This is a genomic window from Pseudomonas sp. ATCC PTA-122608, from assembly GCF_001952855.1.
Classification (GTDB): Bacteria; Pseudomonadota; Gammaproteobacteria; order Pseudomonadales; family Pseudomonadaceae; genus Aquipseudomonas.
In genome coordinates this window covers 1-115,343 of the sequence record NZ_LPNO01000004.1, presented here as the reverse complement: position 1 = coordinate 115,343, position 115,343 = coordinate 1, and the positions used below count along the sequence as shown (strand labels likewise).

99 protein-coding genes, 1 tRNA gene and 1 pseudogene (1 of these 101 running past the window's edge) are annotated in these 115,343 nt (G+C 61.0%); 53 read left to right on the top strand and 48 right to left on the bottom strand.

All coding sequences use genetic code 11. From position 1 onward, the window contains the following. The 7 genes from AU074_RS05880 to AU074_RS05850 all read right to left on the bottom strand — a co-directional run. Positions 1-14, bottom strand: partial view of a terminase small subunit gene (locus tag AU074_RS05880; RefSeq protein ID WP_076013919.1) — the 5' end (the start) only. The gene continues 589 nt to the left of window position 1, outside the view; only the first 14 of its 603 coding nucleotides appear in the window; the start codon lies at positions 12-14; its stop codon lies beyond the left edge, outside the window. Between the two features lie 206 nt (positions 15-220). Continuing rightward, positions 221-565, bottom strand: coding sequence for a phage holin family protein (locus AU074_RS05875; RefSeq protein WP_043046669.1), 345 nt, complete (start codon positions 563-565; stop codon positions 221-223). 527 nt (positions 566-1,092) lie between these two features. Then, positions 1,093-1,458 carry a hypothetical protein gene (locus AU074_RS05870; RefSeq protein WP_076013918.1) on the bottom strand — a complete coding sequence of 122 codons (366 nt, stop codon included), beginning with the start codon at positions 1,456-1,458 and terminating at the stop codon, positions 1,093-1,095. After that, positions 1,451-3,667 carry a VapE domain-containing protein gene (locus AU074_RS05865; protein WP_076013917.1) on the bottom strand — a complete coding sequence of 739 codons (2,217 nt, stop codon included), beginning with the start codon at positions 3,665-3,667 and terminating at the stop codon, positions 1,451-1,453. The genes AU074_RS05870 and AU074_RS05865 overlap by 8 nt, the downstream gene beginning before the upstream one ends. Continuing rightward, positions 3,657-3,884, bottom strand: coding sequence for a TraR/DksA family transcriptional regulator (locus AU074_RS05860; protein ID WP_073453750.1), 228 nt, complete (start codon positions 3,882-3,884; stop codon positions 3,657-3,659). The genes AU074_RS05865 and AU074_RS05860 overlap by 11 nt, the downstream gene beginning before the upstream one ends. Continuing rightward, on the bottom strand, positions 3,877-4,395 hold the full coding sequence (locus AU074_RS05855) for a phage regulatory CII family protein (protein ID WP_076013916.1): 519 nt from the start codon (positions 4,393-4,395) through the stop codon (positions 3,877-3,879). Before AU074_RS05855 ends, AU074_RS05860 begins: the two co-directional genes overlap by 8 nt. A gap of 328 nt (positions 4,396-4,723) precedes the next feature. Beyond that, on the bottom strand, positions 4,724-4,984 hold the full coding sequence (locus AU074_RS05850) for a hypothetical protein (protein WP_076013915.1): 261 nt from the start codon (positions 4,982-4,984) through the stop codon (positions 4,724-4,726). A gap of 78 nt (positions 4,985-5,062) precedes the next feature. Between AU074_RS05850 and AU074_RS05845 the strand changes: the two genes are divergently transcribed. Beyond that, positions 5,063-5,788 (top strand): LexA family transcriptional regulator, encoded by a 726-nt coding sequence (locus AU074_RS05845; protein ID WP_076013914.1) that lies wholly within the window; start codon positions 5,063-5,065, stop codon positions 5,786-5,788. Between the two features lie 26 nt (positions 5,789-5,814). On the opposite strand, the gene AU074_RS05840 is transcribed toward AU074_RS05845, so the two are convergent. Beyond that, the gene (locus AU074_RS05840) at positions 5,815-7,206 is read right to left on the bottom strand and encodes a P-loop NTPase fold protein (protein WP_076013913.1); all 1,392 of its coding nucleotides are present in this window, start codon (positions 7,204-7,206) and stop codon (positions 5,815-5,817) included. 368 nt (positions 7,207-7,574) lie between these two features. Here AU074_RS05840 and AU074_RS05835 point away from each other — a divergent pair, with 368 nt between their 5' ends. The 7 genes from AU074_RS05835 (at position 7,575) to AU074_RS05800 (ending at position 11,537) form a co-directional block, all read left to right on the top strand. Beyond that, a complete protein-coding gene (locus AU074_RS05835) occupies positions 7,575-8,156 on the top strand; it encodes a hypothetical protein (RefSeq protein ID WP_076013912.1) in 582 nt (193 codons plus the stop codon). A gap of 10 nt (positions 8,157-8,166) precedes the next feature. Further along, the gene (locus tag AU074_RS05830) at positions 8,167-8,451 is read left to right on the top strand and encodes a phage antirepressor KilAC domain-containing protein (RefSeq protein WP_076013911.1); all 285 of its coding nucleotides are present in this window, start codon (positions 8,167-8,169) and stop codon (positions 8,449-8,451) included. A gap of 155 nt (positions 8,452-8,606) precedes the next feature. Next, positions 8,607-8,933, top strand: a complete 327-nt coding sequence (locus AU074_RS05825; RefSeq protein WP_076013910.1) for a pyocin activator PrtN family protein — start codon at positions 8,607-8,609, stop codon at positions 8,931-8,933. 46 nt (positions 8,934-8,979) lie between these two features. Next, a complete protein-coding gene (locus AU074_RS05820) occupies positions 8,980-9,378 on the top strand; it encodes a hypothetical protein (protein ID WP_076013909.1) in 399 nt (132 codons plus the stop codon). Next, the gene (locus tag AU074_RS05815) at positions 9,375-9,917 is read left to right on the top strand and encodes a phosphohydrolase (protein WP_076013908.1); all 543 of its coding nucleotides are present in this window, start codon (positions 9,375-9,377) and stop codon (positions 9,915-9,917) included. Before AU074_RS05820 ends, AU074_RS05815 begins: the two co-directional genes overlap by 4 nt. Before the next feature lie 316 nt (positions 9,918-10,233). Continuing rightward, complete coding sequence (locus AU074_RS05805; protein WP_003207583.1) at positions 10,234-10,470, top strand: DUF4224 domain-containing protein; 237 nt, start codon at positions 10,234-10,236, stop codon at positions 10,468-10,470. Positions 10,471-10,472: 2 nt separating this feature from the next. Continuing rightward, a complete protein-coding gene (locus tag AU074_RS05800) occupies positions 10,473-11,537 on the top strand; it encodes a tyrosine-type recombinase/integrase (RefSeq protein ID WP_076013906.1) in 1,065 nt (354 codons plus the stop codon). Between the two features lie 154 nt (positions 11,538-11,691). On the opposite strand, the gene AU074_RS05795 is transcribed toward AU074_RS05800, so the two are convergent. Together AU074_RS05795 and AU074_RS05790 are read right to left on the bottom strand one after the other, a co-directional pair. Beyond that, a tRNA-Cys gene (locus tag AU074_RS05795) sits at positions 11,692-11,765 on the bottom strand. Between the two features lie 214 nt (positions 11,766-11,979). After that, the gene (locus AU074_RS05790; protein WP_076013905.1) at positions 11,980-14,277 is read right to left on the bottom strand and encodes an acylase; all 2,298 of its coding nucleotides are present in this window, start codon (positions 14,275-14,277) and stop codon (positions 11,980-11,982) included. 242 nt (positions 14,278-14,519) lie between these two features. Between AU074_RS05790 and AU074_RS05785 the strand changes: the two genes are divergently transcribed. Next, entirely contained in the window at positions 14,520-14,897 is a 378-nt protein-coding gene (locus tag AU074_RS05785) for a fe2+ zn2+ uptake regulation protein (protein WP_076013904.1), read from the top strand. A gap of 1 nt (position 14,898) precedes the next feature. Here the strand turns inward: AU074_RS05785 and AU074_RS05780 are convergent, their stop codons facing one another. After that, positions 14,899-15,093, bottom strand: coding sequence for a hypothetical protein (locus tag AU074_RS05780; RefSeq protein WP_003207574.1), 195 nt, complete (start codon positions 15,091-15,093; stop codon positions 14,899-14,901). A 174-nt stretch (positions 15,094-15,267) separates the two neighbouring features. Here AU074_RS05780 and AU074_RS34135 point away from each other — a divergent pair, with 174 nt between their 5' ends. Then, the gene (locus AU074_RS34135) at positions 15,268-15,405 is read left to right on the top strand and encodes a hypothetical protein (protein WP_010171564.1); all 138 of its coding nucleotides are present in this window, start codon (positions 15,268-15,270) and stop codon (positions 15,403-15,405) included. 147 nt (positions 15,406-15,552) lie between these two features. Next, positions 15,553-18,870: a membrane-targeted effector domain-containing toxin gene (locus AU074_RS05775; RefSeq protein ID WP_256576850.1), complete on the top strand. Its 3,318-nt coding sequence runs from the start codon at positions 15,553-15,555 to the stop codon at positions 18,868-18,870. A 47-nt stretch (positions 18,871-18,917) separates the two neighbouring features. Here AU074_RS05775 and AU074_RS05770 read toward each other — a convergent pair whose 3' ends face one another. Genes AU074_RS05770 through AU074_RS05750 form a run of 5 tightly spaced genes read right to left on the bottom strand, consistent with a single transcriptional unit; the run spans position 18,918 to position 23,345 of the window. Then, complete coding sequence (locus AU074_RS05770; RefSeq protein ID WP_172834573.1) at positions 18,918-19,670, bottom strand: ABC transporter permease; 753 nt, start codon at positions 19,668-19,670, stop codon at positions 18,918-18,920. Positions 19,671-19,684: 14 nt separating this feature from the next. Further along, positions 19,685-20,884, bottom strand: coding sequence for an ABC transporter substrate-binding protein (locus tag AU074_RS05765; RefSeq protein ID WP_063030691.1), 1,200 nt, complete (start codon positions 20,882-20,884; stop codon positions 19,685-19,687). Next, the gene (locus AU074_RS05760) at positions 20,871-21,674 is read right to left on the bottom strand and encodes an ABC transporter ATP-binding protein (protein WP_076013903.1); all 804 of its coding nucleotides are present in this window, start codon (positions 21,672-21,674) and stop codon (positions 20,871-20,873) included. Before AU074_RS05760 ends, AU074_RS05765 begins: the two co-directional genes overlap by 14 nt. Further along, entirely contained in the window at positions 21,671-22,732 is a 1,062-nt protein-coding gene (locus tag AU074_RS05755; protein WP_076013902.1) for an acyl-CoA dehydrogenase family protein, read from the bottom strand. The genes AU074_RS05760 and AU074_RS05755 overlap by 4 nt, the downstream gene beginning before the upstream one ends. A gap of 52 nt (positions 22,733-22,784) precedes the next feature. Continuing rightward, entirely contained in the window at positions 22,785-23,345 is a 561-nt protein-coding gene (locus AU074_RS05750) for a carboxymuconolactone decarboxylase family protein (RefSeq protein ID WP_017477603.1), read from the bottom strand. Positions 23,346-23,447: 102 nt separating this feature from the next. Here AU074_RS05750 and AU074_RS05745 point away from each other — a divergent pair, with 102 nt between their 5' ends. After that, positions 23,448-24,353: an AraC family transcriptional regulator gene (locus AU074_RS05745; RefSeq protein WP_076013901.1), complete on the top strand. Its 906-nt coding sequence runs from the start codon at positions 23,448-23,450 to the stop codon at positions 24,351-24,353. Here AU074_RS05745 and AU074_RS05740 read toward each other — a convergent pair. Then, on the bottom strand, positions 24,344-25,261 hold the full coding sequence (locus AU074_RS05740; RefSeq protein WP_076013900.1) for a LysR family transcriptional regulator: 918 nt from the start codon (positions 25,259-25,261) through the stop codon (positions 24,344-24,346). The two genes, AU074_RS05745 and AU074_RS05740, sit on opposite strands and share 10 nt — an antisense overlap. 119 nt (positions 25,262-25,380) lie before the next feature. Between AU074_RS05740 and AU074_RS05735 the strand changes: the two genes are divergently transcribed. Beyond that, positions 25,381-26,376, top strand: coding sequence for an aldo/keto reductase (locus AU074_RS05735; RefSeq protein ID WP_076013899.1), 996 nt, complete (start codon positions 25,381-25,383; stop codon positions 26,374-26,376). A 6-nt stretch (positions 26,377-26,382) separates the two neighbouring features. On the opposite strand, the gene AU074_RS05730 is transcribed toward AU074_RS05735, so the two are convergent. Continuing rightward, positions 26,383-26,781 carry a hypothetical protein gene (locus AU074_RS05730; protein WP_076013898.1) on the bottom strand — a complete coding sequence of 133 codons (399 nt, stop codon included), beginning with the start codon at positions 26,779-26,781 and terminating at the stop codon, positions 26,383-26,385. Positions 26,782-26,980: 199 nt separating this feature from the next. Between AU074_RS05730 and AU074_RS05725 the strand changes: the two genes are divergently transcribed. From AU074_RS05725 to AU074_RS05640, 18 genes are all read left to right on the top strand, one after another. Further along, positions 26,981-28,975 (top strand): methyl-accepting chemotaxis protein, encoded by a 1,995-nt coding sequence (locus tag AU074_RS05725; protein ID WP_076013897.1) that lies wholly within the window; start codon positions 26,981-26,983, stop codon positions 28,973-28,975. A gap of 81 nt (positions 28,976-29,056) precedes the next feature. Continuing rightward, positions 29,057-29,512, top strand: coding sequence for an SRPBCC family protein (locus AU074_RS05720; RefSeq protein ID WP_076013896.1), 456 nt, complete (start codon positions 29,057-29,059; stop codon positions 29,510-29,512). 154 nt (positions 29,513-29,666) lie between these two features. Continuing rightward, positions 29,667-30,113 carry a DUF411 domain-containing protein gene (locus tag AU074_RS05715; RefSeq protein ID WP_076013991.1) on the top strand — a complete coding sequence of 149 codons (447 nt, stop codon included), beginning with the start codon at positions 29,667-29,669 and terminating at the stop codon, positions 30,111-30,113. Positions 30,114-30,116: 3 nt separating this feature from the next. Further along, on the top strand, positions 30,117-30,548 hold the full coding sequence (locus tag AU074_RS05710; RefSeq protein ID WP_076013895.1) for a YqaA family protein: 432 nt from the start codon (positions 30,117-30,119) through the stop codon (positions 30,546-30,548). A gap of 56 nt (positions 30,549-30,604) precedes the next feature. Continuing rightward, entirely contained in the window at positions 30,605-31,618 is a 1,014-nt protein-coding gene (locus AU074_RS05705; RefSeq protein WP_076013894.1) for an alpha/beta fold hydrolase, read from the top strand. A 26-nt stretch (positions 31,619-31,644) separates the two neighbouring features. After that, entirely contained in the window at positions 31,645-32,598 is a 954-nt protein-coding gene (locus tag AU074_RS05700) for a D-2-hydroxyacid dehydrogenase family protein (RefSeq protein ID WP_076013893.1), read from the top strand. Positions 32,599-33,120: 522 nt separating this feature from the next. Then, positions 33,121-34,680 carry a glycogen synthase GlgA gene (gene glgA / locus AU074_RS05695; protein WP_076013892.1) on the top strand — a complete coding sequence of 520 codons (1,560 nt, stop codon included), beginning with the start codon at positions 33,121-33,123 and terminating at the stop codon, positions 34,678-34,680. 17 nt (positions 34,681-34,697) lie between these two features. After that, positions 34,698-36,449 (top strand): malto-oligosyltrehalose trehalohydrolase, encoded by a 1,752-nt coding sequence (gene treZ, locus AU074_RS05690; RefSeq protein ID WP_076013891.1) that lies wholly within the window; start codon positions 34,698-34,700, stop codon positions 36,447-36,449. Next, positions 36,446-38,530 carry a 4-alpha-glucanotransferase gene (malQ, locus tag AU074_RS05685; protein WP_076013890.1) on the top strand — a complete coding sequence of 695 codons (2,085 nt, stop codon included), beginning with the start codon at positions 36,446-36,448 and terminating at the stop codon, positions 38,528-38,530. The genes treZ and malQ overlap by 4 nt, the downstream gene beginning before the upstream one ends. Beyond that, entirely contained in the window at positions 38,527-41,283 is a 2,757-nt protein-coding gene (locus AU074_RS05680) for a malto-oligosyltrehalose synthase (RefSeq protein WP_076013889.1), read from the top strand. Before malQ ends, AU074_RS05680 begins: the two co-directional genes overlap by 4 nt. 24 nt (positions 41,284-41,307) lie before the next feature. Further along, complete coding sequence (locus AU074_RS05675) at positions 41,308-41,574, top strand: DUF2934 domain-containing protein (RefSeq protein ID WP_003207537.1); 267 nt, start codon at positions 41,308-41,310, stop codon at positions 41,572-41,574. Positions 41,575-41,696: 122 nt separating this feature from the next. Beyond that, positions 41,697-43,856 carry a glycogen debranching protein GlgX gene (glgX, locus tag AU074_RS05670; RefSeq protein WP_076013888.1) on the top strand — a complete coding sequence of 720 codons (2,160 nt, stop codon included), beginning with the start codon at positions 41,697-41,699 and terminating at the stop codon, positions 43,854-43,856. A 1-nt stretch (position 43,857) separates the two neighbouring features. Further along, positions 43,858-44,856, top strand: coding sequence for an acyl-CoA dehydrogenase family protein (locus tag AU074_RS05665; RefSeq protein ID WP_076013887.1), 999 nt, complete (start codon positions 43,858-43,860; stop codon positions 44,854-44,856). Then, positions 44,853-45,611, top strand: a complete 759-nt coding sequence (locus tag AU074_RS05660; RefSeq protein ID WP_076013886.1) for a PIG-L deacetylase family protein — start codon at positions 44,853-44,855, stop codon at positions 45,609-45,611. The genes AU074_RS05665 and AU074_RS05660 overlap by 4 nt, the downstream gene beginning before the upstream one ends. After that, on the top strand, positions 45,608-46,207 hold the full coding sequence (locus tag AU074_RS05655) for an SAM-dependent methyltransferase (RefSeq protein WP_076013885.1): 600 nt from the start codon (positions 45,608-45,610) through the stop codon (positions 46,205-46,207). Before AU074_RS05660 ends, AU074_RS05655 begins: the two co-directional genes overlap by 4 nt. Further along, on the top strand, positions 46,204-46,863 hold the full coding sequence (locus AU074_RS05650; RefSeq protein WP_076013884.1) for a glycosyltransferase family 2 protein: 660 nt from the start codon (positions 46,204-46,206) through the stop codon (positions 46,861-46,863). The genes AU074_RS05655 and AU074_RS05650 overlap by 4 nt, the downstream gene beginning before the upstream one ends. 187 nt (positions 46,864-47,050) lie before the next feature. After that, complete coding sequence (locus AU074_RS05645; protein ID WP_076013883.1) at positions 47,051-47,812, top strand: PIG-L deacetylase family protein; 762 nt, start codon at positions 47,051-47,053, stop codon at positions 47,810-47,812. A gap of 95 nt (positions 47,813-47,907) precedes the next feature. Next, on the top strand, positions 47,908-50,502 hold the full coding sequence (locus AU074_RS05640; protein ID WP_076013882.1) for an autotransporter outer membrane beta-barrel domain-containing protein: 2,595 nt from the start codon (positions 47,908-47,910) through the stop codon (positions 50,500-50,502). A 111-nt stretch (positions 50,503-50,613) separates the two neighbouring features. Here the strand turns inward: AU074_RS05640 and glgB are convergent, their stop codons facing one another. The 3 genes from glgB to AU074_RS05625 all read right to left on the bottom strand — a co-directional run bounded on the left by glgB (position 50,614) and on the right by AU074_RS05625 (position 58,363). Next, positions 50,614-52,848, bottom strand: coding sequence for a 1,4-alpha-glucan branching protein GlgB (glgB, locus tag AU074_RS05635; protein WP_076013881.1), 2,235 nt, complete (start codon positions 52,846-52,848; stop codon positions 50,614-50,616). After that, the gene (treS, locus tag AU074_RS05630; RefSeq protein ID WP_076013880.1) at positions 52,845-56,192 is read right to left on the bottom strand and encodes a maltose alpha-D-glucosyltransferase; all 3,348 of its coding nucleotides are present in this window, start codon (positions 56,190-56,192) and stop codon (positions 52,845-52,847) included. Before treS ends, glgB begins: the two co-directional genes overlap by 4 nt. 173 nt (positions 56,193-56,365) lie before the next feature. Continuing rightward, complete coding sequence (locus tag AU074_RS05625; protein ID WP_076013879.1) at positions 56,366-58,363, bottom strand: alpha-1,4-glucan--maltose-1-phosphate maltosyltransferase; 1,998 nt, start codon at positions 58,361-58,363, stop codon at positions 56,366-56,368. Between the two features lie 205 nt (positions 58,364-58,568). On the opposite strand from AU074_RS05625, the gene AU074_RS34130 reads away from it, so the two are divergent. Then, positions 58,569-58,727 carry a hypothetical protein gene (locus AU074_RS34130; protein WP_167664995.1) on the top strand — a complete coding sequence of 53 codons (159 nt, stop codon included), beginning with the start codon at positions 58,569-58,571 and terminating at the stop codon, positions 58,725-58,727. Here the strand turns inward: AU074_RS34130 and AU074_RS05620 are convergent. Beyond that, complete coding sequence (locus AU074_RS05620) at positions 58,724-59,215, bottom strand: MgtC/SapB family protein (RefSeq protein WP_076013878.1); 492 nt, start codon at positions 59,213-59,215, stop codon at positions 58,724-58,726. The two genes, AU074_RS34130 and AU074_RS05620, sit on opposite strands and share 4 nt — an antisense overlap. Positions 59,216-59,335: 120 nt before the next feature. Between AU074_RS05620 and AU074_RS05615 the strand changes: the two genes are divergently transcribed. The 3 genes from AU074_RS05615 (at position 59,336) to mapR (ending at position 62,692) form a co-directional block, all read left to right on the top strand. After that, a complete protein-coding gene (locus tag AU074_RS05615) occupies positions 59,336-59,575 on the top strand; it encodes a DUF3203 family protein (protein ID WP_076013877.1) in 240 nt (79 codons plus the stop codon). A gap of 184 nt (positions 59,576-59,759) precedes the next feature. Further along, positions 59,760-61,175, top strand: a complete 1,416-nt coding sequence (ccoG, locus tag AU074_RS05610; RefSeq protein ID WP_076013876.1) for a cytochrome c oxidase accessory protein CcoG — start codon at positions 59,760-59,762, stop codon at positions 61,173-61,175. Positions 61,176-61,282: 107 nt separating this feature from the next. Continuing rightward, positions 61,283-62,692, top strand: coding sequence for a GntR family transcriptional regulator MpaR (mapR, locus tag AU074_RS05605; RefSeq protein WP_076013875.1), 1,410 nt, complete (start codon positions 61,283-61,285; stop codon positions 62,690-62,692). A 116-nt stretch (positions 62,693-62,808) separates the two neighbouring features. Here mapR and AU074_RS05600 read toward each other — a convergent pair whose 3' ends face one another. The 18 genes from AU074_RS05600 to AU074_RS05515 all read right to left on the bottom strand — a co-directional run bounded on the left by AU074_RS05600 (position 62,809) and on the right by AU074_RS05515 (position 87,740). Next, a complete protein-coding gene (locus AU074_RS05600) occupies positions 62,809-63,555 on the bottom strand; it encodes an SDR family oxidoreductase (RefSeq protein WP_076013874.1) in 747 nt (248 codons plus the stop codon). A gap of 100 nt (positions 63,556-63,655) precedes the next feature. Beyond that, on the bottom strand, positions 63,656-64,780 hold the full coding sequence (locus AU074_RS05595; RefSeq protein WP_076013873.1) for a kelch repeat-containing protein: 1,125 nt from the start codon (positions 64,778-64,780) through the stop codon (positions 63,656-63,658). Between the two features lie 67 nt (positions 64,781-64,847). After that, a complete protein-coding gene (locus AU074_RS05590; RefSeq protein WP_076013872.1) occupies positions 64,848-66,959 on the bottom strand; it encodes a bifunctional diguanylate cyclase/phosphodiesterase in 2,112 nt (703 codons plus the stop codon). 274 nt (positions 66,960-67,233) lie between these two features. After that, a complete protein-coding gene (locus tag AU074_RS05585) occupies positions 67,234-68,628 on the bottom strand; it encodes an efflux transporter outer membrane subunit (RefSeq protein ID WP_167665027.1) in 1,395 nt (464 codons plus the stop codon). A 134-nt stretch (positions 68,629-68,762) separates the two neighbouring features. After that, positions 68,763-71,870, bottom strand: coding sequence for an efflux RND transporter permease subunit (locus AU074_RS05580; RefSeq protein ID WP_076013870.1), 3,108 nt, complete (start codon positions 71,868-71,870; stop codon positions 68,763-68,765). Then, complete coding sequence (locus AU074_RS05575; protein ID WP_076013869.1) at positions 71,867-74,968, bottom strand: MdtB/MuxB family multidrug efflux RND transporter permease subunit; 3,102 nt, start codon at positions 74,966-74,968, stop codon at positions 71,867-71,869. The genes AU074_RS05580 and AU074_RS05575 overlap by 4 nt, the downstream gene beginning before the upstream one ends. Continuing rightward, positions 74,965-76,272, bottom strand: coding sequence for an MdtA/MuxA family multidrug efflux RND transporter periplasmic adaptor subunit (locus AU074_RS05570; protein ID WP_076013868.1), 1,308 nt, complete (start codon positions 76,270-76,272; stop codon positions 74,965-74,967). The genes AU074_RS05575 and AU074_RS05570 overlap by 4 nt, the downstream gene beginning before the upstream one ends. Positions 76,273-76,503: 231 nt before the next feature. Then, a complete protein-coding gene (gene tpx / locus AU074_RS05565; RefSeq protein WP_003207496.1) occupies positions 76,504-77,004 on the bottom strand; it encodes a thiol peroxidase in 501 nt (166 codons plus the stop codon). 108 nt (positions 77,005-77,112) lie between these two features. After that, positions 77,113-79,827: a cystathionine beta-lyase gene (gene metC / locus AU074_RS05560; protein WP_076013867.1), complete on the bottom strand. Its 2,715-nt coding sequence runs from the start codon at positions 79,825-79,827 to the stop codon at positions 77,113-77,115. Between the two features lie 24 nt (positions 79,828-79,851). Continuing rightward, positions 79,852-80,499, bottom strand: coding sequence for a glutathione S-transferase N-terminal domain-containing protein (locus AU074_RS05555; protein WP_076013866.1), 648 nt, complete (start codon positions 80,497-80,499; stop codon positions 79,852-79,854). A gap of 135 nt (positions 80,500-80,634) precedes the next feature. Beyond that, positions 80,635-81,231: a cysteine dioxygenase gene (locus tag AU074_RS05550; protein ID WP_076013865.1), complete on the bottom strand. Its 597-nt coding sequence runs from the start codon at positions 81,229-81,231 to the stop codon at positions 80,635-80,637. Between the two features lie 16 nt (positions 81,232-81,247). Next, positions 81,248-82,072: an amino acid ABC transporter ATP-binding protein gene (locus AU074_RS05545; RefSeq protein WP_076013864.1), complete on the bottom strand. Its 825-nt coding sequence runs from the start codon at positions 82,070-82,072 to the stop codon at positions 81,248-81,250. Next, positions 82,059-82,751, bottom strand: a complete 693-nt coding sequence (locus AU074_RS05540) for an amino acid ABC transporter permease (RefSeq protein WP_076013863.1) — start codon at positions 82,749-82,751, stop codon at positions 82,059-82,061. Before AU074_RS05540 ends, AU074_RS05545 begins: the two co-directional genes overlap by 14 nt. Then, positions 82,741-83,475, bottom strand: coding sequence for an amino acid ABC transporter permease (locus AU074_RS05535; protein WP_076013862.1), 735 nt, complete (start codon positions 83,473-83,475; stop codon positions 82,741-82,743). The genes AU074_RS05540 and AU074_RS05535 overlap by 11 nt, the downstream gene beginning before the upstream one ends. Beyond that, positions 83,472-84,683 carry an aminotransferase class I/II-fold pyridoxal phosphate-dependent enzyme gene (locus tag AU074_RS05530; protein ID WP_076013861.1) on the bottom strand — a complete coding sequence of 404 codons (1,212 nt, stop codon included), beginning with the start codon at positions 84,681-84,683 and terminating at the stop codon, positions 83,472-83,474. Before AU074_RS05530 ends, AU074_RS05535 begins: the two co-directional genes overlap by 4 nt. After that, the gene (locus AU074_RS05525; RefSeq protein ID WP_076013860.1) at positions 84,680-86,101 is read right to left on the bottom strand and encodes an FAD-binding oxidoreductase; all 1,422 of its coding nucleotides are present in this window, start codon (positions 86,099-86,101) and stop codon (positions 84,680-84,682) included. Before AU074_RS05525 ends, AU074_RS05530 begins: the two co-directional genes overlap by 4 nt. Continuing rightward, positions 86,094-86,900 (bottom strand): transporter substrate-binding domain-containing protein, encoded by an 807-nt coding sequence (locus AU074_RS05520; protein WP_076013859.1) that lies wholly within the window; start codon positions 86,898-86,900, stop codon positions 86,094-86,096. The genes AU074_RS05525 and AU074_RS05520 overlap by 8 nt, the downstream gene beginning before the upstream one ends. Before the next feature lie 3 nt (positions 86,901-86,903). Then, positions 86,904-87,740, bottom strand: coding sequence for a transporter substrate-binding domain-containing protein (locus AU074_RS05515; protein WP_076013858.1), 837 nt, complete (start codon positions 87,738-87,740; stop codon positions 86,904-86,906). Between the two features lie 240 nt (positions 87,741-87,980). Here AU074_RS05515 and AU074_RS05510 point away from each other — a divergent pair, with 240 nt between their 5' ends. Beyond that, complete coding sequence (locus tag AU074_RS05510; RefSeq protein ID WP_371916612.1) at positions 87,981-88,841, top strand: LysR substrate-binding domain-containing protein; 861 nt, start codon at positions 87,981-87,983, stop codon at positions 88,839-88,841. Beyond that, positions 88,838-88,951: pseudogene (locus tag AU074_RS34395) on the top strand (outer membrane lipoprotein carrier protein LolA); the annotation flags it as partial. The gene AU074_RS05510 and the pseudogene AU074_RS34395, both read left to right, overlap by 4 nt. Positions 88,952-88,961: 10 nt before the next feature. Here the strand turns inward: AU074_RS34395 and dnaQ are convergent. The 3 genes from dnaQ to AU074_RS05490 all read right to left on the bottom strand — a co-directional run bounded on the left by dnaQ (position 88,962) and on the right by AU074_RS05490 (position 91,085). Beyond that, entirely contained in the window at positions 88,962-89,702 is a 741-nt protein-coding gene (dnaQ, locus tag AU074_RS05500; protein WP_167410183.1) for a DNA polymerase III subunit epsilon, read from the bottom strand. Between the two features lie 70 nt (positions 89,703-89,772). Beyond that, on the bottom strand, positions 89,773-90,225 hold the full coding sequence (gene rnhA / locus AU074_RS05495) for a ribonuclease HI (protein WP_003207474.1): 453 nt from the start codon (positions 90,223-90,225) through the stop codon (positions 89,773-89,775). Positions 90,226-90,326: 101 nt separating this feature from the next. Beyond that, complete coding sequence (locus AU074_RS05490) at positions 90,327-91,085, bottom strand: methyltransferase domain-containing protein (RefSeq protein WP_076013855.1); 759 nt, start codon at positions 91,083-91,085, stop codon at positions 90,327-90,329. A 65-nt stretch (positions 91,086-91,150) separates the two neighbouring features. On the opposite strand from AU074_RS05490, the gene gloB reads away from it, so the two are divergent. The 7 genes from gloB to AU074_RS05455 all read left to right on the top strand — a co-directional run bounded on the left by gloB (position 91,151) and on the right by AU074_RS05455 (position 101,005). Further along, the gene (gloB, locus tag AU074_RS05485) at positions 91,151-91,918 is read left to right on the top strand and encodes a hydroxyacylglutathione hydrolase (protein WP_076013854.1); all 768 of its coding nucleotides are present in this window, start codon (positions 91,151-91,153) and stop codon (positions 91,916-91,918) included. A gap of 98 nt (positions 91,919-92,016) precedes the next feature. After that, positions 92,017-93,429: a lytic transglycosylase domain-containing protein gene (locus tag AU074_RS05480; protein ID WP_076013853.1), complete on the top strand. Its 1,413-nt coding sequence runs from the start codon at positions 92,017-92,019 to the stop codon at positions 93,427-93,429. A gap of 209 nt (positions 93,430-93,638) precedes the next feature. Next, a complete protein-coding gene (locus AU074_RS05475) occupies positions 93,639-95,468 on the top strand; it encodes an extracellular solute-binding protein (protein WP_076013852.1) in 1,830 nt (609 codons plus the stop codon). Beyond that, positions 95,465-97,303 carry an extracellular solute-binding protein gene (locus AU074_RS05470; protein WP_076013851.1) on the top strand — a complete coding sequence of 613 codons (1,839 nt, stop codon included), beginning with the start codon at positions 95,465-95,467 and terminating at the stop codon, positions 97,301-97,303. Before AU074_RS05475 ends, AU074_RS05470 begins: the two co-directional genes overlap by 4 nt. Position 97,304: 1 nt before the next feature. Next, positions 97,305-98,378: a microcin C ABC transporter permease YejB gene (locus tag AU074_RS05465; RefSeq protein WP_017477557.1), complete on the top strand. Its 1,074-nt coding sequence runs from the start codon at positions 97,305-97,307 to the stop codon at positions 98,376-98,378. Between the two features lies 1 nt (position 98,379). After that, on the top strand, positions 98,380-99,399 hold the full coding sequence (locus AU074_RS05460) for an ABC transporter permease (protein ID WP_076013850.1): 1,020 nt from the start codon (positions 98,380-98,382) through the stop codon (positions 99,397-99,399). Position 99,400: 1 nt separating this feature from the next. Further along, complete coding sequence (locus tag AU074_RS05455) at positions 99,401-101,005, top strand: ABC transporter ATP-binding protein (protein ID WP_076013849.1); 1,605 nt, start codon at positions 99,401-99,403, stop codon at positions 101,003-101,005. 27 nt (positions 101,006-101,032) lie between these two features. On the opposite strand, the gene AU074_RS05450 is transcribed toward AU074_RS05455, so the two are convergent. Further along, on the bottom strand, positions 101,033-101,878 hold the full coding sequence (locus AU074_RS05450) for an oxidoreductase (protein WP_076013848.1): 846 nt from the start codon (positions 101,876-101,878) through the stop codon (positions 101,033-101,035). A 110-nt stretch (positions 101,879-101,988) separates the two neighbouring features. Here AU074_RS05450 and AU074_RS05445 point away from each other — a divergent pair, with 110 nt between their 5' ends. The 5 genes from AU074_RS05445 to AU074_RS05425 all read left to right on the top strand — a co-directional run bounded on the left by AU074_RS05445 (position 101,989) and on the right by AU074_RS05425 (position 107,957). Continuing rightward, positions 101,989-102,900: a LysR family transcriptional regulator gene (locus AU074_RS05445; protein WP_076013847.1), complete on the top strand. Its 912-nt coding sequence runs from the start codon at positions 101,989-101,991 to the stop codon at positions 102,898-102,900. A gap of 96 nt (positions 102,901-102,996) precedes the next feature. Further along, positions 102,997-103,527 (top strand): sigma-70 family RNA polymerase sigma factor, encoded by a 531-nt coding sequence (locus AU074_RS05440; RefSeq protein ID WP_076013846.1) that lies wholly within the window; start codon positions 102,997-102,999, stop codon positions 103,525-103,527. Further along, positions 103,524-104,483 carry a FecR domain-containing protein gene (locus AU074_RS05435; RefSeq protein WP_076013845.1) on the top strand — a complete coding sequence of 320 codons (960 nt, stop codon included), beginning with the start codon at positions 103,524-103,526 and terminating at the stop codon, positions 104,481-104,483. Before AU074_RS05440 ends, AU074_RS05435 begins: the two co-directional genes overlap by 4 nt. 90 nt (positions 104,484-104,573) lie before the next feature. Continuing rightward, positions 104,574-107,048 (top strand): TonB-dependent siderophore receptor, encoded by a 2,475-nt coding sequence (locus AU074_RS05430; RefSeq protein ID WP_083676638.1) that lies wholly within the window; start codon positions 104,574-104,576, stop codon positions 107,046-107,048. A 75-nt stretch (positions 107,049-107,123) separates the two neighbouring features. Beyond that, entirely contained in the window at positions 107,124-107,957 is an 834-nt protein-coding gene (locus tag AU074_RS05425) for an AraC family transcriptional regulator (protein ID WP_076013844.1), read from the top strand. A gap of 1 nt (position 107,958) precedes the next feature. On the opposite strand, the gene AU074_RS05420 is transcribed toward AU074_RS05425, so the two are convergent. Both AU074_RS05420 and AU074_RS05415 read right to left on the bottom strand, forming a co-directional pair. Further along, entirely contained in the window at positions 107,959-108,546 is a 588-nt protein-coding gene (locus AU074_RS05420) for a LysE family translocator (RefSeq protein WP_076013843.1), read from the bottom strand. Positions 108,547-108,631: 85 nt separating this feature from the next. Continuing rightward, the gene (locus tag AU074_RS05415) at positions 108,632-109,342 is read right to left on the bottom strand and encodes a FadR/GntR family transcriptional regulator (protein WP_076013842.1); all 711 of its coding nucleotides are present in this window, start codon (positions 109,340-109,342) and stop codon (positions 108,632-108,634) included. 288 nt (positions 109,343-109,630) lie between these two features. On the opposite strand from AU074_RS05415, the gene AU074_RS05410 reads away from it, so the two are divergent. Then, the gene (locus AU074_RS05410; RefSeq protein ID WP_076013989.1) at positions 109,631-110,980 is read left to right on the top strand and encodes an MFS transporter; all 1,350 of its coding nucleotides are present in this window, start codon (positions 109,631-109,633) and stop codon (positions 110,978-110,980) included. 10 nt (positions 110,981-110,990) lie between these two features. After that, positions 110,991-112,340 (top strand): glucarate dehydratase, encoded by a 1,350-nt coding sequence (gudD, locus tag AU074_RS05405; protein ID WP_076013841.1) that lies wholly within the window; start codon positions 110,991-110,993, stop codon positions 112,338-112,340. Positions 112,341-112,342: 2 nt separating this feature from the next. On the opposite strand, the gene AU074_RS05400 is transcribed toward gudD, so the two are convergent. Continuing rightward, positions 112,343-113,230 (bottom strand): NAD(P)/FAD-dependent oxidoreductase, encoded by an 888-nt coding sequence (locus AU074_RS05400; protein ID WP_076013840.1) that lies wholly within the window; start codon positions 113,228-113,230, stop codon positions 112,343-112,345. 144 nt (positions 113,231-113,374) lie between these two features. Here AU074_RS05400 and AU074_RS05395 point away from each other — a divergent pair, with 144 nt between their 5' ends. Continuing rightward, positions 113,375-113,824, top strand: a complete 450-nt coding sequence (locus tag AU074_RS05395) for an Rrf2 family transcriptional regulator (protein ID WP_076013839.1) — start codon at positions 113,375-113,377, stop codon at positions 113,822-113,824. Positions 113,825-113,837: 13 nt separating this feature from the next. Here AU074_RS05395 and AU074_RS05390 read toward each other — a convergent pair whose 3' ends face one another. Continuing rightward, positions 113,838-114,455: a TetR/AcrR family transcriptional regulator gene (locus tag AU074_RS05390; protein ID WP_076013838.1), complete on the bottom strand. Its 618-nt coding sequence runs from the start codon at positions 114,453-114,455 to the stop codon at positions 113,838-113,840. A 142-nt stretch (positions 114,456-114,597) separates the two neighbouring features. On the opposite strand from AU074_RS05390, the gene AU074_RS05385 reads away from it, so the two are divergent. Continuing rightward, on the top strand, positions 114,598-115,038 hold the full coding sequence (locus AU074_RS05385; RefSeq protein WP_076013837.1) for a hotdog fold domain-containing protein: 441 nt from the start codon (positions 114,598-114,600) through the stop codon (positions 115,036-115,038). The last annotated feature ends 305 nt before the right edge of the window (positions 115,039-115,343 follow it).

Below are 115,343 nucleotides of genomic sequence, written 5' to 3'. Positions count from 1 at the left end.
AGTGGATCCGTCATAAGCCCTCCTTTTCAACGGCTTTTCAATGGAAACCTTTCAATTTCAATGGATTGAATTTCAGTAAGCTGGCCGCCCATTCGCTAACGCTTTCCCGCGGGTTTCATGCCCCGTGTCCCTCGAATGCTGCCAGGGTCCCCGGCGACTTTTCGGCGCACCATTTTGACGCACTACGCTACAAGCCACGTATTACGTGGCCTCCAGCGCATCAAGCCTGACCACTACCCGAGGGCGGCACATCGCACACGCCCAACCGCTTGGCGGCCCAGCGTTCATACAGCCCGATGGCGACATCGGCACCAGCCATCGCGGTGAGACATCCGATGCTCCCCGCCGCCAGGACCGACATGCCCGAAGCGTGCAGCAACATCATGGTGGAAAGCCCGCAGACCACGCAGGCCCCGGACCGAAGGAGCAAGCGGCGAATCAAGGACCAGCCACTTACCCCCGCTTTGTCGGCCCGCCATGCTTCGCCGGATATGCCGCCGACCAGCGACAGCACGATCACCATCCATATCGGCATATCAATAAGCGCTTGCTGCTCGTTCGTCATCGCCCTACCCCATAAACGCAAAAACCCGGCGCAATGGCCGGGTTCAGTGTGGTGGTGTGTCCCGCTGCTAGCGGTCGCACCTATCGAAGATGGGTACTTTTTACAGGTGGATTCCGGTGGCAGCAAGGGAGTTTTAATGCCATGGCGCAATACGGGTGCAATACAGGTATGACGCGGGTGCAACGCAGGGACAACGCATTCAATCGGCTATCGCTTCTGATGCCCTGTCTTACTTGTCCCACTATTCTGGATCGAAGTAGGACAGCTACGGGCGCCTAAAAACGGGGCTCTGCCCTACTGTCCTACCTTTATTACTTTTCTCTTGTGTATAGAGAGAAAGTTAAAAGAACGCGTGCGCGCCATGGGCGCGACCCCGTGCCCGCTATGCTTATGTGTGCGTGGGGCGGGTAAAGGTTGGACAGTAGGACAGCCCAGCAACGGCGCGGCCTGCGCCTGTCCAACTGCGCCAAATGGCAGTCGGACAAAGCAGGACAGTAGGACAGAGGCACGAGGAGTGATGCCGAGGATCATGCAGCCTTCCCCATCAGCATGCCGGCGATGTGCAGGTGTGCCTCATGGAGCCGCTGGTAATAGGTATCCCGGCTGCATCCGCAGTGGGTGTACTTCTGCGACAGAAAGCTTTCGTGGTTGCAATAGTGCTCGCGTACGACAACCGACAGCTGGGGCGGCAAGTGCTTGTTGACGATCAGTTCGATGTCCGCCGATTCGTCCAGTAGCACCCGACTACCGCGAGTGCCGCGTATCAGCTCGCCCTTGCACTCCATCAGCATGGCAATCATGTTGCCGCCGCTTGGCCCGCCAACGTTTTCCGACTCAGGCGAATGCAGATCCTGCGCCCAGAGCTTGAGCATCTCATCGATTCGCTTAATCAAAGCAAGGCTCCTTCTCCACGGTCTGCTGCAATGCAGACCCGCGCCCCCAGGTCGCCGGCTTCTGATAGGACCAGGGGCGAACACCACTCTTGGCTAACGCCGGCATACGCTTCTTTCGCCAGCCCAGCCGATGCATGATGGCCCCGACCCGCATCTGTTCGGGTTTGCCCCAATGGCCGAAGTCCAGCTTCAGCGCTTGGCTCAGGATCTCGTTGCCGGTGGCGGTTTCGCCGATCTGCGACTCCTCCAACCAGGTCAGGATCGGGCCTTCCCATTCATCGACCACAAAGCGTTCGTCCTGGGCCTCGGTGAACATCCGGGTTTCATCCTTGGTCACCCACCAGATGTCGCCCGCCTCGAAGCAGAACAGCGCCTCAGCCCAAAGCTGGTCGCGGATCTCGCGCAGTTTCTCCAGATCGACCTTGTTACAGAACACTGGCCAGTAACGACGGTTGCCTGTGGCGTCCTTAAGGTATTCCTCTTGGTTGGTAGTACCCACGAACACACACTGGCGTGGCACGTCGTTCGTTCTGCGGCCGTAGCTCTCGCGGTAGGTGTCGGTGGACGCGGAAAAAAACTGCTTGGCCTTGGTGCTTTCAGCCTTGTTGAAGCTGTCCAACTCCCCCAGCTCGACTATCCACTTGCCACGAATCGCCTGAAAGCTGTCCTTGTCGCCGAGGGCAAAGGGTGTGTCCATAAACCACTCGCCGCCGAGGACGCCCATGGCAGTGGACTTGCCTTCACCCTGCCCGCCTTCGAGGATCATCACCGAGTCGGCCTTACAGCCCGGGCGCATCACACGGGCAACCGCCGATATCGGCCAACGCTTTCCGACCTTGGCCGAGTACTCCGTGGGCTGGACGCCCAACACGTCGGTCAGCCAGGTTTCCAGCCGGGGCACGCGGTCCCATTCCAGTTTCTCTAGGTACTCGCGCACCGGATGAAAGGAATGGTCGTGGGCAACTACGCTGACCGCCTCGATCACATGGGACGCCTTGACCCGCAGGTTGTACTGCTGCGCAAGCCACTTCATCACCCGCATGTCATCGATGTCGGCCCAATCGCCTGCACCGCCGCCAAAGGGCGCGGAACGCAGCTTGACGATCTTGGAGCTGAACACGCTGTAACCGATGACGCCGGCCCAGCGTTCGTCATTGCCCAGGATCAGTTCGACGTTTTGCATGTGCGCGATAAGGGAGCCGTTTTCGGTGCGGGCCAGTTGGTCCTTCCAACCACCAGCTGCTGGAGGCTTGACCACCGCCAGCACCTGGCGGCGGACAGCCTCCAATCCTTCGGCGATGTGCAGGTCGTTGAAATCAGTCCACTTGATTTCACGCTCGCCGGAGAAGACGGGGGCGACTATCTGGCCACCAACAATCAGTGCGGCGTTGCTGGCCTTCTCCTCACCGGGGTTCCAGGGATCCCCGCTGGGACGTTTGGTCTTCCAGTCGTCATCACGACAGATGATCAGCGGGCAGCCCGGGAAGCGCTCGCGCATGGCCTTGGAGACTGGCAACAGGTTACCCGCATCGAAGGCGATGGCGACCGTCAGCGAAGTCGCCATGTGCAGGCTGGCGCCCGTGGCGTAGCCCTCACACACCAGCACCGGCTCACCTGGTTCAGGGTGCGGGCCGATCAAGTGGAAGGCGCCTTCTTTCGACATACCGTAGGGCCAGTAGGCCTTGTCACGCCCGGTGTCCTCCTGCTTTGCCGGGAAGATCACCTGCAGGCCGACGATCTGGTCGCGCACGTTGCACATAGGCACCAAAAATGCGCCGGTACGTGGCGCATAGCGAACCTTGAAGCCGACGATCTGCTTTCGATCCAGGTAGGCGCTCTTTCCCTTCTCGGGCATGCGCTTGAACAAAGCCGCTGCACGGCTGGCCGCTCGACGTGAGGCATTCGCCGCGACCTCGGCAGCTTTACGCTTGGCCTCTTCCTGGCGAGCGCGCATGACTTCGCGCTCCTCAGGGCTCATACGCCCGGCCTTGACCTTGATCTTCTGAGACTCACCGGATCGCCAATCACCGAAGCTGCCGAAGATCAACGTTCCGTTTTTCTCGGTGACATGCTCGTGGACCACGTACCAGCCGTTTTTTTCCTTGCCCTTGTCCTGGGAGGTTTTGCAACGGGTCAGCTTGCCGAACACCAAGGGTTGATCAGGCTCCAAGCCGTAATCAGAGAATTGATTGAATACCTCATCGAGCATGGCGGGCCTTCCTGGCTTCGTCGATGGACTGGCAGGTAACACACTGGGTGCAACCAGGGATCGCAACACGGCGTGCTAACGGGATCGGCGTGTCGCAGCTTTCGCAGAACATGAACGAATGTGCAGCGGTGGCCGTTTTATTCGCATTGCGCGCTGCAAGGGCCTGATCCATCCGCTCTTGCACCAGGTCGTTGGCAAAATCGATAACGTCAGCCACGGTCAGTACCCCGCGTAGTTTGGTTTACGTATGTGGCCCGGTTGAGCATCCCCAACAGCCCCTGAATACCGCGAAACACCTGCAGGCGAATCTCGGCCAGTTCCTGATCGCTGACGACACCGTCGCCAATGCTTTTGGCCCACGTATCAGCCAAATCGGCCACCTGACGGAAGTACGAGGCGATACCCGTGGTGAGAGTCTCGGGCATGTCACTGGTATAGGTTTCAGCCAGCTCCTGCCATGTGGTATCACCGACCAAGGCATGCACCGCATCAAGAATGCGGCGGTCCTTGGTCAGTTCGAGGATCTCGCCGAACTCCTGGATGTTCACGGTGTGAGACGGATGGGTGGGAGACAGCTTGTGCTGCAGCGTGGTGGCATTACGGCCGGTGGTGGCGGCGATTGCGGCGGCACCGCCAGGATAGTCCCGTGCGGCGTGGTACAGGGCTAATTCGAGCGTCAGGACTTCCCTTTGCGCTCGATCAAGACAGCTTAAAGCTATTCGGCTCATGGCATTATTCCTACAAGGTTGCCAGTGCCCCGCGACATGCAGTGGTGGTACATTTGCCGCGTGGCTTGAAAGGGCCCAAAACGCCGGCTAGATCTAGGGATCGAACCGGTACCGTGCCGAGGCGAACAATCCGTTGCTCACCTCTGGCGCAACAGCTGCCCAATCTGTGGTGGAAAAGGCAGCAACCCAAGACATCCGTGTCTTGGTAGCGCGGTAAAGAGAGGTGGTTTGCATGTGGTGTGCCCGCAACTCTTAATCGCGACCCGACAGCACTGTGGTGGTGTGTGCCGGGAGGAACTGGGCGGCCCTTGGGTCGCCTTTTTTCTATCTACGCTGCAGCTTTCTGCGGGGCAGATGCGTTCAGCAACCAGGCAGCGTCGAACGCGTTACCTTTCTGCTCTGCAGCGGCAGCTAAACGTTTTGCGTAGTGCGTTTCGCCGGTGTAATCGGTACGTGGAAGGCTGGCAGCTAAGCGCCATTTGTTCAGCGCCTGATAACTCCTTTCACACACCTTGGAAGCGGCTCCGATGCCGCCGACTGCTTCAAAAGCAAACGCAATGGCGTTCGGAAAATCTGAGGGGTTCAGCATGGCAACCTCCAATAATCAACTCGAGGTTGATATTAACATCAACTGACTATTGCGCAACCCCTGTGAGAGTATCAATCCATGGTTGATAAGAACGAGTTACGGGCAGCTTTTACGGCGCGCCTACATGAAGCGCTTGACGATGCCGGTGTACGCACCCGGGGACGTGGAGCGGATATTCATAAGTACTTAAAAAGTGTTGGAGTGAATAAAAGCCCACAAGCAGTCAGTAAGTGGCTGAACGGAGATGCCCTCGCGGAAGCTGACAGCATGGTTGCACTGTGCTCGTGGCTGAAGGTCCGAAGAGAGTGGCTAGAGTACGGGGTGCTGCCTAAGGAGCACACGGGCGAATCGAACGTTCATCACCTTTCAAACGGTAACGATAGCAACATTCGCAAGATTACTAAGCGCTTTGGAAAGGTCCCGTTAATTTCGTGGGTGCAAGCCGGGGCGTGGTGTGAGGCAAATTTTGAGCAACACGATGGCGAGACATGGTTATCCTGCCCTGTGGCGATTAGTGAAAGCGGATATGCGCTAAAGGTACTGGGAGACTCAATGACGAATCCTGGGCCAGGTCGTAGCTATCCAACCGGCTGCATTATTTTTGTTGATCCTGAAGCAGAAACGAAGACTGGTGACCGTGTAATAGCAAGAGTTCCTCGAACAAATGAAGCTACGTTCAAAGTCCTAGTCGAAGATGCTGGCCGTCAATTTTTGAAGCCTATTAACCCGCAATATCCAATCATTGACATCACTGAAGAAACTCATATCTGCGGCAAAGTAGTTGGTTCCTTTATACCTGAATAGATAATTAAAAAGGCACGATAAGACGATCAATCAAAGTTAAAATTCGAAAGCATCTCAATACGGCTCAAAAGCTCAACAAGCGGTACACTCCCACCCATCCGATTCATATTCTGTATTAATTCTAATACTCTCCGAGAATGCTCAAGTTTTTCTGGTGCTACCATATTAGAATTAACAATACCCTTAAGCAACATAACATGATTTTCCGACCATGATCTGGCGCCTCGCATTTTCCCTGAAACGATAACTGCCTCTAAATACTGCCTCGTCCAAACGGACTGATCATCACCGCCTGGAAACACCTTATCTATCAATGATAATAGTTCTTTTCCGTCAGCCTCCTGACGGGAAAACTCAGAATAAATTTTAGGATAATTATCTTTAACAGATAACAGAAAGACCATGAATTCTGGGAAAAAATATTGATTATTCGCAACAGTCAAAGAGATTAATTTTATTTTTGAAAATAGTTGCTCAATACTTCTCAGAGACATCCCACTACAAACCACTTTCAATGAATTTAGCAAACTTTCTCTATCGTAAACTGTTTCACCTGCAGTTCTACCGCCAAAATATTCGTCAAGCTCAAAATGGTCAAACAAATGATTAATGAAAAACTCAGTACCGGTAGACGGCAAAGAAAACTCTATATCAATAAATCGTCTGAGATACCCAAGCGCATCAAAATCAGCTCCATATACAGCCTTCACACTGTGCGCCAACTGGACTTTATCAAGAGCCAACACAAAAACCAGGCCCTCGATGTCTAATAGATGTTTAACACGTTCTAATAATTCGATCGCATAGGTAGGCCGGCATCGATCAAGCTCATCGACAAATATATAAAGCTTTTCTACTCCCCCATCTGCCGCTCTTAAAACCTCGGAAACATTTTTCTTAAATTCCGAAATGGCTTCTTTATTTTTTGAATACGCGTCAATAACATCTTTAGATAAAGACTCAGTGACCTTACCAACCTCGTCCTCAACTAGCTTATCTGCATCTATCAACCCCGCCGTAGCAAGTTTCACACCAACAGGGATGCTTCTACGCATTATATGTACGCCAGCTGCCTTTACTTTCCTCCATGCTTTGAGCTTCTTAGAATCCCCAACCAGAAATCTCGAAAGACTGGAATTCATTTCTCCGAGAAAAGCTAGGAGAGGATCTACGGCGAAGTCCGTCTCCCAAGCACTAAAATAAATAGACTTACTATTTTCAGCAATCAAGCTTGCATGTAACATTTTCAAATATGTCGTTTTACCAGCTCCCCACGGCGCATTAACGGAGAACACTAATGGCGAAGAGACATTTCTTAGTAACAAGGTTAAGTTTTTAACGCTATTAATTCGCTGAAGCTTATCATTCAGAAAAATATTATCGTGTGGAATTTCAAGATTTTTGTTTTTAAGCCTCATAATGAACTCCCTGTAATTATTTAAATTCGCATGTGTGCGACGATTAAGTATTGACCGAAAAAATAACCATATCACTCCGGTACAGGAAATATCTACACCAAGATAGCCAATAGCCATAATTCAGCCAGCGGTTGACTTTTAACAACCGCTGGTTGATATTTGCTTCACTCTTCCACCACAGAGCGAGGCAACACCATGCACACCACAGCCACCCTGCACGTCCACCCGGCCGCTGCTAACCCCTCCCGCATCTTCGAAATCCGCCGCCTGGCGCAAGACTGCGGCTGCTCCTTCATCATATCCAAACCCAAGCTGAAACCGCGCACCCCACCTACTCCGTTCGATCCCAACGGCGGGGGGCACGCGGCATGAGCAAGTTCAAACTCGACAACCGCACGCTGACCCTGCTCAAGGCTCAGGTCAATCTGACCGAAACCTTCAACCATTTCCTGCGCGCCGAGACTCAGCGAGAGTCCCTAGCTTTTCGCCTGAAAGTCGAACGCCGCAAAACCGACACGTACTTCGCTGTTGAACTAGGAAGCGAACGCCACACGCTGACCCTAACCAACAGCAAGAAGATGCACCTCAAGCTTGCGGACTTCATTGAAGAGATTGTCAACGGACCAACCACCTCTACTGGCCCATCGTCTCTGCCGCACGCAGACCGCCTCTATGGCGTGTTTGAGATTGAACATAAGCAGCAGGTGTTCGACCTGGTGCAAACCGGCGGCGTTATCAGTCTCGATATGGGCTTTGAGCAACCGATCAACCTGGCAATCCATCGCAACAAAACCCGCTCTGGCATCACCACCATCTTGAGCATCGGAGTCAGAAAGCCGCGCACCAAATGCTTCACGGTTTACGGGAGCGACGTGGAGATCTACTCCATGGTCGCCGAATCCATCACCCACCTGGCCGCCGTGGCAACACCCGCCGCGCATGCTGCCTAGGGAGTCCGATATGGAACGTAGCCTGGAAAAAGCCGCCAAGTACTTCGGCATGACACGCACCAAGCTGATTGCGCTCATGCGTGAACAGGGCTTGATCAACGACCGCAACCTGCCGTCCTTCCCCGTCCGTGACCGTGAGTACCTGCGGATCAAGAACGGCAGCTGGTACCACGAGACTGCCGGCATGCAATACAGCCAATCGACCAAGGTCCAGCAAGCCGGCATGCCCTGGCTCGCCGAGCAACTGGGGCTCGAACTGCCAGCCATCCCGGCAGACAACCGTGACGCGGCCTAGGGAGTACGCCCGCCAGATCGTCGCCATGAGCACACGCGAGGAGCGCAACGCCGCGCTCCTCGAAGTGCCGGAGCATCTGCGGGAGCTGACCAAGCGCCATTGCCTTAATGCCTGGAACCATCCATCACGAAACAAACGCAAGGAGGCCGAGGCCCATGAGCAACACCAGTCAAACACCGCTGCGGCTACAACCCGCGCCGGATAGCGCGACCGTCGAGATGCTGCATGAACTCTTCGGCGACGTGCTTATCCCCCTGGAAAAGCTGCGCACGCACTACTTTAAGAACCTCAATGAAAAGACCTTCATTGAGGCGATCAACGCCGGTCGTATCCAACTGCCGGTGACCACATTGGACAAAAGCGCCAAGGCATTGAGGTACGCCCACATCAAGCACGTAGCCGCCCTGATCGACATCCGCGCTTACCGAGCAGATGAAGACATGCCGCGTCCAGAAACCGACTCAACCGAACACGGCCAATAACCCCAACGGCTGCCACCACCAGCCAACAACACCAGGAGCACACCACATGACTGCAATTCAAATATACGCACTGATCAGTATCGTTATCGCGCTTGGGATCCTCTACTGGGTCGGCTACAAAGGAGGTTTAACGGATGGTCGAGCTGAGGGCTATAACGATGGCCGCGCTCAGGGTTTCACGGAAGGGATGGACGAGGGCGAATCAGCAAGCTCTACCGAGCTTGAGCAAGTCACCGAACGATGCCGACGTCTGCAACTTATCTTGGATCTTCAGCCACAAGATCGACTCACCCTATTAGCCATCGCCGAAAAGCTCAAGCTTGCCGCTGACACCTTCCGAGCCGTGAGATCCGAGAGCCAGGCAACGCAAGCGCTTGCCTTGCGTGACAAGGCTCTGAGCATGGCTGACCTGATGGATCCATTCATGCTGGAGGATGCAGCATGACTTTCATCCTCACCCACACAGGCAAGCGCTTCGACCTGTTCGAACCCGACACAGAGATGATCGACCCGAGGGACATCTCGCACTCTTTGGCCCATCTGTGCCGCTTCAACGGCCACACCCGCGAATTCTACAGCGTGGCGCAACACAGCTGCATCGTCGCCGAGCTGGTGCCGGATGAACACAAGTTGGCAGCCCTCCTCCACGATGCGACCGAGGCGTACCTGGGCGATATGACCCGGCCACTCAAACAGTGGATGCCCGACTACCGAGGATTTGAGGACGTCGTATGGGGGCGTGTCTGTGAGCGCTTCGACCTGGCCTTCGATCTACCCGCATGCATACACCAGGCTGACCTGATTGCGCTGGCCACTGAGCGCCGTGACCTCATGCCAACCGATCCGGCTATCTGGGATTGCTTGGTCGGCATCGAACCCATGGTTGAAACCATCCGCGCATGGCCTGCAGTAGAAGCCCGTAACACCTACCACCAGCGCCTGATGGACCAACTCGCTATCAAACACCGGAGGAAAGCGGCATGAAGAACCACCAGAACAACAACAGCGCCCCACCCGCTTTGCTCCGCACTTCCGTGAGTGTCGACACGCTGGAAACAAACAGTCTCTGCTGCGCAGCAGCAGGCAATATTGCCTCTTCCAGCACCACCACCGAAGCACTTATACCCCACGAAAAGCTGCGCGGGGCAGCGCTCGCTGATGCAACGCTAAACGCTCAGGAACGCCCGCTCGCGCAGCCTGCCGTGGGGTATACGCATGCTCCTGCCACTATCGAGTTGCCCCCTAAGGAGAACACACGCCGAAGTTATGGGCCGACAGACCTGATCGGGAGAGCCGCATGATGGAATTCCAAAGCGAAACCCTCGCCGACGAAGAGTTGGCGACCATCACCGGATATCAGATCCCGTCCAAACAAATTCTATGGCTGACCGAAAATCGCTGGGAGTTTGTTCTGACAGGCGCTCGCCGCCCAATAGTGGGTCGGGTTTACGCCCGGCTGAAACTCGCGGGCGTCAAACCTTCAGGGGTCAACGCCGTAACTGAAACCTGGTCGCTCGACCTAGCGAACGTGAGCTGACGATGCGCCAGAAAAGCATAGCCAATCGCGACCTTCCGCCTCGAATGATACGGCGCACCCGCAAGCGTAAAAGCGGCGCCGTGTGGACCTCGTTCTACTACAACGGCAGGGATGCGGACGGCAACCGAAAAGAAATACCGCTGGGCAGTGATCTGGACGCGGCGAAGGTCGAGTGGGCTCGACTGGAACGCCGCGAACCACTAAAGCCCAATCATCTAATGGGTGCGCTGTTCGACAAGTACGAAAAAAAGATCATCCCGACCAAATCAATACGGACACAGTCCGACAACCGCAAGGAACTGAAACAGCTGCGGAAGGCATTTGAAAACGCGCCTCTGGACTCAATCACTCCGCAGGTGGTTGCCCAGTATCGAGATGCCAGAACCGCCAAGGTCAGGGCCAACCGAGAAATCGCGCTGTTGTCACACATGTTCACGATCGCGCGCGAGTGGGGACTGACCAACAATGCCAACCCTTGCTTCGGCGTACGCCGAAACAAGGAAAAACCGCGGGACTACTATGCCGGCGAAGTGGTTTGGAATGCGGTATATGGAGAGGCAGTGCAGGAACTAAAGGATGCCATGGACCTTGCCTACCTGACCGGCCAGCGCCCTGCGGATGTGCTGAAGGTGGCAACTACCGATCTGGCCAACGGTTTCGTAGGGGTTCGCCAGGGCAAGGGCGGCAAACTTCTGCGTATTCGCCTGGACGATGCCGGCGAACAATCAGCGCTTAGTCTATTCCTAGACAACCTGCTCGAGCGCAGATCGTTAAACGGAATTAAGACCTCAACGCTTATTACGAACGCGTCCGGCCTTCGGATGAGCCAGCAGATGCTACGCAACCGCTGGGATGAAGCCCGTGAGAAAGCAGCCATCAAGGCCGGTGCCGACGGCGATCCCGCCCTGGCTGTACTAATTCGCCAGTTTCAGTTCAAAGACATCCGGCCCAAAGCCGCCAGCGAGATAGAACTTGCGCATGCAAGTCGGCTGCTCGGCCACTCCACTGAGGAGATGACAAAGAAGGTCTATCGGCGTGTCGGTGAGATCGTTAACCCCACGAAGTAACAGGCCAACCTCCCCTCACCCGGCGCTGTTCTCCCCCCTCATTGCGATTAAAAACGCGTAGGGTTGCGGAACACATCCCAATAGTTGCGGAACACTTCTCAAATCACAGGCAATAAAAAACCCCGTAGATCATTGATCTACGGGGTTTTAAGAGTGGAGGCCGAGGTCGGAATCGAACCGGCGTAGGCGGATTTGCAATCCGCTGCATAACCATTTTGCTACTCGGCCTCAAACGATCAATGCCTTACAACCGACATTCACCGCATACAAACTTGAGTGGGCTATGTGAAGCTTGCCTCTACTCTATCTCATTGAAAACATTGAAGTTTTTAATGCTTCAGTGCGTTCGATGGGCGCAATTATGTACTCATTTGCCAGGCCTTGCAACCCCTTGATTTCAAAAAATATTCTCTCAAGGGGCATCGTTTCCCGGTGGGCTACCCTACCGCCCGGCTTCTTCCTTGTCACGGATAACCTGCAATTGGTACTGCGGGTCTGCCTTGATCTGCTGTTCGGTAAACGGCAGCGGGCTGAGTTTTTTCTCGGAAAACGCTTGGGTCTGGTCCTTGTAGTATTTCGACGCCGGGTCGCTGGACAGGGAGAACGCCAGCACGCCTTCGGCATTGGGGCCCTTCTCGTCGAAGGTCACGATCTGCAAGTAGCTGCTGCCACTGACGACTTCGCGCTTTCCGTCAGCCCTTGGCACGCTTTGCATGGCGTTGTACACGCCGAGCTCTTGCGGGCCGCCATGGATCGGGGTTTGGCCCGAGACCTGGATGTCACCCCAGCGGCTGTCGGCGGTCAGCCCGCGTTTGGCTACGTCGGCGGCTGAGGCGAGCATCGCTTCATGCAGTGCCTTGGCCACGCCTGCGCGTTCAATCGCCAATCCACGCGGCGTGGTCAATGGTTGTGCCGGGTTGAAACCCACTTTCCATGCGTCGGGCGCTTGCGCCAGTTGCTCCGCCAGGTTGATGAAGTGCACCAGCCCCAGGCCGCTGTCGAGGTTGGCGCGCTGGTCCCAGCTTTTCAGGCTGTCGCACACGGACTTCACGGCGGCGTCGGCACCCGCGCAGTATTTGAGCAGGTCCGGCATGACTTGGCTGGCGAGATACACCTGGTTGTCCATGACCATGTTCTGCAAGTCGGCGGCCTTGATCGGCTGCTTGTCGAGTTCCTGCAAGCGCTGCAAGGCGAAACGGGCACGTGGGCCCAGGCCGATTTTCTCCTGGCTGATCACCGGCGAGAATCCGGTCAGCGGCGCCTTGGGGTTGGCCATCCACGCCGAGTCATTGGAGTGCTGCACGTAGTCGGTGCGCTGCAGTTGCGGCAGTTGATCGGCCGGGAAGATCCCGGCCTGGGCAGCACGCGGGTCTATGTCCCAGGCGCAGGCGCTGCGGGAGCCGTCGAGCATGATGAATTGCAGGCCAACCCGGGGGTCGCTGCACTGCGCGAGTTTTTTCGCGCTGACGTTCGGTACCACCGACAGGTTCATGTACAGGCTCTGGCCCTGGTCGTCCGCCGCCAGGGTGTTGACCCACGGGATACCTTGCAGGGTGTGCACCGACTCTTGCAGCTCCTTGAGGTTGGCGGCGCGGTTCATCGCGTACCACTGTTGCAGAACGCGGTCGTTGCCCAGGTTGGCGTCCCGCAGGCTGAAGGCATATTTGTTGTCCCAGTCCAGCTTGCCGGGCCATTGCACCACCGGGCCGAACTGCGAGCTGTAGACCGTGCGGGACTTTTCCTTGGTGCTGCCGTCGGCGGCTTTGACCTGCACGTTGATGCTGGTTTTTTCCATGGGCAGGGATTTGCCGTCCAGCAGGTAGCGGGTCGGGTCTTTCGGGTCCAGGGTCAGGCGGTACAGGGTGAAGTGCTTGGACGTATCAACGGTGTGCGTCCAGGCCACGTGCTGGTTGAAGCCGATGTTGATCACCGGCAGGCCCGGCAAGGCGGCGCCCATTACATCCAGCTGGCCGGGAATGGTCAGGTGCATCTCGTAGAAACGCATGCCGCCAATCCACGGAAAATGCGGGTTGGCCAGCAACATGCCGCGGCCGTTGAACGAACGGTCGCGGCCGACGGCGACGGCGTTGCTGCCGCGATCCAGGGCAAAACGTTGCTGATTGGCGGCTGCGACCTCAAATGCCTTGGCATCCACCTGAGCCACGGCATTGGGCGGCGTGGCGCCCACCACCGCTTCGGCAAACTGCCCGACGCCACCTTCCACCAGCAGCCGGCGAGTCACCTTGACCAGGTCTTCTGCCGTGATCGGCCGTACCCAGGCCGCCTGGCGCTGCGCCGGCAAGCCTTGGGCGGTCCGCTCCTTGAGGTAACGGTTGTAGCCGGCAACATACCCTTCAATGCGCTGCTGCATCGCCGGGGGTTGCGCCTTCCAGAATGCCGCAACGGCCTCGGGTGTGTTCAGCCACGTGAAGAACACGTCGTTGGTCAGGTTATTGCGCCCTTCCTGGGTTGCCTGTTCGGGGCCAAAGTACTTGGCGCGCTCGCCGTTGACGGTCACCACCTCATTGGCCAACAGGCACAGATTGTCCTGGGCATAGGCGTAACCAATGCCATAACCCAGCCCACGCTCATCGTTGGCCCGGATATGCGGGACACCAAAGCTGGTACGCCGAATCTCCGCGGTGGTCTGTTGCTCCTGCACCCGCGCCGTGGCCGAAACACTCAGCCCCAGCAACGCCCCAGCCACGCACACCCTGAACAACCCGTTGGAAATAATCACGCAGACTCCACAGCCAAATTAAACACCGTGACGAGGGACAGCTTCGCCAACACCTCAGTTAAGACGTAAAAACCGGGAATAATTTAGCAGCCGCAGATGTTTATTCGGACATGTCGGTATGTCTCCAGGATGTTACCGACAAAATTTCTACATCCCGCGCTTCATGATTTCGGCTGCTCGTACGTCTTATTAACTAAGAGCGCCATCATTTTCCTGATCAGGCTCTGATAAGGAGTTTTTGCATGTACAACCCGCAACCGCCCACGGAAGGACACTCATCCATGCATGACGGAGGTTTCAGCACCGGCAACCAGGCGTTCGGCAAGGCGCCGGAGCATGGCAACCAGCGCATTCGTCATTTGCTCAAGTGTTTCGGCCTGCGCACCAGCCTGATTCGGCTGAAGGTCATCGACGCGCTGCTGACTGCGGCCGATAACCAGCGCACCCTCGGCGTGCGCGGCGTGCACAGCCACTTGCTGGAGCTGGGCATCCCGCTGTCGTTTCTAAGCGTACGCGAGGTGCTCAAGCGCCTGTGCGCCGAGGGCGTGATCACCCTCAACACCGACAAAAGCTACAGCCTGCACGAGCAGGCTGCCAAAGTCCTGGAAAGCCGGGCCTGACTCAAAGGTTGGGCTTGACCTTGCGGCGCATCACGCCGTTGATCACCACCACCGTCACCGCTACGGCAATGGCGATGTACTGGAACGTTTTTTCGCTGATGACGCCATTGTTCTGCAAGTAGGACAGGCCAAACATCGTCCCCAGCACCAGCAGGGAAATCAGAATCGAGTATTTCAAACGTTGCTTTTGGGTCATGACGGGGTCCTGAAGCTAAGAAAATTGTATCCACTTTGTATCGACTACCACACCAAGCACATACCCATTGGCGGGGATGGAATGGGGTCGGCGGGGTCTCATGTTACAGGCGATGAAAAACTTTGGCTTGCCCAACGCCTGATTGAACCTGTGAGTACCCTAGAGGATTTTGAAATGCTTCGTCGAATCACACTGCTGATTCCCTTGTTGATCATGTTGAGCATGAGCGGCTGCATTATTTTCCCCCACGGCGGTGGCGGTTGGCATGACCATCGCTACTACGACGGCGGACCAGGGTATTACCATCGCTGATCGTCATTCGTACATTTTCTGACAACTTGAACACTGTCCAGGCGGAGCCGCCACCCCTGTTTCCGACACTCAGGAAGAGCGTCCAGGAAGCAGGGAGGTTTTCCTGAAAGGCGCATTCCTGAATGAGCGTGCCTGAAGGTGTTCCCGATGACCTCAATAGTCAGTAACTCCGTTCTTTCCTCCACTATCTATCCGCCACCTCCCCCTCCTCCGATACCACTCCCCGTTATCCCGTCATACCCCGATGAAATATTACAAAGCGCAACGGACCATGAGGATCCTGCAGCTGAGCCACCGAATCCTGATGCCCCGAGAGCGCTGAAAACCACCCTGGGCGACCGAAAAAACTGGCAGACGCCGGCACGCTCACAACCTCATCCATGGGGAAACCTGGGCGGTGGCTTGTCTTGGCCCCTGCCCCTGAGCACGAGTCAGCAGAACGCGTTGCTGGCAGCCGCCATAGAACATGCCGATAACGCTCCGGGTTCTGCGCAAGTCAGCCGGCAGGGAGGGCTGCTGGAGTTTCTGAACAGTAACCTGCCGCTCCCCAACGACGCCTCGATCGACCCGGTCAAATCGCTGGAAGCCCTTATCGGCTCCCACCGTGGCCAGGCACTGGGAGAGGCCTTGCAGATCAAGCTGGAGGGCATTTCGACCGATAGCAGTGTGAGTGATTACGTACTCGCAGCCATCAACCTGGACCTGGATCAGGAGTCCACAGCCCAACCTCATCGCAATCAAGTAGCCGGTTTTGACCTGACACAAAAACAGCATTGGGGCAAACCCGTCTCGTCGATTGTCGCCGGCCTGCGCCAGCACCTGAGCGACACCGGCAAAGCGTCATCCCCTTACGCCACGCTTGGCGCCCACCTGCTGCTGATGCGGACAGCGCCACAATTTTTGATCAAGGATATTCCCGACAGCGTGGTGTACGGCAGCCAGGCTTGGGCCAACCTGTGCATCGCGGCGGCGGCCATCGAAGCCGAGTCTCCCGGCAGGGTGGCGAACATGAGCTTTGCCGAAGTCATGATTACCGCCGACGCCAGCCGCGCCGCTCCCGAGTCGGCCAAGACAGCCGCTCTGTTGGATTGGGCCATCGTCAACGGTGTGCTTGAGGCGAAAGACGATGCGCTTCACGAAAAAGCGGACATCGATACCGCGATGGATGCCTTCAATCATCAGTTGGAAAAACTCAAACACGCCTCCAGCCTGCTGGGTGCCCCAGTGCCCACCCGCCAGCAGCTAGCGCTGGACTTGCTCAAGGAAAAATTCGGAAAAGGCGTGCCCTTTGAAGAGAAGGTGCTTCTCAAGCCCAACAAAACCGCCAACAAGATGATCCCCACTCGTGGTCCTTATTCCATGCTGGACCTGACCATGCAGGGCGAAAAAATAAACGCATCCGAGTGGGCGCTCAAGCCTGGATCGCAAGGCGTCGACCTTGATGCGTTTGCAGCGTTTACCCAAGGGCCGCACTTTAAAGTCCCCGACACCTTTGACAACGCCATCAGCCAGACCATAAGCGACTACAAAACCGTCAAAAAATATTCCACCTTGAATGCCCTGGCCAACCTTCCACCGGATGACAAAAACAACTTGCGGCTGGGGAAGCTGAACTTCTACAAAGAAAAATCCTACAGAGTCAGCTGGGTTCCACTCGCTGGAGAAACGCTCTTCCATACCAGCAAAAAAATACTCGTCACCACAAAAAACCAGGAAAACCTGTCCACCTACGAGTTCGATACTGAAAAAGGCACCATCAGAAAAGTCGGCAACTCCATCATCACGCGCGGGGACCAAAAGATTGCCGACGAAGTCACACGAATAGAAGAGTTCTCCACCTTCGGTTCCAAGCGCGATTATATAAAGCAGGAGAACCCACTCGAGGGGTTTAATCCCAACCTGTTCAAGAATTTGCGGGCAGAATACCTCGCGGATTCGATCGTCGAGGGGCTCGACCTCGATGCGATAAGACAGCAGGCCGCCGGAAGTACCCCGGATGAGCATAGAGAGGCCGTCGCTGGCACCATCGGCAATTTTTTCCTCGACCTTATTCCCCTCAGGTCAGCCATCGTCAACTTAAGTAACGGCCACTATAAAGACGGGTTCTCTGACTTGGCATTTGATGCGTTGGGCTTGCTCACAGCAGGCGTGGGCGCCGTTGCGAAGGCCGGAAAGACGCTGGGTACGGCCGGCGGCGCAGTGAGCAAAGCGCTTAAGGTCAGCAAGATTTTCGGGGCTGCCGCCCTCTCGGAACTCAATCCGCTGAGCGGCCTTGGCGATTTGGCGATAGGCGCTGGAAAACTCAGCCTCCAGGGAGCAAACGCTGCCAGCCAGAGCATGAGAACACTAAAGGGCACGACCAATAACACAGCCCTTATTGCCCCCGGTGACCGGTTTGAAGCCGCCGCTACCGGCACCTTCAAGGTGGGCACGCAGACTGTCGAAGGGAGCGCTGTGCAGGTTAACGGCAAATGGTACGCCCTCAATGCACAGAAACAGCAACCGTATGGCAGCCCCCTGCAACCGTTCGAATCCAGTGACACGCTAATGCCTCCCTCTCCGAACCCTTACGCGCCGCTGAGCCGGGGCGCTCACCGATTCAACCCGATAAACGTAATCATCCCCCCGCGTAAAGTCAGGAAACCATTACCGGAAGGCACTTATGCGGAAGCCATGAAAGGAAAACTGGAAGCAGACCACTTCAAAACAGATACCCGCCAGGCAACCATGGACAAGTTTCAGCAGGAAATGAAGGATTACTATAAGGCTATCGATATCGACGGCATACCGCCTCGCCCTGTTATACCCGAAGTGCCGATACCACTCGCGGTAGGCGACCTGATCAAGGAGGCACTTAAAACATCAAGCGGGCTGGTATTAGGAGAATCTCACAAGCAGATGGCCAGCTTTAAAGTTCTGTTCGACAACGTCAGTACGTTAAAGGACCAAGGTGTCAAAAAAGTCTACTTGGAAGGGTATATCGACATGCTCCATGGCCCCATTGATGATGGAATCGGAATGCTCGGAAGCAGCGGGACTCGTCGCACACATCCGTCACTTGAGCAACTCAAGAACAAACTTGAGGCCAATGGAATAGAACTCCTGCCCCTCGATCATTACTATCTGACGCGACACAAATACGATAAATCCCGTGATCGTACCCAGACCGGAATCAACTCCGAGAAGCGACTCAAGGAGTTCAACTACTACGCTGCTGAAACTATCCAGGCGAACTCAGGCACCGAAAAGTGGGTCGCATTGGTGGGGCACGCGCACATGAACACCTCCGAAGGTGTTCCCGGCTTGGCGGAGCTCACGGAAAGCATCGGTATCGGGGTGTTTGACAACAAGAACATGCCTTACCACAGCATCGGGCTTAAAGCACATACCCATGTGCCAGACCCGAACAAACCGTTACAGCCCGGCGACCTTCCCGGCGACCTGCACATCTATGTGAAACCCTGAGCCAATCGCAAAGGCCCGGAAAGCCTCCGAGCCTTTGCATGAGGTTGTTACCCTCCATGCACCCAACGCTGATGCAGCCACCGCGCAAACGCATCCAGGGCAAACCCCAACAGGCCGATCAGCAGCACCATCGCCATCAGCTCGGAATAGGCCAGCCGATCGCGGGTGTCGAGGATGTAATAACCCAGCCCCGCGCTGACCCCGAGCATCTCGCACGGCACCAGCACAATCCACAGGATCCCGATGGCCAGGCGCACGCCGGTCAGCACGTGCCCCATCACCCCGGGAATAATCACCCGGCGCAAGGTTTCCCAGCGTGTGGCGCTCAAGCTCTTGCTCAGTTGCAACCAGCGCGGATCAAGCTGGCGCACACCCGCCGCGGTATTCAGCAAAATCGGCCACACCGCCGCGAACGCCAGCAGGAAGTAGATCGGCTGGTCGCCCACGCCCATCAACATCACCACGATGGGCATCCACGACAGCGGCGAGATCATCCGCAAAAACTGGAAAGCCGGCGTGGTCGCCGCCTCCAGCTTGCGCGAACTGCCCACCAGCAAGCCCAACGGCACGCCAATCAGCAATGCCAGGAACAGCCCGACGAAGATCCTCTTGAGGCTCACGGCAATGTTCAGGTACAGCTCACTGCGCCCGAGCAATTCCCACAGGCTGGCGAGGGTCGCCGACAGCGAAAACCGCGCAGACAAACCGTCCGCACTGCCAAACACTTTCACTCCCAGCCACCAGAGCAACAACAACCCTGCCAGCCCGCTCAAGCCAAGCAACCAGCCGGGCAACCCCAAGGTTTTGCCGTTGTTCAAACGCCAATCTCCTCGTGCCGCTCGAAGCCTTCCGGCAAGCCGAAGGTCTTCATGCCGCCCACCGCTGCGATGGCGTTGCGCACGAAGCGGTCGTCCACCAGGTCTTTGGCGACAAACGCCGGATCCAGGTCGGCGAGGAATTTCTTGTCGCCCTCGATCAGCGTGTCTTTCAGGCGGCGCACCAGTTCCTCGGTATAGCTGGGGAATGGATACGGTTGGAAGTCGATGCGGTGCTCGTCCCAGTTGGCGTGCTGGATCGCGCCGTCGGCCAGGTATGCCGCGCGGTCGCTGGCAGCCGGCGCCAGGACTTTGCGCAGTACCGGCTCGGCATGCGGCGTGTAGCGATTTTCGCCGTCCTTGGACAGCAGCTTCACCGCCTCTTCACGGTTGTCGCGGGTCCAAACCTGGGCCTTGACGATTGCATTCACCACCTTCTGCGACCATTCCGGGCGGTTGGTCAGGTCGTGCTCATGCATGAACACCACGCAGCACGCATGGTTGCGCCACACGTCGCCGGTAAAGCGCTGCACGCGGCCCACGTTGAGGTTTTCGGCGAGGGCGTTGAACGGCTCAGCGACGATGTAGCCGTCGATGCGCTTGCTGGCCAGGGCCGGCGGCATGTCCGAGGGTGGCAACACGATCAGGTTGACCTCGTTAGCCGCAATAGCACTGCCGGCGGCACGGGCCACCGGGGTCAGGCCGTTGTCACGGAACAGCTGCTGCACCACCACGTTGTGGATCGAGTACCAGAACGGAATCGCCACCGACTTGCCGCCCAATTGCTTCACATCGGTAATGCCTGGGGACACGGTCAAACCCGAGCCGCCCACGTGGTTCCAGGCCACGACCTTAGCCGGGACCTTGCTGCCATAACGCGCCCAAACCGTCATCGGCGACAACAGGTGAATCACATTGACCTGGCCGGAAATAAACGCCTCGATCACCTGGGCCCAACTGCGCAGCAGCACCGGGCGCTCGGCCTTGATGCCTTCGGCTTCGAACAGGCCGTTGTTATGGGCCACGAGCAGCGGCGTGGCGTCGGTGATCGGCAGGTAGCCGATGCGTACCGGTGCGTCCGGCTCACTGGCCGCGCGGGCCTGCAAGCTGCTCAGCAGCGGCAAGGCACCGGCGGCACTGAGCACGGCCGAGAGTTTGAGAAAATCACGGCGCGAGTGAGTGAGGTCATCCAGACACATGGCAGGGCTCCAGCAGTTCAGTGGGTTGGGGGTCGTTGCGGCTCGCCTGCCGTAGGGTTTTGAGAATCTCGATGCGCAGCGTGCCGATGGCTTCCACCTGTTCTTCCCGCGGTTGCGGCAGGTCGATCCGCCATTCGCCGAGAGTCCGCGCCGGGCGGTTACCCAGTAGCAGAATCCGGTCGGACAACAGCAGCGCTTCGTCGATGTCGTGAGTGATCAGCACTGCCGCCGAACCTTGCTCGCGATTGACCTTGAGCAGCAGGTGCTGCATGTCGGCACGGGTCACTTCATCCAGGGCGCCGAAGGGTTCGTCCAGCAGCAATACCTGCGGCTGGCGCGCCAGGCAGCGGGCCAGCGCAGTACGCTGGGCCATGCCGCCGGACAGCGCTGCCGGAAACTGCTGACGGGCGTGTTCCAGGCCCACCGCGTTGATCGCGTGGTCAATCCGGCTGCGTCGCTCTTGCGGGCTGAGGTGCGGTTGGCGGGCAAAATCCAGGCCGAAGGCGACGTTCTTTTCCAGGCTCAACCACGGCAACAGGCTGGGGTCCTGGAACGCCACCGCCACCCGCGGATGCGGGCCATTCAACGGCTCGCCCAGCAGGCTGATACTGCCGCCCTGAGGCGCCTGCAAACCGGCGAGCACCCGCAGCAGGCTGGACTTGCCAACACCGCTGGGGCCGAGGATCGACACCACTTCGCCGGGCTGCAATTGCAGGTCGAAACCTTCCAGCACCGAATTGCCCGCATACCCCAGGCAAATCCCCTGGGCGTGCAATACCGCCTGGCTCATAGATTCGCCTGACGGTTCAACTCGGTGCGCAACTGCACCAGGCTCGGGGTCACGATCGGTACAAATGCCGACTCGCGCCAGCGCCGGGCAAAGCCGCTGCCGTGGGCGGTCAGGTAGGCCTTGCCGCCGCTGGCTTGCAGCTCCAGTTGCACAGCGCTGGCAGCAATTTCCGCGAGGGCAATGCGCAGGCGGAACAACGGCACCGGCTCGGTACCAAAGCGACCGCTCAGCAAACCTTTCTTGAGGTCGTTGACCGCCTGCTCCAGTGAGGTACGCAGCACTTCCAGTTCTTCGCGCAATACGGTGCGGCTGGAGCCCAGGTGATTCGCCACCTCCGCCAGCGAGCGCCGCGCCAGGCCGATGGACATGCCGCATTGCAAACCGAGAAACGCCGGGCGCACGGCCGGCAGAAACTTGCGTGCATCGTCATGCAATAACCAGTCGCGGCTCAGTTCCACGGCTTCAAAGCCGAGGGCTGCGGTATTGCTCGATTGCAGGCCCAACAGTTCCAGGTCGCGGGAGCGCTGCAGGCCGGACACCGAATCGGGGATCGCCAGGATAAACGGCGCACCGCCCTGGGCATGCTCGATGGCGGCAGCCACCACAAACCCGTTCTTGCGCAGGTTGGTCACCCAGTGCAGGCGGCCATTGAGGTTCCAGCCGTCATCGGTCGGCTCGGCGCTGATTTGCAGCGACTCGATACCCGACAAGAATTTCATCGCATTGGACAGCCCGGTCGCCCCGGCCAGCTTGCCGCTCAGCAGGTCCGGCAGCAGTTGCTCACGCAAGCGCTGATTCGGGCTTTGCAGCAGATACTCGATAAACGAGCGTTGGCCCCAGCACACAAACGCCGACGCCAGGGAATGGCTGGCCACATCGGCAATCGCCTCTATGGCGCCCGTGACATCGCCGCCCAGGCCGCCGAGGTCCTTGGGCACACCGATACGTAATACATTGGCCTCTGCCAGCCGTGGCAGCACTTCCTGCGGATCGCAACTGCCCACATCCAGGGCCTGCGCTTGAACATCGAGCCAACGGCTCAAGATTGGGTCAAGCATTCATGTTTCTCCTTGTTACAGCATGTTTACCATCGCGAACGCTTGCGCGCCTTCAGCTTGCCGGTTTTTCCCAACGGTATTGCGCCAGTTCCGGGTTGAGCGGCGTGCGCGCAAACACGTTGGCGAAATTGCACAGGGTGGCCAGGCTGACGCCCAGAATAACCTCAAGCGCATGACCGTCGGTGTAGCCTGCCTCACGGAACGCGGCGTAGCCGGCGTCGCTGACATCACCGCGGGTGGCGATCACTTCACGGGTGAACGCGGCCAGTGTCTCATAACGCTCGTTGGGCAATTCACCGCGTTGGCGCAGGGCGTCGATCACGTCTTCCGGCAGCTTGGCTTTGTTGCGCGCTACGGCAGTGTGCCCGGCGACGCAGAAATCGCAACCGTGGTTCGTGGCGGCAATCAGTTGAACCACTTCGCGGTCGGCCAGGCTCAGGTCGGATTTGGCGTTCAGGCCGGAGACAGTGATGTAGGTTTCCAGTGCTGCCGGGGCATTGGCCAACACCGCCAACAGATTGGGGATGAACCCGGAACCCTTCAGGGCATTTTCCAGAAAGGGTTTGGCCGCTTCAGGGGCGGTTTCCAGGGTTAGCATCGGTACGCGGGACATGGAGTGGTCTCCTCATGGATTCGTGTACCCAGTCTGTTGGTTATAAAAAATCTGCTCAATAGTCTAAAGTAGCGATTACTTGCTCTAGAGTCTTTCCGTTAGATGAATTCGTCCAGCTCCCTCGTCGATTGGTTATTAGATAGCCTCGAACTCAACACCAGCCTGTTTCACGTCGGGCGTTACTGCGGCGACTGGCACGCCAGCACCCATGGCCTGGCGAGTGCCAGTTTTCATCTGGTGGTGCAAGGGCAGTGCTGGATGCACATCGAGGGCGACTCGACCCCTTATCCGCTGAACAACGGCGATGCGGTATTCCTGCTGCGGGACCTCGCGTACCGCTTGTCCAGCGATGGCACCGCCACCGGCGCCCAGGAATGCCCGCGCACGCCAATGGTCCCGCTGGACAGCCACGCCAGTGACGGCGTGGGTCTGGTGTGCGGGTTCTTTCATTTCCAGTCCGGGCTGTCTGCGATGATTGTCGACACCCTGCCCGCCTGGATCGTCCTGCGGGCCGGTGACCCTTCGCTGACTGCTGCGCGCAACCTGTTCGAATTGATCCTGCAGGAATGCGAGCGCACGCCGGCGCCCTCGCCCGCCTTGCTGGAGCGCCTGTGCCACCTGCTGTTTCTCTACGTGCTGCGCCAACAGGTGCTGGACAACACCGACCTCGGCGGGCTCGCGGCGCTGGCCCGGCAACCGGCGTTTGCCAATCTGCTGGAACAGTTGATTGCACGCCCCGCCGATCCCTGGACCCTGGAAAGCATGGCGGCCTGCACCGGCTTGTCGCGCTCGGCGTTCTTCAAGCGCTTTAATGAACTGTGCGGCCAGTCGCCGGGGCAAGTGCTGCTGATGATGCGCGTGCGCCACGCCTGCCAGCTGTTCAAGCAGGACCAGACAGTGGCGGACGTGTCCCTCGCCGTGGGTTATCAATCCGTCGCAGCCTTTACCCGCGCCTTTCATAAAGTCACCGGCATCCAGCCCGGCGCCTACCGCAAGGCTCAAGGCTGACGCTGCAACCCGTTGCCCGGCCGGGCGCAAAGCTCCACCAGCCAATCGACAAATACCCGCACCCGTTGCGACAGCTGGCGATGCGGCGGGTACAACGCGGTCAGCGGCAACTTCGGCGGCGGCTGATGCGCCAGCACCTCCACCAGCGTGCCCGCTTCCAACTGGCGAACGGCGTGGTAATACGGCGTCTGCACCAGGCCGTAACCCGCTTCACAGGCGGCCAGGTAACCGTCGGCGCTGTTGACCGAGACTTGCTTGGGCAGATCGACCAGACGGATGTCGTTGCCGATCTGAAATTCCAGACCATACCGTTTGCCGCTGATGCTGGAGAAATACTCCACCACTTGATGGCCGGCCAGCGCCTCCAGCGTCGATGGCATGCCGAACTGCTGCAGGTAACCGGGACTGGCGCAGGTCACCTGATCCATCATCGCCAGCGGCCGGGCCACCAGCGACTCGTCCAGCGCCAGGCCGCCGCGCAACACGCAGTCCACGCCTTCGCGGATCAGGTCCACCGGGCGGTCGTTGAGGCCGATTTCCAAGTCAATCTGCGGGTAACGCGTGGTGAACTCGGGCATTGCCGGAATCACCAGGAAGCGCCCGATCCCGGACGGCATATCGATACGCAACGTGCCGCGCGGGTTGCGGCGGCTGGTGGAGAACACCGCCTCGGTTTCCTCAAGGTCCGCCAGCAGGCTCACGCAACGCTGGTAGTAGGCGGCACCGTCCAGGGTCGGGCTGACCTGGCGCGTGGTGCGCTGCAACAGTTGCACCCCAAGGTGTGCCTCCAGTTGTTTGATCAGGATCGTGACCGAGGCGCGCGGCAGTTGCAGGCTGTCGGCCGCCTTGGCAAACCCGCCCAGCTCGACAATCCGCACGAACACTCGCATCGCATTAAAACGGTCCACGGGCCGGTTTCCTTCAGGGATTATTTAGAATTTCATAATAGTGATAGTGGTTTTAGCCGGTTTATCCCGCTTTTGTCGAGGGCAACAATGGAGCCCTTCCCCACACAGGAGCTGGACCCATGCACACACGTCAACTCGGCAAAAACGGCCCCCAGGTTTCCGCCATCGGCCTCGGCTGCATGGGCATGACCGATTTCTACACCACCGGCACCGATACCGCCGAAGCCACCGCTACCTTGCACCGCGCCCTGGAGCTTGGAATCAACCTGCTGGACACCGCCGACATGTACGGCCCCCACACCAACGAAGCGCTGATCGGTAAAGCTATCGCCGGCAAGCGCGACCAGGTCTTCCTGGCCAGCAAGTTCGGCATCGTGCGTGACCCGGCGAACCCGGCGTTGCGTGGAGTAAATGGCCGTCCCGAGTACATTCGCGACGCCATCGACGGCACCCTGAAACGCCTCGGCGTGGAAACCCTGGACCTCTACTACCAGCACCGCATCGACCCTGAAGTGGCGATTGAAGAAACCGTCGGCGCCATGGCCGAGTTGGTCAAGCAAGGCAAAGTGCGTTACCTGGGCTTGAGTGAAGCGTCGGCGGCCACCCTCGAGCGCGCCCATAAAGTGCATCCCATCAGCGCCCTGCAAAGCGAATATTCGCTGTGGAGCCGTGATCAGGAAGACAACGGTTGCCTCGCCGCTTGCCAACGCCTGGGGATCGCATTTGTGCCTTACAGCCCACTGGGCCGGGGCTTCCTCACCGGCGCGCTGAAAAGCCCGGATGATTTTGCGGCGGATGACTATCGTCGGTTCAGCCCGCGCTTCCAGGGCGAGAACTTTGCGAAGAACCTGCTGTTGGTGGACCAGGTACAAGCCCTGGCCGCCGACAAGGGCGTGACGGCCGGGCAACTGGCGTTGGCCTGGGTGCTGGCGCAAGGGGATTACCTGATCCCGATCCCGGGGACCAAGCAACGCAAGTACCTGGAAGAGAACGTCGCGGCATTGGAGGTCAAGCTCAGCCCGGCCGAGCTGGCGGCGCTGGAGGCGATCTTCCCGGCCAATGCAACGGCAGGGCTGCGTTACCCGGAAGCGGTTATGCAGATGCTGGACAAATAGCCCCACTCAATTGCGCTGGCGAAAGTCCGACAGGATGAATGGAGTGTGAGTCCTGAGCCAGGTATCAACTTCATCCAGCGAGCGCAATGGCTCGCTGTGGGACTCAACGCTGTTTCGCGTGACGCTGACGGTGTAGCCGTCGGCGTCCTGGCGCAGGGTGCCAGTGCTCGTGACCGATTGGCCGCCTTCCTCGGTGAACGAGGTGGCGGTCAATGGCGCCGCAGTTAACGCTTGGGTGGTTCGTGCCTTCAGGGCTTTGCGCTTGGCGGCCAGTTCCTTGGCAACCACGACGCTGCCAATTGCCAACGCCAGGTAAACAAACGCCATGAAGTTATAGGTGGTGCCTCTGACCGTGTGATGCTGGATGCCCAGCCACTTGACGACCTGGTAGATGATTTCGTCCATGTTTTACGGTTGAATCCATTAGAAACTCTGGCCCGTATCAAACACCGCAGGCCCCCAAAATAGAAGCCTTGTGCAGGCTTTTTTATTCATTGCACTTTCTTGCACCATAGTACCTAAAGCTCGCCCTTCCCAAGCCGATAGCCCTTCGAAGCTCTAACAAAGCCGCGTCGCACAATAAACGCTTCGTAAGGACGACCCCATGCCCTCATTGCGCTCTATCCAAGCCCGTTACACCCTGTTTTTGGTGCTGTTCGTCCTGTTGTTATTCGTATTGACGGTCGTGGGCATCGGACAGTTGGTGGCCCCCAAGCTGCGCCACACCGAAGAACAGGTGGCCCTCAATCGCATTGCCGAAGTGGCCGAGCAGATCCAGGGCGAGCTGAACAAGGTTCAGGCCCAGCAACGCAGCATCACCCAAACCATCCCGCTGCTGGACAGCGATGCCATCGACAAGGTGCTGCCCGGCCTGGTGGACCAGTACGGCGAATTGAAAGTGTTCGGCGGCGGCATCTGGCCCCTGCCCAACCAGCGCACGCCGGGACGCAACAAGCACAGCACCTTCTGGCACCGCGATGCCTCGGGCAAGCTGGCAGTGAATACGTTCTGGAACAGCGACGCAGCCCCCAACTACTACGATCAGAGCTGGTACAAAGGCGGCCTCGCTTCGCCCCGCGGCCAGTGCGCCTGGGCGGCGGCCTACAAGGATGACGCCAGCCAGGAGCCACGCACCAACTGCGCCATGGCCATCCAGCGCGATGGTGCAGCTTACGGCGTCGCCACCATCGACGTGACCCTGGGTTTCTTCAACGACCTGGTGGCCAGCAAGGAAAAAGACCTCGGCGGGCAAATGTTGATTGTCGAAGCCGACGGCAAGATCATCAGCAACAGCACACGCATCAGCGGCCCGGTGGTGTTGAAAAACATCAGCGAACTGGCCGGCACCTCGGCCTTTGCCGCCCAGGTCAGCGCCGGCCTGGCCCATCGTGATCAAACCCTGCAACGCAGTGAGTTCGACAACCAGGGCGTGGCCAGCACCTTCTTCATGCGCCCGATCGAGGGCACCCCGTGGTTCCTCGCTACTGCGCTGCCGACTTCGCTGATCACCGCCCAGCGGGATGATGTGTTGGGTACGCTGGCGATGCTGCAAATCCCGATGATTCTGCTACTGGTGCTGTTGCAGGTGTATGCCATCCGCCAGCTGGTACATCGGATGACCGCGCTGAAAACCAATATCGACGCGCTGTCCAACGGCGACGCCGACCTGACTCGGCGCATCACCATTCGTGCCGAGGACGAACTGGGCGCGATTGGCCATTCGGTGAACCGCTTTATCGTCTACCTGCAAAACATGATCGGCGAGGTGACCCTGGCCACCGGCGCCATGTCGTCGAGCCTGGCGCAATTGCAGCAGACCTCGGCCCAGACCAACCAGATCCTGGTGCGCCATGCCTCGGAAACCGACCAGACCGTCACCGCCATCACCGAGATGAGCTCCACCGCCGATACCGTGGCCGAGAACGCCGCCGAAACCGCCGCGTTCACTCAGCGTGCCAACGAGCATGCCGACCGTTCACGGGTAGTGGTCGGGGAAGCTTCCCGCAGCGTCAGCGCGCTGATCGGCGAAGTTTCCAGCGCCACCCACACCGTGGAAAACATGCGCCAGGACGCCGCGCGCATCACTGAAACCCTCGGCGTGATCGGCGCCATCGCCGGCCAGACCAACCTGCTGGCACTCAATGCGGCCATCGAAGCCGCCCGGGCCGGCGAACAAGGCCGGGGTTTTGCGGTGGTGGCCGACGAAGTCCGCGCCCTCGCCGCCCGTACCCAGGCCAGTACCTCGCAGATCAATGAGATGCTGGCACGCCTGACCACCGGCGTGAGTTCATCGGTGACGGCCATGGAAGCCACCCAGGCCAGTTGCCAGTCTGCCGCTGACGCCACGGCGCGGGTCAACACGGGGCTGGACGAGATGGCCGGCTCCGTCAGCCATATCAACAACCTCAGCACCCAGATCGCCACCGCCGCCGAACAGCAAAGCGCGGTGACCGAGGAAATCAACCGCAGCATGGTGCACATCCGCCACATGGTCGAAGAACTGGTGCAAAGCGGCCACGCCACGGAGCACAACACCCAGAGCCTGCTGGATGCGAATGGCCGGGTTATTGCATTGATGGGACGCTTCAAGGTGCGTTAAAAAAATAGCCTGAAAGCTCCCGTGCAATGCGCGGGAGCCAGACTATTCTGACAGTTCGCTCCGCCACACAGGAGGTGTGTCATGCACGCAGTTGAGCACCCGATCCGTCTGGAGCGGATCAGTCAGGAACGCTATATCCAGGCCCCTATCGAAACCGTTTACGACTATGTCACCCAACCGGATCGCTGGCATGAATGGCATCCGACATCCTTGGGCGCCGACACCGGCACCACGGGCTCCTTGCCCAGTGGCCATCGTTTTACCGAGACCATCGACCTGCTGGGTGTGCGGGTACCCATGAGCTATCGCGTGCAGGTTGCGCAGCGACCGCGGGAGTTCAAGACCGCATTTACTTCGCTGGCAGTGGACGGCTGCATTCACTATTTCTTGCAGGCCAAAGGCGACGGCACCTTGTTTACCCGTGTGCTTATCTATGAAACCGAACTGCAACTGCCCACCTTGCATGAACGCATGATCGCCCTGTCCAACCAAGCCCTTGACCAGCTCAAGCAGCGCCTGGAATCCCCGTCTTCCTGACAAAACCGTCATCTCCCTCTCAGTTTTCCGACAGCACCAGGCCGTTATTCTGGTGCTGCCGGTGTTTCGTAAAACCTCGTAACAATCCCGGAAAACCCTTTTGTAAAAAGCGCGGAGAATGCCCGGCTGTTGCCCTTTATCTGACGAGATGATGATGAAAACCACCCTGCGACTGGCCGTGCTGTCGGCCCTGCTCATGAGCCCCCTGGCCCAGGCTGCCGAGCTGATCCCGATTGATGTGCACCGCGATGCCAACTGCGGGTGCTGCAAAAAGTGGATTGCCCATCTGGAAAGCAACGGCTTCAAGGTCAACGACCATGTGGAAACCAACATGAGCGAGGTCAAGCAACGCCTGGGCGTGGCGCCGCGCCTGGCGTCGTGCCATACCGGCGTGATCGACGGCAAATTCGTAGAAGGCCATGTACCTGCCGATCAGGTATTGGCCCTGCGCAAGCGCGACGACTTGCTGGGCATTGCTGCACCGGGCATGCCTTTGGGCTCGCCGGGCATGGAAATGGACGGCAGCAGCGATGCCTATCAGGTGATCGGCCTGACTCGCGAAGGCAAAGACGTGGTAGTGGCTGACTATCCGGCACGCTGATTGATGCTCGCCGGTTACCTGGGACTGTTTTTCGCCGCCTTCGGCGCCGCCACGCTGTTGCCGATGCAATCAGAGGCGGTGCTGGTGGGGCTGTTGATCAGCGGGCACTACAGTCTTTGGCTGCTACTTGTGGTTGCAACGGTTGGCAACGTATTGGGCTCGGTGGTGAATTGGTTGCTGGGGCGCTCGGTTGAGCGGTTCAAGGAGCGGCGCTGGTTCCCGGTGAGTCCGAAGCATCTGGAAAAGGCCCGTACCCACTATCAACGCTGGGGCCATTGGTCATTGTTGCTCAGTTGGGTGCCCATCATCGGCGACCCCCTGACCCTGGTGGCCGGGGTCATGCGCGAGCCGTTCTGGCGTTTCCTGCTGCTGGTGAGCCTGGCCAAAGGGGCGCGCTACGGGGTATTGGCCATGCTCACCCTGCACTGGATTTAATCTCCCGTTAATCCCCTCGCCACAGCATCCGGGCACTGTTCCCGGAGCCTGTACCCATGTCCAAAATCCGCTCACTCTGCGTCGCCAGCCTGCTGCTCGGCAGCGCCCTTCCCGCATTCGCCGCCACCGAGGGCCCGACCTACGGCCCCGAACTGCAAGGTTTCAAATACCCTTACCCGGTGGAACACTTCACCTTCCAATCCCAGGGCAAATCCCTGCAGATGGGCTACATGGACGTGCCGGCCAAGGGCAAGGCGAACGGGCGCAGCATCGTGCTGATGCACGGCAAGAATTTCTGCGGCGCCACCTGGGATGAATCGATCAAGGCCCTGAGCGACGCCGGCTACCGGGTGATCGCCCCGGACCAGGTTGGGTTCTGCACCTCCAGCAAGCCGGACAATTACCAGTACAGCTTCCAGCAACTGGCGATCAACACCCACCAACTCCTGGAAAAACTCGGCATTCAGAAAGCCACGCTCCTCGGCCATTCCACCGGTGGGATGCTCGCCACACGCTACGCCCTGCTCTATCCGCAGCAAACCGAACAGCTTGCACTGGTGAACCCCATCGGCCTGGAAGACTGGAAGGCCATTGGCGTGCCCTATCGCAGCGTTGACCAATGGTACGAGCGCGAGTTGAAACTGACCGCCGAAGGCATCCGCAAGTACGAGCTCGACACCTACTACGTCGGCCGCTGGAAGCCTGAATACGACCGCTGGGTCGATATGCTCGCCGGGATGAATAAAGGCCCCGGCCACACCCAAGTGGCATGGAACTCAGCGCTGATTTACGAAATGATCTTCACCCAGCCGGTGTACTACGAGTTCAAGGACCTGCAGATGCCCACCCTGCTGCTGATCGGCACGTCCGACAACACCGCCATTGGCAAAGACCTGGCGCCACCGGCGGTCAAGGCGAAGATCGGCAACTATGCGGTATTGGGCAAGCAAGTGGCCAAGCTGATTCCCCACGCTACCCTGGTGGAATTCCCGGGCCTGGGCCATGCCCCGCAAATGGAAGAACCGGCACAGTTTCACAAGGCGCTGCTGCAAGGGCTGAACGCTCTCTAATCCAACCTTTTTCGAGGCTCGCGTGCATGTCGGTACAGATCGCAGTGATTGATGATTGGCAGAATGTGGCCAGTGGCGTGGTGGACTGGTCAGTCCTGGCGTCGGTCGGCCAGGTGCACTTCGTCCACGAGTACCCAGCGGACACCGCCACCTTGATCGAGCGTTTACAGGGCTTCGAGGTGATTTGCGTGATGCGCGAACGCACCACTTTCGATCAGGCCCTGCTGCAAGGCTTGCCCAAGCTGAAGCTGCTGGTGACCGGCGGCATGCGCAACGCCGCCATCGACATTCCAGCGGCCAAGGCCTTGGGCATTCAAGTCTGCGGCACCGACAGCTACAAGCACGCCGCCCCGGAACTGACCTGGGCGCTGGTCATGGCCTCCACCCGCAACCTGCTGGCCGAAGCCAATTCCCTGCGCTCCGGCGGTTGGCAGGTGGGCCTGGGCGGTGATCTGTACGGCAAGACCCTGGGGATTCTCGGCCTGGGCAGCATTGGCCAGAAGGTCGCGAAGTTTGGTCAGGCGTTCGGCATGCGCGTGATTGCCTGGAGCGAAAACCTCACGCCGGAACGCGCCGCCGAATCCGGCGTGACCTGGGTCAGCAAGCGCGAACTGTTCGAGCAGGCGGATGTGTTGTCGATTCACCTGGTGCTCAGCGACCGCAGCCGCGGTCTGGTAAACGCCGAGGCGTTGGGCTGGATGAAACCTACAGCGCATCTGGTGAACACGGCCCGCGGACCGATTGTCGACGAAGCAGCTTTGATTGATGCGCTGGCCAGTGGCCGCCTGGCGGGAGCGGCACTGGATGTGTACGCCCAGGAGCCTCTGCCGGCCGGGCATCCGTTCCGCCAGTTACCCAACGTATTGGCCACGCCCCATGTTGGATACGTCAGTGAGCAGAACTACCGCCAGTTCTACCAGCAAATGATCGAAGATATTCAGTCATGGGCCAAAGGAGCGCCCCTTCGCGCATTGAGCTAACGCACCAAAATCGCGCAGATGCACTTCTGTGGCGAGGGGGCTTGTCCCCCGTTGGGCTGCGTAGCGGCCCTAAATCAGGCACTGAGGTCTGCCTGAAGCACGCGGTGCCCCTTCCAGGGCTGCTGCGCAACCAACGGAGGACAAGCCCCCTCGCCACAAAGGGCCGTCTCACCAGAGGAGAACGGTACTTCCCGCACATGAAAAAAATTTTGTCCTACAAAAATCTCCCACAGACCCCACGGGCTCTAGGATCTGTCCTAGACTCATGACCGATGGGTCCGATCCAAAACAAAAACCCCGCAAAAAATCGAAACTTTCCAACTCTGCCGTAGGTCAGGTTTAAGGTAAGGCGAGCGCTGACGGTTCACACCGAACGCCCGTCCATCCACTCAATTTAAGACTCCAGCACAACTGGCATAAGGCTTGCCAGTCTGTGTAGCGCTTGTGCGCCTGGCCGCAGGATGCGGTCAACCTTTGCTGATTGCCATATGCCATCAGCCGACCAACACATGGGAGAGAACTATGATCAGTGCCGCTGTAGATACTCAGGGAGAGCGTTTTAGTCAGCCGGTTGGCGGGCCGACCTCTTTGGTTGACCTTCCCAACACGCTGCGGCCGGTTCAAAGTCGTAATCCCAATCGCAAGAAAGTGCTGTTTGTCACCTCGGAACTGGCTGACCTGGTGAAAACCGGCGGCCTGGGTGATGTGTCCGCCGCCCTGCCCCGCGCCATGGCGCACCTGCATGATGTGCGCGTGCTGATCCCCGGCTACCCGCAGGTGCTGGAAAGCGACAACCCCATCCATATCATCGGTGAGCTGGGCGGCCACGCTGCGCTGCCGCCGTGCAAGATCGGGCGCATGGACCTCAAGGATGGCCTGGTCATCTACGTGCTGATCTGCCCCGAACTGTATGAACGCGAAGGCACGCCCTACGGCGCCAATAACGGCCGTGACTGGCCCGATAACCATATCCGCTTCGCCCGCCTGGGCCTGGCCGCCGCCGATATTGCCGCCAACCTGGCGCAAATCCACTGGTGCCCGGACCTGGTGCACGCCCATGACTGGCCCGCAGGCCTGGCGCCGGCCTATATGCACTGGCGTGGGTCACGTACCCCTACGCTGTTCACCATTCATAACCTCGCCTACCAAGGCGTGGTCAGCCTGGCCTCGTGCCCGGAGCTGGGGATTCCCGAACACGCCTTGCAACAGGAAGGCATGGAGTTCTACGGCAAGCTCTCGTTCCTTAAGGCCGGCATGGCGTATTCCAGCCATATCACCACGGTCAGCGCCACGTACGCCCAGGAAATTACCACCCCCGAATTCGGCTGCGGTCTGGATGGCTTCCTCGCCAGCAAGACCCAGCAAGGCTTGCTCAGCGGTATTCCCAACGGCATTGATGAAAGCTGGGAATCGTCTACCGACCCGCACCTGACTCACCCCTTCAACATCGGTGACTGGGAAGGCAAGGCACAGAACGCCGCCCATGTACGCAACCTGTTCGGCCTGGACGACTCCACCGGCCCGCTGTTCGCCGTGGTGTCGCGGTTGGTCTACCAGAAAGGCCTGGACCTGACCGAAGCGGTCTCCAGTTTTATTGTCGAAAACGGCGGCCAGATCGCGATCATCGGTCGCGGCGAGCCGGAAGAAGAGCAAGCAATGCGCGCCTTGGCGCTGCGCTTTCCCGGCCAGATCGGCGTGCGCATCGGTTTCAACGAGACCGACGCTCGGCGCATGTTCGCCGGCAGTGACTTCCTGCTGATGCCATCCCGTTACGAACCCTGCGGCCTGAGCCAGATGTACGCCCAGCGCTTCGGCTCGTTGCCGGTTGCCCGCAACACTGGCGGCCTGGCCGACACCATCGAAGATGGCGTCACCGGTTTCTTGTTCAACGAATCCACTGTCGAAAGCTATAAAGCGGCCCTGAGCCGCGCATTCAAGGTTTTCGCCTTCCCAGGCTTGCTCAACGCCATGCGTTGCCGGGCTATGGCCGCACCGTTCAACTGGTGCCAGGCAGTGGAACCCTATGCCGAACTTTATGAGCAACTGGTAGCGAAAGCGCTGGGAAGATCGGGGAAACAGTAAAAAAGAGGTCTTCATAGATGCCGTCAAGGACTCTGGAAACCTGGCCCCACGGCGCGATCATGCTGGATGCGGAACACACCCGTTTCGCCTTGTGGGCGCCAGACGCGTTTTATGTCAGCGTTGAATTTGAAGAAGGTAAATCGGTCGCGATGCTGCCCCAGGCCGATGGCTGGTTTGTGGTGCAGCTGCAATGCCCACCGGGCACACGCTACCGCTACAACATCGACGGCGAACAGGACGTTCCCGACCCGGCTTCCCGGGCACAGGCCACGGACGTTCACGGCTTCAGCGTGGTGGTCGACCCGCTGGCCTATCAGTGGCGCCAAAGCCACTGGCAAGGCCGGCCCTGGCACGAAGCGGTGATCTACGAGTTGCACGTGGGCGTACTGGGGGGCTACGCCGAGGTCGAAAAACAACTGCCGCGCCTCGCCGAACTGGGCGTCACCGCCATTGAGCTGATGCCCATCGCGCAATTCCCCGGCGAACGCAACTGGGGCTACGACGGCGTCCTGCCCTACGCCCCCCAATCTTCCTACGGTTCGCCCGAGCAACTGAAACAGTTGATCGACAGCGCGCACCACCATGGCCTCGCGGTGATTCTCGATGTGGTCTACAACCACTTCGGCCCCGACGGCAACTACCTCGGCACCTACGCCAAAGGCTTCTTTCGCGAAGACGTGCACACACCCTGGGGCGCCGGCATCGATTTTGATCGACGTGAGGTCCGCGACTTCTTCATCGACAACGCGCTGATGTGGCTGCTGGAATACCGCTTCGACGGCCTGCGCCTGGACGCCGTGCACGCCATCAACGATCCCGAATTTCTTGAGGAACTGGCGCAAAAAGTACGCCAGCAAGTCGACACCGGCCGCCATGTGTGGCTGGTACTGGAAAACGAATTCAACCAGGCCAGCCTGCTGGAGCGCGGCTTCGATGCGCAGTGGAACGATGACGGCCACAACGCGCTGCACGTGCTGCTCACCGGCGAAACCGACGCTTACTACACCGACTTCGCCGAAGACCCCACCGGCAAACTGGCCCGCTGCCTGAGTGAAGGTTTTATCTACCAGGGCCACACCACGCGCCATGGCCACGCACGGGGCGAACCCAGCGGCCACCTGCCGCCCAGCGCCTTTGTGCTGTTCCTGCAGAACCACGACCAGATCGGCAACCGCGCTCTGGGCGAACGCCTGCATCAACTGTGTTCGCCTCAGGCCCTGAGCGCCGCGACGACCCTGTTGCTGATGTCGCCGATGATTCCGCTGATGTTCATGGGCGACGAAGTCAACGCAGAAGAACCGTTCCTGTTCTTCACCGACCACCACGGCGAACTGGCCGAGGCGGTACGCGAAGGCCGGCGCAACGAGTTTGCCGACTTTGCCGCGTTCAGCGACCCCGAACGCCGCGAACGAATTCCCGACCCCAATTCCCTGCAAACCTTCCGCCGCTCGGCGCCCGCCCTCGCCGACTGCGGCGACTCGCAGCTCTACCGCCAGCTACTGAGCCTGCGCCACCAGCATATCGTGCCGCACCTGCCGGGCAGCGTCGCCCTGGGCGCGCAAGTGCTGGCGGTAGGCGCGGTCACGGCGCGCTGGCGCCTGGGCAATGGCAGCCTGCTGCAGATCGACCTCAACCTGAGCGCCGATTCTCTGAACTACCCGGCCGCCGAGCACCTCCTATTTGTGACGCAGGCCAGCGGGGCCAAACAATTGGCCCCCTTCAGCGCCCGCGTCAGCCTCACCCATTCCCCTGTTGGAGAGCACCCTTGAGCGACGCGCAATTGGAAATACTCGCCAGCCGAGCGGGCCTGGCCGTCGATTGGATCGACGCGAATGGCCGCCCGCAACATGTCAAAGCCGACGCCCTGCGCGCCGTGCTCAAAGGCCTGGGCCACCCGGCCGACAGCGACACCGAGATCGAAGCCAGCCTGCAAGACCTGGAGCGCGTGCAGCAAGACAAGCACCTGCCGCCCCTGATGACCGTCGACAGCGGCGCGGGCCTCGACCTGGCGCGCTACTTCGCCCCCGGTACGCCGTGCCAGATTCACCTCGAAGACGACAGCGTGCTGGACCTGCGCCTGGACGATAATGCGGTGTTGTCCGGATCGATCCCGGTGGGCTACCAACAGGTGCATATCGCCGACCAGCATTTCACCCTGGCCGTGGCACCGACTCATTGCTACACCGTCGCTGAAGCGGTCGACACCGAAACCGCCCGCGCCTGGGGCCTGAGCGCCCAACTGTATTCCCTGCGACGCAGTGGCGACGGAGGCTTTGGCGACACTCAGGCCCTGGAGCAACTGGCCCGCTCTGCTGCCGAACGCGGCGCCGATGCCCTGGCCATCAGCCCGATGCACGCGATGTTCAGCGCCGACACCGAACGCTTCAGCCCGTATTCCCCGTCCAGCCGCCTGTTCCTCAACAGCTTGTACGCCTCCCCCGGCTGCATCCTGGGCGAACGTGCGGTGCAAATCGCCATCGAAGCCAGCGGACTGGCCGACGAGCTGCATGACCTTGAGCAGCAATCCCTGATCGATTGGCCGGCCGCTGCCAAAGCCAAGCAGCGCCTGTTGCGCACCCTGTATGAAGACTTTCGCCGGGGCGACCACCCGCAACACGCCGACTTCCTGAGCTTCCGCCAGGCTGGCGGTGAAGCCCTGGAAAACCACTGCCGCTTCGAAGCCGTGCAGGCCGAACGTGCGGCCAGCGGCGAGAGTCTCGACTGGCGTCACTGGCCCGAAGACTGGCAGAGCCCGCAAAGCCCGGCGCTGGTGCAATTTGCCGAAGCCAATAGGGATGAAATCGGCTTCTACGCCTTCAGCCAATGGTTGATCGCCCGTTGCCTGGAGCGCGCGCAACAAGCGGCGCGCGGCAGCGGCATGGGCGTCGGTCTGATCGCCGACCTGGCCGTAGGCGCTGACGGCGGCGGCAGCCAGGCCTGGAGCCGTCAGGACGAACTGTTGGCGGAACTCACCGTGGGTGCGCCACCGGACATCCTCAACCGCGCAGGCCAGGGTTGGGGCATTTCTGCGTTCTCTCCCGAAGGCCTCAAGCGCAATGGCTTTCGCGCTTTTATCGAAATGCTGCGGGCAAACTTCGCCCATGCCGGCGGCTTGCGCATCGACCATGTGATGGGCCTGCAACGCCTGTGGGTGATCCCGATGGATGCCTCACCGCGTGAAGGTGCGTACCTGTATTACCCGGTGGACGACATGCTGCGCTTATTGGCGCTGGAGTCGAGCCGCCATCAGGCGATCGTCCTCGGTGAAGACCTGGGCACCGTACCCGACGGCCTGCGGGAAAAACTGATCGCCCGCTCGATCCTTGGCATGCGCGTGCTGTTGTTCGAGCAAGACCACGACGGCCAGTTCAAGCCGATTCTGGATTGGCCGGACAACGCGCTGGCCACCACCAGCACCCACGATTTACCGACCCTCAACGGCTGGTGGCACAGCCGCGATATCGACTGGAATATCCAGTTGGGGCTGATCGATGCTCCCACCGTCGAACAATGGAGCGACCACCGCCTGCGGGAACGCCAGGCGCTGCGCCAGGCCTTGAGCCAGGACCCGCAGAACTTCACCGATGAAGTGCGCAACGAAACCGATCATGTCATCGACGCCAGCGTGCGCTACCTGGGCCACACCCGGGCACCGTTGGTATTGCTGCCGCTGGAGGATGCCCTGGGGGTTGAGGAGCAAGCCAACCTGCCCGGCACCACCGACACCCATCCGAATTGGCGGCGCCGCCTGGCGGGCGATGCAACCACCCTGCTCGACGATGAAAACGCCGCCCGCCGCCTTGAGCTGCTGGCCGTAGCGCGCATCCAGGCCCACGAGCGTGACCGATGAAATCCTTGACCCTGCGGGCTACCCAGCGCCTGCAATTTCATAAGGGCTTTACCCTCGACGATGCGGTGCCGCTGGTGCCGTACTTCGCCGAGCTGGGCATCAGCCATCTCTACGCTTCACCGCTGCTGAGTGCCCGTGCCGGGTCCATGCACGGCTATGATGTGGTCGATCCCACCACCGTCAATCCCGAGTTGGGCGGCGAACCCGCACTGCGTCGCCTGGTGGCGGCACTGCGCGAACATGAGATGGGGCTGATCCTCGATATCGTCTCCAACCACATGGCCGTCGGCGGTGCCGATAACCGCTGGTGGCTTGACCTGTTGGAATGGGGCCGGCTGAGTCCCTACAGTGAGTTCTTCGACATTCAATGGCACTCGCCAGACCCGCTGCTCAAGGGCCAACTACTGATGCCGTTCCTTGGCAGCGACTACGGCGAAGCCCTGCAAACCGGCGCCCTGCCCCTGCGTTTCGACCCGCAGCACGGCAGCTTCTACGTCGAGCACTACGAACATCGCTTCCCGATCTGCCCACGAGATTACGGCGAACTGCTGCCGACCAAGACCCTGGCCGACCGCTTCAGCGGCCTGGCCTACCAGCCAGACGCCTACCCCCAGGCCGCCGCGCTGAAACAGGAGTTGGTCGAAGCTGCCCGCGATCCGCAAACCCTGAAGGCCATCGAAGACAACCTCAGCCTCTACGACGCGCGCCAACCCGAAGGCTTTGCCCGCCTGCACAACCTGCTGGAACAACAAAGCTATCGCCTGGCCAGTTGGCGCACGGCGGCGGACGATATCAACTGGCGGCGCTTCTTCGACGTCAACGAGCTGGGCGGCCTGCGGGTTGAACGCAGCGCGGTGTTCGAGGCCACCCATGGCAAGATCTTCCAGCTGATCAGCGAAGGCCTGATCGATGGCCTGCGTATCGACCATATCGACGGCCTCGCCGACCCTCGCGGTTACTGCCGCAAATTACGCCGCCGGGTGGATTCCCTGGCCGGTGGGCGGCACTTGCCAATCTTCGTCGAGAAGATCCTCGGCGAAGGCGAAACCCTGCGCGAAGACTGGCAAGTGGACGGCACCACCGGCTACGAATTCATGAACCAGCTGTCGTTGCTGCAACACGACCCGGATGGCTTCCAGCCCCTGGCCGAGTTGTGGGCGCGCCACACCGAACGCCCGTCGTCGTTTATCGAAGAAGCCTGGCTGGCTCGCCAGCAGATACTCAACGGCTCCCTGGCCGGCGACTTCGAAAGCGTGGCCCAGGCCCTGCTGCAAGTAGCTCGGGATGATGTGATGAGTCGCGACCTGACCCTGGGTGCAATTCGCCGGGCATTGCAGGAACTGATCGTGCACTTCCCGGTGTACCGCACCTACATCAGCGCCCGGGGCCGCAGCGAACTGGACGACGTATTTTTCCTGCAAGCCCTGGCAGGTGCCCGCAGCACCTTGAGCGAAGGCGACTGGCCGGTGCTCGACTACCTGGAAAAATGGCTCGGCGGCCAACCCTGGCGCGACCGCCCATTGGGCCGCGAACGCAAGATGCTCAAGCATGCCTGCGTGCGCTTCCAGCAACTGACCTCACCGGCGGCCGCCAAGGCCGTGGAAGACACCGCGTTCTATCGCTCGGGCGTGTTGCTGTCGCGCAATGACGTGGGCTTCAGCACCGAACAATTCAGCGCACCGCTGGCGGATTTCCACGCCATCAACCAGCAGCGCCTGCGCACCTTCCCCGACAACCTGCTGGCCACCGCAACCCACGATCACAAGCGCGGCGAAGACACCCGTGCACGCCTGGCGGTGCTCAGCGAATGCGCCGAGTGGTATGCCGAGCAGGTGGAGCAATGGCGCACCCACGCCGCCCGTTTGCGCAGCGATGCCAACACTCCATCAGCCGGTGATGAGTTGATCCTCTATCAGGTGCTGCTCGGCAGTTGGCCGCTGGACCTGCATCGCGATGATGCCGAGGGCCTGGCGGACTATCATCAGCGCCTCTGGCAGTGGCAACAAAAAGCCCTGCGCGAGGCCAAGCTGCAAAGCAGCTGGAGCGCGCCTAACGAGCTGTATGAACAAGGTGTCGAAGCGTTCCTGTCACGGCTGCTGCTGGAAGACTCCGGCAAGGCCCTGCGCGATGCCATCGGCGCAGCCGCCCAGGCCATTGCCCCGGCGGGCGCGGTCAACGGGCTGGCGCAATCCTTGCTTCGCCTCACCGTGCCGGGCGTGCCGGATCTGTATCAGGGCGATGAGTTCTGGGACTTCACTCTGGTAGACCCTGATAACCGCCGGCCGGTGGATTTTCACGCGCGAGAAAAGGGGTTGCACACGCCGCCGGACATCGGCGAGCTGATGTTCAACTGGCATGACGGGCGTATAAAACAGGCATTGATCGGCCAGGTCCTGGCGCTGCGCAAGACGTACCCGCAGCTGTTTCGCCAGGGCACTTACGAACCTCTGGAAGTGGTGGGCGAGCACGCCGAACGGGTGGTCGCTTTCTACCGCGAATACCAGGGTAAACAGCTGCTGGTGGTGGTGCCGCGCTGGCCTCATCGGCTGCTTGAAAACGGTGTGCATCCGCTGATCAACGCGCAGATTTGGGGCGATACCCGGGTCCGTTTACCGTTCGCCGCACCAACCCAAAATTGGAAGGGACTTTTCCGAACAGGCGCAGTCACACCAAACAAGGAGCTCATGATCAGCGCTGCCCTGGGGGATTTCCCGGTCAATGTCTTTATCAATCCTGATGATCAAGAAAGCTGAAAATTTTCTGTGAGGAGCATTGCGATGAGTACTGAAGACAAACGCATACGCGAACTGGCGCATCAGATCTGGGAGTCGGAAGGCAAACCCCACGGCGAGGACGCGCGACACTGGGAGATGGCGCGCAAGCTGGCGGAAGCCGAAGCGTTGACGCCATCCAAAGCGCCCAAGGCGGCCGCCAAGGCCAAGCCTAAAGCCAAGCCGGCGGCGGCAGCGCCCAAACCGGCAGCCAAGCCAAGCGCAGTGCCGGCGGCGAAGAAGCCTGCTGCGAAGAAGCCCAAGGCGCCCTGACCCGAAGATCCTCCTGCGCGTGCGCCCGCACCGCAGGAGGCCATCCAACCCACGATATTTAACTGGCTTCACGCCAGAAAGGCCCCGTTCGGCCTGGAAAAACTACTTGCAGGAGCACTTCCATGAGCAAACCCAACAAGCCCAAATCGACGCCGGAAAACGAGCCGTCGCGGATTCGTGAAGGTTTGCCCTTCCCCCTCGGCGCGACCTGGGACGGTCTTGGGGTTAACTTTGCGCTGTTCTCGGCCAACGCCACCAAAGTCGAACTGTGCATTTTCGATGACAGCGGCGAAGTTGAGCTGGAGCGTATCGAACTCCCCGAATACACCGACGAGACCTTTCACGGCTACCTGCCCGACGCCCATCCAGGGCTGATCTACGGCTATCGCGTGTATGGTCCGTATGACCCGGCCAACGGTCATCGCTTCAACCACAACAAACTGCTGATCGACCCCTATGCCAAGCAGTTGGTGGGCGAACTCAAATGGTCGGAAGCACTGTTTGGCTACACCATCGGCCACCCCGACGCCGACCTCAGTTTCGACGAACGCGACAGCGCGCCCTTCGTGCCCAAGTGCAAAGTCATCGACCCGGCCCACACCTGGGGCAATGACCAGCCGGTACGCACGCCGTGGGACCGCACGATCATTTATGAAACCCATTTGCGCGGCATCACCATGCGCCACCCTTCGGTGCCTGAAGAAGTGCGCGGTACCTGCGCCGGGCTGATGGTTGACGATGTGCTCAAGCACATTCGCCAGTTGGGTGTGTCGTCGGTGGAACTGCTACCGGTGCACGCCTTCGTCAACGACCAGCACCTGCTGCAAAAAGGCATGACCAACTACTGGGGCTACAACAGCATTGCGTTCTTTGCCCCAGACCCGCGCTACCTGGCCAGCGGCAAGATCGCCGAATTCAAGGAGATGGTTGCGCACCTGCATGAAGCCAAGCTGGAAGTGATCCTGGACGTGGTCTACAACCACACCGCCGAAGGCAACGAGCAAGGCCCGACCCTGTCCATGCGCGGCATCGACAACGCCTCGTACTACCGCCTGATGCCCGATGACAAGCGCTTCTACATCAACGATTCCGGCACCGGCAACACCCTCGACCTGAGCCACCCGTGTGTGCTGCAGATGGTCACGGACTCGTTGCGCTACTGGGCCACCGAGATGCACGTCGACGGTTTCCGCTTCGACCTGGCAACCATCCTTGGCCGCTACCGCGACGGTTTCGACGAGCGCCACAGTTTCCTCGTGGCCTGCCGCCAGGACCCGGTGCTGCGTCAGGTGAAAATGATTGCCGAGCCGTGGGACTGCGGCCCAGGTGGTTATCAGGTCGGTGGCTTCCCGCCGGGCTGGGTGGAATGGAACGACCGCTTCCGCGATACCGTGCGCTCGTTCTGGAAAGGCGACGACGGCCAACTGGCGGACTTCGCCGGGCGCATGACGGCCTCGGGCGAGATGTTCAACCAGCGGGGTCGGCGGCCATACAGCTCGGTGAACTTCATCACCGCCCACGACGGTTTCACCCTGCACGACCTGGTGTCCTACAACGACAAGCACAACGAAGCCAACGACGAGAACAACCAGGACGGCAGCAACAACAACCTGTCGTGGAACCACGGTGTCGAAGGCCCCACCGACGACCCGGAAATCAACGCACTGCGCCTGCGCCAGATGCGCAATTTCTTCGCCACCCTGCTGCTGGCCCAGGGCACGCCGATGCTGGTGGCCGGTGACGAGTTCGCCCGCACCCAGCACGGCAATAACAACGCCTATTGTCAGGACAGCGAGATCGGCTGGATCAACTGGGAACTGGATGAAGACGGCAAGGCCCTGCTCAAGTTCGTCAAGCGCCTGATCAAGCTGCGCCTGGCGTACCCGATCCTGCGTCGCGGACGCTTCCTGGTGGGCGACTACAACGAAGACATCGGCGTCAAGGACGTCACTTGGCTCGCGCCGAGCGGTGATGAAATGACCATCGAGCAATGGCAAGACAGCCACGGCCGCTGCCTCGGCATGCTGATGGATGGGCGCGCCCAGGAAACCGGGATTCGCCGCCCGGGGGCCGATGCCACCTTGTTGCTGGTGGTCAACGCCCACCACGACATGGTCAATTTCCGCCTGCCACCGGTGCCGGATGGCGGCTTCTGGACGTGCATGCTCGACACCAACGAGCCGGCGGTGCGGGGCCAGGAGCGCTTCGATTTCGATCACGAATACGCCGTCACCGGGCGTTCGCTGCTGCTGTTTGAATTGCAGCATGAGGACGAGGTGTGACATGGCCTTGCATGAATTTCTTCGCGGCTACCGGGATTACCCGGACACCCAGGCCCTTGGCGCCGCGCTGAGGGCTTTGGTGGAGGAAGGCCTGGACCAACTGCCCTTGCCGGGCAGCGGGCAAACCCTGGAACGCTTCAGCCGGCTGGCGCAAGTCGCCGGCCATGACCTGCGGTTGTGCAAGTTGTTTGAAGGCCACACTGACGCCCTGGCGATCATCGCTGAACTCGACAGCCCCTTGCCGCCTGTTGGCAGTACGTGGGGCATGTGGGCCGCCGAGCCGCCAACCGCGAAGGTGCGGATCCGGCGTGACGGCCAGCGTGTGCGGCTGGAGGGCCGCAAGGCTTGGTGCTCGGGCGCCGCGGTGGTCAGCCACGGGTTACTGACGGCGTGGGACGAAGAGGATCGCCAGCAACTGGTTGCGGTGGAAATGCACCAGCCGGGCGTGACGGTCACCGATGACGGCTGGGCCGCCGTGGGCATGGCGGAGACCGGCAGTGTTGAAGTGCTGTTCAGCGACGCCGTTGGCCTGGCGATCGGCAAGCCCGGAGACTACTTGGCCCGCCCGGGCTTCTGGCAAGGCGGCATCGGGATCGCCGCCTGCTGGTACGGCGCGGCACAACGCTTGGCTGAGGCTTTGCGCGAGCAGTGCGCAAAACGCCCGGAGCCCCACGCCCTGGCTCACCTTGGCAGCGTCGACAGCGCCTTGCACAGTGCGGCCTGTGTGCTGCGCGACAGCGCCAACCACATCGACCGGCAGCCCAAGGCCGATGCCCGGCTATTGGCACAACAGGCCCGCGCCTGCATTGAAGAAACCGTCGACCAGGTGATTCACCATGTCGGCCGAGCACTGGGGGCCGGGCCGTATTGCAAAGACCCGCATTTTGCTCAGTTGATGGCCGACTTGCCGGTGTACCTGCGGCAAAGTCACGCCGAGCGCGACCTGGCCGCCCTTGGTCAACAGGTCGCCGAAGAGCGCCCAGGGAGATGGGAACTATGAAGATCAATCCAATCGTCGGCCAGGGCACTCCCTTGCACCTGTGGCAAAGCTCGTCGCGACTGGCCGAGCTGCCTTGCGTGGACATTGCCGAACTGGTGCCTGAGGGCAGCCGCGCCGTGATCATCGCCCCGCATCCGGACGACGAAGTCCTTGGCTGCGGCGGCCTGTTGCAAGGCCTTGCCGCGCTGGACCGGCCCATCCTGCTGATCTCCGTCACCGATGGCAGCGCCAGTCATCCCGGGTCACGCCGCTGGCCGGTGGAACGCCTGAGCGTGGTGCGCCCGCAAGAGTCGGCGCAGGCCCTGCACCGACTGGGGTTGCCATTGCACAGCCTCAAATGGTTGCGGGCCGGGTTCAGCGACAGCCAGGTCGCTGCGGGCGAAGAAGACCTGAGCCGCTTCATCGAGCGTTACCTCAAGCCCGGCGACGTGGTCTTCACCACCTGGCGCGAAGACGGCCATTGCGACCACGAGGCCGTGGGCCGCGCCAGTGCCAAGGCGACCCGGGCCGTGGGCGCAACCTTGCTGGAACTGCCCGTATGGACCTGGCATTGGGCAACCCCGGAAGACAGCCAGGTGCCTTGGGATCGCGCTCGCAAAATCCTCCTGACACCTGAAGCCGTGGCCCGTAAACGGCATGCAATCCATGCGTTCGCCAGCCAGTTGGAGGGCGACCCGCAGATCGGCCTGCCGCCGGTGCTCGCACCTTATGTGCTGGAGCGCCTGTTGCAACCCTTTGAAGTGGTGTTTGTATGAGCGTCGCCACCCCCTACTTCGATGAGCTGTTTGCCGGCAACGACGACCCTTGGGCCTTTCGCCAACGCTGGTACGAGCGGCGCAAGCGGGCCCTGACCCTGGCCCTGCTGACCCGGCCCCGCTACGCCTCGATTTTCGAGCCTGGCTGCGCCAACGGGGAGCTGAGCTTCGAGCTGGCCCCGCGCTGTGACCGCCTGCTGTGCTGTGACACGGCGCAAGCGGCGGTCAGCCTGGCACAGGCGCGGCTGCGCGGCTTCAGCCACGCCACCGTGCAGCAGAGCCGCCTGCCCGAGCAATGGCCCAGCGAGACCTTCGAGCTGATCGTGCTCAGCGAGCTGTGTTACTACCTGGACCCGAAGGACTTTGACGGGCTGATCGATCGCGCCCTGGCCTGCCTGACGCCTGACGGACAAATCCTCGCCTGCCATTGGCGCCCGCCCATCGACGGTTGCCCGCAGACAGCCGAACAGGTGCACGCGCGCCTTGCCCAGCGACTCGACATGCCACACATGGTGCAGCATCACGAAAGCGATTTTCTACTGGACCTGTGGAGCCGGGACGGCACTACGGTCGCCACCCTGGAGGGACTGCGATGATCGGCATCCTGATACCCGTGCATAACGAAGAAAAACTGCTGCCTGAATGCCTGAAAGCCGCAATGGTCGCGGCCAGTCATCCAGGTCTGCTGGGTGAAGAGGTGCAGATTCTTACGGTGCTCGACAGTTGCAGCGATCGCAGCGCGATGATCGCCCGCGAATACCAGGTACAAACCCTGGAAGTACAGGCGCGTAACGTGGGCCACGTGCGTGGCGTGGGTGCGCGGCACTTGCTCAACAATGGCGCGCGCTGGATTTCCTGCACTGACGCCGACAGCCGCGTCGCCCCCGATTGGTTGGTGGCGCAACTGGCCCTGGGTGTGGATGCGGTGTGTGGCACGGTGACGGTGGATGCCTGGAGCGAAGACTTCGACCCGGTGGCGCAAATTCGCTATCACCAGGCCTATGAGGCCCGGGACGGGCATCGGCATATTCACGGTGCCAACCTGGGGATCAGCGCGGGTGCGTACGTGCGGGCCGGCGGTTTTGAGCCGTTGCCCTGCCATGAAGACGTGGAGCTGGTACGCCAACTGGAGCGCTGCGGGGCTTCCATTGCCTGGAGTCACTCGCCCCAGGTGATTACCAGCGCCCGCCTGGATTGCCGCGCACAGGGCGGCTTCGGTGACTACCTGAAGAGCCTGATGCAAGCCTCCTGAAAAAATTGCGACACTCGGCGGTGTTAAAGCGGCGATTCATAACTATCATCACTATTCCTTGCACGGCAATCCAGGGTTGGAACGCCGTAGCGCCGCGAGCGTGCATTGGATGACGCTCGCGTACCACAAGAGCCGTCCCGTCAACGGGGTACGGCCTGCACCACCGATGAACAAGGACGTGACACTCATGAAGCCTGCACTGTTAAGTGACAACCGCCGGGGCCCCGCGCAAATCTGGAACAGCGCCCCGCAACTCGCGCAAATCCCTGCCATCAATCCCGCAACCCTGGTACCTGCCGGCGCTCGCGTGGTGGTCATCGCTCCGCATCCCGGCGACGAAGTGATCGCCTGTGGCGGTCTGCTGCAATTGCTCAGCACCCTTGAATATCCTCTGCAACTAATCTCGATTACCGACGGCAGCGCCAGCCACCCGGGGTCCAGCGTGTGGCCGGCCAAACGCTTGAGCGTGGTGCGGCCCCAGGAAAGTGTGGAAGCCCTGCGCCGCCTGGGGGTGCCCCTGCACAGCCTGAAATGGATTCGCGGCGGCTTTGCCGACAACGCCCTGGCGGTGCGGGAACAGCAGATGAGCCAGTTCATCGCCCGCTACCTGCAACCCGGCGACGTGGTGTTCACGACCTGGCGCAACGACGGCAATGACGACCATGACGCCGTCGGCCGCGCCGCTGCCAAAGCCTGTGCGCTCAAAGGCGTGCACCTGAATGAACTGCCGATCTGGGCCTGGCATTGGCCCGCGCGAGAGACCTCGGCAATCCCCTGGCAGCGCGCACGCAAAGTCCGGCTCGACACCTGGAGCGTCGCCCGCAAGCTGCATGCTGCCCACGCCTATGCCAGCCAATTGGCGGGCGACCCGGAAATTGGCCTGGCGCCGAATCTGGCTCAAGTGCTGCTGGAGCGCATGCGCGAGCCGTATGAGATTGTATTTTTGTAGGCGCACCCACTCGTCTATACCTGTAACTTCTGACAGTAGCGAACGCTCTCTCTGTGTGGCTAGCTTGGAATACCGGCTTGCAGGGAGGGCGAATCATGAGCACACGGTTTTCATCAGTGACGTATCTGGGCGTCTGCAGCGTGACGACGCTGTTGCTCAATTGGCCCCTCCCCGCGCAGGCTGCCTGTACGCTGGTCATAACCGCTGGCGACGACACCACCCTTTGCCGCGATGGCAGTGCCGGCACGCTGACGGATTTACAAGGAAGCAACGTCCTGGAGTTCCCCGTCGGTGGCACCGGCATCATCGTCGGTAATGTGACCTATGGCGCGGGTGATGATCGGGTCACGATGGATTCCGGCGCGATCAATGGCGCGATCAACCAAGGCGACGGAAGAAATATCTTCCAGCTGTTCAATGGCAATATCTCCGGCACAGTGACTCAAGGCTCAGGCCGTGATATCGCGCAAATCAGCGGGGGCAGTTCCGGTGCAATCTCCCAGGGTGATGGGGTCGATCAGTACTTCCAGAGCGGTGGTAACGTCACCTCACTGGCTCAGGGCGACGGTCATGACGAGTTCACCATGAGCAGCGGAAAGATCATCGGTGCGTTTGAAGACGGCGATATTGCGCTGATGACCGGTGGCAGCATCGGACGGGTCGACATGAAGCTCGACAACAACCTGTTCGACCTGAGGGGGGGAGAAATCTTTGGCAATCTGGTCACCGGCTTCGGAAACGATACCATCCTGGTTTCCGGAGGAACCGTCGGTGGCAATATCAGCGTCAGCGGCGGCAACGACATCATCAAAGTCAGCGGCGGTGAGATAGATGGGCAGATCCTCGCCAGTTTTGGCGACGATGAGTTCAGTTGGGAAGGCGGTGGCCTGATCCATAAGGAAATCCTCATGGGCGAAGGCGCTGACAAGGGTTTCCTGCACAACCTGACAGAAACCACCCTGGCCTCTACACCGCGGCTGGATGGTGGTTTGGGTAATGACACCCTGACCTTCGACAACACCCAATCCGCCACGCCAACCCGCTATATCAACTGGGAAACGGTCAACCTGGACAACAATTCGCGCCTGACCCTGGGTGGCGACTTCAAGCTCGGTGACAGCGCTACGGCCACCGGCACGATGAACATTTTTGGCAGCGCCACCCTGCAGGTGTCCCAAGGCAGCATCAGCCCCTTCACGGCCGGGCAGCAAGCCAACCTGAACAACGGTGGCCTGATCGACATGACCACCGGCAGCTCCAGCGCGACCGATAGCCTGACCGTCAACGGCAACTACACCGGCAATGGCGGCGAACTGGCGCTGCAATCAGTGCTCGGCGCCGACGGTTCGGCCAGTGACAAGCTGGTGGTGAGCCAGGGCACGCTGCAAGGCGGCACCACCGTCACGGTCACCAACCTTGCCGGCCCCGGCGCCATGACCCGGCAAAACGGCATCCAGGTGGTTGAGGCGCTTAACGGTGCCACGAGCAGCGACCTGGCGTTTACCCTGCGCGGTGGTGCCGTTTCCGCAGGCGCCTACGAGTACTACCTGTTCAAAGGTGGCGTGACGCCGGGCGCCGGGCAAAACTGGTTCCTGCGATCCGCAGTGGTGGCGCCGCCGCTGCCCAACCCTGGTGACCCTGAGGATCCTGACGACCCAGTGGGCATCCTCCCACCCGTCCCGGCCGATGGCACGCCGGACCTTCCGGGGATTTTCCCAGGCGAAGAACCGATACCGATCTATCGCCCCGAAGTCCCGGTGTACGCCGTGCTGTTTCCCGCCGTACAACAGATGGTCCAAGGCATGCTGGGCACCTACCACGAACGCATGGGTGACCAAAGCCTGCAACGGCAACCTGGCGCTTTAGCGGCCGGTTGGGGCCGGGTGTATGGCAGCAGCACGCGGCAATCATTCGCCGGTACCGTCAGCCCATCACTGGACAGCTCGATATCCGGTTTCCAGGTTGGCACTGACCTGTATGCCTGGACCGACGACGCTGGCCTGACCCAACGCTTCGGATTCTTTGTCGGCCACAGCCGCCTGACGGGCAATGTGGCGGGATTCAATAGCGGTTTTCAAGGCAAGGACGCCGGCAACACCACCCTGCGCGGTGACAGCTTGGGCGCGTATTGGACGCTCATCGGCGCCAACCGCGCCTATATCGATTTCGTGCTGATGGGTACACGGTTCGATGGCCACAGTGAATCCGACCGGGGCCTCAAACTGCCGACCAAGGGCCACAACGTACTGGGGTCCGTGGAGGTGGGAATGCCGTTTGCGGTGTCTGAACACTGGGAGGTTGAGCCGCAGGCCCAGGTGATTGTCGATCGTAGCTATCTGGACAGCCAGAATGACGGGATTTCAGATGTCTCATTCAGCGCCGACACTAACGTCGTCACCCGCCTTGGTATTCGCCTCAAGGGCAGCTACAGCGTGAGCGGCATGCCCCTGCTGCCTTATGTGCGTACCAACGTGTGGCACGCCAGCGCCGGGAATAACACCGTCACGTTCAATGACAGCACGGACATCAACACCGAACAAAAGTCCACCACGCTGGACATCAGCACCGGGACGACGCTGCAGGTATCGAGCACCGTCAGTGTGTATGGCGAGGTGGGGTACAACAGCAATCTGGACAGCAATCAGTTGAATGGGCGCAAGGGGACGATTGGCATAAGGATCGGCTTCTAACCTGTAGGAGCGAGCTTGCTCGCGAAAAACATCAAGACACCGCGCTCATCCAGATTAGCCGCGTTATCGTTAACGGTCTTCGCGAGCAAGCTCGCTCCTACAAGAGGCGTGTCAGGCTTCCGGTCGCAGGATCAGCACGCCCAATGGCGGCAGGTTCAGCGACAGCGACAACGGCTGCCCATGCTTGGGCTCGTCCTCGGTAAACGCCCCGCCACCGTTGCCAAAGTTGGAACCGGCATAAGTGTCGGCATCGCTGTTGATCACTTCGCTCCAGCGCCCGGCAAATGGCACGCCGACCTTGTAGGCCTCGCGTGGCACCGGCGTGAAGTTGGCCACCACCAGCACCGGCCTGCCGTCCTTGCTCCAGCGCAGCCAGGCGTAGACGCTGTTGATCGCGTCGTCGCCGATCAGCCACTGGAAGCCCTGTGGCGCGTCGTCCTGGTCGTGCAGTGCGGGTTCTTCGCGGTACAGGCGGTTGAGGTCGCCCACCAGTTTCTGCACGCCCCGGTGTTCAGGGTATTGCAGCAGGTACCAGTCCAGTTGCTGATCGTGGTTCCACTCGCGCCATTGGCCGAACTCGCAGCCCATGAACAGCAGCTTCTTGCCCGGATGCATCCACATGAAGCTCAGGTAAGCCCGCAGGTTGGCAAACTTCTGCCAGCGGTCCCCGGGCATCTTGTCGATCAGCGAGTGTTTGCCGTGCACCACTTCATCGTGGGAAATCGGCAGGATAAAACGCTCGGACCAGGCATACACCAGGCCGAAACTCAGCTCGTTGTGATGGTGGGCGCGGTACACCGGGTCTTGCTGGATGTAGTGCAGCGAATCGTGCATCCAGCCCATGTTCCATTTGTAGTTGAAACCCAGGCCGCCCTGTTGGGTCGGCTGGCTTACGCCGGGCCATGCGGTGGATTCCTCGGCGATCACCAGTGCGCCTGGGGCTTCCAGGGCGACCACGTCGTTGAGGTGACGCAGGAAGTCGATGGCTTCGAGATTTTCACGACCTCCGTGGCGGTTCGGCACCCATTCACCGGCCTTGCGCGAATAGTCGCGATACAGCATCGACGCCACGGCATCCACTCGCAGGCCGTCGATATGGAAGTGCTTGAGCCAGTGCAGCGCCGACGCCAGCATGAAGCCATGGACTTCGGTGCGCCCTAGGTTGTAGATCAGGGTGTCCCAATCCTGGTGGAAGCCTTCCAGCGGGTTGGCGTATTCGTAAAGCGCGGTGCCGTCGAATTGCGCCAGGCCATGGGTGTCGGTGGGAAAATGCGCCGGCACCCAATCGAGGATCACGCCGATGTCGGCCTGGTGGCAGGCATTGACGAAGTACGCGAAATCCTCCGGCGAGCCGAAACGCGCCGTGGGCGCAAATTGCGACAGCGCCTGATAGCCCCAGGAACCGCCAAACGGGTGCTCCATGATCGGCATTAGTTCGATATGGGTGAAGCCCAACTGCTGCACGTACGGAATCAAGCGCTCGGTCAGCTCGCGCCAACTGTACTGGCGCGACACTTCGCCGACTTCGTCCAGTTCGCACTGCCAGGAACCCGCATGCAACTCGTAGATCGACAGCGGCGCGCTGGGTTTTTGCCGCTCGCCGCGCGATTGCATCCAGTCATGGTCCTGCCAGTCGACTTGCAGCGGCGGAGCGACTTTGGACGCGGTATCCGGCGGCATCTGCGTGGCCAGGGCCATGGGGTCGGCCTTGAGCGGCAGGATCCCGTGGGCGCCCAGAATTTCGTACTTGTAAGCCGCGCCCGGTTGCAGGCCCGGGATGAAGATTTCCCAGACCCCGGACGGATGGCGCAGGCGCATCGGATGGCGGCGCCCGTCCCAGATGTTGAAGTCGCCCACCACCGACACGCGGCGGGCATTCGGTGCCCATACGGCAAAGCGCACGCCCTCGACGCCGTCGACGCTGGTCACTTGTGCGCCGAGGCAACTGCTCAGGTCGCGGTGATTGCCTTCGGCGAACAGGTACAGGTCCATTTCGCCCAACAGCAGTTGCTGGAAGCTGTAAGGGTCTTCGGTGACCTGCTCGCCACCGGCCCACTGGATCTTCAGCAGGTACGCCTGGCGGCTGCCGAAATGGCCGACAAACAAGCCGGGCACCTGGGTCGCATCGAGGCTGCCAATGTGCTCGCCGCTGTCACGGGCCAGCACCTGGACACTCAAGGCTTCCGGCAAGAAGGCGCGAATGAACTGGCCACCCTGTTCGTCATCGTGGGGCCCAAGGATCGAGAACGGGTCATGGTGCTCTGCGCGCACCAACGCCTCGATGTCCTTGGACGCTGGCATCACACTCAACTTTGGCTGCAGCGGTTCTTTGCTTGTAAAACTCATGACGACTCCCCACCGCGTGCAGTTTTCGATAATGGTTTCAGCCCGCTGAGCAGCCCGTGCAAACCTTGCAACGGCACTGGTAACCAGCTTGGGCGATTCTCTGCTTCGTAGGCCACTTCGTACGCGGCCTTCTCCAGGCTGAACAACGCCAGCGCTGCGTCCTGGCCTTTGGCATCCTGCCAGTCATGGGCCAGTGTAGTCGTGGCAGCGTGATAGGCCTGGATAAATGCCTGCCTGGCTTCATGCAAGTAGCGATCCGCGACCCGTTGCCGCGACGCATTGGCCTCAGGCGACTGATCGACCCCCTGCACATTCACCGCCATGGCCGCCGCGTAATCAAACGACCGTAGCACCCCGCTCACATCCTTGTACGGGCTGTGTTTGCCGCGACGTTCATGCAGCGGCCGCGCCGGTTCGCCCTCGAAGTCGATCAGGTAGGCATCACCTTTCACCACCAGTACCTGGCCCAGGTGCAGGTCGCCATGCACGCGAATGCGCAACCCGCCCACCGTGGCTTTCGCCAGGTCCTGAACGTAACTGGCGATGGCCTTTTTCTGATCCAGTAAAGCACTGACCAATGCCTGATCGGCAGGGTTCAACTTGGTTTGATGCTGCTTAAGCAACTGCAACGCACGGTCAATTTGTGCGCCCACATGCTTGGCCCAGCCCTGGCTGTCCTTGAGGGACGTAACCTCGGGCTTGAAGGCCTTGTTGGCGGTCGGTGCTGCCAGCACTTGATGCATTTCACCAAGGCGCTGGCCGAGCAAGCCGGCAAAATCCGCCAGTTCACCGAGGGCGTTGTAGTGCTGTTCCTGCTCGGAGATGGCTTCGGCCAGTTCGTCGCGAATCGCCCGTTCCAGGTTGTTCTGGGTCCAGCCCCAGGCGTCGCCCTGGTTGCTGAGATAACCCTGGGCAATCATCAGCAGGTTGTCCTGGCCATCGGCGTCATGGCGAATCACCGAACCCAGCAGCGGCGAGATATGTTCGTAGCCAGCTTCGGTCAGGTAGGCGCCCATTTCCAGTTCCGGGTGGACCCCGGCGCTGACTTTGCGAATCAACTTGAGCACCAGGCTGCCGCCCACCACCACTGAGCTGTTGGACTGTTCGGCGGCGAGGTAGCGCACTTCCGACTCGTCGTTCAATTCCAGTTTGGCCAACTGCGTCGTGGGCTCGAAGCGAATCTCGCCATCGGTGGAGTCGAGGACGGTTTTGGCCTGCAGGCCTTGGATCACGCCGCGGATGTAGGTGTCGAGGCTGAAGGCATCGGTCACCAAGCCCACCTGACGCACTCGCCGCACACGGGCAAGCGCCAGTTGTTGCGGCAAGGCGCTGGTGAACTGGTCTTCGCCGAGGAAGCCGAACGGCAGCTGATAGCGGCTGACCTGCCCGGCACTGGTGACTTCGATTTCACTGAGCAACACCGGATGCTGCGGGTCGCCAAAGCGCACGCCGTAAGCGATGTGCACGGCATCGATTGCCGTGTCCTTGCTGGCAAACCAGCGGCGCTTGGGCAGCCACACGGGCAAGGCATTTTGTTCCAGGGTGGTGCGGCACGGTGCTTCGAGCAGTTCTTCCATGCGTTTCTTCAGCACCAGGGTGGTGAAGTCCGGGATGCTTTGTGCCGGCTCCACGTGCCAGCTCGGCATCTGGTTTTCCGCCGCAAGCACGAACCAATAGAAGCCGTACGGCGCCAGGGTCAGCAGGAAATTCAGCTGGCCAATGGGCGGGAAGGCGTTGCCGCCGAGCATCTCCACCGGGACCATGCCGGCAAACGCTGAAAGATCGAGTTCGGCGGCCTGGGCGCTGCGGGAAACGTTGGCCACGCAGAGGATGATTTCATTCTTGCCATCGGCGCCCACGAATTCGCGGGTATACGCCAGGATGCGGCGGTTGGTGGGCGAGAGCATTTTCAGGCTGCCGCGACCGAAAGCCTTGGACTGTTTACGCACGGCCAGCATGCGTCGGGTCCAGTTCAGCAACGAGTGCGGGTCTTGTGTCTGGGTTTCGACGTTGACCGACTGGTAGCCGTATTGAGGGTCCATGATCGGCGGCAATACCAGGCTTGCCGGGTCGGCGCGGGAGAAGCCGCCGTTGCGGTCGATGGACCATTGCATCGGCGTGCGCACGCCGTCGCGGTCGCCGAGGTAGATGTTGTCGCCCATGCCGATTTCATCGCCGTAGTACAGGGTCGGCGTGCCAGGCATCGACAGCAGCAGGCTGTTGAGCAACTCGATGCGGCGGCGGTCACGCTCCATCAACGGCGCCAGGCGCCGGCGAATCCCCAGGTTGATGCGCGCACGGCGGTCGGCGGCGTAGTAGTTCCAGAGGTAGTCGCGCTCTTTGTCGGTGACCATTTCCAGGGTCAGTTCATCGTGGTTGCGCAGGAAAATTGCCCATTGGCAATTGGCCGGGATCTCCGGGGTCTGGCGCAGGATGTCGGTAATCGGAAAACGGTCTTCCTGGGCCAGCGCCATGTACATGCGCGGCATCAGCGGGAAGTGGAACGCCATGTGGCATTCGTCGCCGTCATCGCCCTTTTTGTCCCCGAAGTACAGCTGGGTGTCTTCCGGCCATTGGTTGGCTTCGGCCAGGAGCATGCGGTCGGGGTAGTTGGCATCGATCTCGGCGCGGATCTGCTTGAGCAGATCGTGGGTTTCCGGGAGATTTTCGTTGTTGGTGCCGTCGCGTTCGATCAGGTACGGGATGGCATCCAGGCGCAGGCCGTCGATGCCCATGTCGAGCCAGTAGCGCATCACCGACAGCACGGCTTTCATGACCTGCGGGTTGTCGAAGTTGAGGTCCGGCTGGTGGGAATAGAAGCGGTGCCAGAAGTATTGGCCGGCGACCGGGTCCCAGGTCCAGTTGGACTTTTCGGTGTCGAGGAAAATGATGCGGGTGCCGTCGTATTTCTGGTCGTCATCGGACCACACGTAGAAGTCCCGCGCTGCCGAACCCGGCTTGGCCTTACGAGCGCGCTGAAACCACGGGTGCTGGTCCGACGTGTGGTTGATCACCAGTTCGGTGATGACCCGCAACCCGCGTTTGTGGGCTTCGGCGATAAAGCGCTTGGCGTCGGCCATGGTTCCGTAGTCGCTGTGCACGCCACGGTACTCGGCGATGTCGTAGCCATCATCACGGCGTGGCGAGGGATAGAACGGCAGCAGCCAGATGGTGTTCACGCCGAGGTCGGCGATGTAGTCAAGCTTGGCGATCAGCCCGGGAAAGTCACCGATGCCGTCGTTGTTGGAGTCGAAATAGGATTTGACGTGAACCTGATAAATCACCGCGTCCTTGTACCAGAGCGGGTCTTTGATAAAGGTGGCAGCCTTGGGTTTCTTCGCCATTGGAAACTCCTGGGAATTCGAAAAATTCTGCCTGAAGGAACTCGGTCAATGTGGGAGCGGGCTTGCTCGCGAAAGCGGTATATCAGTGGACCGATTCGGAGACTGACACTTCGCTTTCGCGAGCAAGCCCGCTCCCACATTTGATCTCCAGTGGTTTGGAGATCGGTGTCGATTCAGGAAACGGTAATGCGCCAAATGCCAAACGGCTGTTGCCACGGCTCGATGCGCATCCACTGGGTCTTGCCGTACCAGGTCCAGCGGTGGCCGGTCATCAAGTCTTCGCCTTGGGTCTGGGCGTCATCCGGCAGGCCCATCTCCCACAGCGGCAACTCGAAATTGGCCTCCTGGGCGTTGAACGGGTCGAGACTCACTGCCACCAGAATGAAGTTGCTGCCGTCCTCGCTGCGTTTGCCGAAGTACAGGATGTTGTCGTTCCACGCGTTGTAGAGTTTCAGCCCCAGATGCGTCTGCAAGGCCGGGTTCTGCCGGCGGATGCGGTTGAGCTGGGCGATCTCGGCAATGATGTTGCCGGGGGCCGTGAAGTCCCGCGGGCGGATCTCGTACTTCTCCGAGTCGAGGTACTCTTCCTTGCCCGGCACCGGGGCCGCTTCGCACAGTTCAAAACCGGAATACATGCCCCACAGGCCCGAGCCCATGGTGGCCAGCGCGGCACGGATCAAGAAGCCCGCGCGGCCGGATTCATGCAGGAAGCCCGGGTTGATGTCTGGCGTATTGACGAAGAAGTTCGGCCGGAAGCACTCGCGCCACGGTGACTCGTTCAACTGGCTCAGGTACTCGCTCAACTCGGCCTTGGTGTTGCGCCAAGTGAAGTAAGTGTAGCTCTGGGAGTAACCGACCTTGCCCAGGCGCGCCATCATCGCCGGGGTGGTGAAGGCTTCGGCAAGGAAGATCACTTCCGGGTATTTGGAGCGCACGTCGCTGATCAGCCATTGCCAGAACGGCAGCGGCTTGGTGTGGGGATTATCGACGCGAAAGGTCTTCACGCCCTCTTCCACCCAGCCGACCACGATGTCGCGCAACTCGATCCACAGGCTGGGAATCGCATCCGCCGCATAGAAGTCGACGTTAACGATGTCCTGGTATTTCTTCGGCGGGTTCTCGGCGTATTTGATCGTGCCGTCGGGCCGCCAGTTGAACCAGCCCGGATGCTGCTTGAGCCACGGGTGATCCTGGGAACACTGGATCGCGAAATCCAGGGCGATTTCCAGGCCATGGTCGGCGGCGGCCTTGACCAGGTTGCGGAAGTCTTCACGGGTGCCCAGCTGGGAGTGGATCGCCTCGTGGCCGCCCTCTTCGCTGCCGATGGCATACGGGCTACCCGGATCATTGGGCCCGGCGGTCAGGGAGTTGTTCTTGCCCTTGCGGTGGCTGCGGCCGATGGGATGGATCGGCGGGAAGTACAGCACGTCAAAACCCATGTCATGGATCATCGACAAACGTGAGTGCACGTCGTTAAAGGTGCCGTGGCGCGCCGGATCGTCGGTGATCGAGCGGGGAAACAGCTCGTACCAGCTGGCGAACTGCGCGGCTTCGCGTTCCACGTCAATCGGGAATACCGGGCTGATGCTCAAATAGGCGCGGTGATCGGCCTGGGTCATCAAATGTGCACTGTCTTCGTGCAGAAACAGCGCGACTTGCTCGGTTTCCAACAGGCCGGAGAGTTCGTGGTGCAGCAGCATCAGGCGGTCGCGCAGTTCGTTGTCACTGCGTTCGGCGGCTTGCAAGACCTGGCTGCGGCCTTCCTGCAGCTCCAGGCTGACCGGTACCCCGGCCTCGTGTTTCTTGCTTAATTCGTAGCGGAAGCTGGCGAACGTGTCGATCCAGGCCTCGATGCAATACTCATGCGGCCCCTGGGCGGTCACGGTGAACGCCCCTTCCCAGCCGTTGTTGCCGACATCGGTCATCACCACGCTGTGCCAGCTTTCTTCGCTCAGCGGGCGCCAGCGGATCAGCACTGCCAGCTTGTCGTGGCCGTCAGCGAACACCTTGCTGGCAACCTGGACCCGCTGGCCCACTACAGCCTTGACCGCAAACGCGCCGCCATCGATAACCGGAGTGGTGCTTTCAATCGCAATCCTTGGCAGCAACAGTGCCTGGGACAGCGGTAATGTGGAGGTTGAATCGTCTTGGGTCAGTGTTTCAGCAGTCATCGAGCATCTCCCCTTAACGCCCAGTGGACGCTCTTGCGCTTGATCCAAATTCTGAAACGGCAGTGCTCTCCCTGAGCAGGGCCGTATAGGTTCCGAGCATGCCGTCGATTGAAAAGTTCAGGTGGATATGACGCCATCGGGCGGGGAATCAAATACACCGGGCGATTGTCCACCGATAGAGCAAAGCACAAAGGAGGCCACACCGATGAATATCCCGATCCCGGCTGAAACGCCTGACCCGAACATCGATAAACCGACATTGCCACCTACAGAGCCCGACCCGATTCCCGAGCAGGAACCGCCTGGGACACAGCCACCGCCGGTGGAGGAGCCACCGACGACGATGCCGCCCGTCATCGTCTAGTCCTTCTCGAACAGGCGCACGATCCTTGGCATCACATTGAACACCGCCAACGCCAGCAAGGTGCTGAGCACGGCAGTGGACTCGCGCCCCATCCCCGCCGCCACGCCAATGGCGGCGGTCATCCACAGGCCAGCCGCGGTGGTCAGGCCTTTGACGTGGCCTTCTTCATCTTCCTTGCCCTTGAGGATGGTACCGGCACCCAGAAACCCGATGCCCGCGATCACGCCTTGCAGCACGCGGCTCATGGCATCAGCCTGGGAGCCCGACATGCTCGGCACCAGCACGAACAGCGCGGCGCCTATGGCCACTAACATGTGGGTGCGCACCCCGGCCGCCTTGCCTTTGTGTTCGCGCTCAAAACCGAGGATGCCACCGAGAATCGCCGCGATCAGCAACCGCACCGTGACTTGTGTCAGTTGCCGGGCATCGCCGATGTCGGCAAATTCCGTTTGCAGGGTTTGCCAGACTTCATGCCACCACGCGTCCATGGACGTGTCCTTTTCATGGGTAGATACGAAATGGACAGCGCCGACCGTCAGTCAGTTGCGCAGAACCATTCATCCACGGGCAACGCCTAACCTTGAGTACCCCAGGAAAAGGACAGCACCATGCCCGTACGTATCGAAAACCAGACCTGTTACTTCAAGGTCGATGAAAACGGCGAAGAAAAAAGCCTCGCCGCCACCGATGTCACCGTGATTACCGACAGCGCCAAATCCATGTCGGCCGTTGAGTTGAACGGCGAGCGGATCTACATCACCGAAGCAGAAGCCGACGCATTGACCGTAGCAGGCGCCACTGACGGTCGTAAGCATTTGAAGGCCACCGACGGTGATTCGGTGATTTGATTGACCTGGATCATCACTGCCTGAAAAGCGCTGCACCCCACGCGCCACAGGGTGCAGCACATTGTCGCAGGGCGTCACCGCCGGGCCATCTGATCCCCTTTTTATCGCCATAGCTGAGTCTGTTATGCAAACAGAGCGCCGGTCATAGTTCATCCGCCTGATGGAGGCTGATGAGCGAAAGACCATGAGCGATAGAATCCCCGTCCGAACCGTAGAAGTGTTTGAGCCTGCACATCCAAAGAAGATGAAGGCCAAATCCAGCGACAACCTGATTCATACCCGCAGTTTTACCGGCCTGTTCCGCACCTTGCGCGTGGTGGGCGCAGGTTTTCTGTTCCTGGCGTTTTTCGGCACCGTGTGGCTGAACTGGGGCGGCCGGCAAGCGGTGCTGTGGGACCTGGCTGAAAGCAAATTCCACATCTTTGGTGCGACCTTCTGGCCCCAGGATTTCATCCTGCTGTCGGCGCTGTTGATCATCTGCGCATTCGGCCTGTTTGCGATCACCGTGTTCGCAGGGCGGGTGTGGTGCGGCTATACCTGCCCGCAAAGCTCGTTTACCTGGCTGTTCATGTGGTGCGAAAAGGTCACTGAAGGCGAGCGAAACCAGCGCATCAAGCTGCAAGCCGCGCCCTGGGGCTTGAACAAGCTGGCACGGCGCTCGGCCAAGCACACGCTATGGCTGGGTATCAGCGTGCTGACCGGGCTGACGTTTGTCGGCTATTTCACGCCGATCCGGCCGCTGGCCGTGGAACTGCTGACCTGGCAAATGGGCGGCGTCAGCCTGTTCTGGGTGCTGTTTTTCACCGGCGCCACCTACATCAACGCCGGCTGGCTGCGGGAAGCGGTGTGCATGCACATGTGCCCGTATGCGCGGTTCCAGAGTGTGATGTTCGACAAAGACACCCTGACCATTTCCTACGACGTGGCCCGTGGCGAAAACCGTGGCCCACGCAAACGTGACGTGCAACCGGCGGACGTCGGCCTGGGCGACTGCATTGACTGCCAGCTGTGCGTGCAGGTGTGCCCCACCGGCATCGACATCCGTGACGGCCTGCAAATGGAATGCATCGGCTGCGCCGCGTGTATCGATGCCTGTGATTCGATCATGGATAAAATGGGCTATGCCCGCGGCCTCGTCAGCTATACCTCGGAGCATCAGTTGCAAGGTGGCAAGACGCATCTGCTCAGGCCACGGCTGATCGGCTACAGTGCCGTGCTGCTGGTGATGATCGGTGCGCTGGTGGTGGCCCTGGTGGCGCGCCCGATGGTGTCGCTGGACGTGACCAAAGACCGTGGGATGTTTCGCGAAAACAGTGAAGGCTTGATCGAGAACATCTACAGCCTCAAGGTCATCAACAAGACCCAGCAGCGCCAGGATTACCGCCTGGAGCTGATAGACGGCGATGGCTTCCAGTTGCAGGGCAAGACGGACATCAGCCTGGCGCCGGGGGAAATTACCGATGTGCCGGTGTCGGTGGCGATGACGGCAGACAAGCCGGCCAGCAGTTCACAGACCATCCGCTTCAAGGTCACGGACGTGGATGAACCGTGGATCTACAGCGCGGCGGACAGCCGGTTTGTGGCGCCATTGAATCGCTGAACCCGAGCTTTCAGCAACACTGGAGATCTAATGTGGGAGCTGGCTTGCCAGCTCCCACATTAGATCTGTGTTCAACCAGCAAAATCTGTTCAAAGCACTGAGACTCAATGAAACGCTACGAAAAATTCGCCGACGACATCGCAGAACTGATTCGCTCCGGCGTCCTCGGCCCCGGCCAGCGCGTGCCTTCGGTACGCTATGCCAGCCAGACCTACGGGGTCAGCCCGTCCACGGTGTTCCAGGCCTACTACCTGCTGGAACGTCGCGGGCTGATCCGCGCCCGGCCGCGCTCCGGGTACTTCGTCAATACCCATGCGCCGAGCCCGTTCTCCGAGCCGGTGGTGAGTGCTCATGTGCACGAATCCACCGAAGTGGACGTGAGCGAGCTGGTGTTCTCGGTGCTCGACTCCATCAAGGACCCGCAAACCGTGCCCTTCGGCTCGGCCTTCCCCAGCCCGACGCTGTTCCCCTTGCCACGCCTGGCCCGCTCCCTGGCCAGCGCCAGCCGGGAAATGGACCCGCGCATGGTGGTCACCGACATGTCGCCAGGCAACCCGCAACTGCGCCGGCAAATCGCCCTGCGCTACATGGTTGGCGGGCTGATGCTGCCAATGGAAGAACTGTTGATCACCAACGGTGCGCTCGAGGCGCTTAACCTGTGCCTGCAAGCCGTGACCGAACCGGGCGACCTGGTAGCCATCGAAGCCCCGGCGTTTTATGCCAGCCTGCAAATCCTCGAACGCCTGAAGCTCAAGGCGGTGGAAATCCCCGTGCACCCGCGCGATGGCATTGACCTCAAGGTGCTGGCGCAAAGCCTGGAGCGTTACCCGATCAAGGCGTGCTGGTGCATGACCAGTTTCCAGAACCCGATGGGCGCGACCATGCCCGAGGCCAAGAAGCAGGAGCTGGTGGAGTTGCTGCGCAGCCACCAGGTGCCGCTGATCGAAGACGACGTGTACGCCGAGTTGTACTACGGCCAACAAGCGCCGAAACCGGCCAAGGCGTTCGACACCGAAGGCCTGGTGATGCATTGCGGCTCGTTCGCCAAAAGCCTGGCCCCGGGTTACCGCATAGGCTGGGTGGCCGCCGGGCGTTATGCGCAGAAGATCGAGCGGTTGAAGTTGATGACGTCGCTGTGCGCATCGATGCCGGCCCAGGCGGCGATTGCCGATTACCTGCAACACGGCGGCTACGATCGGCACCTGCGCAAGTTGCGCTATGCGCTGGAGGAGCAGCAGAGCGCCATGCTCGCGGCCATCGCCCGTTACTTTCCGGCGCAGACACGGGTCAGCCAGCCCGCTGGCGGTTACTTCCTGTGGCTGGAATTGCCGGAGCAGACCGACTCGTTGAAGCTGTTCCAGATGGCCCTGGCCCAGGGCATCAGCATCGCACCGGGGCCGATCTTTTCGCCGACACAGCGCTTCAGGAACTGCATTCGCTTGAATTACGGCAGTCCGTGGGACGAGTCGTGTGAAAAGGCCATGGAAACGCTGGGGAAGATTGTGCGTTCGTTTTGACAGGCTGCTTGAAGACAACTGACGTCATCGCGGACAAGCCCGGCTCCCACAATGGATCGCGTATCTCTGTGGGAGCCGGGCTTGCCCGCGATGGCGCCCGCACAGGCGCTATGACGTTATCGACCACCTGCCAGGTCAATAAAGGTTCCGGTGGCATAGGACGCCTTGTCCGACAGCAGCCAGATAATCCCTTCCGCGACTTCTTCGGCACGCCCGCCACGGGCCATGGGAATCCCCGGTTCCAGCTTGCTGACTCGGTCAGGGTCGCCGCTCAGCGCGTGGAACTCGGTGAAGATGAAACCTGGACGCACGCCATTGACCCGGATCCCCTCACCCGCCACTTCCTTGGAAAGCCCGAGTGTGAAGGTGTCCAATGCGCCCTTGGACGCGGCGTAATCCACATACTCCCCCGGCGCCCCCAGGCGCGCGGCGGCCGACGACACGTTGACGATGCTGCCGCCCTGCCCGCCATGTTTGGGCGACATGCGCAGCAGCGCGTGCTTGGCGCAGAGGATCGGCCCCAACACATTGGTCTTGAGCGTCTTCAGGATGCGGAACTCGGACATTTCATCGACCCGCGACTTGTGCCCTACGGTACCGGCGTTGTTCACCAGTGCCGTCACCCGGCCCAGCTCGGTATCAACACGGTGGAACAGGCCGATCACTTCGTCTTCGATGCTGACATCGGCCCGCACCGCAATGGCCTGAGCGCCGAGGGCGCGCACTTGCTCAAGTACCCGGTGGGCGGCGTCTTCGTCGGCCTGGTAATTGATGCAGATACGATAGCCCTGGGCAGCGGCCAGCAACGCCGTGGCGGCGCCGATCCCACGGCTGCCACCGGTGATGATGACGACTTTGTCCATGTGTAAGGTCTCCTGATTCAACGTGAGCTGTTGGATCCAATACTACCTGCGACCGGCAGGTTTTGCATGGGCTCAGGTCAACCCGGGGAGACGCTGTCGATCACCCCAATGTAAAAAGCTCGGCATTGGCCAGAGGCGCCGGATGCGGGGTGGCCCTCGAACCACCCGCGATCAGCACCTGCCCCGTCGAAAGGCAGCATGCGCTATGCCCGAAACGCCCGGGCTGGAGCGGCGCGGTCAGCGACCATTGTGCGGACCGTGGGTCGTACAGCTCAGCCGTCGCCGCGTGTTCCGGTTGGGAGAGGCTGCTGGCGCCCACCACCAGGACTTCTCCGGTCACCAGACGGGTCGCGCTGTGCTCTTTGCGCGGAACACACATGAGTGTCCGGTCCCAGCTGTTCCGGACCGGGTCGTAGATAAAGGCCAGGTCTTGCGCCGGGCCAAAAGGTTCGGCAGCACCGCCGCAGATCAACACCCGGCCGTCGGCCAACAGAGTAGCCGTGTGCTGCATACGGGGAGCGGGCAAAGGCCGCCGTTCAGTCCAGTGGCGGGTGGKGGGGKCATACAGAAAGGCCCCGGCCAGCGCGGCGTTCTGCATGCCGGAATAGCCTCCGACCACCAGGACCTCTCCCGTCGGCAGCAACGTCGCGGTGTGATTCATGGCATCCACGGGGAGCCAGGCTTTACGCTGCCAATGGCCGGTGAACGGGTCGTAGCATTCAACGCTGTCTTGCACTTGCCCGCCACCGGCCTGCAGATTATTGCCGCCGACCACCAAAACGTTTCCTGACGCGAGCAGCGTGCCGGTATGGCCGAAACGAGGCGTGTGCAGGGCTCCCGTTGGCGTCCAGCGATTGGTTGAAACGTTATACAACTGCGCGTCGCTGATCGACTGGCCACCCTCGCTCCCGGCCGTCAACAGCACGATGCCCGACTGCAGCACCACCGCACCACTGGCACCTCGAGAAAAGGGCAGCGGCGCAACCGTCGACCACTGCCCTGATGCCTGATGGTAGAACTCCACGCTGGCCATGGTGCGGGTGGCAGATGAACGACCGGGTGTGCCAGGCGCCAGCTGATCGAAACGCAAGCCTGAAGCCTCGCCGGGACCTGCCCCCGCAATCACCAACACACCTTGGTCGGCAATACGCACACAGTTGTGGAAATAGCGGGGTTCGAGCATCGAACCTGTCGGCGTGAAAGTACCGGTGATGAGCGCAGGCATATGGATCTCAGGTCAGCTTCCTGGAATCGACTCTATACCCGCAGTATCACGGTCGCTACTGTCAGAATTAACAGGTCTGGCCGCCACTCAAGGCGTGGGTGTCGACCACTTCGGCGCTGGCTTTTTCAATGTCCATCATGAACTTGTCCGCCGGCAGCGGGTGGCCCAGCAGATAACCTTGCAGGGAATCACAACCCAGGCGTGTCAGGAAACTCTGCTGTACATCGGTCTCCACCCCTTCGGCAACGATCCGCAGGCCCAAGGCCTGGCCGAGGGCGACGATGGCCGAGACGATGGCGGCGTCGTCGCTGTCGTGTTCCAGGTCGCGCACAAACCCGCGGTCGATTTTCAGCTCGTTGGCCGGCAGGCGCTTGAGGTACATCAGGCTCGAATAGCCGGTACCAAAGTCGTCGATGGACAGGTCGACGCCCATGTCCGAGAGCTTTTGCAACACCTTCATGCTCGCATCGGCATCGCTCATGGCGGTGGTCTCGGTGATTTCCAGGGTCAGGCTGTTGGCTGGCAACCGGTGGCGCTCCAGGGCATTGGCGACACTCTTGACCAGCCCGGCGTGGCAGAACTGCAAGGCCGACAGGTTCACGGCGATGCGCCAGTCGTGATAGCCCTGGGCGTACCACACCTGCATCTGGCGGCAGGCTTCATTGAGCACCCATTCGCCGATGGGGATGATCAGCCCGGTCTTTTCCGCCAGCTCGATAAACTTGTCCGGCAGCAGCAAGCCTTGTTGCGGGTGTTCCCAGCGCAACAGTGCTTCGGCGCCGACCGGGCGGCCGCTGATAGCGTCGAACTTGGGCTGGTAATACAGCTGGAACTGCTCATGCTCCACCGCGTTGCGCAAGTCCTGCAGCAGTTGCAGTTGTTTGCGTGCATTGGTGTTCATCGACACATCGAAAAAGCTGTAGCCGTTCTTGCCCATGCCCTTGGCGTGATACATCGCCGCGTCGGCGTTCATCAGCAGTTCCTGAGGCGTGGCGCCGTTGCCCGGGAACAGCGCAATGCCGATGCTCGCGGAGATTTTCAACTCGTGCTCGGCTACCCGGAAAGACTGGTTGATCAAGCCCACCTGGCGCTCGGCCAGGCGCAGCGCGTCGTCGGGCTGGGTCAACTGCACCAGCAAGACAAACTCGTCACCGCCGATGCGGGCCAAGGTGTCCTGGCTGCGCAAGTCTTCCCGCAGGCGCAGGCCGACCTCTTGCAACAACTGGTCGCCCATGTGGTGACCGAAGGCGTCGTTCACCGGTTTGAAACCGTCCAGGTCGATAAACATCAGCGCGAAGCAACCGCCCTCCTCGTTCACCCGCTGTATCGCCTGTTGAATCCGGTCGGCGAGCAAGGTGCGGTTGGGCAAGCCGGTGAGCATGTCGTGCAGGGCCAGGTGGGTGAGTTCCTGGTTGGCCTGGGTCAGGGAGTCCGCCAACACGGCGGTACGGGCTTCCAGGCGGGCATCGGCCAGCGAGGTCAGCAGCGCAATGATCAGTACCGCCAGGGTGGTCACCAGCACCAGGTTATCCAGGCCCTTGCCGCTCAGGCCGGTCAAGGCTGCGCCGCAAAAACTGCCATCGGCGAAACGCGCGGCGGCCATGCCGGTGTAGTGCATGCCGACAATGGCCACGCCCATCACCATCGCCGCGCCACCCCGGGCCAGGCGCACATACGGCGTGTTGCGCCGCAGGTTGAAGGCGATCCACAACGCGGCCGCCGAGGCTCCGACGGCAATCAGCAAGGAGGCGGTGAACAGCGTAGGGTCATAGTCAATGCCGGGCGTCATGCGCATCGCGGCCATGCCGGTGTAATGCATCGCGCTGATGCCTGCGCCCATGATCAGCGCGCCAAATGCCAGTTGCCAGGCTGGCAAACGCGGCTGGCTCACCAGCCACAAGGCAAAGCCACTGGAAAGGACAGCGATCAGCAGTGACAGCAGGGTGATGCCGATGTCGTAGCCCAGGCTGATAGGCAGGCGAAAGGCGAGCATACCGATAAAGTGCATCGACCAGATGCCCACGCCCATTGCCAGCGCACCGCCGATAATCCACAGGTAGACGGCGCGGCCTTTGGCCGTGGCAATGCGCCCGGTCATGTCCAGCGCGGTATAGGACGCGAGGATCGCAACGAACAGGGAAATCAGGACCAGGGCGGGGGAATAACTACCGGTGAGCATGGGACTTCTCGTGACCAAATGGGCCAAACGGCATCCATGCCCGGGTGAAAAGTCGGGGATTGTAGCGAGAATAAATCTTGTACACCTGAAATATTATCGTATAGCCATCATTCACAATTTGACGCCAAACTAATGGCTCAAAAACACCGCAAAACCCCTGTGGGAGCGGGCTTGCTCGCGAAAGCGGTGGGTCAGTTCATACACCGTTACTGACCCACCGCTTTCGCGAGCAAGCCCGCTCCCGCACAAGCCAGTACATCTGCAGGATCGTTGTTTATTTCTTGTCGCTCAGCTGCATCTGCCCATCCCAACCACCGCCCAGCGCGGCGATCAGTTGCACGCTGGCAACCAGCCGGGTTTGCAGCAAGGTCAGCACCGTACGTTCGTTGCTCAGAGCCGTCGCTTGCACAGTGACCACGTCGAGATAAGCGATCAAACCGGCCTTGTACTGGTTCTGGGTCAGGCGCAGGGATTCCCGGGCAGCTTCGAGGGCCTCGTTACTGACGACCGCCTCGTCTTCCAGGACCTTGAGCTGGACCATGTAGTTTTCCACCTCGCGGAAACCATCGAGTACGGTCTGGCGATACTTGGCCACGGTTTCGTCGTAGGACGCTTCGGCGCGGTCGACTTCCGCCGAACGCTGGCCGCCGTCAAACAGGGTCATGGCCAGTTTCGGTCCCACCGACCAGAAGCGGTTCGGCAGGCTGATCCAGTCGGCGTAGGTGCTGCTGGAATAGCCGCCGGCCAGGCTCAGGGTCAGGTCCGGGTAGTACGCAGTCTTGGCCACGCCGATATTCGCGTTGGCCGCGATCACCGAGCGCTCAGCCTGGGAAATATCCGGGCGGCGTTCCAGCAGTTGCGACGGCAGGCTCACCGGAATCTGCGGCAGCGCCGGAATGTCCTTGCTCACCGCCAGGTTGAAGTTGGCCGGCGGCACACCGGTCAACACGGCAATTGCGTTTTCCAGCTGCGCGCGCTGCCAGATCAGGTCGATCATGCTGGCCTGGGTGCTTTTCAGCTGGGTCTGGGCCTGGGCGATGGCGTCCTTGCCCGAGACACCGGCGCGGTACTGGTTCTGGGTCATTTGCAGGGAGCGTTGGTAGGTGTCCACCGTGGCTTGCAGCAAACGGGTCTGTTCGTCCATGACCCGCAGTTGCAGGTAATCCTGCACCAGCTCCGATTGCTGGCTCAGGCGCATTGCCGCAAGGTCCGCTGCGCTGGCTTCGGCGCTGGCTTCATTGGCTTCCAGGCCCCGGCGCAGCTTGCCCCAGATATCGGCTTCCCAGCTCACGCCCAACTGGGTGTTCAGGGTGTCGCGGATACCGCTGCTGGAGCTGCTGAGGCTGGCGTTACTGCTGCCGGTACCCTGGCTGGCCCGGCTTTTCGAGGCACTCAGGTCAACCGTGGGGAAGAACGCCCCACGGGCACTGCGCACCTGCGATGCCGCCTGGCGATAACGCGCCTCGGCCTGGGCCACGGTCTGGTTGGAGTTGTTGAGTTTTTCTACCAGTTCATTGAGTTGTTTGTCGCCGTACAACTCCCACCATGCGCCCCGGGCCAACGAGTCGCTGGGCGCGGCCTGGCGCCAGCCCTGGGCTTCCTTGTACTGGGCCGGTTCGGTCAATTCGGGGCGTTTGTAATCCGGGCCCACGGCGCAGGCGCTGAGCATCAGCACGAGGCCCACTGTAGGAGCAAGCTTGCTCGCGAAAAGCCTGAGAACACCAGGTTCATTCAGGATGCCAGCGTTATCGTTGACGCCCTTCGCGAGCAAGCTCGCTCCTACAGGGGAACGCGTTGAATCGGTCATAGCGCAGTGTCCAGGGCAGCATCGGTACGCACTCCGCGCCAGCCGTTGAAACGGTGGCGCAGGCGGTCGAGATAAAGGTAAACCACAGGCGTGGTATATAGGGTCAGGATCTGGCTGAACACCAGCCCGCCGATAATCGTCAGGCCCAGGGGCTGGCGCATTTCCGCGCCTTCGGCACTACTGAGCAGCAACGGCACGGCACCCAGAATCGCCGCCAGGGTGGTCATCAGGATCGGGCGCAGCCGCACAAGGCAGGCGGCGCGGATCGATTCCAGCGGGGTCATGCCCTCCTTGCGCTCCAGTTGCAGCGCAAGGTCGATCATCAGGATCGCGTTTTTCTTCACCACCCCGATCAGCAGGAACAGCCCCAGCAGCGAGATCAGGCTGAACTCGCCCCCCAGCAGGTAAATCGAGAGCAAGGCACCCACCCCGGCCGACGGCAAGGTCGACAGAATCGTCAGCGGGTGAATGTAGCTCTCGTACAGAATCCCCAGTACCAGGTACACCGCCACCAGCGCACCGAGGATCATGAACGGCTGGCCTTTCTGGGTGGCGGCAAAAGCATCGGCAGTGCCGGCCATCTTCGCGATCACGTCTTCGGGCAGGCCGACCTTGGCAATCGCCCGCTCGATGGCGGCAGTGCCCTGCTCCACCGTGACTCCGGGTGACATATCGAACGCAATATTTTCCGAGGCAAACTGGCCTTCATGGCTGACCCGGTCATCCGCCAGGCTGTTTTCATAGTGAGCGATCGCCGACAGCGGGACGCGCGCACCGGTGGAGGTGATCACCTGCACCTGATTCAGGGTGATCGGGTCCTGGGCGTACTTCGGATTGACCTCCATCACCACCTGGTACTGGTTGAGGCTGTCGTAGATGGTGGAAATCTGCCGCTGGCTGTAGGCGTTGTTGAGCACGGCGGTGACCATGTCCATATCAATGCCCAGGCGCTTGGCCTGGTCGCGGTCGACAATCAACGTCACTTGGGCCGCGCCGCGCCCTTCACGGGCATCGATGGCGGTCAGTTCCGGCAGCTCACGCAGCGCGGCGACCACTTTCGGGTACCACAGGCGCAGGGCCGCGAGGTCGCCGCTTTGCAGGATGTAGGAATACTGCGAGGTGGTCTGGTCGCGACCACCACCAAATTGCAGGTCCTGGTCAGCCATCAGCATCAGGCGCCCGCCGGGCACCAGTGGCACATTCTTGCGCATGCGCTCGATCACCGCCTGGGCGGAAATCTTGCGTTCGCTGATAGGCTTGAGCCGCACCAGCATCACCGCGTTGTTGGTGCCGCTGTTGCCGCCAATAAAGCCCGCCACGCTCAATACGGCGGGATCCTGCAGGACCGCCTTGCGGAAGATTTCCATCTTCGGCTGCATCACGGTGAATGACAGCCCGTCATCGCCGCGCACAAAGCCGATCAGTTGCCCGGTGTCCTGCTGGGGCATGAAGGTTTTCGGCACCACCACATACAGCGCGACGTTGACACCAATGGTCACGAACAGGCTGAGCAGCGTCAGGCGTTTGTGGCGCAATACCCAATCCAGGCTGCTGGCGTAGCCGACAACCATGCGGTCGTTGATCTTCTGGCTCCAGCGCTGCAAGCCTGTCTCCTGGCCTTTGACATGCGGCTTGAGCCAGCGGGCGCAGAGCATCGGGGTCAGGGTCAGCGACACCACCAGCGAGACGATGATCGCCGCCGCCAGGGTGATGGAAAACTCGCGGAACAGGCTGGTGACGATCCCGCCCATAAACAGGATCGAGAGGAACACCGCCACCAGCGAGACGTTCATCGACAGCAAGGTGAACCCGACTTCCTGCGCACCGAGGTACGCCGCCTTCATCGGCGGCACGCCTTCGTCGATATGCCGGGAGATGTTCTCCAGCACCACGATGGCATCGTCCACCACCAGGCCGGTGGCGAGGATCAGCGCCATCAGCGACAGGTTGTTCAGGGAAAAGCCGAACAGGTACATCACCGCAAACGTGCCCACCAGCGACACCGGCACCGCCAGGGTGGGAATCAGCGAGGCACGGAAGTTACCGAGGAACAGGTACACCACCAGGATCACCAGGGCCACGGCAATCAGCAACGTCATCTCGGCTTCGTGCAAGGTGGCGGTGATCACCGGCGAACGGTCCATGGCCAGGTTCAGCTTGACGCTGGACGGCAACACCGCCTGCAAGGCCGGCAATTGCGCCTTGATCTGCTTCACGGTCTCGATGATGTTGGCACCGGACTGGCGGTTGATCACCAGCAACACCGCCGAGTCGTTGTTGAAGAAGCCGCTGTTGTAGCGGTCCTCGACGCCGTCGCTGATCTTCGCCACATCCCCCAGGCGCAAGGCCGCGCCGTTCTGGTAGCGAATCAGCAGTGGTTCGTAGTCCTTGGCCTTTTCCAGCTGGTCGTTGGCCTGGATCTGCCAGTTGCGCTGGTTGTCTTCCAGCGAACCCTTGGGCCGGCGCACGTTGGCATTGGCGATGGTATTGCGCACATCGTCCAGGGCCACGCCGTACTGGTCGAGGGCCTTGGGTTCAAGTTCGATCCGCACGGCAGGCAAGGAGCTGCCGCCGATCTGTACTTCACCCACCCCCGGCACCTGGGACAGGCTCTGGGACAGGATGGTCGAGGCCAGGTCGTACAACTGGCCCTTGGGCAACACGTCCGACGTCAGCGACAGCACCATGATGGGCGCCTGGGACGGGTTGATCTTCTTGTAGGTGGGCATGCTGCGCATGCCGCTGGGCAGCAGGTTACGCGAGGCGTTGATGGCCGCCTGCACTTCCCGCGCTGCGCCGTTGATGTCACGATCGGAGTCGAACGCCAGAATCACCCGGGTCGAACCCTGGCTCGACGAGCTGCTCATGGTGGTAATGCCGGCAATCGCGCCGAAGGAGCGCTCCAGCGGCGTGGCCACCGTCGACGCCATCACCTCGGGGCTGGCCCCCGGCAAGCTGGCCGACACCACGATCACCGGAAAGTCGATCTGCGGCAATGGCGACACCGGCAGCAGGTTGAAGCTGACGCCGCCCAGCAGCATGATCGCCAGGCTCAGCAGCATGGTCGCTACCGGCCGGCGAATGAAAGGTCCGGACAGGTTCATGGCTCAACCGGCTCCAGCCGCACGGGTTCTTTGCGCCAGCGACGGCCGAGGCGGTCGAAATACAGGTAGATCACCGGGGTGGTAAACAGCGTCAACACCTGGCTCACCAGCAGCCCACCGACCATCACCAGGCCCAGGGGCTGGCGCAGCTCCGCACCGGAACCGGTTGCGAGCATCAACGGCACGGCACCGAACAGCGCCGCCAGGGTGGTCATCAGGATCGGCCGGAAACGCAACAATGCCGCCTGGTAGATCGCGGTTTGCGGGTCCAGGCCCTGGTTGCGCTCAGCGTCGAGGGCAAAGTCGATCATCATGATCGCGTTCTTCTTCACGATACCGATCAACAGGATGATACCGATGATCGCGATCATCCCCAGGTCATTGCCACTGAGCAGCAAGGCCAGCAAGGCACCCACTGCTGCCGAGGGCAAGGTCGAGAGAATGGTGATCGGGTGGATGTAGCTCTCGTAGAGCACACCCAGCACGATGTACATGGTGACCACCGCCGCCAGGATCAGCAGCAAGGTACTCGACAGCGAAGCCTCGAACGCCTGGGCCGCACCCTGGAATTGAGTCTGCACGCCGACGGGCATGCCAATGTCTTTCTGCGTCTGGTTGATCAGCTCCACGCCCTTGCCCAGCGCAACGCCGGGGGCCAGGTTGAACGACATCATCACCGCCGGGAACTGACCGATATGCGCAATTGCCAACTGGGCCTGGCGCTGTTCCACATGGGCCAGGCTCGACAGCCGCACCTGGCCGCCGTCGGTGGTTTTCACGTGGATCTGGTTCAGGGCGTCCGGGCCGAGGGTTTCACCGGATTGCGCCTGCAACACCACACGGTACTGGCTGGCCTGGGTGTAGATGGTGGAAATCTGTCGTTGGCCAAAGGCGTCGTACAGCGCATCCGTGATGGTCGACACCGACACACCAAGGCGCGACGCGGCGTCGCGGTCGATCACCAGGTACACCTGCAAGCCTTTGTCCTGCAGGTCGCTGGCGACGTCGGACAGTTCCGGCAACTGGCTGAGGGCGTGCACCAGCTTTTCGCTCCACAGCGCCAGCAACTCGGCGTCCGGTGAGGACATGCTGAACTGGTACTGGGTGCGGCTGACGCGGTCTTCAATGGTCAGGTCCTGCACCGGCTGCATGAACAGGCGGATACCCACCAGCTTGTCCAGTTGCGGTTGCAGGCGCGTGATGATCTGCGCCGCGCTGAGGTCCCGTTCGCCGTGGGGCTTGAGGTTGATCAGCAGGCGGCCGCTGTTGAGGGTGGCGTTATCGCCGTCCACCCCGATGTAGGACGACAGGCTCTCCACCGACGGGTCTTCGAGGATGATCTTCGCCAGTTCCTGCTGGCGCTGGCTCATGGCCGCAAAGGAGATCGACTGCGGCGCTTCGGAAATGCCCTGGATCACCCCGGTGTCCTGCACCGGGAAGAAGCCCTTGGGCACCACCAGGTACAGCACCACAGTCAGGCCCAACGTGGCGATGGCCACCAGCAGGGTCAGCGGCTGGTGTTTGAGCACCCACTGCAATTTGCGCCCGTAGGCTTCGATCAGCCAGTCGATCCAGGCGCCGCTTGCCTTGTAGAAACGGCCTTGCTCTTCTTCCTTGGGTTCGCGCTTGAGCAAACGCGCGCACATCATCGGCGTCAGGGTCAGGGACACCACCAGGGAAATCAGGATCGCCACCGCCAAGGTGATGGCGAACTCACGGAACAAGCGCCCTACCACGTCGGCCATGAACAGCAACGGGATCAATACGGCGATCAGCGACAGGGTCAGGGAAATCAGGGTGAAACCGATCTGCTTGGCGCCCTTGAGCGCGGCCGCCATGGGCGTCTCGCCTTCCTCGATATAGCGGGAAATGTTCTCCAGCATCACGATGGCGTCGTCCACCACAAAACCGGTGGCGATGGTCAGGGCCATCAGCGTCAGGTTATTGATGGAGAAGCCGGCGAGGTACATCACGCCAAAGGTGCCCACCAGTGACAGTGGCACGGCGATGGACGGAATGATGGTGGCGCTGAAGCGGCGCAGGAACAGGAACGTCACCATCACCACCAGGGCAATGGCGATCAGCAATTCGTGTTGTACGTCACGGACCGAGGCACGGATGGTTTGGGTCCGGTCAGTGAGCACCGTCACGTCGAGGCCGGCCGGCAGGTTGTCGGTGATGCTCGGCAACAATGCCTTGATCCGGTCCACCACTTCGATGACGTTGGCCCCGGGCTGGCGCTGGATATTCAGCAAGACCGCCTGGTTTTCATTGGCCCAGGCCGCGAGGCGCTCGTTCTCGGCGCCGTCGACAATCTGCGCCACGTCCTTGAGCCGCAACGGCGCGCCGTTGTTGTAGGCAAGGATCAGCTCGGCGTATTCCTTGGGCGAGACCAACTGGTCGTTGGCGTCGAGCATCGACACCCGCGTAGGGCCGTCGAAGTTACCCTTTGGCTGGTTGACGTTGGAGGCCGCGATCAGTGTGCGCACGTCCGACAGGTTCAGGCCGTTGGCCGCCAGGGCTTCCGGGTTGACCTTGATCCGCACTGCCTGGCGCTGGCCACCGGCGATGCTGACCATGCCGACGCCGCTGATCTGCGCAATTTTCTGCGCCATGCGCGTGTCGACCAGGTCATTGAGCTTGGGCAGCAACATGGTCTTGGAGGTGATGGCCAGGGTCAGCACCGGGGTGTCCGCCGGGTTGACCTTGTTGTACACCGGCGGTGCCGGCAAGTCCTTGGGCAGCAGGTTGGTGGCGGCGTTGATCGCGGCTTGCACCTGTTGCTCGGCGACATCCATGTTGATGTCGAGGTTGAAGCGCAAGGTCAGCACCGAGGCGCCGCCGGAGCTGGTGGACGCCATTTGGGTCAGGCCGGGCATCTGCCCGAACTGACGCTCCAGGGGCGCCGTCACCGCGCTGGTCATCACGTCCGGGCTGGCGCCGGGGTACAGCGTCATCACCCGGATGGTCGGGTAATCCACCTGGGGCAAGGCCGAGACCGGCAACAGGCGATAAGCGATCGCACCGGCCAGAACAATGGCCAGCATGCTCAGGGTAGTGGCTACCGGGCGAAGGATGAATAGCCGCGAGAGGTTCATGCGCCGCCCTTTTGCGCCTTGCCGGCATCAGCCGGGCCTTGTTGCGTCTTGGCTGCCGGCTGGCCCTGGAGGTGTTCGGTCGGCGTGGTCGGCACGTCGCTGCTGTCGTTGACCACTTCGATGTCGCTGCCGTCCTTCAGGCGGTCGGTGCCCTCCAGTACGACGCGATCGCCGGCGGCCAGGCCTTGCTTGATCACGGTGTTGTCGCCGTCGGAATCACCGATCACCAGTGGACGTACCTTGACCTTCTTGTCGCCATCGAGCACGTAGACAAAGGTGCCGGTGTTGCCGAACTGAATCGCTGCCGACGGCGCCAGCACCACGTTATGCAGGGTGTCGGCCAGCAGGTGCACATTCACGAACTGGTTGGGGAACAGCGCCTGGTCCTTGTTATCGAACCGCGCCTTGAATTTGAGGGTACCGGTGGTGACGTCGATCTGGTTGTCCAGGCTCTGCAACACGCCGCTGGCTTTCAGCGCCACATCGCCACGGTCCCAGGCTTCTACCGGCAGCTTGTTGCCGGCGTGATAGCGCGCCAGCACGGTCTCCAGGGTGTTTTCCGGCAGCGTGAAGGCCACGCTGATGGGTTGGGTCTGGGTAATCACTGCCAGGAAGGTGGTGTCGTTGGCGGCGACAAGGTTACCCACGTCTACCTGACGCAGGCCGACACGCCCGGTAATCGGGGCGCGGATCTTGGTGAATTCGAGGTTGAGCTTGGCGTCGTCCACCGCGCCCTGGTTGGTCTTGACCGTACCCTGATACTGCAACACCAGCGCTTCGGCGGTGTCCAGGGTTTGCTTGGCGATACTGTCTTGCGCATACAGGTCGCGATAACGCTGCACGTCGACCTGGGCATTTTTCAACTGGGCCTGGTTCTGCAGCAACGTGCCCTGGGCCTGAAGCAAGGCATTCTGGTAACTGCGCGGGTCGATTTCCGCCAGCAAGTCACCGGCCTTGACCATCTGCCCTTCTTCAAAGGCGATCTTGACCAGCTCTCCCCCTACCCGGCTGCGCACATTGATGGTGTTCAATGCCGTGACCGTGCCCAGTGCCTTGTAGTACACCGGGAACTCCCCCTGCACCGCAGGCGCCACACGCACCGGCACCGGGCCAGTAGAACCCCCAAAGCCCGGGCGCATCATGCCCGACTTGCCGGCATGCCCGGCAGGCTTCTTCTCGGCGCTGTCTTTGTGGCTGCCGGGCCAGAACTTCCAGCACAAGCCGGCAATGACCAGCAGCACGAGCAGGCCGAACAGCCAGCGGCGGGAGTGACGAGGGGTGGATTGCATGGAGTGATCAACCATTGGGTGCGAGAGCTTCTTCTTCGGGAGGCTGAAAGATAAGCACTGGGGCGCGTTAAGAAAAGCGCCTTTACCGGCTATTTACCTTGGACTTACAACTTTTAACTTCTTTGCTTAGTCCATTGGCTATCCGGCTAAGCGTCTGAAGCACAAATAAAAACGGCCTGGACTAGGCCAGGCCGCAATACTGCATCATACGTGTTACTGCAAAACGACAGTCACGCGTAGTTACAGTTACTTCAAAACAGCCAGGGCTGCTTCGTAGTTTGGCTCTTGGCCGATTTCGCTGACCAGTTCGCTGTGCAGCACGTTGTCGTTCTCGTCCAGCACTACGACCGCGCGGGCGGTCAGGCCTTTGAGTGGGCCATCAGCAATCGCAACACCGTAGTCGACAGCGAATGCGGCCTCGCGGAAGTCCGACAGGTTCTTCACGTTTTCCAGGCCTTCGGCACCGCAGAAACGCGCCTGGGCGAATGGCAGGTCAGTGGAGATGCACAACACCACGGTGTTGTTCACGTCGTTGACCTGGGCGTTGAACTTGCGAACCGAAGTGGCGCAGGTCGGGGTATCAACGCTTGGGAAGATGTTCAGCACTTTGCGCTTGCCGGCAAAGGTCGCCAGGGTCGCGTCGGACAGATCGCCAGCAGTCAGGGTGAAGTCTGGCGCCTTGGCGCCGACTTTCGGCAAATCGCCTTCGACCTGGACAGGGTTGCCTCGGAGGGTAACTTGAGCCATGAACGGAATCCTTCTAGTGGTGGTAGTGAAACGAATTTCAGGTGCCGAAGTTAAACACAAAGTTCGATGGGCACCTATGGTCGGACGCAAATTGTCATGGTGCGAGGCTCAACGCCCCGCTGCCACGAACCCGCGCTGCAGATCCTCGATCAACGCCTCCACATCCTCCAGCCCCACGTGCAGGCGCACCACCGGGTTCAAGCCACGGTCGGCAGCGCTCTGGCGATCTTGCGTGTCGGCCAGGGTCACCAGGCTTTCATAGCCGCCCCAGGATGCGCCCAAGCCAAACAGCTGCAGGCCGTCGATAAAACGCTCCACATAGCCTGCATCGGCATTATTGAGTTCGAACGAAAGCAGGCCATTGCTGCCGCTGAAATCACGCTTCCACAGCGCATGCCCTGGATGCTCGGGCAAGGCCGGATGAAACACCCGCTTGACCTGCGGCTGCACCTGCAACCATTGGGCAATCGCCAGCGCCTGGCGCTCGTGCACGTCCAGCCGGGAAGCCAGGGTGCGTGCGCCACGCAGGATCAGGTAGGCATCGTCGGCGCTCACCGCATTGCCAAAGGTATCGCTGATTTTCGCCAGGGCTGGCCATGCGGCTTCGGTAGTACAGACGCTGCCCATCATCACGTCGCTGTGACCGCCGAGGTATTTGGTCAGGGCCATGATGGAGATATCGGCGCCCAACGCCAGCGGACGGTACAGGTAGGCTGCGCCCCAGGTGTTGTCCACCGCCAGCAAGATTCCGCGCGGCTTGCACAGTGCGACTATCGCGGGCAGGTCGCACAGTTCATACAACAGCGAACCGGGGACTTCTGCGTAGACCATTTTGGTGTTGGCTTGCAGTTGCGCTTCCAGGCCGCTGCCGTCCGGGCTGAAGTAGCTGACTTCGATGCCGAATGGCTGGAGGAACTCGCTGGCCAGCTTGCGCACCGGCGAATACACGGCGTCGGTGATCAACACATGGTCGCCGGGCCGCAGGTAGGCCAGCAACGTCTGCGCCGCTGCGGCGAGCCCCGTGCCATATAAGCGGGTGCGGTAGCCGCCTTCCAGTTCGGTGACCAGATCTTCCAGCGCAAACGCAGTGGGATTGCCACGTGCGCCGTAGCTCAGGACCCGCTCGCTGTCGCGTCGGGAGCGGGCGTCACGCATCTGGGCCAGGTTGTCGAACAGCACAGTGCTCAGGCGGGTGATCGGTATGTTGACCGACCGACCACCGTTGCCCCCTTCAGTACGCGCGGCATGAATCAACCGGGTGCGCACGCGTGACGCGGGCAACAAGGGTTTGAGACTGGCGATTTCCGCTTCGCTCATTTGTGCCAGCAGACCGATTTCCCAGGCCAGGTACTGGCGGGCGGCGTCCTTGTTGCCGCTGTGGCGGTCGTGGGTAAAGAACAAAAAGTCGATGCATTGATCGTCGGGTGGTGTCTGCGCGTCCTCGATCACCGGCAAACCTGCCGCCACCCATGCGGCATAGCCGCCGTCGAGCAAGCGCACATCGTCGCCCAACTCCAGCGCAGCAAAAGCAGCCAGCGCCGGATCGTCCGCCACCAGCACCAACAGACGCGCATCGGCGGTCAACCGCGAACGAGTCGACCAGCGCGAACCGGCAATCCGGCCCTTGCGATGGGTCATGCTCGGGCGCAGGTCCACCAGGTCAACGGTGCCATCCTTCAATGCGTCAGCCAGCGCCTGCACCGATATCACCGGCAGCGCTTCAAAGGGGGCAGCCCCCTTTACCTCCAGCGCCAATCCACTGTGGATTCCACCCTCCAGCACATACGCCTCATGCCCCAGCTGCCGCAGCCAACTGGCGACAATCGGCGCACGCACGCCGTCGCTGTCCAGCAGCACCACCCGCGCCTGACGCACGCCGATGTACAGGTCGGTGGACTGGATCAACTGCCCGCCCGGCGCATGTTGCGCCCCTGGCAAACTGCCGGCGGCAAACTCTTCAGCGGTGCGCACATCACACAGGAACAGGCTGCGGGCCGGGTCCGCTGCCCATTGGCGAACCTGCTCCGCCTTGACACTGACCACCCCTGCCCGCTCCGCCAATTGCCGGGCGGCTTGGCGCTGCTGCACCAGATCAGTAGAGACTTGATCGGCATAACGGCGGGTGCTGCCATGCTCCAGTTTGAAATCCGCCAGGTACCAACCCTGGGTACCGTTTTCCAATGCATAAACCGGGTTCTTCACGCCGAGGTTGATCAACGTCTGGGCGCCGATAATGCTGCGGGTACGGCCGGCGCAATTGACCACGATCGGCGTCGTCTCATCCGGCACCAGGTCGTGCACGCGGTAACCCAGCTCACCGTTAGGGCAGCAGATGGAGCCAGGAATGGTCATCTTGCGGTACTCATCAAACGGCCTGCCGTCCAGCACCACCAGCGGCTCGCCCTTGGCCTGCCAGTCCGCCAGTTGCTGCGCGGTGACGTGGGGCGTGTGGCTGGCTTCTTCCACCAACTCGCCAAAAGCCTTTGACGGTACATGCACCCCGGCAAACAGCTGCAGGCCGGCAGCCACCCAACCGTCAGCACCCCCTTCCAGTACATGCACATGCCGGTAGCCCAACGCCTGCAAGCGCAGCGCCGTGCGCGCAGCCACATCGCCGCCGTCCTGATCGTAAATCACCAGGCGCACCTGAGGGTTGGGCGCCAGGCGCTGCACCTCCAGTTCCAGGCGGCTATAGGGCAGGTTTACCCCGTGAAACAGATGGGCCTCGCCGTATTGGCCGTGCTCGCGTACGTCGAACAGGGCGATTTCCTGGCCGTCGAACAGCCATTGTTGCAATTGCCCGGGTGTGATGGTCTGGCTCATGGAAGTCCCGCAAAAAAAGATGAGTTACTGCAAGGCCAACGAACGCTCGCCGGCGGCGACTTCACGTCCCTTGGCATAGGCCCGCTGGACCGCCGGGCGCGCCTTGATGCGCAAACGCCAGGCCTGGATGTTCGGGTAGTCGGCCAGGTCCTGGCCTTGGCGCAGGGGCTGGATCCACGGGAAGATCGCCATGTCGGCCACCGAGTATTCACCCGCTACATACGGCACCTCGGCCAAGCGCTGCTCCAGCACCCGATACAGGCGCGTGGCTTCGGCGTTCAGCAGGTCGAGGGCGAAGGGAATCGCCTCCGGGGCCTTCTCCTTGAACAGCTGCAACTGGCTCAGGTACGGGGTGATATGCCCCACCTGCCAGAACAGCCATTCCTGGACCTTCTGGCGCTCGGCGGTGCCAGCGGGCGGCAGGAAACGCCCGGCCTTGTCCGCCAGGTAGTTCAGGATCGCCCCGGATTCGAACAGGCTCAGGGGTGCTTCATGGCTGTGGTCGACAATCGCCGGAATCCGCCCATTCGCACTGATGCGCTGGAAGCTTTCCTGCTTCTGCGCGCCTTCGCGGATGTTGACCGGAATCAGACGGTACTCCGCCTCCAGCTCTTCCAGCAGGATGCCGACTTTCAGGCCATTGCCGGTGGGCCAGTAATACAGATCAATCATAAAAAACCCTGGATGAACGCGGATCTAATTGTGGGAGCGGGCTTGCTCGCGAATGCGGTGGGTCAGAAACGCATCCATTGACTGAAAAACCGCATTCGCGAGCAAGCCCGCTCCCACATTTGATGTGTGTTGTGCTCAGGAATAGGCCCGGATTGAAGGCGCCATCTGCGAGGCGTTGTAGTTGAGAATTCGGCCGTCTGCTTCAACGCCATAACGGCCATTGAGGGACTCCAGCGGCAAGCCGTACAGGTGGAAGTGCAAGGTCGCCTGCTCACCTTCAACACGAATCCCGTGCAGGTCTTCACCGAGGAACGAGATGGAAGTGCCCGGTTGCACAATGACTTCTTTCTCAAGGGTCAGGGTGGTGAAGCCTGCATCCCGCCCTTCATCGTTGCGGCCATACACGTAGTTGATTTCCTGGCCTTCGACGGCACTGATGATCGCCCAGGTTTCGTGGTTGTGAGGGAGGGTGCTTTTGCCCGGCAGCAGCGAATTCAGGTACAGGGTCGGCGTGTCGCCATCGTCATTCAGGCGATAGCGGAAAGCAGTGCTGCCCTGCCCCGGCACTGGCGCGGGGAATTCGCTGAAGTTGAACAGGTCCCGGCGCTCGGCCAGGGTTTCCAGCAGCCCGACAATTTCCACCAGGGCCGCGCGGTCTACGCCACGCTGGTTGATGACACGGATCTGCTGCAGGAAGTCTTCGATAACGGCGGCACGGTTTGCGGTACTCATGACGAGGTTCCTCTTATTAGACAGACAGGGTGTAGCGGCTCAGGTTGGTCAACAGGTACGGATCGTTGGCGATCGGTGGCCGACGGCCGGGATCGCCCAATGCATGGCGCAGGAATTCCTGGGTGCGGTCACTGGTGGGGTGCTGGAAGATCTGTTCAGCGCTGCCGTGCTCGACGATCACGCCGTTTTCGGTGAAGTAGACGATGTCGCTGATCTCTTCGGCGAAGCGCATTTCATGGGTCACCAGCACGCAGGTCATGCCCTCTTCGGTCAGCTCGCGAATCACCGTCAACACTTCACCGACAGTTTCCGGGTCCAGCGCCGAGGTCACTTCATCGAACAGAATCAGTTCCGGGCGCATCGCCAACGCCCGGGCAATCGCCACCCGCTGCTGCTGGCCGCCGGACAATTGGCCGGGATAGGCATCCGCCTTGTGCTCCATGCGCACTTTGGCCAACAGCGCCCGCGCGTCCTTCTCGGCATCGGCGCGGTTACGACCGAGCACCTTACGCGGGGCGATCACCAGGTTTTCCAGCACCGACAAATGCGGGAACAGGTTGTATTGCTGGAACACAAACCCGACGCGTTTGCGCAACTCGATGCGCTGGGCTTCCTGAGTCAGCGTATCGACCCGGGTTTCGCCGACGCGAATGGTGCCGCGCTGGGGCTGCAACAGCCCGGTGATGCAACGCAGGATGGTCGACTTGCCCGAGCCCGACGGGCCGATGATCGACACCGCCTGGCCGCGATGCACGTCGAGGTCGATGCCCTTGAGCACCCGGTTGTCACCGAACGACAGCTGCAAGTCCCGTAGGCTGACCAGGGGTTCAATAGAAGGCATAACGGCGCTCCAGGCGTTGGGTCAAACGGGAAATCGGGTAGCAATAGGCAAAGAACAGCACCAGCAAACTCAGGTAGATCACCACGGTAAAGCCGGTCATGTTCACGGTGTTGCTGGCAATCTGCGCGGTATCGATCACGTCGTGCACGCCCACCAGCGACGCCAGGGCGGTGCCCATGGTGACCACCGCGTAGAGGTTCATCCACGGCGGCAACATGCGCTTGAAGCACTGGGGCAGGATGATCGAACGGAAGATCTGGCCACGGGTGAATGCCAGCGACCGCGCGGCTTCCCACTGGGTGCTGGGGATCGAGCCGATGGCGCCGCGAAAGATCTCCGCCACGTTGGCGCTGGCCGGCAACGCCAGGCCGATGGTCACCTTGACCCAGTCCGGGAACGATACATAGCTGCTGCCAATATGGATCTCGAACGGAAACACGTAGGTGGTGAAATAGATCAGCACCAGCCACGGCGCATTGCGGAAAATCTGCACCCAGACGCGTGCCGGCAAGCGCAGCAGCCGCAATGGCGACATGGCCAGCGCGCCCACTATCAGGCCCAGCAGCGAACCGAGACCAATCACCACCAGGCTGATCAGGATGTTCTGGCCGAAACCGCTGACCAGTGCTGGCGACCATTGCAGCAACGCCGACAGCACCGGGAATGAATCAATGGCCATAACCGGGCATCCTCAGGCGCGCTTCCAGCCAGCGCCCCACACAATTGACGGTAAAACTCAGCAAGCCGAAGAAGCTCAGGATCAGAATCATCAGCTCCAGCACGTTGTCGCTCTGGGTCCAGATCATGATCGAGGCGTAGGTGATATCGCCCACGGCGATGGCCGAGGCCACGGCGGTCATTTTCACCAGGTCGATCAGGTTGTTGATCAGCGACGGCAGCGCGAAGCGCAGGGCTAACGGCAGCTGCACATTCCACAGCAGTTGCCGGCTGCTGAAGGCCAGGGAGCTGGCGGCTTCCAGGGTCACGGAAGGTACCGCCTCGATGCCGGCGCGCAGGGCTTCTGCGTGAAACGCACCCTTGTGCAGCGAGATCACGATCACCACCCAGGCAAACGGCGTCAGCGGGTTGGCCGCGCCGACGGCCTGGGTCAGCAGCATGTTCAACACCAGGAACGCGCAGTACAGCTGAACCAACGTAGGCGTGTTGCGGGTCACTTCGATAAACACCCGCGCCGGCTTGGCCAGCCACGGATTGCCCGAAGTCAGCAGCGCCGCGAGGCTGATCCCCGCCAGCAGGCTGCCGACGATGGTGAACAGGCACAACAGCACGGTGGTCAGCGCGCCCTGCTCCAGGGTGCCGCGCTGATAGGCATCCAGCAGGAAGCTGTAGTTGAGGCCGATACCGGCGGCCCAATGCACAAAAATCTCCAGCCAATGACTCATTCGGCGCCCCGCAGCTTGCCGCAGGCGACAGCGATACGGCGGCCGGCTTCAGCCACGCTGTCGGTCGCCGTAGCAATGGACAGGCGAAACCACGGCGACAGGCCGTAGGCGCTGCCGGCTACACCGGCCACGCCCTCCTCCAGCAAGTAGGCGACGACATCGCCGTCGTCGTTCAGCTGTTGACCGTCCGGGCGATAGCGGCCAAGTAAACCGGCGCAGCGCACAAACACGAAAAAGCCACCCTGGGGCTCGAGCACTTCCAGGCCATCGACGGTGCCGAGGGCCATCATCAGCAGGTCCCGGCGCAGTTGATAGGCTGCCACCTGCTCGAAGAGGAAACCCAGCCCGCCGGTGAATGCGGCCAACGCAGCGGCTTGACCGACGGAAGAAGCGCCGGAGGTGGATTGCGATTGCACCACCGCCATGGCATTGGTCAGGGTCTGCGGCCCGGCGCCGAACCCGATGCGCCAGCCGGTCATGGCGTAGGTCTTGGACACGCCGCCCACCAGCAGGCAACGGTCCTGCAGATCCGGCGCGAGGTTCAGCAGACTCTGGGCCGGGCGACCGTCGAAACGAATGTGCTCGTAGAGCTCATCCAGCAGCACCATCACCTGGGGATGGCGACGCAGCACCTCGGCCAGCGCCTGTAGTTCAGCCTCGCTATACACCGCACCGCTCGGGTTGCCCGGACCATTAAGGATCAGCCAGCGGGTGCGTTCATTGATGTGCTGTTCCAGTTGGGCCGGCAGCAGCTTGCAACCCTGCTCCAGGCCGCACTCGATAAACACCGGCTCGCCACCGTTGAACCGTACGCTGTCAGGGAAGGACGGCCAGTACGGCGTCGGCACCAGCACTTGATCGCCGTCGTCGAGGGTGGCAGCGAAGGCGTTGAAGATGATCTGTTTCGCGCCGTTCGCGATCACGATATTCGGCAGCGAATAGTCCAGGTGATTTTCTTCGGCCAGCTTGCGCTGCACCGCGACGCGCAAGGCCTTTACGCCAGGTGTCGGGGTGTATTTGGTAGCGCCTGCGGCGATGGCGGCGTAGGCCGCTTGCTTGATGTGGTCGGGCGTATCGAAGTCCGGCTCGCCGGTGGTCAGGTCTAGAATGTCGCGGCCGGCATCACGCAGTTCCGTGGCGCGGGACTTGGCCGCCGCGTTGGCCGACAGCGACACCCGCTGCACCCGCTTGGACAGGCGAATCGTCATGGCTGCATCTCCAGGACTTTGCCGGGGTTGAGCAGGTTTTTCGGGTCGAGGGCACGCTTGATGCGGCGCATCAGGTCCAGCTCCACCGGGCTTTTATAGCGGCCCAGCATGCCGACCTTGCGCTGGCCGATTCCGTGCTCGGCACTGATGGAACCGCCGTGAGCGTGGGCGCTGTCGTGCACCAGCAAGCTCAGTTCGGCGTAGTTGCGCATGTGCTCGTCCACCGTGGAACTCAGCGGATGGGCGACGTTGTAATGCAGATTACCGTCCCCCAGGTGCCCGAACGTAAAGTTGCGAACGCCGGGGAAATGCACCTGCAACAACGCATCGGTATGGGCCACGAAGGCGACGATTTGCGAGATCGGCACCGAGATGTCGTGCTTCATATTGCGCCCGGCGCGCTTCTGCGCCTCGCTCATGTTCTCCCGTAGCAGCCACAGGGCTTCGCTTTGCGCCAGGCTTTCAGCGATCAGTGCGTCGGCCAGCAATGACTGCTCGAAGGCTTCACCGAGGACGTTTTCGAAGGCTTCGCGGGCGTGGGTTTCGCCGTGGTTATTCGAGAGTTCCAGCAAAGCGAACCAGGGTTGGCTGGCCTTGAGGAACGGTTGCGGGCCTTCGGGAAACTGCTCGCGCAACAACGCCAGGCAATCGGCGCCAAGTAACTCGAATGCCGTGAGATTTGCGCCAAAACCGGCGCGGGCATGGGACAGAAAAGCGACGGCCTGAGCCAACTCATCAAACGCCAGCAACGCGGTGGCCTGGGCCTTGGGCAGCGGGAACAGCTTCAGGGTCGCGGCGGTGATAATGCCGAGGGTGCCTTCACTGCCCACGTACAAATCCCGCAGGTCGTAGCCGGTGTTGTCCTTGCGCAAACCCCGCAGGCCGTTCCAGATTTCGCCTTCGGCAGTGACCACTTCCAGGCCCAGGGTCAGCTCGCGGGTGTTGCCATAGCGCAGCACCGCCGTGCCGCCGGCATTGGTGCCGAGGTTGCCGCCAATGGTGCAACTGCCTTCGGCACCGAGGCTCAGCGGAAACAGGCGACCGGCCTCCCGGGCCACGTCCTGGATGTTTTGCAGGATGCAGCCGGCTTCGACGGTCAGGGTGTCGTTGTCGGTATCGATCACGCGCACCCGGTTCATCCGGTCAAGCAACAGCAGCACCGCACGGCCACTGGCGTCCGGCGTCGCGCCTGCCATCAGCCCGGTATTGCCACCCTGGACCACGATGGGCGCCTCCAGGGCCACACAGGCGCGCACCACGGCGGCGACTTCCTCGGTGTTGGCCGGGTGTACCACGGCGATCACCTGGCCGGTGTAACGGCCCTGTTTGTCGGTGAGGTACTGGGGGGCGTCTTCACTGCGCTGCACATGGGCGGCGCCGAGCAATTGCTGCAGGGTGGCGAAGAGCGGTTCACTCATGGCTGTACTGCTCGTGCAGATCACGCAGGGCCTGCGACGGGGCCATGCCGGTGCGTTCGCCGAGGGCGATCAACCAGCCGCTGCGATGCCAGTCCCGCACGATGGCGTCGAGCTTGGCCTGGGTGTCGTGCTCGCCTTTGCGGATCCAGATCACGGATTTGGACGGGATCAAATCCCCCGGCAACGGGATCTCGTAGCCGGACCATTCGGCATCTTCCAGCAGCGCATGCATGGTCGGGCTGACGTGCACCGCCGCCACGCAGCCATTGCCGCGCAACGACAGCAGGGATTCGGACTGGCTGCGGAACGCCTTGATCTGCGCGCCGTAGGTTTCCTGCAACGGTTTGATGAAGTTGCTGCCCTGGGACACGCACACTGGCTTGTCCTTGAGGTCGGCCCACTGGGTGATCCCGGCACCTTTGCGGATCAACGCCGCGCCGCCGACTTCTTCATAGGGCGTGGGCACGTAGTCGAGAATCTCGGCGCGCTCGTCGGTGTACTGCATGTTGGCGATCAGCACATCGACCTTGCCTTGTTGCAGGAACTGCACGCGGTTGGGCGCCAGTACCGAGACGGTCCTGGTCTCAACGCCCAGCGCCTGGCCGAGGCCCTTGGCCAGCTCGACGTTGTAGCCCAGGTGTTCGCCGGTCTTGGGGTCGAGGGTGCCAAACGGCGGGCCGCTGAGGATCACGCCGACGCTGATGGCGTGGCGTTGCTCGATCTTGTCGAGGGTGGCGTCGGCGTGGGCCAGGCTTGCGCACAGTGCCAGGCCCAAGGCAGTCAGGGTTTTCAACGTCATGTGTCAGGCGCCCTTGAACTGTTTCTGCAATTCCACCAGCGCCGGGGAAGCCGGGGTGATGTGGTTGCGGGTCTGGGCATCGATCAGCCAGCCGCTGCGGTGCAGTTCCTTGATGATCGGGTCGAGTTTGGCCTGGGTGTCGTTCTCGCCGCGGCGAGTCCAGATCACCGACGGCGCCGGGTTCAGCTCGGGGCTGATGGCGCGGTAGTCCTTCCATTCGGCGCTGTCGTTGATCAGCGGGTTGATCAGGGTGGAGTCATGCACCGCCGCGACGCAGTTGTTGCCGCGCAGGGCCAGCAGGGATTCGGAGGAGCTCTTGAAGCCTTTGATCTGTGCGCCCAGTTCGGTCAGCGGTTTGACGTAGCTGCTGCCCTGGGAGGTGCACACCGGCTGGCCTTTGAGGTCTTCCCAGTGGGTGATCTTGCTGTCCTTGAGTACCGCTGCGGTGCCGCCAATCCTGTAGAACGGCGTCGGTACGAAACCGAGGATTTCGCCGCGCTCGGCGGTCCATTCCATATTGGCGATCAGCAAGTCGACCTTGCCCTGCTGCAGGAACTGCACGCGGTTTGCCGGCAATACCGGTACCAGTTGCACCTCGGCGCCCAACTGACGGCCCAGCTCGTTGGCCAGGTCGACGTTCAAACCCTTGGGTTTCTGAGTGGTGGGGTCGATGCCGCCAAACGGCCCGCCGGAAAGCAGCACGCCGACCACCAGCACATGGCGCTGCTGGATCTTGTCCAGGGTCGCGTCGGCCTGCACCAACGCGCTGCCGCCCAGGGCGATCAATGCGCCCAGGACCACAGGCAACCTTCGTTTTACCGCCGCGCGCACAAAACCCATGGAACTCCCCTCATTAGCGATCGGCGTACCCCGACCTGATGTGGGGGCATGCTAGGGAGAGTGCCGAGGGAACGGAAATTCAAATATCTAATATCGTTATAACTTCCCGTATATGGACGACCTTGTTTTTGGCCATATACTCGTAATCATTAGCCCCTGTAAAAATTCGGCGTGATAACACATAAAAATATGTAATGTTTATCTTCCTGCCCTTGATATAAAAAATGCCCTGGAATGGCCATGTCGACCCTCGATCTCGAACTGCTCCGCACCTTTATCGCCGTGGTCGATCACCACAGCTTCGCCGAAGCCGGTGCTCACCTGGCCCGCACGCAATCTTCCGTCACCCAGCATATGCAGCGCCTCGAACAGCAAGTGGGCGTCAGCCTGTTTGAAAAGCGCGGCCGGCAAAAGCAACTGACAGAGCCGGGAATGCAGCTATTGCGGCATGCGCGGCAGATGCTGTCGCTGAATGACGATGCACTCAATTCCCTGCGGGAAAGCAGCCTCAGCGGTGTGCTGCGCATCGGCTCGCCCCACGACATCGCCGACACCATCCTGCCGCCGATCCTCAGCCACATCGCCCGCTCGGCACCGCGCCTGCGCCTGGAAATCGACGTGGGTCGCAGCCCGTTCCTGATGGATGACTTGCATCGGGGCAAGGTCGACATGGTGATCTCCACCCGCGCCGACGCCAACCTGGAGGGCTTTGCGTTACGCACCTCGCCGGTGTGGTGGATTTGTTCGGCGCAGTACATTCACTCGCCGAGCGAGCCGCTGCCGTTGATTCTGGTGGATGAGCCGAGCATTTATCGGCGCTATGCCCTGGAGGCGCTGGAACGGGCGAACATCCCGTGGAGGCAGGCGTACCTGGCATCGAACCTGATCGGGATCAAGGCGGCAACCCGCGCAGGGCTCGGCGTGACCCCACGGAGCATGGAAATGCTCGGGCCGGACATGCGGGTATTGGGAGAGAACGACGGGCTGCCGAGGATGCCGGAGGTGACGTATTACCTGTGGATTCGCCCGAACACGGCGAACCCGATTGCACGCAAGGCTTATGACTTGATCAGGGCCAGCCAGGGATTGGCGCTTGGATGATAACCGTAGGAGCGAGTTTGCTCGCGAAGGTCGTTAACGATGACGCGGGAAACCTGACACCCAACGGCGCTCTCAGGTTTTTCGCGAGCAAGCTCGCTCCTACAGGTTTTTCAGACGGTTTTATTGCTGAGTCAATTGGGTCCACAACGCGGGTGCACCTGCGGACTTGGCGATTGCCTCAAGACGGGCCGCGTGTTCGGCCATGTCCTGCTCGCTGGCGCGAATGATCGTGGTGGGCTGGCGATCCGCTGGCAAGCGGCGGATTTCCGAAGGGCGATTGCCCGAGCCTTCTGCCGAACCATTGCCGTCCGAAGCGTTACCGGCCAGGGACAGGCTGGTCTGGCCGCCGGTCATGGTCAGGTAAACGTCGGCGAGGATCTCGGAGTCGAGCAAGGCGCCGTGGAGTTCGCGGCCGGAGTTGTCGACGCCATAGCGTTTGCACAAGGCATCGAGGCTGTTGCGCTGGCCCGGGTGACGCTCACGGGCCATCATCAAGGTGTCGAGGATCGAGCAGTGCCGGGTGATATCAGCCCGGTCGGTCGCGCCCATCAGCGCGAATTCGTTGTTGATGAAGCCAACGTCGAACGCCGCGTTATGGATGATCAGCTGTGCGCCGTTGATGAACTCGAAGAACTCATCGGCCACTTCGGCAAACCGCGGCTTGCCCACCAGGAATTCGTTGGTGATGCCGTGGACGCCGATGGCGCCTTCATCACTTTCGCGATCCGGTTGCAGGTAGACGTGGAAGTGCCGGCCAGTGAGGCGGCGCCCCATCAGTTCGACGCAGCCGATTTCAATGATCCGGTGGCCGTCGGTCACCGGCATGCCGGTGGTTTCGGTATCGAGTACAACAGATCGGATGGCCATCAGGGTTCAGCTCTCAACGGTTTGGTACATTTCAAGGGGCGGGATCTTAACACGTCAACCGGCATCAGCTCTGCTTGTAGCCGCGCACTTCATCCACGCCGCGATTGGCCAACTGGTCGGCGCGCTCGTTGCCGGGATGGCCGATGTGCCCGCGCACCCATTTCCAGGTGATGTTGTGGCGATTGCATTGCTCATCGAGCAACTGCCACAGGTCGGCGTTTTTCACCGGTTCCTTGGCCGCAGTCTTCCAGCCGCGCTTCTTCCAGTTGACCATCCACTCGTTGATGCCCTTCATCACGTACTGGGAGTCGGTCACCAGCAACACGTCGCAACGACGCTTGAGCTCTTCAAGGCCGCGAATCGCCCCCATCAGCTCCATGCGATTGTTGGTGGTGTTGGCTTCGCCGCCCCACAGTTCCTTCTCCACGCCTTTGCACACCAGCAGGGCACCCCATCCGCCGGGGCCGGGGTTGCCCTTGCAGGCGCCATCGGTGAAGAGTTCTACGGTATCGGTCATTTCACTGTCCATTAAAGCGGGATCCATCAAAGCGGGTTGCCGATAATCGACCGACAAAGGCCCGAGGTCGAGAGACTCGACCTGAAATCAAAAAAGGTTTTTTACTGCTCGCTCTGCTTGCGATTGACCTTGGCCATCGGCATCGGTACCAGCTTGCCCATCGGTTCGCGGCGTACCTGGCGCACCGGCCGCAGGCCTACGACGATCTTGCGCGCCACCAACAAGTAGAAACCACCGCCAGACAATTGCCAGGCTCCGGCCCTGCGCTCCCAGCCGGCCAACCGGCCCTGCCACTTGGCGGACGCAAGCGGCGGACGATAGCACCCGAAGCGGCGTTTCTCCAGTGCAAAGCCCAGCAGGTTCAACCAGTCACCGACGCGCGAGGGCGAGATGCAGCGTGCCTTGCGCAAGGCATCATGGGCGAATACATGCCGCAAGCCCCAACTGCTCCAGGGGTTGATGCCGATGATCAGCAAATGGCCACCTGGGCGCACGCTGCTGGCGGCTTCGCGCAGCAAGCCATGGGGCGACAGACAGAAATCCAGGCCATGCTGCAACACCACCACGTCGGCAGCATGCTCGCTCAACGGCCAGGCTTGCTCCTCGCAAACAATCTCGACACCCGGCAACGGCGCACCCAGGCGCACGTTGCGTTGCACTTGCGGCGCCGACGGCGGGGTTTGCGCCGAGGGACCGTAATGCACCAGGTAGCCACCAAAGAACCGGCCAAGCTCGTCTTCGAGCATGCGCCGTTCTTCATCCAGTAAAAATTGCCCGACAGGCCCGGACAGCCATTCACGGGCGGCACTGATCAGTGCCAGCCACTCGGGATCGGCCTGGGCGAACGCTTTATCAGTCATTGCATTCTCCAACGCGCCAAGAAGCTCTAAGATGCACCAATGTGTTCAGCTTGGCGAATCAAAGAATGATACAGATCAGTGCCCTGCCCGCCTTCACCGATAACTACATCTGGCTGTTACAGGATCAGCCGAACAAGCGCTGCGCGGTAGTCGATCCCGGTGATGCCGCGCCCGTGCTGGCCTGGCTCCAGCAGCACCCCGACTGGACCCTCAGCGACATCCTGGTGACTCACCATCACCATGATCATGTCGGCGGCGTCGAACAACTTAAAAGTGTTTCAGGCGCCAGGGTCTACGGCCCGGCCAATGAAAAGATCCCGGCGCGGGATATCGCCCTCCAGGACAACGACCGCATCAACGTGTTGGGCTGGGACTTCGAGGTGTTTGCCGTACCCGGTCACACCCTCGGCCATATCGCCTTCTATCACCAGGGCGTGCTGTTCTGCGGCGATACCCTGTTCGCCGCCGGTTGTGGCCGGCTGTTCGAAGGCACCCCGCAACAGATGCACACCTCCCTGGAGCGCTTGGCGGCCCTGCCGTCCAACACGCTGGTGTACTGCACCCACGAATACACACAAAGTAACCTGAAATTCGCCCAGGCCGTGGAACCGCATAACGCGGATATCGCTGAACGGGTGGAAAACGTGCGGCAACTGCGGGCCAACGGCGAGATTACATTGCCTTCGACCCTGGCCCTGGAAAAACTCACTAACCCTTTTCTGCGGACCTCTGAAACATCCGTTAAAGAAAAAGCGGACGAACGGAATGGCCGGGATAACCGGGCCGGGAGTGAGGTATTTGCTAGCTTGAGGTCTTGGAAAGATACGTTCTAAGTGGAAGGATTCTGATACGTAATTTCTGAATGGTTGACCGGAACCAAAGCGCTTTCTAGAATCGCCCGACATTTTTGCCCGGAACTTACTTCCAGCCAATGTCGTCATCTATTCGTAAAACCAACCATTCAGACGCATTGACCCGCCTGGCTCAAGCCGTGGCGGTGGCTGTGTCCGCTACTCTGGCGGGCTGCCAATCGACCAATTTTGCCGCACAATCCACCGTGCAACCCAAGCCAAACCTTACCGCCAAGATCAAGCAAAAACCCATTTGGCTATCAGAGAAGCCAAGCCCGGAAGTGCCCCAGGATGTCTGGGAACGCATGCGCCGGGGCTTTCAATTGCAGGACGGGTTAGGCGTCAACCCGCGCATTGAACAGCAACGATTGTGGTTTGCCAGTAACCCTTCCTTTCTTGAGAACGCCGGCGAACGCGGCAGTCTCTACATTCATTACATCGTCGAACGCCTTGAAGAACGCAACATGCCCCTGGAGCTGGCGCTGCTGCCAGTGATTGAAAGCGCCTACAACCCAATGGCTTATTCACGCAGCGATGCCGTGGGCCTGTGGCAATTCATTCCTTCCACCGGGCGCTACTTCAACCTGCGTCAGACCCGCGCCTACGACGGCCGCCGCGACATCACCGCCTCCACCACCGCCGCCCTGGACTACCTGACGCGTCTGCATGACATGTTCAACGGTGACTGGTTGCTGGCGTTGGCGGCCTACAACGCGGGTGAAGGCACGGTCAGCCGGGCCATCGAGCGCAACGAAAAGCTCGGCTTGCCGACGGACTACTGGAACCTGCCGCTGCCTCAGGAAACCAAGGACTACGTGCCCAAGTTCCTGGCGCTGTCCCAGGTGGTGCTGGCTCCCGAAGCCTACGGCGTCAACCTGAACCCGATTGCAAACACGCCGTATTTCGAAGTGGTTGAAGTCAAGCAGAGCATGGACCTGTCACGGGTTGCCGCGCTGGCCGAGATCGACGAAGACGAACTGTTCCAGCTCAACCCCGCCTTGAAGCAACGTACCACCCTGGATGGCCCGCAGCATTTGCTGGTGCCGACTTCCAAGGCGCAGTTGCTGGCCAGCAGCCTTTCGGCGATGAAGCCCGAAGAATTGCTGAGCATGCGCCCGAAAAAGCAGGTGTTCGACGAAGTTGAACACAAGGCTGTGGCCGGTCGCACCCGTAGCTACAAGGTTCGCAGCGGCGACAACCTGACCCTGATTGCCAAGGCCAACAAGGTTGATGTGCATGACCTGCAGCGCTGGAACCAGCTCAATGGACAGGCGCTCAAGGTCGGCCAGACCCTGGTCATGCAGGACACCCGCAAGCTGGTGGCCAAGGCCGGCGGCAAGAAGCCGGTGCAATACAAGGTCAAGAAAGGCGACTCGCTGTACATCGTCGCCAAGCGCTTCAACGTTGAGATGCAACATCTCAAGCGCTGGAACCCGCGCACTGGCCAGGCGCTGAAGCCGGGGCAGATGCTCGTGGTTTCCGGGCCCAGATAACACCGCAACCCCTGTAGGAGCGAGCTTGCTCGCGAATAACGCAAGGACACCGCGTTAATTCAGAATGCCAGCGTTATCGTCGGCGTCCTTCGCGAGCAAGCTCGCTCCTACAGGTTTCACAACGCCTCGATCCCCAGCCTTTTTCCATTCGGAACAAGCTGTTACTGTACCGATCATAAAGCCCAAGCCGCCTGGATCGGATCTCTGACTTGAAGCGTCCCCTCCTTCTACTAATAAGTCTGGCCTTGAGCTTTTCCGCGAACGCGACCATCACCGAGAGCCACGGTTATGCGCAGTTCGGCACGCTCAAGTACCCGGCCAAATTCACCCACTTCGACTGGGTAAACCCCGCAGCGCCCAAGGGCGGCACTTTGCGGGTCATGGCGTTTGGCACCTTCGATACGCTCAACCCTTATACCTTCAAGGGTTCCAGCCCGGTTTCCACCGCCAACTTCCTGCAATACGGGGTCAACGAACTCAATGAGCCGTTGATGGTGGGTACCGGCCAGTACGCCCCTTCCGGCGATGAACCGACCTCCAGCTACGGCCTGATTGCCCAATCGGTGGAGTACAGCGAGGACCGCAGCTGGGTGGTGTTCAACCTGCGCCCCGAAGCGCGCTTCCACGATGGCAAGCCGATCACCGCCTACGACGTGGCGTTTTCCTATCGCACGCTGCTGACCGAAGGCCACCCGCAGTATCGCACCAACCTGCAGGAAGTGGCCCGGGTCGACATCCTTAACCGGCATCGCATTCGCTTTGTGTTCAAGCGCGCCGGCAACCCGTTGCTGATCCTGCGCCTGGGGGAGCTACCAGTATTGCCCCAGCATTACTGGAAAAACCGTGACTTCAAGGCCACCACCTTCGAGCCGCCGCTGGGCAGCGGGCCTTACCGCATCAGCAAGGTCACGCCGGGGCGGCAACTGGTGTTCGAACGGGTGAAGGATTACTGGGGCAAGGACCTGGCGGTCAACCGTGGCTTCTATAACTACGACAAGGTCGAGGTGGAGTTTTACCGCGACAGCGACGTAGCCTTCGAAGCCTTCAAGGCCGGCGAGTTCGATATCTATATCGAGCACCAGGCGAAGAACTGGGCCAACGGCTACAACTTCCCGGCGGTCAACCGTGGGGAGGTGATCAAGGCGCAGATCGCCCACCAGATCCCGACCCAAAGCCAGGGCCTGTTCATGAACAGCCGGCGCCCGGCCTTCAGCCAGGCCAAGGTGCGCGAAGCCCTGGGCTTGATGTTCGATTTCGAGTGGACCAACCGCACCCTGTTCAGCGGCGCCTATAAACGCACCCTCAGCTACTACCCCAACAGCGAATTCTCCGCCACCGGCGTGCCGACCGGCCATGAATGGCTGATGCTCTCGCCCTATCGCGATCAACTGCCGGCCAACCTGTTTACCCAGCCGTTCAGCCTGCCCCAGACCGACGGTCGCGGCATCCCCCGGGACACCATGCGCCGCGCCCTCACGTTGCTCGCCGAAGCCGGCTGGAAGCTGTCCGGGCAACGCTTGCTCAACCGTGACGGGCAACCGCTGCGCCTGGAAATCCTGCTGGTGAATCCGAACCTGGAGCGCATCCTGCAGCCCTATGTCGAAAACCTGACAAGCATCGGCGTCGAAGCCCGCTTGCGCACGGTAGACCGCGCACAGTACAAACAACGCCTCGATCAATTCGACTTCGACATGATTCTGATGACCCTCAACCAGACCCTCAGCCCCGGCCTTGAGCAGTGGCAGTATTTCCACTCCAGCCAGGCGGGGATCAAGGGCAGCAAGAATTACGCAGGCATCGCCAACCCGGTGGTCGACCATCTGCTGGAACAGTTGCTGGCGGCGCAAACCCGTGAAGAACAATTGGCAGCCGGGCGAGCGCTCGACCGCGTCCTGCTGTGGCAGCACTACAGTATTCCCAACTGGTACCTCAACTATCATCGCCTGGCGTACCGCAACCGGTTCGCCTTCGTCACCACGCCGCCCTACAGCCTGGGCCTGAGCGCATGGTGGCTGAAAGCTTCGGAGAAAGCCCAATGATGCCTTTGCGTACTGCGATCCTTGGCAGCCTGTTGTTGTGCGGCGCAGCCACTGCGGCCCCACAACATGCGCTGACCCTGTACAACGAACCACCCAAGTACCCCGCCGATTTCAAGCATGTCGATTATGTAAATCCCGACGCCCCCAAGGGCGGTACCTTTCGCGAGTCCAGCATGGGCGGCTTCGACAGCCTCAACCCCTTCATCAGCAAGGGCGTGCCGGCGGACAATATCGGCCTGATCTACGACACCCTCGCCCAGCAAAGCCTGGACGAACCCATCACCGAATACGGCCTGGTGGCCGGCAAGATCGAAAAGGCCCCGGACAACAGCTGGGTACGTTTCTACATTCGCCCCGAAGCGCGCTTCCACGACGGCCACCCGATCCGTGCCGAAGACGTGGTGTTCAGCTTCCAGACGCTGATGAAGGACGGCTCGCCGATCTACAAGACCTACTACGCCGACGTCGACGAAGTGGTCGCTGAAGACCCGCTGCGGGTGCTGTTCAAGTTCAAGCGCACCAACAACCGCGAACTGCCGCTGATCCTCGGGCAATTGACGGTATTGCCCAAGCATTACTGGGAGGGGCGCGACTTCTCCAAGGGCAACCTGGAGATTCCGCTGGGCAGCGGCCCGTACAAGGTGGCCGAGGTCAAGGCCGGGCGTTCGATCCGCTACGAGCGGGTCAAGAACTACTGGGCCAAGGACCTGCCCATCAACAAGGGCTTCTACAACTTCGATTACCGCGTCACCGATTACTACCGCGACAACACCGTGGCCCTCGAAGCACTCAAGGCCGGGCAGTTCGATTACTGGCTGGAAATCAGCGCGAAAAACTGGGCCAACGCCTACAACACCCCCGCCGTCACCCAGGGCCGCCTGATCAAGGAAGAAATTCCCAACGGCAACCCCACCGGCATGCAGGGCTTCGTGTTCAACATCCGTAAACCGATGTTCCAGGACGTACGGGTACGCAAGGCCATCAGCCTGCTGCTGGACTTTGAATGGAGCAACAAGCAACTGTTCAACGGCGCCTACACCCGCAGCCGCAGCTATTTCGAAAACTCCGAGATGGCCGCCACCGGCCTGCCCGGCCCGGCTGAGCTGGCGATTCTGGAACCGCTGCGGGACAAGGTCCCGCCTCAGGTATTCACCGAAGCCTTCGAGCCTTCCAAGACCGACGCCAGCGGCATGATCCGCACCCAGCAGCGCGAGGCCTATCAACTGCTGCAAGAGGCCGGCTGGAAGATCGTCGACGACAAAATGGTCGACACCACCGGCAAACCGGTGACCATCGAGTTCCTGCTGGCCCAGACCGAGTTCGAACGCATCCTGTTGCCGTTCAAGCGTAACCTGGCGGACTTGGGGATCGACCTGGTGATTCGCCGGGTCGACATCTCGCAGTACATCAACCGCATCCGCTCGCGGGATTTCGACATGGTGGTGGGCAGCTTCCCGCAGTCCTCCTCGCCGGGTAACGAGCAGCGCGAGTTCTGGAAGTCGTCCAGCGCCGACAAGCCCGGCAGCCGCAACTACATCGGCCTGAAAGACCCGGCCATCGACCAGTTGGTGGAAGAACTCATCGACTCCGACTCGCGCAAGAGCCTGGTGGCCCACGCCAAGGCTCTCGACCGCGTGTTGCAGTTCGGCTACTACGTGATCCCCAACTGGCACATCAAGACCTTCCGCGTGGCGTATTGGGACCACCTCGGCCATCCGAAAGTCTCACCACGCTATGACGTCGGCACCGCCACCTGGTGGAGCAAACCCGACGCGAAACCTGCAATAACCGTGGACACCAACCAGAGCGCCGATCCGGCGAGCGGGGGCGACTGAGATGCTGGCCTATATTGTTCGTCGACTGCTGCTGATCATCCCGACCCTGTTCGGCATTTTGCTGATCAACTTTGTGATCATCCAGGCCGCGCCCGGTGGCCCGGTGGAACAGATGATCGCCAAGCTCGAAGGCTTTGAAGGCGCCACCAGCCGGATTGCCGGCGGCGGTGCCGAAGTCTCGGTGGCCGGCTCCAGCTATCGCGGCGCCCAGGGCCTGGACCCGGCGCTGGTGAAGGAAATCGAGAAAATGTACGGCTTCGACAAGTCGGCGCCGGAACGCTTGTGGATCATGGTCAAGAACTACGCCCGGCTGGATTTTGGCGACAGTTTCTTTCGCGACGCCAAGGTCATCGACCTGATCAAGGAAAAGATGCCGGTGTCCATCTCCCTCGGGTTGTGGAGCACCCTGATCATGTACCTGGTGTCGATCCCCCTGGGAATCGCCAAGGCCACGCGACACGGCAGCCATTTTGACGTGTGGACCAGTTCGGCGATCATCGTCGGCTACGCGATCCCGGCGTTCCTGTTTGCGATCCTGCTGATCGTGGTGTTCGCCGGCGGCAGTTACTTCGACTGGTTTCCGTTACGCGGGCTGACGTCCAACAACTTCGACGAGTTGAGCTGGGGCGGCAAGATCCTCGATTACTTCTGGCACCTCGCCCTGCCCGTGACCGCGTTGGTGATCGGCAACTTCGCGACCATGACCCTGCTCACCAAAAACAGCTTCCTCGACGAGATCAACAAGCAGTACGTGGTCACCGCCAAAGCCAAGGGCCTGACCAATCACCGCGTGCTCTACGGCCATGTGTTTCGCAACGCGATGCTGCTGGTGATTGCCGGCTTCCCGTCGGCCTTTATCGGCATCTTCTTTACCGGCTCGTTGCTGGTGGAGGTGATCTTCTCCCTCGACGGCCTGGGCCTGATGAGCTTTGAAGCGGCGATCAACCGCGACTACCCGGTGGTATTCGGCACGCTGTTTATCTTCACCCTGCTGGGGCTGGTGGTGAAACTGATCGGTGACCTCACCTACACCCTGGTCGATCCGCGCATCGACTTCGCCAGCCGGGAGCATTGAGATGAATCTATCCCCCCTCAATCGTCGCCGGTTCGAGCGCTTCAAGGCCAACAAGCGTGGCTGGTGGTCGCTGTGGTTGTTCCTGATCCTGTTCGGCCTGAGCCTGGGTGCCGAGCTGATCGCCAACGACAAGCCGCTGGCGGTGCATTACGACGGCGACTGGTATTTCCCGGCGCTCAAGCGCTACCCCGAGACCACCTTCGGCGGCGAATTCCCGCTGGAAGCCAACTACAAGAGCCCGTATATCCGGGAGCTGCTCAAGGCCAAGGATGCCTGGACCTTGTGGGCGCCGATTCCGTACAGCTACCAGAGCATCAACTACGACCTGAAAGTTCCGGCCCCGGCCCCGCCATCACGGGACAACCTGTTGGGCACCGATGACCAGGGCCGCGATGTGCTGGCGCGAGTGATCTACGGGTTCAGGATTTCGGTGCTGTTTGCCCTGACGTTGACCGTACTCAGTTCGATCATCGGCGTGATCGCCGGGGCCTTGCAGGGTTTCTACGGTGGCTGGGTCGACCTGGCCGGGCAGCGCTTCCTGGAGATCTGGTCTGGCTTGCCGGTGCTGTATTTGCTGATCATCCTCGCCAGTTTCGTGCAGCCCAATTTCTGGTGGCTGCTGGGGATCATGCTGCTGTTTTCCTGGATGAGCCTGGTGGACGTGGTGCGCGCCGAATTCCTGCGCGGGCGTAACCTGGAATACGTGCGGGCGGCGCGGGCGCTGGGGATGCAGAACGGCGCGATCATGTTCCGTCATATCCTGCCCAACGCCATGGTCTCCACCATGACCTTCATGCCGTTCATCCTGACCGGCGCCATCGGCACCCTCACCGCCCTGGACTTCCTGGGCTTTGGCCTGCCGGCCGGCTCGCCGTCCCTGGGTGAGCTGGTGGCCCAGGGCAAATCCAACCTGCAGGCGCCGTGGCTGGGCATGAGTGCGTTTGCCGTGCTGGCGATCATGTTGAGTCTGCTGGTGTTTATCGGCGAGTCCGCTCGCGATGCCTTCGACCCGAGGAAATGAGATGAATCAGGACAATCTGATCGAAGTCCGCGACCTCTCCGTCGAGTTCGTCGTAGGCAACAGCCACCAGCGTGTGGTGAACAACGTCAGCTTCGATATCAAGCGCGGCGAAACCCTGGCCCTAGTGGGCGAAAGCGGCTCCGGCAAGTCGGTCACGGCGCACTCGATCCTGCGCCTGCTGCCCTACCCGCTGGCGCGCCATCCTTCGGGGACGATTCAGTACGCCAACCACGACTTGCTGACCCTGAAAGAAAAGACCATCCGGCATATTCGCGGCAACCGGATTGCGATGATCTTCCAGGAGCCGATGACCTCGCTGAACCCGCTGCACTCGATCGAGAAGCAGATCAACGAAGTGCTCGGCCTGCACAAGGGATTGACCGGCAAGATCGCCACCAAACGCACCCTGGAGTTGCTGGAGCTGGTAGGCATCCCCGAACCCCACAAGCGTCTCAAGGCCCTGCCCCACGAGCTGTCCGGTGGCCAGCGCCAGCGGGTGATGATCGCCATGGCCCTGGCCAACGAGCCAGAGCTGCTGATTGCCGACGAACCGACCACGGCACTCGACGTCACCGTGCAGTTGAAGATCCTGGAGCTGCTCAAGGAATTGCAGGCGCGCCTGGGCATGGCCTTGCTCTTGATCAGCCATGACTTGAACCTGGTCAGGCGCATCGCCCACCGGGTATGCGTGATGCAAAAAGGCTGCATCGTCGAGCAGGCCGAGTGCGAAACCCTGTTCCAGTCGCCGCAGCATCCGTACACCCAGGAGCTGCTTGCAGCTGAACCCAGCGGCGGCCCTGCCACCAATGAAATTGGCCCTCCGTTGCTGGAAGTCGACGACCTGAAAGTCTGGTTCCCGATCAAAAAAGGCTTCCTGCGCAACACCATCGATTACGTCAAGGCGGTAGACGGCATCAACTTCAGCCTGCCACAGGGCCAGACGTTGGGCATCGTTGGTGAAAGCGGCTCGGGCAAATCCACCCTGGGCCTGGCAATTTTGCGGCTGATTGCGAGCAAGGGCGGCATCCGCTTCGAAGGCCATCAGATGGATAAGCTGAGCCAGCAACAGGTGCGACCGCTGCGCCGGGAAATGCAGGTGGTGTTCCAGGACCCGTTCGGCAGCCTGAGCCCGCGCATGTGCGTGAGCGAGATCGTCGGCGAAGGCCTGCGTATCCACAAAATGGGCACCGCGGCCGAGCAGGAAGCAGCGATTATTGCCGCGCTCAAGGAAGTGGGCCTGGACCCGGAAACCCGTAATCGCTACCCCCACGAATTCTCTGGTGGGCAACGCCAGCGCATCGCAATCGCCCGCGCGCTGGTGCTCAAGCCCCGGCTGATTTTGCTGGATGAACCGACCTCGGCCCTCGACCGCACCGTGCAACGCCAAGTGGTGGAACTGCTGCGCAACCTGCAGGCCAAGTACAACCTGACCTACCTGTTCATCAGCCACGACCTGGCCGTGGTCAAGGCCTTGAGTCACCAGTTGATGGTGGTCAAGCACGGGCAGGCGGTTGAACAAGGGGAGGCATCTGCGATCTTCGCCAACCCCCAGCATGCCTACACCCGGCAACTGCTGGAGGCGGCGTTTTTGGTGCCCGGCCCCTAGTAGTAGAACCACCGTAGAAGCTGGGTGTCAGAAATCGGTTGAGGCCGACAGCTCACGCCAGGCGGCGGTCTCCTCCTTGACGTAAGCCAGTTTGTCCTCGATCGCCTGCAACGTGTCGGTGCCCAAGGCCAGGCGCATCGGTGGATACGGAGCTTCCACCAATTTGATCATGGCCACTGCCAGTAGCTCCGGATTACCCGGTTGCTGCTGGTTGTAGACCTTGGCCAGCTTACGCACCTCGCCGGACGTGGCGGCGTAGTCGTCGATGATCAACGGCGACTCCACCAGGGAGTTGCCGTCCAGGAAGTCAGTACGGAAATAACCCGGCTCAACCACCGTCACCTTGACGCCCAAGGGGGCGAGTTCTGCGTGCAGCGCTTCGCTTAAACCTTCAACGGCAAACTTGGTCGAGCAATACGTGCCGAATCCCGCCCCCGAACGGAAGCCGCCTACCGACGAAATATTGATCACATGCCCACTGCGCGCCTGGCGCATGAACGGCAATACACCCCGTGTGACATTGAGCAGGCCGAAGACATTGGTTTCGTACAAGCGGCGAACCTCATCGGCAGACGCCTCCTCCACCGCACCCAGCAAGCCAAAACCGGCATTGTTGACCAACACATCGATGCGCCCGAAGTGCTCGACGGCGGCGCGGGCAACATCGGCTGCCTGGGTTTCGTCGGTCACATCCAACTGTACGGCCAGCAGGCCAGGCTGCGCGCCGAAACGCTCGATGACTGCCTGGGCATTTCGGGCTGTCGCCACCACCGCATCGCCGTGGGCCAGCGCTGCCGCGACGATTTTCGCGCCGATGCCTCGGGAAGCCCCGGTTACCAGCCAAACACGCTTGAAGGAATGTGCCGTTGTCATGATCCGTACCTGATGGAGTGAAAGTGAAGTAAAGGTACGCCGTGGCATTAGCCGGAAAAATCGTCTCGTGCTACAAGCACTATGAAACTCTCTTTCATAATGGTCCGTGAATGAACCTTGATCCCTTCAATGGCTTGACCGAGTTCCTGGCCGTGGCCGAGCTGAAGAACTTCACCCAAGCCGCTGCACGTCTCGGCGTAACGCCGACGGCCGTCAGCCATGCGGTAAAAACCCTGGAGAAGCGCACGGGTGTAGTGCTGTTCCAACGCACCACGCGGCGAGTGGCGCTGACCGAGGCCGGGATGACGCTTTACAGCCGCCTGCGCCCCGCCGCCGGGGAGATCGACGACGCGCTGGCGGCCCTCATTGGCTACCGCGACCGGCCGATGGGTACCTTGCGCCTGACGGTGCCGAGGTTGTCCGGCAAGCTGCTGATCGAGCCGTTGATCCCACTCTTTCGCGAGGCGTTTCCGGATGTGGTGCTCGACATTTCCCTCGACGATGCCGCCGTGGACCTGGTGACCCAGGGCTTCGACGCCGGTATTCGCCTGGGGGAATCCATCGACAAGGATATGGTCGCCGTACGCCTGACACCGGACTTGAAGTGGTCGGTGGTGGGCTCCCCCGGCTACTTCGCCAAGGCCGGCAAGCCGCAAACCCCGGAAGCACTCACCGCCCATCAAACCATCGGCTATCGCTTCCTGACCTCGGGCGTGGCACACCGCTGGGAATTCGAGCGGGCGGGCCGGGAATTCACGGTCGGTGTTCAAGGCGCACTGATCGTCAATGACCGTAACCTGATGATCGCCGCCGCGAGAGCAGGCCAGGGCCTGGCGTACGTGAGTGATTTTGAAGTGATGGAGGACCTGGCTTCAGGCGCACTGGAACAAGTGCTCCAATCTTTCGTCCCGCCAAGCAGCGGGCTGTACCTGTATTTCCCCGCCCGAACCCAGAGCCAGCCGAAACTGCGGGCCTTTATCGACTTGGCCACCGCGTGGATTGCTGAGAAGCGTGGGCGCTGACATTGCTGCAAAAGCAAACCAATATCATTTGCGCAGTGCCCGGCCCTTTGGTTTAATCGCGACCAATTCTTATTTACGCCAAGGCTTCCACGCCACATGGATACTGTGTCGACCTCGCCCACCTCGTTCAGCGACCTCTACGGCAATCACCACGCCTGGCTGCTGGGGCTGCTGCGCAGGCGCCTGAGCAATCGCTGGGACGCGGCGGACCTGGCCCACGACACCTTCATCCGGGTACTCAAGCGCCCGCCGGCCGAAGCCGATGAGACGCAGGAGCGCTCCTATCTGGCGACCATCGCCCGGGGTCTGTGCATCGACCACTGGCGCCGTCGCCAACTGGAGCAAGCCTGGCTGCAAAGCCTCGCGGATCGGCCGCAAGCGCTGCAACCGTCGCCGGAGCAGCGGGCGATCATCGTCGAAACCCTCTACGAAGTGGACGCCATGCTCGCCCGCCTGCCCCACAAGGTGCGCGAAGCGTTCCTGCTGGCGAAGTTGCACGGCACGCCCTACAAGCAGATCGGCGAACAACTCGGGGTGGGCGAACGGATGGTGAAAAAATACCTGGCCCAGGCGCTGTTGCATTGCGCAGTGCTCGAAGCGGAACTGGACGGGATGCTCGTGGAGTGACCACCCCTGGAAAGCTCAGCCATGCCAGCCTGGAACAGGCTGCCCAATGGTACGTGCGCCTGCAGGACCAGCCAGAGTCTGCCCAGCACTGGCAGGCATGGCTCGGACAAAGTCCGGAACACCAGGCTGCCTGGGGTTATGTAGAGCGGGTCAGCCAACGCTTTGCGCCGCTGGCCGAGCAACCCCAGGGCGCCAGCCGCGCCCTGCGCACCTCCCGGCGCCAGACCCTCAAGACCCTGCTGGTGCTGTGCGCCGGTTCAACGCTGGCCTGGGGCACTTGGCGCAACACTGCCTTGCCCCGGCTGGTGGGAGGCTGGAGTGCGGATTACGCAACCGCCAGCGGTGAAACCCGCGAAGCGCTGCTGGACGATGGCAGCCGCCTGTGGCTGAACGCCCTGAGCGCCCTGGATGTACGTTTTGACCGGGTCCAGCGCTTGCTGCACCTGCGCTTCGGCGAAGTGCTGGTCGAGACCGCCAAGGACCCGAACCGCCCGTTCCTGGTGGAGACTCAACAGGGTCGCCTGCGGGCACTCGGGACCCGCTTCAGCGTGTTGCAGGACGGCGACAGCACCTTGCTCAATGTGTTTGAAGGCCGGGTCGAAGTGCGCACCGCCGCCAGCCAGCAACAACGAATCATCGAGGCCGGGCAACAAGTGACCTTCACCCGCGACGGGTTCAACCTTAATTCACCCGCATCCGCCACCCGTGAGGCCTGGAGCCGTGGCGTGTTGCTGGCTGACAACCTGCCGCTTGGCCAACTGGTCGCCGAGCTCAACCGTTATCGACCCGGCCACCTGGGCTGTGATCCGGCCGTGGCGCAATTGCCGGTGATGGGCTCGTTCCCCCTCAAAGACAGCGACCACGCACTGCGCCTGCTACAGGCCGCGCTGCCGATTCAGGTCGACACACTCATGCCGTGGTGGGTCACGGTCAGGCCCAAACACCCAGGCGCATAAAAACTTTCAGCCGTCAGTTCCCTTTTTCAAAACTCGTTCGGTTAACCCTGCAGATGCTTTTAATTCGCCGATCGATTTGATCCAAAGGGAATGTTCATGTCGCAACCCGCTCTCTTCACTTTGCGCCCGCTGGCGCTGGCCGTTACCGCTACCTTGCTGTGCCTGGGCACGCTCGACGCGCAAGCCGCCGAGTCGCCGTCGACCCAGGAAACGGCCCGCAACTACAGCATCGCCGCCGGCTCGCTGGTCAATGTGTTGAACAGCTTCGCCGAGCAGTCCGGGATCTTTATCGCCGGCCACAACGGCCTGGCCTCCGGCAAGACCAGCCCGGGCCTGAAAGGCAGCTACACCCCGGCCAGCGGTTTGCAGCGCCTGTTACAGGGCAGCGGCTTGCAGGCCCAGCCCCAGGGCAACAACGGCTACGTGCTGGAGTTGATTCCGGCCAACACCGGCGCCCTGGAACTGGGCGCCACCACCATCTCCGGCGAAGGCCTCGGCGCCACCACCGAAGACACCCATTCCTACACCACCGGCGCCATGGCCTCGGCCATCGGCCTGGCGCTGTCGATGCGTGAGACGCCGCAGTCGGTAACGGTGATCACCCGCCAGCAAATGGACGACCAGGGCTCCACCAGCATCGCCGACACCCTGCGCCGCGCACCGGGCGTGAGCGTGCAGAACTACGACAGCGAACGCTGGGAGTTTTCCAGCCGCGGCCTGCCGATCACCAATTTCCAGTACGACGGCGTCAACTCCACCTACGACGGCGTGTATGACTACGGCACCACCAGCACCGACATGGCGGTGTATGACCGACTGGAAATCATCAAGGGTTCGGCGGGCCTGATGTCCGGTTCGGGCGACCCCTCGGCCACGGTCAACCTGATTCGCAAAAAGCCCACCCGGGACTTCAAGGCCTCCGTCACGCAGACCTTCGGCTCGTGGGACAACTACCGCACCGAAGGCGATATTTCCGGGCCGCTGACCGACTCCGGTAACGTGCGCGGGCGTTTTGTCGGCGTGTACCAGGATCGCCAGTCGTACCTGGACCACTACCAGAACACCAAGGACATCGCCTACGGCATTCTCGAAGCGGACCTGACGCCGGACACCCTGCTGACCTTTGGCATCGACCAACAAGACACCCGCTCCCGTGGCGCCAGCTGGACCGGTTTCCCGATGTACTTCAGCAACGGTGCACGCACCGACTTCTCGCGTTCCTTCAACCCGGCCGCCGACTGGAGCCGCCGCGACTTCCAGAACCAGACCCTGTTTGCCTCGGTGCAACAAAAGCTCGCGAACGACTGGTCGCTGAAAGTCAGCCTCGATCGCAAGCGCAGCCAGCACGACACCCTGCTCGCCTCCGCCAGCGGCGGCAACCCGGACCCGGTCACGGGCGATGGGATGTACATGTTTATGGGTAAGTACAAGGGTGACCAGGTGCAAAACACCCTGGACATCAACCTCAATGGCCCCTTCAGCCTGTTCGGGCGCGAGCATGAATTGATCATGGGCTTCATGGCCACCCGCTCCAAACAGGACGTGCCGGTGTACGGTTCGGTCTACCCGCCCGTGGGCGGCAGCATTTATGACTGGCGTGGCGAATACCCGAAACCCGATATCCCCCGCAGCGGCCAGAACGACATCGTGCAACGCCAGACCGGCGCGTACCTCGCCACGCGCTTGAAACCCACCGATGACCTGTCGGTGATCCTGGGCACCCGCGTCAGTAACTTCAGCGGCACCGACAACACCGACTTCTATGACCCGACCAAGGCCGACAACCGCATGACCTATCGCCAGTCGGGCGTGGTCACGCCCTATGCCGGGATCGTCTACGACCTCAATGACGTCTGGTCGGTCTACACCAGCTACACCAAGATCTACAAGCCGCAGAACAGCAAGGACGCCGACCGCAAGTTGCTCGATCCGATTGAAGGCGACACCTACGAAGCCGGGCTCAAGGCAGCGTTTTTCGACGGCCGCCTGAACGCCAGCTTCGCCGTATTCCGCATCGAACAGGACAACGTTGCGCAGTACGTTTCCGGGTTTGAGACCGACTCGGTGTATCGCCCGATTGCCGGTGCCACCACCAAGGGCTTTGAAGTCGAACTGGCCGGTGAAGTGCTGGATGGCTGGAACGTTTCGGCGGGCTACACCTACCAGCACTCCCGCGATGCCAATGGCGATTACGTCTACGGCTCCGTACTGCAAACCACCACGCCGCAGCAAGTGGTGCGGTTGTTCAACACCTATCGCCTGCCCGGTGCCCTGGAGAACCTGACGGTGGGCGGCGGCGTGAACTGGCAGAGCGAGTTCTTCGGCAATGTGTTCCAGCCGGACCCCAACGACTCGATGAATTTCGGCCACAACTCACGCATCACCCAGGACAGCTACTTCCTGGTGGACGTGATGGCGCGCTACCGGTTCAACGAGCACTTGAGCACCACGTTGAACGTGAAGAATCTGTTCGATAAAAAGTACTACACCGGCCTGGGCAACTTCGGCACCGGTTTCTACGGCGAGCCGCGCAGCCTGCAATTGGCGACCCGCTGGGATTTCTGACCTGCGATCGTGGCGGCTCAGTCGATGCCTGTGTAATGATCTGCGCTCGATCTTGTTCGAGATGGAGCTGCAGACATGTCGCTGAACGCCACTGATCAACTGTCACGGGCACCGCGCTTCTGGCGCGACGAAACCCTGCCCTTTATCGAGGCGCGGACCATCTCTGACGGGCGCAAGGTCTGCTATACCCGGCATTCCCATGAGCATTTTTCCATCGGCGCAATCACCGCTGGCAAGAGCCTGTACCTCCATGGTGTGTCCACCTTCCAGATCAGCGCCGGCACCGTGGTGCTGATGAACCCTGGCGATGTCCACGCCTGCAATCCTCTCTACGACCAGCCCTGGTCGTATCACATGCTGTACATCGACACGGCCTGGCTGACGGACCTGCAGCACCAGTTGGGCTTCAGTACCGAGCTGGGTTTTCGCCCGTTCACTGCCACTCATACTCGCGACGTCGTGCTGTATAGCGGTTTGATCGAGCTGTATGAGGTATTGGTGGACGAGCAAGCGGAACACCTGCACAAGCAGAGCGCCGCGGTGAGTTTCTTTACCGAGGTCCAGCAACGGCTCAACCCGTCGACGACACCGTTGCGTGAGGTGAATCAAAAGCTGGAACGGGCGGCCGAGTACATTCGTGAGCACTGCACCGAGGCCCTGAAACTGGAGGCTATCTGCCAGGTCGCCGAGCTGTCGCCGTCGTACCTGATCCGCGCGTTCAAGCAGTATTACGGCATGACGCCCCATGCGTTCCTGGTCAACCGCCGCATCCAGTTTGCGCGCGCACAACTGCGCAATGGCGAGCTGATTGCCAACGTGGCACTGGCCGCCGGTTTCGCCGATCAGGCGCATTTCCAACGCACCTTCAAACAACATCTGGCGGCCACGCCCGGGCAATACCGCGGCTGACTTACGCCAGCAGCAAATACCCCACGCTGGCCACCAGCAACGCCGCCATCGATCGATTGAACAGGCGCATGCCCTGGGGGTTACTCAGGTAGCGTCGCAGGAAGGTCCCGGCGTAGGCCCAGCACGCCACCGACAGGTAGCAAATCACCAGGTAGATCGCCGCAAACAGCCAGACTTGCTGTGCATCGCCATCGGCGACAAACAGCCCCATGCCTGCCACGCACGCCAACCAGGCCTTGGGGTTGAGCCACTGCATGATCGCGCCGTAGAGCATCGAGGGCGCCGTGGCCGTGCCTTCAGCGTCCAGTCGCCCATCGTCCACCGCCAGCTTCCAGGCCATGTACAACAGGAAAGCCACCCCGCCCCATTGAATCAACTGGGTCAGCAGCGGCCAGCGCACCAGAACCTCGTGCAGCCCCAGGCCAATCAATACCAACAGCAAGGTGAATCCCAGCGCCGCCCCGGCCACGTGTTTTTGGCTGGCGGCAAACCCAAAGCGCGCCCCTGAGCTGATGGCCACGACATTCACCGGTCCCGGCGTGATGGAAGTGGCCAGGGCGAAGGCGGCCATGGAAATGATCAAGCTCATTGCAGTTCCTTGTTGTTATGCAGGTATGAGCTGAACCTTAAGGGGAAGACGGATCGCGGTATTGAAGAAAATGCCCCTGGCGAGCCTACTCCCCTGTCATCCGCTCCATGCTGTTGCTCAAGTGCAGCAGCATGGCGGCTCTGGCGGCATCCGGGTCCTGGCGGCGAATGGCTTTCAGGATCGCCTCGTGCTCAAGGTTCGCCAGCCGCCCCAACTCCATCAGGTCCGCGTCGCCGCGCTCTTCGGCGTTGATTCGGGTGCGCGGGATTACCGAGTTGCCCAGGTGATAAATCACGTCGGTGAAATAGGTGTTGCCGGTGGCCTGGGCGATCAGGCGATGGAAGCGCACGTCGGGTTCAACGGCGCTGTCGTTATTGGCCAGTGAGTCCTGGTAATTATCCAGTGCCTGGCGCATCTGCTGCAGTTGTTCGTCGGTACGGCGAAGGGCTGCCAACGCCGCTGCCTGGGTTTCCAGGCCCATGCGCAGCTCAAGAATGCCGCGCACGCTGGCCGCGGTGTCGTGGGTCAGGTGCAGGCCTTGGCGTTCGTCGCGCTCCAGCACAAAGGTGCCGACACCGTGGCGGGTTTCCACCAGCCCGGCGGCCTGCAATTTGGAGAGTGCTTCGCGTACCACCGTGCGGCTGACACCGTACTCACCCACGATAGCGGACTCGGACGGCAGCTTCTCACCCGGCGCCATCTGGCCCAGGAGAATCTGCTGGGTCAATGCGGTGACGATATCGTGGGCAAGGCCCGGGGAGCGCTTGCGATTAAGTGCCGAGGTGGGGTTTTGCATCAGGAATTCCGTTCAGGGGCGCCTGGCAATACTAGCATTCTTATAAGCCCTAACTTGTATGACAACAAACAAATACCTGTAGGAGCGAGCTTGCTCGCAAAAAAGCCAGCCACACCGCAAACCTTCAACATTACCGCGTAATCGTTGAGGATTTTCGCGAGCAAGCTCGCTCCTACAAAGTGTTGCCATCTCTGAAATTGCAGTTGTATGATGTCTTTTAAGTTGTCAGACATCTCTGGTAACCCAAGCAGTTCCCCGCACAACAATAATCAGTGGGAGTTTTACCTCGTGACCTCTTCCAGCCCTGCGACAGCTGCGCCTGCCACCGACCCGGTCCTGGCCCGCGCGATCAAGAAAGTGAAGAGCCACGTGCTCCCGCTCTTCGTGATCATGTTCATCGTCAACTACATCGACCGCGTCAACATCGGCTTTGTGCGTACCCATATGGAACACGACCTGGGCATCGGTGCGGCCGCCTACGGCTTCGGCGCCGGGTTGTTTTTTATCGGCTACGCGCTGTTCGAAGTGCCGTCCAACATGCTCCTGCAAAAAGTCGGCGCGCGCATCTGGCTGACCCGCATCATGTTCACCTGGGGCATCACCGCGACGTTGATGGCCTTCATCCAGAACGAAACCCACTTCTACATCCTGCGCTTCCTGCTGGGCGTGGCCGAAGCCGGTTTCTTCCCTGGGGTGATCTACTACTTCACCCGCTGGTTGCCTGGTGTCGAACGCGGCAAGGCGATTGCGATTTTCCTCAGCGGCTCGGCCCTCGCCTCGCTGATCTCCGGCCCCTTGTCCGGCGTGCTGTTGCAAATCACCGGCCTTGGCCTGCACGGCTGGCAGTGGATGTACATCATCGAAGGCATGGCCTCGGTGCTGCTGTGCTTTTTCGTGTGGTTCTGGCTCGACTCCAAGCCCCACGACGCCAAATGGCTCAGCCTTGAAGAAAAGGATGCGCTGGTGGGCGAGATCGACCGCGAACAGCGCGAGCGTGACGCCGCCACCACGGTCAAGCCGACCCTGGGCAAGCTGCTCAAGGACCGCCAGATCATGCTGTTCTGTGCCCTGTACTTCTGCATCCAGCTCACCATCTACGCCGCCACTTTCTGGCTGCCGAGCATCATCAAAAAGATGGGCGACCTGAGCGACATTCAGGTGGGCTTCTACAACTCGATCCCGTGGTTGATTTCCATCATCGCGATGTATGCCTTCGCTGCCTTGGCGGGCAAGTTCAAGTTCCAGCAAGCGTGGGTCGCGGCGGCACTGTTGATCGCTGCCGTCGGGATGTTCCTGTCCACCACCGGCGGGCCGATCTTTGCCTTTATCGCGATCTGCTTTGCGGCGATTGGCTTCAAGTCGGCGTCCTCGCTGTTCTGGCCAATTCCCCAGGGTTACCTGGATGCGCGGATCGCGGCGGCAGTGATTGCGTTGATCAACTCCATCGGCAACCTCGGCGGGTTTGTCGCACCCACCACCTTTGGTTTCCTGGAACAGACCACCGGTTCGATCCAGGGCGGTTTGTATGGCCTGGCGGGCACTTCGATCCTTGCGGCGATCCTGGTGTTTTTTGCCAGGACACTGCCTGCACCGACCACCAGCAGCGTGCTGCAACCCGCCCCCGTCTTGAGCAAATAAGGACTACACGATGAACACAGAACACCAGCACCACGCCAACGGCGCCCCGGTCGTTACCGGCCTGCAAGTCATCCCGGTGGCCGGCCACGACAGCATGCTGCTCAACCTCAGCGGCGCCCACGGGCCGTTTTTCACGCGCAATATCGTGATCCTTACCGACAGCGCCGGCCGTACCGGCGTCGGTGAAGTACCGGGTGGAGAACGCATCCGCGAAACCCTCGAAGACGCCCGCAGCCTGGTGATCGGCAAGCCCATCGGCCAGTACCAGAGCATCCTCAATGCCATGCGCCAGACCTTCGCCGCGCGGGATTCGGCGGGCCGGGGTTTGCAGACGTTTGACCTGCGCGTCACCATCCATGCCGTCACGGCGATGGAAGCCGCGCTCCTGGATTTGCTCGGCCAATTCCTCGAAGTCCCGGTCGCTGCACTCTTGGGTGAAGGCCAGCAGCGCGATGCGGTGAAGATGCTCGGCTACCTGTTCTACATCGGTGATCGCCAGCAAACCGACCTGGCCTATCGCAGTGAAGACAATGCCGAGGACTGGTTCCGCCTGCGGCACGAACAGGCCATGACCCCCGAAGCCATCGTGCGCCTGGCTGAGGCGGCCAAGGCGCAATACGGTTTCAATGACTTCAAACTCAAGGGCGGCGTACTGCGCGGCGCCGAAGAAATCGAAGCGGTCACGGCGCTGGCCGAACGCTTCCCCGATGCGCGCATCACCCTGGACCCCAACGGCGCCTGGTCGCTGAAAGAGGCCATTGCGCTGTGCCGCGACCAGCACCATGTGCTGGCCTACGCCGAAGACCCTTGTGGTGCGGAAAACGGTTACTCCGGGCGTGAAGTCATGGCCGAATTCCGCCGTGCCACCGGGCTGCCGACCGCCACCAACATGATCGCCACCGACTGGCGGGAAATGGGGCACGCGATCCAGTTGCAGTCCGTGGACATTCCGCTGGCCGATCCACACTTCTGGACCATGCAAGGCTCCGTGCGCGTGGCGCAGATGTGCCACGAATGGGGCCTGACCTGGGGCTCGCATTCCAACAACCACTTCGATATTTCCCTGGCGATGTTCACCCAGGTGGCCGCCGCCGCGCCGGGGGAAATCACTGCCATCGACACCCACTGGATCTGGCAGGACGGCCAGCGGTTGACCAAGGCTCCATTGAAGATCGTCGACGGGCATATCAAGGTCCCGGCCAAACCGGGCCTGGGCATAGACATCGACATGGACGCCGTGGCCCACGCCCACGAACTGTACAAAGGCATGGGTTTGGGTGCGCGTAATGACAGCGTGGCGATGCAGTTCATGATTCAGGGCTGGACGTTCGATAACAAGCGGCCGTGCCTGGTGCGCTGACCTCAGTTGAAGATCATCGAAAAGTGCGCGCCCACCCCGGCGCGCACGCCCTCGCCTACTGCCAGCGCTACCGAACCGCCGGCCAGGTTGGCGTCACCACAGGCAAACACGCCGGGCACCGTGGTCTGGCGCGTCTCGTTGGTCAGCAGATAAGGTCCGGTCGGTCCTTCGACAAACTCACACCCCAACTGCTCGGCCAGCGGGCTGGCCATGCGCGTTCGGGACATGGTGAACATACCGTCCAGGGCGATCACCCGGCCGTCTGCCAACTCCACATCCGCCCGCTCACCGACAATCCGCCGCACCGCCCGGCTTTCGACGCTGACCCCGCGCCGATCCAGTTGCGCCTGCTGTTCGGCATCCGGCACAAACACGGCGTTGGTAAATAGCGTGGTGGTGCCCCAGTCCGGCAGCATCATGGCGTGATGCATCGCCAGCGGTGACGTCGCCAGCACGCCGATGCGGCCTTGATTCAACTCATAGCCGTGGCAATACGGGCAATGGAACACCTGCTTGCCCCAGCGCTCTTTCAGCCCCTCGACCTCGGGCAACTCATCCACCACGCCGGTGGCGAGAATCAGGCGCTTAGCGTTGAACCCACCGTTGCAGCGGGTTTGCACCATGAAACCGTCCTGGTTTTGAATCGCTTCAACGGCCGTGTCCTGCACCCAGGTCACCGTCGAATACTCCATCAACTGCCCTCGGCCTTCGGCAGCGATCGTCTCAGGCGGCTGGCCATCCTGGCCGAGGAAACCATGGGAGGTGGCCGCAAACCGATTGCGCCGCTGCCCGGCATCAATCACCAGCACCTTGCGCCGAGCCCGCGCCAGTTGCAGGCCGGCAGACATTCCGGCGTAGCTGCCGCCCACGATAATCACGTCGTAAACCATGAAGATGACCTCTCTGGTGGCCCTTGCATCGATTGCCGGGCACTCACGACACACCATAAGTTACATAAAAATACTTCGTCAAGAGTCTCGCAACTCTAATCGTTACGAACGATACTTTCGGGCAGGAAATCCAGAGGCTTGCAGATGAGAAACGACACCCGACTTTCGCGCATGCTCCACGTGCTGATCCACATGGGCCGCCACGAGGAACGCGCCACCTCGGAGACCATCGCGCAGATGCTCGGCACCAACGCGGTGGTGGTGCGCCGCACCCTCGGCCTGCTCAAGGAGAAGGGTTATGTGCGTTCGGAAAAAGGCCATCAGGGCGGCTGGAGCCTGGGCAAACCCTTGAGTGAGATCACGTTGCTGGACATCCACAACGCCCTCGGCACGTCGTCGATCTTTGCCGTCGGCTTGTCCACTGATCACCCGCAGTGCCTGGTAGAACAGGCCGTCAACGCGGCGCTGAACCAGGCGTTTGATGACGCCCAGGCGTTGCTGCTGCAGCGCTTGGGAGAAGTGACGCTGGCGCAGTTGGCGGATGATTTTGACGAGCGCTACCAGGTAGCGCTGACGCCGGCGCCTTGCGCGTAATGCCTTCGGCGCCCTAAGCGCCGCCCACCGAACGCCACGCGGCCTCGGCCAGGGTCTCGCGATAGAGCCGCGGGCTGCTGGTCGCCCGCCCGGCCAGCCAGGCGCGGCAGTAGGTATCGGCCTGGCCGATGATCAATGCCGGCAACAGCTCGGCCGGTACCTGGTTGAGTTGATCAGCACGCCCAGGTAGCACCATCCACTCCTTCAGCAATGCATTGCGCGCCTGGTTGCGGCTTTCCAGCTCGGCGGCGAATGGCCCCTTGGTCACGGCGAAATGCGCGTGGTACTGGAAACGCGCCCATTGCGGTTCGCTGTCTACCCAATCGACATAGCTGTGGACCAGCGCATACACGCCCTCCTTTGCCGTTTCGGCCGATTCAAGATAGCGCCCACGCAATTCGGCTTGATCTTCCAGCGCGGTAAAAAACAGCGCGGCGACCAAGCCTTCCTTGTTGCCGAAGTGGTGATAGATCGCGCCGACGCTGGTGTCGCAGCGTGCGCGGATCATCTCGATGGTGGTGGCTTCAAGGCCCTGTTCGTTGAACAGGTCGAGGGCTGACTTGAAGATATCGCGCTTCAATTCGGCCCTTCGGCCAGGGAAGCAACGCTGGAGCAGATCCGGGGTTTGCATGCTGAACACGAACTCAATCGTTGAAGAAAGGATAAGCCTGGGCAGCTTGACAGATTTCCCATGGGCAGAATACTGTTCCGTTACAGAACATTATTCTGTATCGGAACAGTATTCCGTAACCTTACCAGAATGAGGCAGCACCATGAGTCAGGCTCTTAGCATGTTCAATAGTGTCGGTCCCGAAGCGTTCAGCAAACTGGCGTGCCAGATGGCGCCCTACTTCAGCACGATCAATCCGTTGATGACCCAGTTGCGTCCGGGGTTTGCCTCGGTGGAGGTGCCGTTCAGCAAGGCAATCACTAATCACCTGGGAACAGTGCATGCGATTGCCATGTGCAACGCTGCGGAACTGGCGGCGGGGACGATGACCGACGTATCCGTGCCGCCGGGTGCGCGGTGGATTCCCAAGGGGATGACGGTGGAGTACTTGGCCAAGGCTAAAAGCAGCGTGACGGCGACGGCCAGTGGTGAGGGGATTGACTGGCAAACGGCGGGTGACAAGGTAGTGCCGGTGGAGATGCTGGATGCGGAGGGGAAATTGGTGTTTACCGCGCGGATTATCATGAACGTGAAATTGGGGTGATGGTGTTGGTGGTTGGGACGGGGGGCATATCCGTTTCTTCGGTTATGGCTGATATGGGTTCCGCTCTTACAGCGGCTCACTTTTGAACAGCGCAAAAGTAAGCAAAACGCTCTTGCCCCACCACTCGGCACCTCGCTTGGGCTCGGTGTGCCCTCACTCCGGCTTTGGACCGTGGGCCGCCGCGATGGGCCATCCTTGGCCCAGCGCGGCTAACCCGGCGTCCTGCCGGGTTACCCACGCTCCAAAGCCTGCGTTCGGCCAGCGTGGTTTAACGGGGCGCCTAAGATCAAGATCAAAAGCAGATC

Coding starts and splice junctions, on each gene's coding strand:
- AU074_RS05875 (WP_043046669.1), bottom strand. CDS start 565: ATGACGAACGAGCAGCAAGCGCTTATTGATATGCCGATATGGATGGTG.
- AU074_RS05865 (WP_076013917.1), bottom strand. CDS start 3,667: ATGCTCGATGAGGTATTCAATCAATTCTCTGATTACGGCTTGGAGCCT.
- AU074_RS05855 (WP_076013916.1), bottom strand. CDS start 4,395: ATGAGCCGAATAGCTTTAAGCTGTCTTGATCGAGCGCAAAGGGAAGTC.
- AU074_RS05850 (WP_076013915.1), bottom strand. CDS start 4,984: ATGCTGAACCCCTCAGATTTTCCGAACGCCATTGCGTTTGCTTTTGAA.
- AU074_RS05845 (WP_076013914.1), top strand. CDS start 5,063: ATGGTTGATAAGAACGAGTTACGGGCAGCTTTTACGGCGCGCCTACAT.
- AU074_RS05840 (WP_076013913.1), bottom strand. CDS start 7,206: ATGAGGCTTAAAAACAAAAATCTTGAAATTCCACACGATAATATTTTT.
- AU074_RS05835 (WP_076013912.1), top strand. CDS start 7,575: ATGAGCAAGTTCAAACTCGACAACCGCACGCTGACCCTGCTCAAGGCT.
- AU074_RS05830 (WP_076013911.1), top strand. CDS start 8,167: ATGGAACGTAGCCTGGAAAAAGCCGCCAAGTACTTCGGCATGACACGC.
- AU074_RS05825 (WP_076013910.1), top strand. CDS start 8,607: ATGAGCAACACCAGTCAAACACCGCTGCGGCTACAACCCGCGCCGGAT.
- AU074_RS05820 (WP_076013909.1), top strand. CDS start 8,980: ATGACTGCAATTCAAATATACGCACTGATCAGTATCGTTATCGCGCTT.
- AU074_RS05815 (WP_076013908.1), top strand. CDS start 9,375: ATGACTTTCATCCTCACCCACACAGGCAAGCGCTTCGACCTGTTCGAA.
- AU074_RS05805 (WP_003207583.1), top strand. CDS start 10,234: ATGGAATTCCAAAGCGAAACCCTCGCCGACGAAGAGTTGGCGACCATC.
- AU074_RS05800 (WP_076013906.1), top strand. CDS start 10,473: ATGCGCCAGAAAAGCATAGCCAATCGCGACCTTCCGCCTCGAATGATA.
- AU074_RS05785 (WP_076013904.1), top strand. CDS start 14,520: ATGTACAACCCGCAACCGCCCACGGAAGGACACTCATCCATGCATGAC.
- AU074_RS05780 (WP_003207574.1), bottom strand. CDS start 15,093: ATGACCCAAAAGCAACGTTTGAAATACTCGATTCTGATTTCCCTGCTG.
- AU074_RS34135 (WP_010171564.1), top strand. CDS start 15,268: ATGCTTCGTCGAATCACACTGCTGATTCCCTTGTTGATCATGTTGAGC.
- AU074_RS05775 (WP_256576850.1), top strand. CDS start 15,553: ATGACCTCAATAGTCAGTAACTCCGTTCTTTCCTCCACTATCTATCCG.
- AU074_RS05765 (WP_063030691.1), bottom strand. CDS start 20,884: ATGTGTCTGGATGACCTCACTCACTCGCGCCGTGATTTTCTCAAACTC.
- AU074_RS05760 (WP_076013903.1), bottom strand. CDS start 21,674: ATGAGCCAGGCGGTATTGCACGCCCAGGGGATTTGCCTGGGGTATGCG.
- AU074_RS05755 (WP_076013902.1), bottom strand. CDS start 22,732: ATGCTTGACCCAATCTTGAGCCGTTGGCTCGATGTTCAAGCGCAGGCC.
- AU074_RS05750 (WP_017477603.1), bottom strand. CDS start 23,345: ATGTCCCGCGTACCGATGCTAACCCTGGAAACCGCCCCTGAAGCGGCC.
- AU074_RS05745 (WP_076013901.1), top strand. CDS start 23,448: ATGAATTCGTCCAGCTCCCTCGTCGATTGGTTATTAGATAGCCTCGAA.
- AU074_RS05735 (WP_076013899.1), top strand. CDS start 25,381: ATGCACACACGTCAACTCGGCAAAAACGGCCCCCAGGTTTCCGCCATC.
- AU074_RS05730 (WP_076013898.1), bottom strand. CDS start 26,781: ATGGACGAAATCATCTACCAGGTCGTCAAGTGGCTGGGCATCCAGCAT.
- AU074_RS05725 (WP_076013897.1), top strand. CDS start 26,981: ATGCCCTCATTGCGCTCTATCCAAGCCCGTTACACCCTGTTTTTGGTG.
- AU074_RS05720 (WP_076013896.1), top strand. CDS start 29,057: ATGCACGCAGTTGAGCACCCGATCCGTCTGGAGCGGATCAGTCAGGAA.
- AU074_RS05715 (WP_076013991.1), top strand. CDS start 29,667: ATGAAAACCACCCTGCGACTGGCCGTGCTGTCGGCCCTGCTCATGAGC.
- AU074_RS05710 (WP_076013895.1), top strand. CDS start 30,117: ATGCTCGCCGGTTACCTGGGACTGTTTTTCGCCGCCTTCGGCGCCGCC.
- AU074_RS05705 (WP_076013894.1), top strand. CDS start 30,605: ATGTCCAAAATCCGCTCACTCTGCGTCGCCAGCCTGCTGCTCGGCAGC.
- AU074_RS05700 (WP_076013893.1), top strand. CDS start 31,645: ATGTCGGTACAGATCGCAGTGATTGATGATTGGCAGAATGTGGCCAGT.
- glgA (WP_076013892.1), top strand. CDS start 33,121: ATGATCAGTGCCGCTGTAGATACTCAGGGAGAGCGTTTTAGTCAGCCG.
- treZ (WP_076013891.1), top strand. CDS start 34,698: ATGCCGTCAAGGACTCTGGAAACCTGGCCCCACGGCGCGATCATGCTG.
- AU074_RS05680 (WP_076013889.1), top strand. CDS start 38,527: ATGAAATCCTTGACCCTGCGGGCTACCCAGCGCCTGCAATTTCATAAG.
- AU074_RS05675 (WP_003207537.1), top strand. CDS start 41,308: ATGAGTACTGAAGACAAACGCATACGCGAACTGGCGCATCAGATCTGG.
- glgX (WP_076013888.1), top strand. CDS start 41,697: ATGAGCAAACCCAACAAGCCCAAATCGACGCCGGAAAACGAGCCGTCG.
- AU074_RS05665 (WP_076013887.1), top strand. CDS start 43,858: ATGGCCTTGCATGAATTTCTTCGCGGCTACCGGGATTACCCGGACACC.
- AU074_RS05660 (WP_076013886.1), top strand. CDS start 44,853: ATGAAGATCAATCCAATCGTCGGCCAGGGCACTCCCTTGCACCTGTGG.
- AU074_RS05655 (WP_076013885.1), top strand. CDS start 45,608: ATGAGCGTCGCCACCCCCTACTTCGATGAGCTGTTTGCCGGCAACGAC.
- AU074_RS05650 (WP_076013884.1), top strand. CDS start 46,204: ATGATCGGCATCCTGATACCCGTGCATAACGAAGAAAAACTGCTGCCT.
- AU074_RS05645 (WP_076013883.1), top strand. CDS start 47,051: ATGAAGCCTGCACTGTTAAGTGACAACCGCCGGGGCCCCGCGCAAATC.
- AU074_RS05640 (WP_076013882.1), top strand. CDS start 47,908: ATGAGCACACGGTTTTCATCAGTGACGTATCTGGGCGTCTGCAGCGTG.
- glgB (WP_076013881.1), bottom strand. CDS start 52,848: ATGAGTTTTACAAGCAAAGAACCGCTGCAGCCAAAGTTGAGTGTGATG.
- treS (WP_076013880.1), bottom strand. CDS start 56,192: ATGGCGAAGAAACCCAAGGCTGCCACCTTTATCAAAGACCCGCTCTGG.
- AU074_RS05625 (WP_076013879.1), bottom strand. CDS start 58,363: ATGACTGCTGAAACACTGACCCAAGACGATTCAACCTCCACATTACCG.
- AU074_RS34130 (WP_167664995.1), top strand. CDS start 58,569: ATGAATATCCCGATCCCGGCTGAAACGCCTGACCCGAACATCGATAAA.
- AU074_RS05620 (WP_076013878.1), bottom strand. CDS start 59,215: ATGGACGCGTGGTGGCATGAAGTCTGGCAAACCCTGCAAACGGAATTT.
- AU074_RS05615 (WP_076013877.1), top strand. CDS start 59,336: ATGCCCGTACGTATCGAAAACCAGACCTGTTACTTCAAGGTCGATGAA.
- ccoG (WP_076013876.1), top strand. CDS start 59,760: ATGAGCGATAGAATCCCCGTCCGAACCGTAGAAGTGTTTGAGCCTGCA.
- mapR (WP_076013875.1), top strand. CDS start 61,283: ATGAAACGCTACGAAAAATTCGCCGACGACATCGCAGAACTGATTCGC.
- AU074_RS05600 (WP_076013874.1), bottom strand. CDS start 63,555: ATGGACAAAGTCGTCATCATCACCGGTGGCAGCCGTGGGATCGGCGCC.
- AU074_RS05590 (WP_076013872.1), bottom strand. CDS start 66,959: ATGCTCACCGGTAGTTATTCCCCCGCCCTGGTCCTGATTTCCCTGTTC.
- AU074_RS05585 (WP_167665027.1), bottom strand. CDS start 68,628: ATGCTCAGCGCCTGCGCCGTGGGCCCGGATTACAAACGCCCCGAATTG.
- AU074_RS05580 (WP_076013870.1), bottom strand. CDS start 71,870: ATGAACCTGTCCGGACCTTTCATTCGCCGGCCGGTAGCGACCATGCTG.
- AU074_RS05575 (WP_076013869.1), bottom strand. CDS start 74,968: ATGAACCTCTCGCGGCTATTCATCCTTCGCCCGGTAGCCACTACCCTG.
- AU074_RS05570 (WP_076013868.1), bottom strand. CDS start 76,272: ATGGTTGATCACTCCATGCAATCCACCCCTCGTCACTCCCGCCGCTGG.
- tpx (WP_003207496.1), bottom strand. CDS start 77,004: ATGGCTCAAGTTACCCTCCGAGGCAACCCTGTCCAGGTCGAAGGCGAT.
- metC (WP_076013867.1), bottom strand. CDS start 79,827: ATGAGCCAGACCATCACACCCGGGCAATTGCAACAATGGCTGTTCGAC.
- AU074_RS05555 (WP_076013866.1), bottom strand. CDS start 80,499: ATGATTGATCTGTATTACTGGCCCACCGGCAATGGCCTGAAAGTCGGC.
- AU074_RS05550 (WP_076013865.1), bottom strand. CDS start 81,231: ATGAGTACCGCAAACCGTGCCGCCGTTATCGAAGACTTCCTGCAGCAG.
- AU074_RS05545 (WP_076013864.1), bottom strand. CDS start 82,072: ATGCCTTCTATTGAACCCCTGGTCAGCCTACGGGACTTGCAGCTGTCG.
- AU074_RS05540 (WP_076013863.1), bottom strand. CDS start 82,751: ATGGCCATTGATTCATTCCCGGTGCTGTCGGCGTTGCTGCAATGGTCG.
- AU074_RS05535 (WP_076013862.1), bottom strand. CDS start 83,475: ATGAGTCATTGGCTGGAGATTTTTGTGCATTGGGCCGCCGGTATCGGC.
- AU074_RS05530 (WP_076013861.1), bottom strand. CDS start 84,683: ATGACGATTCGCCTGTCCAAGCGGGTGCAGCGGGTGTCGCTGTCGGCC.
- AU074_RS05525 (WP_076013860.1), bottom strand. CDS start 86,101: ATGAGTGAACCGCTCTTCGCCACCCTGCAGCAATTGCTCGGCGCCGCC.
- AU074_RS05520 (WP_076013859.1), bottom strand. CDS start 86,900: ATGACGTTGAAAACCCTGACTGCCTTGGGCCTGGCACTGTGCGCAAGC.
- AU074_RS05515 (WP_076013858.1), bottom strand. CDS start 87,740: ATGGGTTTTGTGCGCGCGGCGGTAAAACGAAGGTTGCCTGTGGTCCTG.
- AU074_RS05510 (WP_371916612.1), top strand. CDS start 87,981: ATGTCGACCCTCGATCTCGAACTGCTCCGCACCTTTATCGCCGTGGTC.
- rnhA (WP_003207474.1), bottom strand. CDS start 90,225: ATGACCGATACCGTAGAACTCTTCACCGATGGCGCCTGCAAGGGCAAC.
- AU074_RS05490 (WP_076013855.1), bottom strand. CDS start 91,085: ATGACTGATAAAGCGTTCGCCCAGGCCGATCCCGAGTGGCTGGCACTG.
- gloB (WP_076013854.1), top strand. CDS start 91,151: ATGATACAGATCAGTGCCCTGCCCGCCTTCACCGATAACTACATCTGG.
- AU074_RS05480 (WP_076013853.1), top strand. CDS start 92,017: ATGTCGTCATCTATTCGTAAAACCAACCATTCAGACGCATTGACCCGC.
- AU074_RS05470 (WP_076013851.1), top strand. CDS start 95,465: ATGATGCCTTTGCGTACTGCGATCCTTGGCAGCCTGTTGTTGTGCGGC.
- AU074_RS05465 (WP_017477557.1), top strand. CDS start 97,305: ATGCTGGCCTATATTGTTCGTCGACTGCTGCTGATCATCCCGACCCTG.
- AU074_RS05460 (WP_076013850.1), top strand. CDS start 98,380: ATGAATCTATCCCCCCTCAATCGTCGCCGGTTCGAGCGCTTCAAGGCC.
- AU074_RS05455 (WP_076013849.1), top strand. CDS start 99,401: ATGAATCAGGACAATCTGATCGAAGTCCGCGACCTCTCCGTCGAGTTC.
- AU074_RS05450 (WP_076013848.1), bottom strand. CDS start 101,878: ATGACAACGGCACATTCCTTCAAGCGTGTTTGGCTGGTAACCGGGGCT.
- AU074_RS05445 (WP_076013847.1), top strand. CDS start 101,989: ATGAACCTTGATCCCTTCAATGGCTTGACCGAGTTCCTGGCCGTGGCC.
- AU074_RS05440 (WP_076013846.1), top strand. CDS start 102,997: ATGGATACTGTGTCGACCTCGCCCACCTCGTTCAGCGACCTCTACGGC.
- AU074_RS05430 (WP_083676638.1), top strand. CDS start 104,574: ATGTTCATGTCGCAACCCGCTCTCTTCACTTTGCGCCCGCTGGCGCTG.
- AU074_RS05425 (WP_076013844.1), top strand. CDS start 107,124: ATGTCGCTGAACGCCACTGATCAACTGTCACGGGCACCGCGCTTCTGG.
- AU074_RS05420 (WP_076013843.1), bottom strand. CDS start 108,546: ATGAGCTTGATCATTTCCATGGCCGCCTTCGCCCTGGCCACTTCCATC.
- AU074_RS05415 (WP_076013842.1), bottom strand. CDS start 109,342: ATGCAAAACCCCACCTCGGCACTTAATCGCAAGCGCTCCCCGGGCCTT.
- gudD (WP_076013841.1), top strand. CDS start 110,991: ATGAACACAGAACACCAGCACCACGCCAACGGCGCCCCGGTCGTTACC.
- AU074_RS05400 (WP_076013840.1), bottom strand. CDS start 113,230: ATGGTTTACGACGTGATTATCGTGGGCGGCAGCTACGCCGGAATGTCT.
- AU074_RS05395 (WP_076013839.1), top strand. CDS start 113,375: ATGAGAAACGACACCCGACTTTCGCGCATGCTCCACGTGCTGATCCAC.
- AU074_RS05390 (WP_076013838.1), bottom strand. CDS start 114,455: ATGCAAACCCCGGATCTGCTCCAGCGTTGCTTCCCTGGCCGAAGGGCC.
- AU074_RS05385 (WP_076013837.1), top strand. CDS start 114,598: ATGAGTCAGGCTCTTAGCATGTTCAATAGTGTCGGTCCCGAAGCGTTC.